Origin of the sequence: Limisalsivibrio acetivorans (assembly GCF_000421105.1) — a bacterium.
GTDB lineage: Bacteria > Chrysiogenota > Deferribacteres > Deferribacterales > Geovibrionaceae > Limisalsivibrio > Limisalsivibrio acetivorans.
This window is the reverse complement of record NZ_ATWF01000002.1, coordinates 57,672-173,014: the sequence shown is the minus strand read 5'-3', so window position 1 is coordinate 173,014 and position 115,343 is coordinate 57,672. Positions and strand designations below refer to the sequence as shown.

Sequence of the window (115,343 nt, the reverse complement as noted above, 5' to 3'; positions counted from 1 at the left end):
GACGTAGTACGTGAGATTTCAGAGAGCGGGCTGGTTATGCCCCAGAAGTCCACCTACTTCTATCCGAAACTCCAGACAGGGCTTGTTATCAACGAGCTTTAACAGATATAAGATACCAGATTATAACGGGGGAGCCGAGGCTCCCCTTTTTTTATTCGAATCTGGGGATGAGCTTCTTCCAGCTCTCAAGCTCAAGGAAACTCTCCGGAGCATCCTCTTCCATTATATTGAAACGTTTGAGGGGCATGGTGAACATGAGCATGTCCGGATCTGCCATTGGTCGCACTGTTATATCAGTCATGCCGGCTATCGCCTTCGGCTCCTCTTTGAGAGATTCGTTATAGGCTGCCAGCGTCATGCTGTGACAGCCGGCACCGAATGGCATTCGGACGTTGTCGAGTGTACCCCGGAAGTTTGCAAGTACAACGCATGCGGAGAGCTGGTCGGGGTTAACATAGAACACGACAGCGATAACATTCTCGCTCTCATCCGTTTTGCTTAATGGTTTGTAGACTACATATTTATAGTCAATATCCTTGATTCCAAGGGCCTGACGGAACCGTTCGGTGGATTCGGGATCCTTTTGGTAGCGCTCACCCTCGGGATAGCCCTCTCCACGACCGTAGGAGAGGAAATAGCCGAAGCCGCCTGGGAAGGTGTCGTAGGAGTCGCCGAGGCAAAGTCCACCCTGGCCGCCTATGCATCCGAAGGTTTCTCTGCCGAATACAGCTGTTTTACCTTTTTTGATAACATTGTTCATGAGTCCCATATTGCATCCCCATTTGCCGGGCTTAAACTCTTGGGCATCTTCTGGTTTTTCATCAGTGAAGATCACCGCCGCCGGCTGATATTTAAGATGCAGCTTCTCTGCAAGTATGGATTTCATTTATTCACCTCTAACTTTTAATTATATTGTGTCAGATAGATATTAAATCTTGCAATAGTATCTTAAAAAATGGTAATAAATCTTTCTCAAGAAACAGGAGCGTAGCTCAGTGGGAGAGCACTGCCTTGACGTGGCAGGTGTCGGCGGTTCAATCCCGCCCGTTCCTATATAATTCAGCAAAAAAGGCCAACTCCTCAAGGGTTGGCCTTTTTGTTTATGGCACTTGTTAATCCTTTTATACTATTTTCTATCCCTCTGAGCATATTCTTGTGTTGCTCTAGCTCGTAAGGAATGGAGTTATCTGCACGTTTAAGAAAAGAATAGTTATACTTGAAGCTGTCATTAAATACTTCCTTGTCCTTTGAGCTATATGAAAGATCAATATTGAATGAAAAATCGTTATCTTGTGGGAGCTTGCCGAATTCGCAAAGGAAATATGCAACACTTTGTTTTGGTGTAAAATATTTTATATGTAATTCAAACGGGATCCTATTCTCTGTCTCGTGCACTTTCTGTATGAAGTTTTCATCAAATTTAATATCTATGTTATAGGCAGGGGAATTTCCAATGTTTTCAATAACTAATTCTAAGTACTGTGATTTTTTGAATGATTGAATATATATAGAAATGAGTGGTGAAGTGGCTGTTTCACGCAGTTTTCTAGCTTCTTTTACTGATTGGTTTGTTAAAAAAACATAAACTCCTGTACAAAGGAACAGAAATATAGTGGCTACGGCTGTTATAATTGCTGCTATCGCTGAAACTGCATCTGGGTTACAAGTAATCCATTCAATCATTTTATGTCCTTAGTTTTAGATTTATGATCTTTTTTTCTTTTTGTTATATGGAGATTGATTTGTTGGTTTCAAAGAGATACTTAATTTTTGTGTTTCACTATAGATTGATTCCGGGGTTCTCTCTAGCTTCAATCCAATAACTCTTGTGGGCGTGTTCTGAACAGTAAGTTTTTTAAAGCACTGACATCTTTATCACTTCGCTTCTTATTATGTTTTCCAGGTTTTTCCTGAATTCAACTAGCAAGTGCAACGGGGTCTATAGAGAATAGTATCTGGTTAGGAGTTTTATATCCAGTTGCTTTTCTTGGTCTGTTGTTTAGTTTCTGCATAATATTCTGAATCTCTATATCATCAACACTTTCAAGCATCCTACTCTTTGGTACATACTGCCTAATGAGTCCGTTTGTATTTTCGTTTATTCCGCGTTCCCACGAAGCATATGGATGAGCAAAGTAGAATTCAGCCCCTAGTATCTCAGATATTTCGGCATGTCCTGCAAACTCTTTCCCGTTATCGGAAGTGATTGTATGGACTAGGTGTGATATCGGTTTCAACATTTCTATAACCGCTTTTGTCACCAGTACAGCAGTCTTTCTTTCTACCTTGCGTATAAGTGTCAGATAAGACTTCCGCTCAGTAAGAGAAACAATCGCCTGCTTGTTCCCTTTTCCTATAACTGTATCCACTTCCCAGTCTCCGAATCTCGCTTTCTCTTCTACAATACTTGGACGCTGCTCAATGCTTAACTTGCCATGTATCTCTCCTCTGCGTTCATAAACACCATATCGCTTCCTGCGTTTTCTTCGGCAACGCAGGTGAGTATAAAGTGTTCCACCATGACTTTTATCTTCAAGAATGTGCTGGTAGATACGCTCATGACTTACGTTTATTCCATAATTTTGATTTAGCCAATTGCTCACCTGCTCAGGGCTCCAGTCTTCAAGCAGAAGACGTTCAACAAAATACCATTCAGTTTGTGCAATCCGTCTTGGGACCTTGTCCATTCTTCGTTCAATAGCTTTGCGATGAGCTTGCTTTGGGCGATAACCACGACCTCCTGTGTTTCTGCGTAACTCTCGGCTGATGGTAGATTTATGTACTTTAAGCAAATCAGCTATGTCCGTCTGAGAATGTCCGGTTTTCCTCAGCACATAAATCTGGTACCTTTGTTCACGGGTCAGGTGTGTATAGTTCTTCATTCGGTGCTCCTTTGACGTGGTGGTTAAAGAGCTACGATGCTAACGCACCTGACCTCTTTTGACCACTACTTAAAAGTTGCACTTAATTATTGAATCCAGGTTTTACCCATTTGTATTCTCTTGTATTTTTATCAATAGAAAAATATATATTCTCAAAATTAACGCAATAGATAAATGCTTACACATTGTGGATGGTTTGGGTTCGTGTGAATATGTATTATTTCGTGACTAATCTTTAGAATTCTTAATATGTGTCAATTTTGGACTATCGTTTTATGGTTGTGCCATTATAATATGAGAATCAGTGCTTATGAGTGAAGATCGTGTTTATAAGGTTCTGCATTTTATAAGTATTTAGGCACAGTTGCACATGTATCGGAATCGGTTCAATCCCGCCCGTTCCTATATAATTCAGTAAGTAGCCAACTCCTCACGGGTTGGCTTTTTTTATTAGTGAGCGGCGTTAGGTGCAACACAATATTTAGAACCGGACAGAGCGGGGGATTGTCTAATATTTAGTTGTCATCCACTTCATTAAATCAGAGGGTAATTATGAAGACACTTATTCTTGTTATGGCATGCGTGTTATTTGTTTGCGGTTGTACCAAAAGGGCCTGGTATGATGGGATGCGTGATTCGCAGAGCTTTCAGTGCAGCAGGTACGATGGTGAGCAGAGGGATCGTTGTCTTGAGGGGAGCGGTATGAGCTATGATGAGTACAGGAGAACCATGGACGAATAATAAGGCGGTAGGCAAATAAAAAGGCGGGACAAAATGCCCCGCCCTTTTGCTGAGGAGGTTCTGATTCGGGGGTCTTCCCCTTTCCTTGGTGTATTCTTATTGCTTATCGGGCTCCCTGTCGGGATGTTTTATGCCGTAGAATATACTGAACAGAACCGGCAGGATCACCAGCGTGAGCACCGTTGCAAAGGCGAGACCGAACATTATCGTAACCGCCATACTGCCGAAGAAAACATCGGTGAACAGCGGGATCATCCCCAGAACGGTGGTGAAGGCCGCCATCGATACCGGGCGAACCCTGCTCACCGAGGCATCCACCACTGCATGGTACTGATGCTTCCCGCTTCGCAGTTCTATATCTATCTGCTCAATCAATACAATTGCATTCTTTATCAGCATCCCCACAAGGCTTATAAGCCCGAGCAGGGCAGTGAAGCTGAACGGCCTTCCTGTTAGCACCAGACCCCATGCAACGCCGATTATCGCAAGCGGAATTATCATAAATATTATTATCGGTCTGCGTATCTTGTTGAAAAGAGCCACTATTATCAGGAGTATGAGCATAAGCACCAGCGGCATGTTCTGTATCAGCTTCTGCTGGGCATCACGTGAGCTTTCGTACTCTCCTCCCCATTCCATACTGTAGCCGGCGGGGAGGGGTATAGCCTCGATATCGGCTCTGATCCTGCTGAAAAGCGGTCTCGGAACCGGCTCCGTACTCTCGCAGGCGGCCGTTATCGTCTTGCTCCTGTTCTTCCGCTTTATCAGGCCGTCCTGAAACTCCGGCTCAATACTGTCCACTACCTGCATTAAGGGAATGTACTCACCCAGTGCGGGGCTCATTATCTGCATATCATAGACGCTGTCGAAATCTTTACGCTGTTCCTCGGGAACCTGCATGATTATCGGTATAAACTCGTCCTTATCCCTGAACAGGCCTATGCGCTCGCCGTTGAAGTGGGCGTATACGTAGCGGTTTATCTCCTGCCTTGTGAGACCGGCGTTCTTGGCCTTCGCCTCGTTCACCTCGATCTCAAAGGTCTTTGTCCTCTGTCTCCAGTCATCCCTTATGAATGTAGCCGCGGGATCCTTCCGGTATACGTCCTTTGCCTTCTCCGCAAGGCTCCGTAGAACATCGGGATCAGGACCGGAGAACCGGACGGCAACATCTCCACCTGTGGGCGGACCGTAGGTGAAGGGTTTTATGTTCAACCTTGCATCGGGGATGTTCTCCTCTGCAAAATCTTTAATCCTTGGGATAAGGCTGTCTATTTCTTTGTAATTGCGGACTCTGGGCATTATCTGCGCATAGGCATCGTTCCTGTCCTCGGGGGAGTAAGTGAGGATGAACCGGAGTGCACCGGAGCCTATGAAGGAGGAGGTGTTAACGATCTCATCGTACTCTGCAAGGTGTTCCTCCAGCTGGATAACCGCCTCTCTGGTCTTCTCTATATGTGTTCCTTCGGGCATCCATATGTTTATAAGGAAGTTCGGTCTCGCCTCGTCGGGGAAGAACTGCTGTTGTACATCCTTGAAGATGGTGAGACTGAATATAAGAAAGCCGAACATGGCAAGTATCGTAACCCAGCGGAAACGTATGCATAGGCGCAGGGTCCAGCGGTATACGGTGAAGATTATCCCGCCGTAGGAATCCTTGATGTCGTCCCCCTCTTTTGTTTTGAGGAGCATCACAGAGTAGAGGGGTGCCAGTGTTATGGCCAGAATCCAGCTTAGCAGGAGTGATATGGCGATAACCTGAAAGAGGCTGGCAAGGAATTCACCCGCAGAATCATCGGACATGCTGATGGCGGCGAAGGCGAGTATGGCGATGAGCGTTGCTCCGAGCAGGGGCATGGCCGTTTCTTTAACGGAGTCGATGGCCGCTTCAACCTTCTCCATCCCCTGCTGGGTTTTAACGAGTATACCCTCCACCACAACGATGGCGTTGTCCACAAGCATCCCGAGGGCGATGATCAGTGCGCCGAGGGAGATCGTCTGCAGGTTTACGCCGATAATCTTCATTACGATGAAGGTGGCGAGGATGGTTAGCAGGAGTATGAACCCGATGATAAAGCCTGTTTTAATACCCATAAATATGATGAGTACGCCAAGTACGATCCCCACCGCCTGAAACAGGTTCATTACGAAGTTGTTAACCGCTTTGGTCACCGTTTCGGACTGGTAGTTGATGACGTTTATATCCATGCCGAGGGGCTTAAGATGCTCCAGCTCCTTGAGCTTCTCCTTAACAGCGTTCCCCATGACAACAACGTTGCCGCCATCCACCGTGGATATTCCCAGCCCTATGGCCTTCTCCCCGTTGAAGCGGAGCATTGTTCCGGGGGGATCGGTGTAATCCTTGCGGATATTGGCTATATCTTTCAGGTATAGGTGGTTATTCGCACCTCCGCCCGGTATGAGAACGTTTCCTATATCCTCCGGATCCATGAAAACTGAGCTGTCTCTGAGGGATATGTATTCTCCGTTCACCTCCACACGCCCTGCGGGGGATATGATGTTCTGGCTGTTCACAGCATCTACGATGGTGTTCAGGCTTATGCCGAGCCTTGCAAGCTTCTCACGGGGTATTTCGATGAACACCGCCTCTGTTTGTTCGCCGAAGAACTGCACCTTCGCCACCTGGTCCACAAGGAGAAGCTCCTTGCGGAGTGATTCGGCGTAGTCCTTTATCTCCCTGTAGGTGTAGCCATCGCCGGTTATTGCGAAGAAAACGCCGAAAACATCGCCGAAATCATCGTTCACAATGGGTGCTCCGGCTCCGGGTGGGAGATCCGCCCGGGCATCCCGCAGCTTCTTGCGGAGTATATCCCATATCTGGGGGAGCTCGTCGGGGCCGTATTTGTCCCTCATATCCACGTGGAGCAGGGAATAGCCCTCGCTGGATGTAGATGTTATCTCGTCCACTTCACCCATCTGCTGGATGGCGGATTCCACCTTTTCGGTGACCTCTTCCTCCACCTGTGAGGGGGATGCGCCGGGGTAGGGGGTGTATACAATGGCCGTCTTGATGGTGAATTTGGGATCTTTGAGCCTTCCAAGCCCTTCATAGCTCAAGAATCCTGCACCCAGAATGAACAGGGTGAGCACCACCGAGAAGGTTTTTCGTTGTATAAAGAATTCTGTTATGCGTCTCATAAATAATCCGCCTAATTCCTGTTTTCGGCTATCTCAGGGTTAAGAAGCTTAAGCTCCATATTCGGCACGACCTTGTGCACCCCTGCCGCTATGATAACCTCGCCACCTTTGAGACCGGAGAGAACCTGCACATCCCCGCCGGAGACTGAGGCTGTGGTTATCTCTGTTTTGACAGGCTTCATCGTTTCCATGTCGATTACCCACACGTAGCTGCTGCCGTCGCTGTTTGCTGCCACGGCGTTGAGGGGTACCAGGGTGAACTGTTCGCTTATGCCGTCTATGGTGAAGAGGACGGAGGCTGTCATGCCGGGGAGTATGCTTATCCCTTCCTGCCTGTGAAGCGTGTAGACTATCTCGTAGGTCTGGGTTTTGGGGTCTGCCACGGTGTTGATCTTCTTGAGGGTGAGGGGGAGCCTGTGTTCACTTCCGTTGCGAGCTAAAAGCTCAGCATCGCCGAAGGCCTCTTCGCCGTAGTGCGCCATGAGGTTTTCAGGTATACGGACCGAAACATCGAACCGGGAGAGATCCTGAAGTTCATATACAGGCTCCTTGGGGTTAACCTGCTGGTATTCGTCTGCGTACTTCTCGGAGATTACCCCGGAGAATGGGGCGTGGATCTTTGTATCACGCAGGTCCTTCCGCCTGAGCTTAAGCGTTGTTTCGGCAACCTCATAGTTCACCTTTGCCTGATCGTAGGCGGATTTTGCCGTTGCGCCCTGCTCGTAAAGCTTTTTTATTCTTTGATAGTTCAGTTTGCGTTCTTTATAGGTGGCCTCGACAGCCCGTAGGTTCTGTATATATTCCTTATCATCGATAACAGCTGCAAGGGCTCCTTTATTAACCCGCTCCCCCTCTTCGAAATGCATTGCAGTTATGTAGCCGTCCACCTCGAAGGAGAGCTTAACCTTTTTAGATGCCTCGATGAGTGCGGGGTAGGTAAGCTCTTTCGAATCACCGGTGTTTCTGGCCACGGCGGCTTTTACTAACACAGGCTTTTTCTCCTGTACTGCAGGCTTTTCCTCCTGCTTATCTCCGCCGCATCCTGCTATTATGAAAAAAAAGCACAAAACGACTGCCAGATTCTTTTTCATATATATCACTCCTTTAAGTATCTATTATCAGGTTTTTAATCAGCTTTATTAATTCTTATGCTATCCAGTATGAGGCCGAAGAAGTTATCCGCCGCCTTTTCATAATCGGGCTCGGTTATCTCATGGAAATGCCAGTAGTCCACCATACCCTTCATGGAGTAAGCCAGAATTGCAGAGGATATGCTGGTGTCATGCTCCTTGAACTCACCAGCGTCGATCCCTTCCTCTATGAAATACCGGAAATCCTCCATGAACTGCATGTGGGCACTAAGAGAGTTCTTTACAGTCATGGTGTTTATGAAGAAGTTGAGCATCTTGCTGTTCTTGGCGATGTGGCTGAAACCGAAGTCTACAAGAGAACGCATCTTCTCCTCGGAGCGGATAGTGCTCCTTTTAAGCTCTTCAACCTTATCCCTCGGTTCATCAAGGAAACGCTCCTTGATGTACATGAGAAGCTCCTCTTTGTTACTGAAATAGTTATACAAAGAGCCCTTAGCTACGCCTGCACGTTTAGCCACATTTTCCATGGAAAACTCTGTGTTGCCTGATTCGTCTATAATCTGAAGAGATGCTTCGTAAACTGCCTTTTTGAACTGGGCATCCCTTGCCGCTTTCTTTTCGGGTCGCATAACTTTCCTCTATTCTGTTTTTTTTAATATGACTGCTTGGTCAGAAAATGTCAACAATAGAATGACCGCTCAGTCAAAATATTCAGAATATCTGCTTATGGATTAAGGTTAAAGGCTTTGTGTTACTGGGGTATATAAGCGGCTTCAAACATCTTTACGATGTTTGAGAGGAATGGATCCAACCTTGAGAAGAGGAAGGTTCTGAAATTCTGTGGTATCCCGCCGTAGTATGCCTCTGCAATGCTTCCCGTTATGCAGGCGATGGTATCAGAATCCCCGCCTAGGCTTACAGCATTTCGAACAGCATCCTCGAAGGATACGGATTCAAAAAAAGCCTGCATAGCCTGGGGAACGGAGCCTTGGCAGCTTACATCGAAGGAGTAGCCGGGTCGGATCTCATCGATGGTTTTATCGAAGCTGTAGCCGAAGGTTCTGGCGGTGTATTCCTTGATGGAGTGGATACTCTCCCCATGCCTGGCCATGAATATCGCCGCCACTACAGCCTGAGCTCCCTTTATTCCTTCGGTGTGGTTATGGGTTACTCCGGCGCTCTTTTTTGCTTCGTTCAATGTATCCCCCATGGTCTGGTGGATATATGCAACAGGGCTTACACGCATAGCAGAGCCGTTTCCGAAGCTGTTGTAAGGGTTTGTTTCATTTGATATCGCCCATTTACGGAAGTTGCCTCCGTAACCGGCATCTGGATACTTTCGTGCAAACTCCCTGTAGGCTTCGTTGTAGGGGATCTTTTCCATTAGGGCATGGGCGGTGGCTATTGTAAGCACGGTGTCGTCGGTGAAAAACGAGTCCTCATCCATAATCCTGAAGTCTTTGGATTTACAGTTGTCCCATTCGTATATGGAGCCAGTAATATCTCCGAAGATTGCACCAAGCATATCAGCACCTCACCCTTTAAGCTTATCAGTGCTGATGAATCACAGCAAGCCCAGGGTCTTCTTATGTGTAAGGGGACATACAAAGTTAACTGATTTATAACTTCCAAAGCTAATGATTATTATGTATAGTGGCATATAAACAAAGGTGTAATATGGGCGCAGATCCCAGACTGCTGGGTAGAGATTTCTATGTTGTAGCAGGGGTATTCCTTGTACTTTGTGTTTTATCCAGAATCTTCGGATACCTTTCCTTCCATGTAATCGCAGAGTTCTTTACTATAATCATCTCATTCTTTGTATTTTTTATGATCGTTATCCATAGAAACGCCGGGCTCTCCACCTTCCTCCTTTTTGTGGGGAGTGCCTATTTTACTGTGGGTCTTTTGGATATCTTTCACACACTCAGCTATAAGGGGATGGGTGTCTTTAATGTTAACGAGATCAATGTGGCGACCCAGTTCTGGATTTCTGCAAGGCTTGCGGAGAGCTCGGCTTATGCACTGGGAGCGTTGTTCTCATCCTTTGTGGTGCCTCTCTTTATTCCCATGGCAGGTTATCTCGTTTTCGGCGCTTTGGTCTCCTATCTTATTCTCTATACAGGGATGTTTCCCGATGCACTCCTTGCGGACACCGGCCTCACAGGCTTTAAGATCTATACAGAGTATATTATTATTTCGCTCCTGCTTTTCACAATGATCTCCCTCTACAGGCTCAGAACAAATTTCAGCAGCAGGCTCCATCTTCTCTTCATCCTTGCCATAAGTACTTCTGTAATAAGTGAGTTCTTTTTTACTCTGTACAATGACGTTTACGGTGTGATGAATATGCTGGGGCATGTTACCAAAGGTATTTCTTTCTACTTCATCCTTAACGCCACCGTTGCATCCATTAAAGGTGAGGAGTAATGAAACCGAGGCAGAGTATTCTGAACCTTCATTACTCCTTTGCCGTTGCAGTTCTGCTGATTCTCATCATCTTTATATCGATCTCCATTAAGAGTAATGCGGTTAATTATCTGGCCGCAAAAGAGGCGAGGATCGCCAACAGCGTTGCAGAGAACCTTTTTGAGGCTGTTCGCCATTACGGCTTTGAGCGGGGGCGGGTTAATGTTGTTCTGAACTATAAGGGTAATATGCTGGATATGGATAAGAATATCGAGTTCTACCTGGAGCATCGCCGTGCCGGAGATTCTTCCATGAATGAGGCGTTGGCAAAAGCCAGCCAGAAGAGTGGGCTAATTACTCCGGAATGGGAGAAGGTAGTTTCCCATATAAACTCTAAGGTGGTTCTTCTGCGCAAGGAAGCGGAGGAGCTTATACGTCTTCCCTATGACCAGAGGGATAAAGAGTTTGCCCAGCTTTGGTTCGACACTATGTCGGAGTATATTGAAACGATCCAGAAGCTGAGTACCGCTGTATTCAGACAGCTGGACAGGCTGGATAAAACCGGTAAAAACCTTTTTACGCTAAGCAGAAACACCATAGAGCTCAGGGACAATGCAGGTCCGGTATGCTCTTATATTGCTGCCGCAATCCTCTCCCCCGAGGGGTTCACCGAAGCCCGCAAGGATGAGATACTCATAAGAAGAACACTGGCGGATAAGAACTATGACAGTATTGTTAATTCTGCAAGTGTCCTTGGGAACAGTAAGGTTAACGATGCCCTCAGCATGGTTTCTGATATTTACTTCACCGAGCTTAGGAGAATGGCGAATATCGCCCTTATAAGCCTGAGAAAAGGGGAAGATCCTCCTTATTCCCAGAGAGACTTCACCAGGGTCGCTGTGAGTGGTTTGGAGAGCATTGCACGTCTTATGGAGACAGCTTCCATTGAGTCGGCTGAATACTTCAGGAAGAATGAGAAGGACGCATTTATTTATCTGGCAGGAAGCGTTCTCATGCTCATTCTTGCAACGATCTTCATATTCTATTCCTTCCGGGTTGTTAATGCAGAGATATATAACCCTATAAGAGATATAACTGAAAAGCTGAATCAACTCTCCGATGGAAATACGGATGTGGGTGAGATCTCAGCAGGGGATAGAAACGATGAAATATCAGATATATACAGGGCTATGGAGGTCTTCCGTCAGAATCAGATCGTTCTTGCAGAGCTAACCAGCAGTCTGGAGGAGAAGGTCACGGAAGAGGTGGAGCGCCGCAGTCAGGCGGAGCTTATGATGGTTCAGCATTCGAAGATGGCCGCCATGGGGGAGATGATAGGTATCATTGCCCATCAGTGGAAACAGCCTCTGAATACCATAGCTGTGCTTGCCCAGACATACGATGATGAGGAGCTCTTTGAGGAGATGAGCAGTGAAGAGCGGGCGGAGTCGGCTTCCCAGATAATTGAGCAGGTGCAGTTTATGGCGAGCACTGTTGATACCTTCCGCAACTTCTTTAAACCCTCATCGGTTTACGAAAAGTTTAACGTTTATGATGCGTTTGAGAAGCTTATCTATCTTGTGCGCAACCAGTTTGTGAAATACGACATCGAGCTTGTCCATGAGGAACCCCCCTTTCCACTTATTATGGAGGGGTTTGAGAACGAGTTTATCCACGGGGCCATGAACATACTGATGAATGCCAGAGATGAGCTTATTCGTTATAAGGACAGGGAAAAACGTATTACAATCAGATATTCCCAGAGTGGTGATGAGATTAACATACATATAATCGATACCGGAATGGGGATCCCGGAAGATGTTCTTCCGAAGGTGTATGAGCAGTATTTCACCACCAAAGGGGAGTTTGGGACTGGTATAGGTCTATATATGACAAAAACCATTGTGGAGAAGAGGCTCGGAGGGAGGATAACCCTCAATACCGGAAGTGAGGGTACGGAGTTCATCCTCTCCTTTCAGTCTATGGATGCATGAATGCTCTGATAGCCTCTGTAAGCTCCTCTTTGGTTACCGGTTTCCTGATGTGCAGATCACTCCCTTCCGCCTTTCGAACATCCTCGTCATGGGCTGAGAGGGTTATTATGGGGGTGCTGGTGTCATGCTCCCTAATGCGTTCCACAAGTGTCCAGCCATCCATACCGGGCATAACCAGATCGGTTATGAGAAGATCAGGCTTATCCGAGAGGAAGAAGGATAGAGCCTCCTCTCCCTTGGAGGCTGTTTTTATCTCCCCGCAGATTCTCCCCAGTATTCTGGCAACACCCAAAAGTATGAGTGTTTCATCATCGCAAAACAGGATTTTTACCCTTTCAAGGGCTTCGGCGTCTATTCTTCTCTTTGTCATAAGTCATTAACCCGTCAATTCATCGGAAACGTTTATTCTAAAGACTGTTCCTTTTTCCGAGTGTTCATATATATAATCTGTATCCAGGTTGTCTGCAAAGGCTGCAATCAGGCATTCGGATACTGCGGCGTTACCATCCTGGAGACCTTCCTTCCTCGGGCTGGCATTGCAAGTATATTCGATTGTAACATTTTTTCCGAGGCGTGAAACAGATATGATGATGTCAAGGGTGTCCGGTTCATAGTTTATGTGTGATGATGATACTAGCTCATGGAGTAGGAGTGCCATCTCAAGGGCCTTGGATACGTTTACATTCTCCTCGTCCATACCTGCGAAAAGCTTGATGCAGTCATTGCCGGAGCATAGGTTTGTTTCCATGACATCGATGGTGTTGCGTATGAAACGAACGAAGGGTACCTTACTCTCCTCCTGAATCGAGGGGACGGAGAGCTGATGGATTGTTCCCATGATCTTGATCCTGCGTGAGATGGTTTCCACAAAGAGTTTGCCCTCTTTTGAGAACTCATCCGGATACATATAAAGCAGACTGTCGATTATCTGCAGGTTATTGTAAACCCTATGCTTTATTTCATTTACAAGGGAATCCTTTTCGTTGAGGTGCTCCGTTAGAAGGGTGTTCAGCTGTATGAGTTCTCGCCTGTTTTTCCCGAAATACACCAGTATAATACCAAGCCCGGTAATGAGCGACATTATGGAGCCGATGAAGAAGCCCCACGGTGCAAAGTCATGGTTGTTTACCAGAAAGGGGTAATCAAACTTGTGCAGTCCCCATAGTACCATAGCGGCGGACAGGATATGAATTCCAGAGCCCAGCTTGCTTCTCAGGGTGAGGAATGCAAGGCCGGAGGCTATGGTAGCTATTCCAATATAAAAGAAGGCCGCACTGACTGCTGTGAGCGGAGTCACAACGCCGAATACTGCTGATACGGAGACAGCGGCGGCAACTATAGCTCCGATTAACCAGCCGTTTCCTAGTCTCTTGCCTGTGAAGCAGTAAACACCGTAGACAAGGAGGTAGCCGCTAAGGATTACAAAGAGATGGTGTAAGGTTGCAACAAAGTAGGGTGCATCGGCGGGGGTGAAGGCCTTGAGGATGAACCTTGCAGCATATATGGCCCATGAGCCTGTTATGTATATGAAGCAGCGGTCTTTTTCCTGGGTGTATAGATAGAAGAACACAAAGGTGAGCATCAGTGCTGTGATAAAAGTGAAAAGTATACCTGTCGTTTGCCACATATGTTCCTCTAATCCGTGTTCAGACGTTATGAGATCTTGTATTATATTGGTATGCATGGCTTAGGAAGCCTGCATCCCTCGAACTGTTGGGCTGTTAAAAAAAAACTGAATGAACCACTGCTTATAAGGTCATGTGAATACTGCATATTATGTAAACTAATAATATTGAGTAATCGAACGTTGCGCAATGGTTAATTCTGTTTTTGCCCCTTCATTCCTTTGACTACCATACAAATAAAGCTGAAATATTAAAAAAGTCGCTTCCCACAGAGCTATTCAGTATATAGCGGAGAGGCTGGATTCTTTTATTATCATTCTTTTAAGTTAAATCTTGCGCTTTTTGTCAGAACTATATTATAAAGATGTCAAATTATTTACCGTAGGGGTATCCATGACTTCGTCGCAGACGTTTGCTCTTTTTTCAGGGCTTTTCGGTGGCCTTGGTTTGTTCATCTTCGGAATGAAGCTTATGTCGGAGGGTTTGCAGAAATCCGCCGGACAGGGGCTTAAAAGAATCCTGGAAAAGCTTACAAGCAACAGGGTGGTAGGGACCATCGTTGGTCTTGCTGTAACGGCTGTTATACAAAGCTCATCGGCCACAACGGTTATGGTGGTCGGCTTTGTGAACGCCGGTCTTATGAACCTCACCCAGTCATTGAGCGTTGTTCTTGGAGCTAATCTCGGAACCACAATAACAGCTCAGCTAATCGCATTCAAGATATCAAAGCTTGCGCTCCCCGCCGTTGCATTAGGTGTGGGTCTAAGGATGTTCTCAAAACAGCATCAGAGGCAGTACCTTGGTGAGATACTTGTTGGTTTTGGCTTGGTATTTCTTGGTATGACAACGATGAAGAGCGGCTTTGTCCCCCTGCGTGAATCCGCAGAGTTCCGTGATATGTTCGTTCTTTTTTCATCGAACCCGATTATGGCCGTTGCCGCTGGTGCTTTGCTCACTGTTGTTGTTCAATCCAGCTCGGCAACCATCGGTATAACCATAGCACTTGCAAGTACAGGACTAATAGACTTCTACGGGGCGGCGGCTCTTGTGCTTGGCGAGAACATCGGAACAACGATTACGGCAAACCTTGCCGCCATCGGTACTAACAGGCCGGCGAGGCAGGCCGCCTTTGGACATTTCCTCTTTAACTTCTTCGGGGTTGTTTATATGCTGGTGTTCCTAAAGCTCATGATAGGGGCTGTGGACTACTTTACGCCATTTTCACCCGACTACGTCGATGCCTCCGGTGCAAAGCCTTATATAGCAAGGCATATCGCAAACCTGCATACAGCTTTCAACCTCATCAATATGGTAATCTTCCTTCCGCTCCTGAGTTATCTGGCGATGGTATGCGAGAAGGTTATCAAGCCGAAGGATTCGGATAAAAAGAAGATCGTGCGCCTCGGTGATAACATCATGAGCACCCCTGCCATAGCTGTGGAGCAGGCTAAGAAAGAGGTTCTGCGTATGAGCGAATACACGGCAGAGATGGTGCGGATTAACCGGAAAGCCCTTGTGGAGGGTGATTTCTCAAAACTGAAGGATATCGAAAAGCTTGAGGGGTATCTGGACGATTTCGACCATGAGATATCCGCATTCCTTGTTAAGCTCTCCAAGCGAAACATCAGCGAATACTCTGCAAACAGCATAAACAAGATGCACCACATCGTGCACAACCTTGAGAAGATAGGGGATTATTCAGAGAATATCTATTCCTGCGCAAAGAAGGTCCGCAAGGGTAAGATAGAGTTTTCAGAGGATGCCGTTACCGAGCTTGATGAGATTTTCAGCGTTGTGGAACGTTTCTTCGCTTCCACTGTAAAGGAATACGAGCTTACAGACAGTTCAGAAAGCGTTGATACCGAGGATGAGGACACCATCGATACCATGCGCAAGAAGTTTAAGAAGAACCATATGAAGAGGCTGAGCAGCGGCTCATGCAGCATCGATGCGGGTATTGTCTATGTGGATGTGCTCAACCATCTTGAAAAGATCGGTGATCATACCTTCAATATCGCCCAGGCGATAACCGAAGGGAACCCCTCCGGTGAAGAGCCTGCGGCTGAGGGCTAGGAATATTCGTGGAGGAGCACCGAGACCCTGAAGGTGTTTCCTCCTCTATCGTTTTCCTCATGGTAGATGTTTCCATCGTAGAGCCTGCAGATGTGCTTTACGATGGAGAGCCCGAGCCCTGTGCTGGATTTATTCTTATTCCTTGATTTGGAAACTGTGTAGAACCTTTCGAAGATCCTTTTCCTCTCCGCTTTGGGTATCGGGGGGCCTCCGTCCGAAACCTCTATAACAAGGGATTCACCGTTGTAGTCCATAGCTACGCCGATGTAGTCACCACCTGAGTATGATATGGCGTTGTCTATGAGGTTCGTGAGCAGACTGCTTAGGTGGGCACGGTTGAAGAGGACCTCCTTGTCGGGGGATTCAAAACGCACTCCGGTGGGGAACTTGTCTTTGTAGTATTCCTTCAGTTCCTCAGTGAACTCGGAGAGATTTATCCCCTCTCTTTCCCCTCTGTGCCTGCTGTCCATATTCTCATAGCGATGCAGTTCTATCACATCGTTGATTATGTTGTTAAGCTGGTTTGCGGAGGAGAGGATCTTGTTTGTGAACCGTTCCCTGTCCTCCTCCTTCATCTCTTTATGGTTTGCGAGGGTTTCTGCATAACCCATTGCGAGGGCAAGGGGAGTTTTGAGCTCGTGGGATATGTTTGTGATAAGCTCGTTTTTGTATCTTTCGTATCGCTCGCTGTCCGTAATATCCTGAAATACGGCTATGCGGCTTTTTTCAAGAATCCTTATGTATACCTCGAATACCCCGTCCTTCATCTCGTAGATCTTAGATGTGTCTGTCTCTGTGGAAAGAACATCTTTAATGAAGACGATACTGTCCATGTCTGTAACCCTGTCCAGGATCTTGTCACCGGGCTCTATACTGCTCTGCAGGATTTTTTGTGAGCTCTCGTTTGCGATGAGGACACCCCCTTCGGCGTCCATCTTGATGATTCCCTCTTCAAGGAGGTTAACAAGCTCGTTAAGCTCCTTTTTCTCATCTCTCAGAACAGACTTCTGATTCTCAAGGGCGTGGTAGGTTCTGTATATGAGGCTTGCAACCTTGTGCATTATTCTGCTTTTGAAAATTGGGAAATCGGGCATGCTACCCTTTTCGATCTCGTTTACAATCCGGCTCAGCTTAACAACGGGACGGCTTACCCTGAGGCTGATATAGAAGAGCACAGCCATAAGAACAACGAGTAGCAATACAAAAGAGAGGTAAGTGTGCTCACGCACCCTGTCTTTGAGTATCTCAACGTATCGCATGGGGTAGGAGAGGCGCAGTATATACTCGCCGTTATCCATCCTCTTGGCGTAGTAGATCATCCTTTCGCCAGTGGAAGTGCTGAAGCGTTTCTCGATACCTTCACCGCTTTTCATAGCCTTTCGTATCTCCGGTCTGCGCAGATGATTGTCCAGTTTTACGACCTCGTTGAAGTCCATGTACGAATCATCAAGTACGATGCCGTCCATGTTTATAAGCGTTATCCTGAGGGAGCTTTGGGAGGAAATGCGCCTGAGCCTTTCATGGGATTCCTCCAGAGGCATGGATAAAAGACCGGAATTCTCAAGAATTACCCACTTGTTCTTCAGCTCTGTGAGCAGCTCCTCTTCGGCGTTTTCCATCATTTTATTCTGGAATATATAGAACATAACCCCGGTAATTATGAGTACCGGGATGATAATGAATGAAAACAGCTTAATATATATGCGCACACTTTCCCCCTGATATAAAAAAAAGACGATATCTCTGTTCTGTATCCTTAGAAACAGACGCTATTTTCCCTATTATAGTTATGAATAATAATTAGTCAGCAATTTCTTGAATAAAATATTACAATTTCCTGAAAAAATAGACACAATTGAGGAGGGAAAGGGCAAAAAAAAAGCCCTCTTAAAAAAGAGGGCTTTAGAATCTTAGCTGTTTTAAGCTCAGTGGTTAATTAGATAACCTGAACGTTAGCAGCGGCTTTACCTTTTTCGGTATCAACGATATCAAACTGTACTCTTTCGCTTTCACGAAGAGTTTTGAATCCTGAACCGAGAATTGCGGAGTGGTGAACGAAGATGTCGTTGCCGTCTTCCTGTGTGATAAAACCGAAACCTTTGGCCTCATTAAACCATTTTACTGTACCTTGATTCATGTTGTCCTCTTTGAGCTTAACGATATATTTGGTGGATCATTTACTAGCAAAAATGAAACTGCTCGTTAATACGATTTGTTCGATACTGCTGATAAAATACTGCACCATTTAAGCTTCGAGACACACAATACTACATTTCAAAATAAACACAAGGACTTTCTTTTAGTTTTTCAAGATTATTTACACCGGAAGCTCCTGGTGATATTGTATTTCATACAGGAGGCGGACGATGAAACTAGCATTTCCCACCCTTTTCGTAAAGGACATAGAGCGTTCCAAGGACTTCTACACAGGCGTTATGGGCTTCAGGATAACTATGGACAGCGGCGTGTATGCCATCTTTGACGGTTCTGTCTCCATATGGCAGAGGGACAGCATAAGGGATGTTGTGGGTCTTAGTGATATACCGGAGGAGGGGGCGAGGTGTGAGCTCTGCTTCGAATCCAGGGATATAGAAATGGACTACGAGAATTTCAAGAAGAGCGGAACCGTCATCGTTAACGAACTGGCAGAACAACCGTGGAGACAACTTGTCTTCCGTGCTCTGGATCCGGACGGACATCTTATAGAGGTGGGCGAGCCCCTTAATTTTACAGTGAGAAGGCTTTTTATCAGCGGCATGAGCGATGAGGAGATTTCTGAAAGTACCACGATCCCCGTGGATACCGTACGTGTTATGAAGGAGCAGGACTGAGGACTTCTCAAGGGAAGATCGATATAACAATCCGCTTGTTCGCTACGTAGTCATTATCGCCCGAAGGATCGTTTCCGTCCCTTACCCAGAAGCGAACGGGGTATGTTCCTGTGGTGTCTGCCGGGGGCGTTCCGCCTATGGTTACATTGTCACCCCTTGTCCATGATGAGCCGGGGAGGTTACGGCAGTCCGTATCCACATGCACAGTTCCGGTGGAAGTTCTGAATGTGAGTATGTCCGGATCGGGGCTTGTCAGGTTCTCCTCCTCGATACACCATAGATAATCCTCACCGTTGGGCGGATCCAGCGGGAGACCGCCATCCGCATAAACAGAGGCTTTGTACTCCCTGCCTTCTGAGGCAAAGGGGAGCTCGCTGTTGAGTATCCTCAATCGTAACCCGGAGCAGTCCGCACCCCCTTTAAGTTCCTCAAGGTTGACCCATTCCGCAACATCGTCGTAGTCCCTGCTCATAGTGCCGTCCGCAGGGTAGTCATCCGCCTCAGCCCCTTGGGGGTAAATACGGATGATTCCGCCTGATACATCCGTTTGATGGTTCCTGTTATCCCCCCCGGAGATGACCGCAAAGGCTATGTCGTTTGTATCGCTATACACATTACACGATGAATCCGCACATCTCCTTATGGTCAAGCTGGTGGAGAGGAGTCTGCATGCGGGGTTCAGAAGTCCGCTGGAGCCGGTGAGCTCATGCGCATATATATAGCGCAGTTGTTTGTTTACTGCATCCAATGGCAGGGATACAGAGGAGGCGAAGCTTGAATTGTCAGGTATAGTGCCGGTATCTGCGGTGTAGGCACAGACAGCATCCTTGGCTCCTGCAGTTCTTTCCCTTGTTTTGGCAAGGTCCATATTTTTCATGGTCATAGTTAACAAGCCGGCACCGGCGGACACTACGAATCCGAGGATTATCAGAACGATGGCAAGCTCAAGGAGTGTAAAGCCCCTACTGTTTGCTGGTATTGATAATATTATGCCGAATACTTTCATTTCCGCCTTTAGTCACATCGTGTGTATAGATACTACCTAATGTTGATTGAATTTGTATATTTTCATTGTATATTAAATAATCACGATTTGCATTCGATTTTACGTTCCGTAAGTTTGCGTAACGTATAAGTATTTGCTGATTATATGGAAAAATATTCAAGGAAAGGTTTTGCTCTCATAGAGCTTGCCCTTGTGCTTATTGTCGCCGGAATCTTTGCCGGTTCCGCATTCCTTCTGGTACGCTACTCCCTTAATGTGTCTAGTATAAACGAAACGGAAATAAAGATAACCGAGAGTATTGAGCAGTTCGTTAATATCTCAGTATTTAACATGAGATTTCCAGATTCCGGTGAGATGCCAGCAGTTGTTGACAGCTGGGGGAGTAGTCTGGTCTATCTGCCTGCACAGAATGGGGGTACACCCGGGGACCTGTGTGTGAAATCCTCCGATCCGATAACGGTCAGGGAGTGCAGCGTTGAAGACTGCTCTGAATACAGGGAGACCCGTGATGCTGCAGCTGTATTCATAAGCCCCGGCGGTGACAGGATCATGCAGACGGAGGTAGCCGGCTCTACGGTTATCATCCCTGCACAAGGGGGCGTTACTGGTGGCAGGCCTTCGGATGATATAGCCGGCTGGATAAGCTATAGCGAACTTAAAGGAAGGGCGGACTGCACCTCTGGGGGTGTATCGGTAAAGAGGGGTTCTCCCCCCACTGCGTATCACGGCAGTTATTACGAGGCGGTGTTCAATGCGGAGGGCTTTCCCGCACAATGGTGTGCCTCCAGCGCTGACCCTGAGCTTGCGTCCCTTCTCTCCATTCCAGTGGACTGTTCCTCACCCTACGGCTGGCAGAGCGGAACATCACTTGTGCTCAGCGGTTATTACACCATGCCCGAGGGTAGTTCATCGGTTCATCCATTGAGTGTGTGCGTTCGTGATTCCTTCGGTCATGAAGACTGTGCAAGGTTCGTTGTTGAGGGGCACAGGCCGTACGAAATCCCGCCCGAGGGTGCCAGGGAAGGTTTTGGTGAGGATTCATTCGTTTTTATGGATAGAACGGGTGAGGACTCCGGTGAGATCTTCTACGAAACAGATAACGATAAACTGAACTTACCGGCTGTTGTTATGAGGAAGGATGAGGATTCCCCCAATACGTCCCTCTGCTCATGGAGCCGTGATACCTACATGTTTAACAGCCATCTGCGTTTGTACTACAAGTTTGCCGTTTCCCCGAAAGATACTGACCCTTTCAGCGAGGGTACAGAGACAGGGGGGCTTTCCCTCCTCTTTTACGACAGCGGTCTCACACCCGGAGAGGATTTCACCTGCGGAACCTCCGGTGATACAGGTATATACGGCCTCACAGCTGGACCGGACTCCTTTGCCCTTGAGCATGACATGCGCCCCACATACCTGCTTGATTATCGTGATATGGAGGCGAAACCATCTAATCATACTGCGTTTATCCCTTGTAATGTCGAATATAACGGCGAACACCTCTGTCTCCCAGCCCATACAATCCCGGAGGTTCCTTCATGCCCGGGAACGGCTTGCTATGAGGGTGAAACGGCGACATGGACCGAGGACGAGGGGGTACACTCCGTCCGTGTGGAGCTGAGAAAGGGGTATAACGGTGACTGTACATCACCCGGCACCAATGGTATGCTTTTCCTCGCATGGGTGGACTGCACAAGATGTTCCGATACATCCATACAATTTAACGGCAGCCCTCCGATGGTGAAGACGTGCATAGAGTCACCCCCCGAGGGGGTAGGGTTTGGGTTTGCCGCAGCCGTTGATCCCGGAGGGGAGGTGATTACCGCCCCCTTTTCCTTTGATCACGATTAACCGAAGAAAAGTTTATTAACATTGAAATAGTGCCTATGTAGGCTATACTTCAGTAGTTAAACAATTCTCTGAGGTCGAGTGTGTCAAAAAACAACCAAAACAGTGAATCAGCAGTACTTAAGGGCATAACGCTGTACTTTATTGATAAAACCTCTGAATGCGGCAAATATCCGGCCTGTGCCGCTGATGCGGGAGCCTTGATTAAAGACTTCCCGGATTTATCCCCGTTATACCATGAAGAAAAACCGGATATTGCTGTTGTGTGCTGTGAGGAATGTTGCACTGAATCCATTGGTGATTATAGGGAATTTTGTGGCAGCTACACCGCACTCATTCTGATGATAAAAAAGGATAAGCTGGAGATTATACCCGATGCTCTTGATCTCGGTGTGGACGGCTTCATCATTGAACCATGCACACCGGAAACCTTCGTTCGTACAGTTTTGAAATATGCTGAAACGGTTAGAGGCAGGCGTGAACATATAAACAAGAACCGTGCCCTCGAAGAGAGTATGAACAAGTTGCAGGCAGTGACGGATAATATCGGTGAAGGGATATATGTTCTCGATGAAAAAAGCAGATTGACCTTTATTAACCCCCACGCCGTAAAGCTTTTGGGTTACTCTCCCGGCGAGCTCGAGGGGAAAAGGGTGCACGGAATCCTCCATAGCGAAGAGGGGAGCGACAACCTTGCACCTGCGGACTGCAGGATATGCGGTACTGTCAAAACGGGGGAGGTTTTCACTGCCGAGATTGACACGATGCGCACAAAGGATGGCCGTTTAATAGATGTGGAATTCACCGTTACGCCTGTTATGGAAGAAGGGAGGCCGGTGGGCTCTGTAACCGTTTTCCGAGATATAACCGAAAGCTTGAAGACACGGGAGGCGGATGAGCGTATGAGTAACCTCTCCCTTTCGATTGCCCGTATTTCTAGCATCCTTCTGTCGGATCTTGATAAATCAGACGTGATAAGGTTTGCTGTAAAATCGCTGGGTGAGGCGACCCAGAGTGACGGCGTAATCTTCTACTCCCTTGCCTACGGCGAGGATACAATATCTGCCGTACCCGAAGAGTACTGGAGGATCAGCGAGGGGGAAACCAGCATTACCGAGGTTGTTATCAGCGAACGTGAGGGATGGTACGAAAGGCTTCTGAGCGGTGAATGTATCATAGAATCCGCCAGCAGACCGGGTGACATCGTCAACAGCTTCGGTATCAAATCCGTTTTGGTGGTTCCCATCGTTATGGGGGGTATGCTCAAGAACATACTGGTTCTTTACAACAGGCACATCGAAAGGGACTGGAGCGATAAGGAGGTTTCTTCCCTTATCTCCGTGGCGGGGAACATAGAGCAGGGTGTGGTGAACCGTGAGATAGAGAAGCGGCTCAAGAAGAGCGAACGAAAGTACAGGGAAATAATAAACAACACCCAGGAGGGCTTCCTGCTCGTTAACAAGTTCGGGCAGATCATTGATGCGAATGATTCCCTCTCACGTATAACAGGCTATGCTAAACATGAAATGCTGGGTAAAACCCCGGCTATGTTTTATAAAGATGATGAACTTGAGAGGTTTAAGGAACGCTTCGGCAGAAGATTTGTTCAAAAGCACCGTTCCTATGAGTTTGAAGTAACCACAAAAAGCGGTAAGAAGAAGAGTATCATAAGCCACTCCACAACACTGGATGACAAGGCTGCGGAAGGTGGAGCTTTCGCATTCCTTACGGACATCACAGACCAAAAACAGAATGAACGTAGAATCAAGTATATAAACAGTTTTCTCGAGGGCTATAAAGAGGCGCTCGATCAGAGTGCCATAGTTATAAAGACGGATCGCTCCGGTATCATAACCCATATAAACAACAAGCTGTGCACCGTGACGGGGTGCAGTGAGAGTAATATTATCGGCAGACACTGCAGTTTCCTCTGGAATTCGAACCGAAGGGAGGTCTTCAGAAAAGAGATATGGGATACCCTGAAGGCGAAGGACCTCTGGCAGGGAACGATAGAGCATGTTCGCAGTGACGGCGAAAAGGTTTACCTTGAAACAACCATAGTACCCATCACAGATGATCATGGTGATGTGGTGGAGTTTATCCATATCTGTCATGATGTTTCAAACCTCAAATCCCTTGTTAAGAGTGCTACTATTGCAGAACAGGCAAAGACAGCCTTCCTTGCGAACATGAGCCATGAGATAAGAACGCCCCTCCATGCAATAATCGGCTTCTTGGAGATGATGGAGAACACATCCCTTAGTACAGAGCAGGAGGACTACGTCAAGATAGTCAGCAAGAGTGCCGAAAGCCTCCTGAGTATAATTAACGACATACTGGATATAACGAAGATAGAGAACAATCGTCTTGATACGGAGGTGCTCCCCTTCGAGACGGCTGCGGTATTTGAGAACGCATGCGAGCTTTTCATCTTCAAAGGGAGGGAGAAGGGGGTTGCGCTCAGGGTGTTCATAGATCCTAAACTCCCCGCTAAGCTGGCTGGTGATGCTCTTCGGATAAAGCAGGTTGTATCCAATCTTCTCAGTAATGCGGTTAAATTCACCGAAACAGGTGGCGAGATACTCCTTCGTGTTGATATGAAGGAGAGCACGAAGGATTATACAATTGTCGAAGTAAGCGTTGAGGACAGCGGCATAGGTATAGATGAAACCAGCAGGGAGAAGATCTTTGAGGCGTTTAATCAGGCGGACAGCTCCATAACAAGAAGGTTCGGCGGCACAGGACTTGGACTTTCCATCTCCTCCAGCCTTGTTTCCATTATGGGTGGAGAGCTCACGATGAAGAGTGAGCCCGGGGTTGGGAGCAGTTTCAGTTTTATGCTGAAGCTTGACAATGTATCAAAAGATTCTCTGGCGGACCTTTCCGGTGAACCCGAAGTTTGCATTAATATCCCCGAAAGCAGGGGGCCGCTCCTTGAGCTGGTTCACGATATTGTCAAGAGGAGCGGAGCGGAGATCAGGTATTTCAACTCCGATGAACTCCCCTTTGAGGAGGGTTTTGTTATGCTCTGCAATACCTCCGAAGGGTTCGATTATATTGAAAGACATGCCGAGGGGCTGAAGGGGAGGATATGCCTCATAGTTTCGGACCATGAGCCGGAGATCCTGTTCAGCTTCGATGATGTACATATTGAGATGCTTGTTTCCCCGATTTATCCCACCCGCCTCTGTGATGTAATCAGAAGCTACCAGGATGGGGTTTGCAGTGTTTCGGATATCCCCGAAGAACCCTCCGAAGATAAGTTTTCTGTCAAGGTTCTTATCGCCGAAGACCATGAAATAAACCAAGAGCTTATCGCTATTGTTATGCGTGGGCTGGGAGCGGATGTTCATATTGCCTCGAATGGAAAAGAGGCGTGTGATATATTTAAGAGAGAGGATTTCGACCTTATTTTCATGGATGTCAATATGCCCGTTATGGACGGCCTGGAGTCCACCCGTTGTATCATAGAAGAGGAAAAGCGCACCGGCAGAGAGCACACTCCGATAATCGCACTTACAGCAAATGCCGTAAAGGGTGACAGGGAGCGTTTCCTTGAGGCGGGGATGGATGACTACATTGCCAAGCCCTTCACAAGCTCCAGGCTTAAGAAGGTTATACGCAAGTATGTTAATCCTTCGGGTGAAGGTGCTTCGGAGAAGGATAGGCTTTATGACGAGCTGGAATCGGATCTCGGGATAGAAAGATCCAGCCTCGGCAGGCTTGTGGAGCTTTTCTTTGAGCATGCCGAGACGGGGGTATCGGAGATAGTCAAGGCGGCCGAGAGATCGGACCATGAAACGATTGTGCGTCAGGCCCACAGGATAAAGGGGGCTGCGCTAAACCTCAAGTTCAGAGATATCGGCAGAGTTGCCAGGGATATAGAGGCGATGGGCATGGCGTGCACATCTGAGAGCTACGGAATTGTTATTACCGAGCTAAACAGGGAGCTGAGAAGGTTAAGAGAGCTTCTGGAGAAGAACTAACTATAGTATATAAAGCAGGGAGTAAGCGATGATTAAGGGGATAGTTACAGCTGTATGCGCAGTTCTTTTTTCGGCATATGCCTTTGCGGGTGTTGCGGTATTCGAAAAGATTTCAGGTACCGATGGTGTAACCTACTACGAAGACGGAAAGGTCGCCGCCTATGAAAATGGCCGTATGCAGAGCCTCATAGATACGGGTGCTGGGGTTATATATACCATAGACCACGAGAACAGAAGGGTAGCCAAAGGTACCTTTCAGGAGATGGAGCAGGTTTCCAGGCAGGCACAGAAGGCAATGGATGCCATGATGGCCGACCCGCAGATGGGTGCAATGATGAAAAAAAGGCAGGAAGCACTTAAAAGCATCAAGGTGAACGTAAAAAAGAAGGGTACAAGGGATATTGCGGGTTACCCCTGCACCGAATACGTTTTTACAGCGGATGTACAGGGCTTTGAAACAGTGGGATGCTACTCCGGAAAGCTTATGGATAAGATATCCAAAGAGATCGACTCCGGCTCCATGAAAAAGCTTATGGAGATGACCGGAGGCTTTATGGAAACAGGGGTCTCTGACATCATCGAGAAGAAGACGATGGAATACTCCCTTGAAGGTTTTACCCTTTACGAGAAAACAACTGTGAACACCGGCGGTGTAACCGATTCCGATGAAAGTGTCGTAACAAAAATCGAAGAAAAGAGCATACCTGGTAGTCGTTTTGATCTGCCTCAGGGTTACAGCACGGTATCCATGATGGAGCTCTTCGGCGCAGGTATGTAGAAGGGATTAATCGGGGAGGGGGATCAGGATCTCAAAGGCGGCTCCATTTTTGGTGTTAAATGCCTCCAGTCTCCCTTTCAGGTGCTTTTCTATTATCATTTTTGAGATGTAAAGCCCGTTACCCTGACCATCGGGTTTTGTGGTGAAATAGGGCTCAAACACCTTCTTGACGGGACTCACAGTTATTCCCCCTGCGTTATCCGTTATAAGGAGCGATGCGCACTCCTCCCTGACGGATATCTCAAACGTCATCTCTCTGTTTTCGGGGGGATTGTTTTTAAGAGCGTCTCTGGCGTTGTGGAGGATATTCATAACCACCTGTGAAAGCTCGTTTCTGTTTACGAAAATAATCGAATCATGCTTCTTTAGAACCTCCCACCGGATCTCCTCTGAGATGTAGGATGCCTTGACGATGGTGATCGATTCTTCGAGTATTGTGGAGAGCCTTATGTGCTCCTTTCCCTGGGAAGGGGTGTTGAATTTTCTGAAGGTATCAATGGTTTCGGACATATATGCCAGTGTTTTGCCTGAATCTTCAAGGGCATCGGTAAGCTCTTCATCGGTAAGTGTTCCTCCCATGATACTAAGCTCAACGTTTGTCATAAGCCCTGAAAGCTTTGCAAGCGGCTGTCTCCACTGGTGGGCGATATTGTTTATCATCTCCCCCATCGATGCAAGCTTGGACTGCTCTATGAGCATCTGTTCCTGCTCCCTCTGGCGGTTGTCCGCGTTAAGACGTTCGCTTATATCCCTTATGAAATCGATGCCGTATCGTTTGTCTCCGACGTTGATGGTGAACCCTGTAACCTCTACAGGCACTTGTTCTCCCCCTTTGCGGCGAAGGTTCATCTCGATAATCTCACCGCCGGGGCCGTCTGAGTATTCGAGGATGTTCTGTGCGTTTATCTGGAGTTCGGTTCCCGGGTGCAGGGAGTCCTTGCGTATTTTTGTGAGCTCAGCGAGGCTGTAGCCTGTGAGCTCCTGTGCAGATTTATTAGCATCTCTGATGGTTCGGTGGGAGTATTCGTAGATGAGGATAGCATCCCTGGCTCCGTCAAAGAGGAGCTTATACTTGTCCTGTAGGCTTTTTATGTGCTCGTCGTTATCCTGTTTTTCCTTGGTGTAGTCACGAATCATACCTTCAGTACCCGTGACTTGCCCATATTCGTTATGAAATCGTTGGACAGTGAGAACCCCCCACCACTCCTCGCCGCTTTTTGATGTCATAGGTATTTTGAAATCGACAGTTTCACCGGCGAGACCCAGAATGGCTCGGACATCCCTGTTAAGAGCGGATGGATTTATGATGCTTTCGCTGAGTTTTCTGCCCGTAAGCTCTTCGGGTGAAAAACCGGTAATATTTTCAATATAATCACTTATGTATATCGTGTTTCCGAAGAGATCCTCACGGAAGTAAACCTCTTTAAATCTCTCTACGAAGTGACGAAAGTTCCTGCCTCCATAATCGTTTCCGAAGATGTAGCTCTCTCTGCACTCTTGGATTTTGAAGGATTTCTTCCTCTTGATCGGGGTTATTTCCACAAAGCTCCACATTCCACCCGGTTTTCGAAAAAAGCAGTGGAATGGCTCATAATTTTTGAAGGCTTCGTCGAAGCTGAAGTGGTAGTCACGGTGGATAAGGTCGTATATGTTTGCACCGATAATGTCTTCCGGCCGGAGCGCTGTTTCACCTTCGGTATTCTCTGCGCCGGTAACAGTATCCTTCTTGAATTCTATCAGAGGTTCCATTCAGAGCCCACCATATCGTTGATTTACTGATTATTACACAATGGATTCAATTTGGAAAGGGGGTCTCATACTTTCAGGCGCCTTGGTCCCCGAGTTAACAAATCCATGGGAGTTTAATGAACTAATGATTGTAAGTAAATTCGCATAGAATAAAAAAAATCTTCGGGTAATATATATAGGTATGACTCTTTACTGTTAGGGCTTTTAGGAAATTGGTCAGACCGAAAAAGGTTGATTTTTGCCTAAAAATTCTATAAGACAAAAGATGTTTTAAAACGCCAAACGCAGGGTAGCTATGAAATTTATAATTACATTCATTACAGTCCTGATCTTCTGGCTCATGCTTTCGGGTGAGTTCAAGCCGCTTCTTTTAGGCTTTGCCGTTGTTTACAGTGCCATTGTTGCCGTTATGACAAAGGATCTTTTCATGCGGGATGCGGATAAGGGCACTCCAGTAAGGCTGTTGAAGTTTTTTCTTTATCTCCCCTGGCTTATGAAGGAGATCCTTGTTGCTAATATTCAGGTGGTTAAGATAGTTCTCAGCCCCTCCATGCCCATCGACCCTGTTATGGTGAAAGAGGGGAGCGAGCTTAAGACGGATATCGGCCTTACCACGCTCGGTAACTCCATAACGCTTACACCGGGTACTGTAACGGTGGATATCGAGGATGGCGAGCTTCTTGTCCATGCCATCGATGCCGCTGCAGAGAAAGGCATTACGGACAGGGTTATCGAGAAAAAGGTCTTAGAAATAGAGAGGGCAGGATAATGTTTGATATATTCACTGTGATCGTAATCGTATCCGCTGCTCTGGTTCTGTTCAGGGCGGTTAAGGGACCGACAGTATTCGACAGGATTCTGGCTGTTAACCTATTGGGTACAAAAACAATAGTAATACTCGCACTCATAGGTTTTGTCTTCGGACGCCCCCATTTCATGGATCTTGCCCTTGTTTATGCGCTTATCAACTTCATCGGTACCATAGCACTGCTTAAGTACACCGAGAAGGGGAGGCTTGATTAGATGATAAACCTTGCTGACTACGGAGGGATGCTGTGGATGTTATAACAGTTATTAGCGGTGTTCTCGTTGCCGCAGGATGCTTCTTTATGGTGGTTGCCTCCATAGGAGTCCTCAGGCTTCCCGATTTCTATACAAGGCTTCACGCCGGTGGAAAGGCGGACACCCTCGGGCAGGGTTTGGTTTTCCTCGGGCTCATGGTTTATGAGGGTTTCAGCATAATCAGTCTTAAGATGCTTCTGATAGTGGTCTTTATCTTCATAGCAAACCCCACAGCAACCCATGCGGCGGCAAAGGCTGCCCACCTTTCCGGCCTTAAGCCATGGAGGAAGAAAAAATGATAATCGATATGCTCCTGCTTCTCTTCCTTATAGCTATTGCCATAGCAGTGGTCCGCACCACGGATATACTCGATGCAATTATCCTTCTCGGCGCATACAGCCTTTTTATGGCCCTTGTCTGGACAAACCTTAACGCCGTGGATGTAGCCTTCACAGAGGCCTCCGTGGGTGCCGGCATTACCACCGTTCTCATGATAGCCGCCCTGAGCAGAACTAAGCGCAAGGAGGATGTCTCAAACAGGATACCCGGCATGAGCATAAGGTTTGAGAAGGTTCTGCCCCTGATAATCGTTCTTGCAACTGGGGCGCTTCTTGTTTATGGAACCATTGATATGCCCGAATACGGATCCTATCAGGCACCTATTCACCAGCATGTGGCTCCGGAATATATCCACGAGGCAAAACATGAAACGGGGTCATACAACATAGTTACTTCCATCCTCGCAAGCTACAGAGGATACGATACCCTCGGTGAGACCACCGTTGTTTTCACCGCTGGTATCATACTTATCCTCCTGCTGAGGGGTAGAGGGAGGTCCGAAAATGAATGACAATAATATAATTATCAGAACGGTGACGAGGTTCCTCCTCCCGTTCATACAGATATTCGCCCTTTACGTTATCGCCCACGGAGAGCTCGGTCCCGGCGGAGGGTTCCAGGGGGGCGTTATATTCGGCGCAGGTATCGTCCTTGTGGCCCTTGCCTACGGTAAAGAGAAGGCGAGAAGCATAGTGAGCACCACATGGAGCGATGCCCTTAACTCAGCCGGAGTGCTCGTTTACGCAGGTATAGGCGTTATCTGCATGCTCCTCGGCGGCATGTTCCTTGAGTACGGTGTCCTCCCCTTCGGCAATGCGGAGAAGGGGAACCACATGGGTATGATAGGCATCGAGATCGGGGTCGGAATAACGGTTGCGGCGGTTATCATGACCATATTCTTTGAGGCTGCGGAGAAGAATGATGATTGAGTTTATAATCGGAAAATACAACTACCTCATAGCCATTGTGCTTATGATGATAGGGTTTTATGCCATCATAGCCAAGAATAACCTCGTTAAGAAGGTTATCGGCATAAATATATTCCAGACAGCTGTCTTCCTTCTGTACATAAGCATAGCAAAGGTAAGCGGCGGAACGGCTCCCGTTCTCTGGAAGAAGGCGGAGTACTATGATAATCCGCTCCCCCATGTTCTTATCCTTACAGCCATCGTTGTGTCGGTGGCTACCACAGCGGTGGCGCTGGCTTTGATAATAAGGATCTATAAAAACTATGGAACCATCGAAGAAGATAAAATACGAGAGATACACGCTCAAAGGGTATCCGAGGCGAGTAAACAATGAATATAGCACAGCACTTTCCCATTCTTGCAGTTGTTATTCCGCTGATTGCCGTTCCCATCATCCCCCTTTTGGGGAGAATACACAGGGATATCAGCTGGGCGGCAGCGGCGGCGGCCGGCGGTGCCTCATTCTTTATCTCGGTCATCCTCACCCATGAGGTCTGGGTTAACGGCACTATATCCTATCAGCTCGGTGGCTGGACCCCTCCTAAGGGGATCGAATACAGGGTTGACCTTCTGGCCGCCTTCGTACTCATGGTTATCAGCTTTGTGGGATTTCTCTCCCTTCTTTACGCTAAGAAGAGCGTGGATAAGGAGATCGAACCACACAGGATCCCTTCTTTCTATGCGGTCTTTATACTTTTCCTTCTCGGCCTATACGGCATCGTGATAACCGGGGATATCTTTAACCTCTATGTCTTCCTTGAGATAACCTCCCTCGCCGGATACGCACTCATTGCTTCGGGCAAAAGGCGTTATTCGATTATGGCGAGCTTCAACTACCTTATCCTCGGAACCATAGCGGCGACCTTCGTGGTTCTTGGTATTGCATACCTCTACATGGCAACGGGTACGCTGAATATGCAGGATCTCTCCCAGAGACTGCCGGAGATGTATCAATCAAAGGTAGTTATAACCGGATTCGTCTTTATCGTTGTGGGACTGCTGGTGAAGATGGCTCTTTTCCCCCTTCACTTCTGGCTCCCCGATGCCTATAAATACTCTCCATCTGCGGTTAGCGCTGCTATGGCGGCAACGTCTACAAAGGTCGCTGCCTATGTGCTTATCCGAATGATGTTCACAGTTTTCGATATCGAGTTCAGCATCAGCGGTCTTCCTGTAACCCAGATACTTATGGTTCTGGCATGTATCGCCATCCTTGCGGGTTCGATTATCGCCATATCCCAGCAGAATATAAAGCTGATGCTCGCCTATTCGAGTGTGGGGCAGATAGGCTATATCGTCCTCGCTCTCGCCATGGTGAACGAGGTAGCCCTGACAGGCGGAATCGTTCATGTGCTCAACCATGCGATAATAAAGGGGGGGCTCTTCTTCTGTACGGGTGCAGTCGCCTATAAGCTGGGGACGGAAAAAATCTCCGACATGAAGGGGATCGGCAGAAGGATGCCCGTAACCGCCTTTGCCTTTACGATCTTCGCACTCTCAATAGTCGGCGTACCCCTTACGGCGGGCTTTGTTACCAAATGGTATCTCATAACAGGGGCGATAGCCTCCGGCCACTGGTTCGCCATCTCTGTAATACTACTAAGCTCACTGCTTACAGCAATATACTTCGGACGGGTAGTTAATGTGATGTATTTCGGTAAAACGGATGAAACCCCCGTTAAGGACGAGGCGCCGATGGGTATGCTTGTCCCGACACTCATTGCGGCGGCTCTCTGTATAGTTTTCGGCATTGCGGCTGAGATTCCTGTGGAGCTTGCCTCCGGAGCTGCGGATGCCCTCTTTGGAGGTGGGTCATGGAAGTAATCCATTCCACCGCGCCCCTCTATGCGATGCTGGTATCCCTCGGTGCTGTCTTTGCCATATATTTCTCCGGCAAAACGCCTAATCTGAGGGAGTTCTGGACCATAGCAGCGGCGTTTATCAAGTTCGGTATAGTTCTTTACATGGTCCCTGCTATTCTGCAGGGGAAGGAGATTGAGCTCACCCTTATTGAGGCGTATCCCGGCCTAGACATAATGTTCCGTGTGGATTCGCTGGGTCTCTTCTTCGCCCTTATGGCGTCATCACTATGGATCATCACCTCCTTTTACTCCATAAGCTACGTAAGGGCTATGAAGGAGCACGCTCAAACCAGATACTTTATGTGCTTCGCAGGTTCACTCTCCGCCACCATGGGTGCGGCATTTGCAGGGAACCTTTTTACCATGTATATATTCTACGAGATGCTCACCCTCTTTACATACCCTCTCATTCTCCATGAGGAGACGTCTGAGGCGTTCAGAGGAGCAAAGATATATCTTACCTACCTACTCGGTACATCCATAGCCTTCCTGCTCCCTGCGGTTCTCATAACCTATTTTGTTACCGGAACCACAGACTTCACGGCAGGGGGTCTCTTTGTTGAGGCGATGTCCGGCGGAACCTCTGCGGGTCTGCTGGGCTTCACCTTCTTCCTCTTCATCGCAGGTACGGCCAAGGCGGGTATCATGCCCTTTCACTCGTGGCTGCCGAATGCGATGGTTGCCCCCACTCCGGTAAGCTCCCTGCTCCATGCCGTGGCCGTTGTTAAGATGGGTGTATTCGTTGTTCTGAGGATTGTGCTCTTCGTCTTCGGTGTGGACCTGCTGAAGGATATCGGCGCAGGAACCGTTCTGGCCTATTTTGCATCGATTACGATCATCGTTTCCTCGATAATCGCCATGCGGCAGGACAACATTAAGGCGAGGCTCGCTTATTCCACCGTCAGCCAGCTTTCATACATAGTCGTGGGCGTTTCCCTTCTGAGCACATCCGCAGTGAAGGGGAGTATCATGCATATGATGGTGCACGGCTTCTCGAAGATCACGCTATTCTTCTGGGCGGGTGCGGTATATGTCGCCCTCGGTAAAAAATATATAAGCCAGATAAACGGTATCGCCAAGAAGATGCCCATATCCATGGCTATCTTCACTATCGGCGCACTGTCTCTCATCGGTATACCCCCGATGGCAGGCTTCATAAGCAAGTTTTACCTTATGAAAGGCGCAGTTGAGGCGGATATGCTCCCCATAGCCTTTGTATATGCCGGAAGTTCGTTCCTTAATGCGTGCTACTTCCTCCCCATCATATACATTGCCTACTTCAAGCCCCTTTCCGAGGATTTGAAGCCTGGCTATAAGGAAGCACCTGTTATGATGCTTGTTTCTATGATGATCACATCGTTTATGGTTTTTGTACTGTTTTTCTTCCCGAAGATACTCACAAGCTTCGCAGATATAGTAGCTGCGGGCATGGGCGGATATTAGGAGAATATTATGGGTGTTCATAAAAATAAGGACGGCTTTGAAGAGCTTAAACACGATGCCAAAGAGGGTTATATGCCGATATTTGTTGGCGTGCTGGCCATTATACTGGCATATCTCATATTCATATTTATGTACTACGGTGCGGAGAAGTTATGAGCGAAAATAAAGAGAAAAAAGGGATCTTTGACAACCCGAGGAATATAAAGATACTGCTCTACCTTCTTTATATACTTTGCGCTGTCTTTTTCCTTGCGGACCTTGTTGTGCACAACCACCCGTACTTCAGCTTTGAGAAGGCGATAGGTTTCTACGGGATGTACGGCTTCATTTCATATGTCGGCCTTGTTCTCTTCGCAAAATACGTAATCAGGCCGATCCTCATCCGCAAGGAGGACTACTATGAGTAGCATGATAATTCCACCCGTATTTTACTACCTTGCGGGTGCTCTCCTGCTGATGTTCATAAAGACCGAGCGCAGGGAGCTATTCTATCTGCGCAATGCCGTTCTTTTCGCCGTTCCGGTTATCAGCTTTCTGCATTTGATACAGATACCCGAGGGCGTTTACCTGCATTACAGCTTCCTTAGTATGGATCTTGCTCTTTTCCGCATAGATAAGCTTTCCCTTATCTTCGGCTATGCGTTTCTGATAGTCTCCGTTGCCGTAATATTTTACGGTATGCACCTCAGGAGCAGTAAGGAGTTTATAATCGGTCTTATATACGCCGGATGCGGGCTTGGTGCTGTTTTTGCATATGATCTCATAAGCCTCTATATATTCTGGGAGGTAATGACCGTAGCCTCAACCTTCCTCATCTGGCAGAAGAACACCGATGAAGCAACACAGGCGGGTTTCAGGTATTTCGTATTCCATCTTGCCGGCGGGCTTGCCCTGCTCATAGGCATTGTAATCTATATAATAACCACGGGTAATACAGCCTTCGAACACATGGGCTGGACCGATACGGGTACGTTTCTCATTATGATAGGCTTTGGCGTTAACGCAGCATGGCCCTTTCTCCACACATGGCTTGTGGACGTATACCCGAGGGCCAGCTTCCTCGGAACGGTTATGCTCTCTGTTTTTACAACAAAAACAGCGATTTACACCCTTGCCAGAGGGTTTGCCGGTGAGGAGATTCTCATCGTTGCAGGCGCTATTATGACTGCATTTCCCATCTTCTTTGCCGTGCTGGAGAACGACCTGCGTAAGGTGCTCTCATACTCGCTCATCAACCAGCTAGGTTTCATGGTTGTGGGTATCGGCGTGGGCACCGCCATGGCTGTTAATGCCGCCGTTGGGCAGGCGTTTGTGCATATCATGTTCAAATCCCTGCTCTTTATGGGGATGGGAGCTGTTCTTCATCAGACTGGGAAGATCAAGGCGAGCGAACTTGGTGGGCTGTATAAATACATGCCGATTACGACGATATTCACTATCATCGGCTCTGCCACTATATCCGCCTTTCCGCTCTTCTCCGCCTTTGTGACGAAGTCGATGATCCTTTCATCCGTTGCATATGAAGGTCTTGCCATTGTTTGGCTTGTGCTTCTCTTCGCATCGGCGGGTGTGCTTGACCACTCCGGTATCAAGATACCCTTCTTCGCATTCTTCGGGCACGACTCGGGTCTAAGGCCAAAGGAAGCACCTACTAACATGCTTATCGGGATGGGGATTCTCGCCTTCATCAGTATTTTTATCGGCGTCTACCCCCCTGCGATATATAATATTATGCCCTATGCTGTGGACTATAACCCCTACACGGGTGATCACGTTGTGGCGCAGATGCAGCTCCTGCTCTTCTCCATTCTGGCCTTCACTCTGCTGTTGAGGAGCGGAATGTATCCTGCGGAGATAAAGGCCATAAACCTCGATTTCGACTGGTTCTACAGGAAAGGTGCGAGGGCTTTTGTATGGGTTGTGGATAATCCGTTCATGGCTTTTATGAACAGGGCGAAGGTGCTTTTCTTCGAAGCTATACCTGTTACGCTCTCCCAGCTTAGCAAGAACCCGCTGGGGCTGTTGCTCTCAATGGTGTCCAATCCGGAGCAGAGGGTTCACATAAACCGCTGTATAATAAGCGAAAAGGATGCCTATCTCGACAGCATGAAGAAGCACTGGAGTATAGGTCTTTCGGTTATGCTGGTTATACTGTTTCTGATGGTGTATCTGCTGATATTCCTGTTCGTTTCCTAGGTATGGGAACAGGTTACTGATAGAATTGATGGGACCGCCCGTGGGCGGTCCTTTTTTTGTTTATGGAAGGAGGAGCAGGTCCGCCTCTTCCCCTTTCTTAAGTGTTGCTGTCTCAGGGTCTATCAACACGAGCCCATCTACTCCGCCGAAGCTAATGAAATGGGATGTGAGCTGAGTGCCCGGGTTTGCTGCATGGTATCGTCCGTTCTCAACATTCACTATGGCACGGTTTATATCCATCCTTCCGGTCCTTGCGGGCATATCCGTATCGAGTATTGCTTTGTGGAGCACATTCTCGTATTCGACTATTCCGAGTGCCTTGCGCAGTGCGGGGAGTATATAGTATGCGAAGTTGCTGAGGAATGCAGCGGGGTAGCCGGGCATGCCTATGAAGAGCTTATCCTCACGCCTCGCTATCATTAGCGGGCTTCCGGGCTTGATCCTTGTGCGTTCAACGAGTACCTCGAAGTCGTGTTCCTGAAACACCTTCTTGACAAAATCGTACTTACCCATGGAGATGCCGCCGGAAGAAATAATTATATCGTGTTCACTGCACATCTCTTTGAAGGCCCTTGCCACATCCTCTTCGGTATCGCCTATGGGGCCGAAGAAGTCGGGCTTGAGGTTCATGGGGTTAAGGTATGTTTCAAGGATCCGCCTGTTCGTGTCGAAGACCATACCCTCTTTGAATTCGTCCTCGACCTCCATTATCTCATCACCAGTTACGAAGGCGGCAATTCGCGGACGTTTGTAAACCTTTACCTTAGATTTTCCAAGATAGTACAGGGCGGGGTAGAGGCCCCTGTGGATGATGGCACCCTTATGCACGGCGAGTTCACCCTTTCGAGCTTCATCACCTGCAGGGTTTACGCATGTTCCGGCCTGAACGTTGTCAGGTATTGTAACGCTGTCCCTTTCAACCTTGCAGTCCTCAATGCGGACAACGGCATCGGCACCTTCGGGAACGGTTCCGCCTGTCATTACAAATACAGCCTCGTGGGGTTCTATGGGGCGGCTCGCCTCACCGCCGGCGGCGACCTCGCCTATACCTGTGTATTCTGTGCGACCAGCCTTAACGGCGTAGCCGTCCACGGCGGATTTATTCACATCGGGGTAGTCTCGTGGGACGAAGATATCCTCCGCAAGGGTTCTCCCCCAGCTCTCTCTAATGGATATGCGCTCGGTTCCGTAGTTCTTGAAAAGTCCGTTTATTATCGCTTTGGCTTCCTTGTGGGTGTGTATCATAGTGCACCTCTTCCGAAGGGGCATACGGGGAAATGGCAAGTTTTGCAGAAGAGGCAAAGACCGCCGTGCCCCATGGAGGCGATATTTTCCTTGGTAATCTCTTCCTCGGCAAGGATGCGTGGGAGGAATATGTCCAGCGCAGTGGCGTGGAAGAAGAGGGCGGCTGCAGGTACGGAGAGTACAGGCTTACCCTTTGCATAACCTATGTCGAGGTTGTTCCCCGGCTGGATGGGGTTGCCTCTGCTCAACAGCTTGACACCAGCCTTCCGGAGTGCATCGGCGGTTATGTCATCGGGGTCAACTGAGGTTCCCCCTGTGGTCAGGATAAAGTCGCATTCTTCAAGCATCCAGCTGAGTTCACGGACGATGAAATCCTCGTCATCGGGGGCTATGGAGGTGGCCTTAACCTCAATATTCCAAGCCTTCAGCTTTGTGGTGAGCTTGGGGATGAAGGCATCCTTGATACGCCCTTCGTAAACCTCGTTGCCGGTAACAAGTATGCCGGCAGTTTTGAGTTTATAGGGGTTTACGCTGAGGATAGGTTCGCTCAGGATATCCTCGATACTATCCATAACGCTTTTATCACACGTCAGGGGGATTATCCTGAAAGCCGCCACAGCGTCACCCTTTTTTACGGGGAAGCAGTCATGTATCGTGGGCATGGATGGTATCTCAAGGCTGTTTATCTCGTATAGCCTGTCACGATCAACATGGAATACGCCGTCCACTTCGGCGTAGAAGTTCACCTTGCCTTCGGAGGATTCTGCGTCGTAGCTTACATTTTCGCCTGCGGCGAGTGGCGCAGTTATCCGGGCGGCGTCGTCCTCATGGACATCTGTATCGTCACCATCGGCAACGAAGATGTTTCGCCTGCCCAGGTTCTTCAGAAAAGGTATATCATCATCTGTGATCAAATGACCACGTTTAAAGGCCCGCCTCTTTATGTTTTTCTCAAGGCTTACCTCTGTTATATCATAGGCGAGGGTCTCCCCCACCGACTCATCAACGCTGATCTTTCTCATGGAAGCTCCATTAAGTTTTTCTGAAATGTAAGCTTTGGGGTAGGTTTTGTCAAGAAACTACAGGTTTATTGGGTGGCGTAGGGTCTATGGATTTGATATACATGGGTATTGAATTGTTTTCAGGGGGTTCATTTTGGATAGAGAAGAACTGAGTAAGTTTGACGGCAAAGAAGGGCGTAAGGCATACGTTGGCTTTAAGGGTAAGGTTTATGATGTTACTGAAAGCCGTCTCTGGAAGGAAGGGCAGCACGTTAAAAGGCACTATGCAGGACGTGACCTTACCGAAGATTTGGAGAAGGCTCCCCACGCCGATGAGGTGTTTGAGCGGTTCGAGGTTATAGATGAGCTTGTAAGCTCAAAAGAAAAAGAGGCAAAGGATAAGGAGCAGGAAACCGAGGATAAGCTACGGGAGATATACCGTAGACTGCACCCGCACCCAATGTTTATTCATTATCCCATGGGGCTTCTGGCCTTCACCATAATGATGCAGGCTGTTTTCCTGCTTACAGGGAAATCATCCTTCGAGCTGGCAGCATTCTATTCACTCGTTGTGGGTACAGTTTCCATACTCCCCGCCGCAGGTTCAGGGCTTTTCAGCTGGTGGGTAAACTATAACTTTTCGACGACCAAGGTTTTTGTGTATAAGCTTTCATTCACAGGGATACTATTCGTTATCACAACCTGCGAGGTGCTTATGCGATTTTCAAGGCCGGAGATCTCCTACACAGGGGATGGTGCAAGCATAGCTTATAATACACTCGTATTCCTGAATCTTCCAGTTCTTGCAGTTATCGGGTATAACGGCGGAAAGATCACCTGGGGCTGATCTGCTGACTGGGGAGCTAGTTCGTAATGCCAGGGTTCAGGGGTAGTTTCGGCAGAGCAAGCAGGTGCAGGGCGGATCTATACGATGATCGTAGACGTTACCGCAGGGTATTCGGTGGGAAAGTGTTGACTATGAATGTGCGAGTGTACAAGTGAACATGTGAATGTATAGAAACCTTGAGCTAAAGCTTTTCACCAGATATAACCACAAAACTACCTTTACCGTATCCCGGTTCAGGCTCATCCACTTTTTCTTTGTCCATACTGAAGAGTGTCTGCAAGGCGGAAATATCCTTGAAGCCGGAATTGAACATGAGCATATAAATTTCATGAGATGAGAAGAACTTGGCCTCTGCGTAGAATAGGCTCTTATCCTTTTTGGCAAGATACACCTTGCCGAGGGTACTTTCTCTGTCCACGATAGCAATACTGAGCCTGCCCCCTTTTCTTAGGACTCGGTATGCCTCTCCGACTGCTTGCAGGGGCTCTTTAACGAAGCAGATACTGGTTACTATCAATACAAAATCGAATGCTCCAGGTTTATAGGGAAGAGCCTCCGCCACCCCATTGATGATGTGTATTCCGCTTCCTGCAAGCTTCTTATACATCTGCGGCGCAGGCTCCACCCCGTGGCCTATACCTAAAGGTACGGCAAACTGCCCTGTTCCGATGCCAATTTCAAGTGACCTTCCCTTTTTTTGTGCTGCTTTTAATGCTTTAATTTCGGACTCAAACAGATGCGGGTTTCTATCAAACCAAGAATCGTATTCATCCGAGAAATTCTCGAAAGGGTTGTCCATAAACTCCACCGTTATCTTTGTACTATAAGTATTCTTTGATTATACATAATCAGAGGTTATGAGCAATAGTTCTTGATAATATATGCGAAAAGGTATATGTTGTCTCTTATGGAAAAGAAACTGGAACTACTTATCATCGACATTATGGAAGAATGCACCAGCGGTTGAATGCCTCTACCGGTCGCCCCCGTGGGGGGTGCAGATAGTCTTCATGAGCTTACCCGTATGCTGCATTTTATGCTTGCCGAAAGACTCGGTGAGCAGGAGTTTGAGGTACGATTTGTAGATGTAAACAGTCCAGAAATATTCGAATTTCCGGAAGAGTTTGCAGATATTGCCGGTGATTTTAACATTCTACCGTATATCTCCCTGAATGGAACGCTTTTCCTAGGTGGTGAGCGAAATCCTGCTGTTATCATAAGAGAGCTTGAAATCAGGGGATTCCTAAAAGAGAGGGTTTAGGTCACCTCCCGCATTGTGGTTATCAGGATAAGTTTTTTAGCAGAGGATATTAATACTTAGCTCATATATTTATATTCAATTAATGATTTGAGTGTACAAAAAGATTATTTCCGTATGACACGCACGCTTACGTGATCAGATGTATAGGTGTGAATTGTTTAAACGAAAGTTCTTCAGTTCTGTTTTTTTATCATTGTTCGATTGCTGGTGTTGTCACTGGATCGCTTTGTGCGAAATACAGCAAACAGGGACATGAGAAAGTGAGGTTCAAAAACGGGACGTTTGCAGCAGGATGTTTAATCAATGCTTTCGTCAACTATTCTGAAGGGTCTTAATCAATAAACTTTCCTTAGCTAAGGGAATGATTCATGTGAGTGGACCCTGAACTATCTGTAAGAAGCACAAAATCAGTCCTCATCGAGAGGCAGTCCTCTGTCCTGCCTGAGCTGTTCCAGTTTATCCAGCGGCCTGTCCAGCATGCGTCTGCGCGTTCCTATGAGTGTCTCATACTCCTTTTGGGCGTCACCAAGCTTTTTGCCAAGGTTGTCCAGCTTGCCGGCGAACAGCCCCCACTGTTTACGAAAAGACCCTATGAGTGAAAGAACCTCGCCGGAGGTCTGTTCCATGGCGTAATTCTCAGCGGCCTGACGTATTACACTGAGGACAGAAAAGAGTGATACCGGTGAACAGAGGGAAACGTTTTGTTCAAAGGCATAGTCGGAAATCTCAGGTGCTTTCTCCATGATGAAGCCGTAGATCTGCTCGTTGGGCATGAAAAGCAGGGCGAAATTGAGTGTGTTCGCCTCCGGATCGATGTACTCCCTTGAGGCAACTTCCTTGATTCTTGCCTTAACATCCTTGGCAAAAGCAACTATGAATGATTGATCATTTTCCGATTCAAGGTATTTCAGGTAATTATCGAGTGGGAATTTAACATCCATGTTGAGTATCATTCCGTTCGGCATAGGGAATGTGAAGTCGGGACGCTTGCCGTTGTCCATGGTTCTTTGTTTGTAGTAGTTTATGTTCTCCATGAAATCCGCCGCACGCAGTATGTCCTCAGCCATACGCTCTGCCCAGCGACCCCTTTTAGATGATGAGGAGAGGGCTTCCTTAAGTGAATTTGTGACCTTATACAGTTCTTCGGCGTTTCTCGAGGTAGTCTTAATCTGCTCTGAAAGGGCTGAGAATTTGTTTTCTCTATCCTTTTCGAACTCATTAATTAGAAGGGTAACCTTCTCCAGCTCCTTGCCCATACCGTTCAGGTGCTGGTCGATGAGCATCTTTTTAGATTCAAGTTCCCCGGAATCAGCCTTGCGTTCCTGCTTTGCAAGCTTCAGGAATTCCTCGGAGTTTCGGCTGAGCGCATTCATGGAGAGGCTGTCGAAGCTGTCCTTAAGGCTGGCGGTTATAGACTCCAGCTCCTCATCTTTACGGTTTTCCATCTCTTCCTGTTTCTTTCTTAGCGAGTTAAAGTATACTCCAGCCAGGAAGGCTCCAATAACTAACCCTGCGAAAAATACTGATGGTATGATTATGTTTTCCATGTTCTGAAATTATCAGAAGTGGGCCTGCCGGGCAATAAAAGACTTTCGTTATAATCAATGTTGCATAAATTTTAGTAGGGCTGCGATCTATAATTGAAGTTGACTGTAATATGTATAGAATTACGTGACACAAATTTAAACAGGAAGGCAATATGTCAGGCTGTATTGTACTTATTGAAACAGACAGCACGTCCCCCATTGGTGTTAGTGGGATTCTGCGTTCATATATATCAAAGGGTTACTCTATTATTCCATTCATACCAAAGGTTAAAATTGAGAATCCAGCTATATCGCCGGATAACATACGGGTGGATATGCGAGCCTTGGTCTACTGCGAAGCGGCAAAGACAGAGCCAACGCTAAGACTCTTTCCCAGTCAGGGAACGGAAGGGTCTATGGATGAAGAAGAGTTTGAAAAAGCAAAGATTTATCTTGAGCAGATAGAAGAAGAGGAAAAGCTCGTTGTTGTTATTATGAATGACAGTATGACTGGGTATTCAAATGAATTTATCGACTGGCTCGGTGCCCCGGTATTTCCGGTTGGAACAAAGAGTGGGATAGAAAACTTTGTGGAGAATACTAAAACGCCCTGGGAGACTGAGATGCTTTTGAAGGGGTGTGTCCTTTACGGTGATAAAGGCTTGAAAAAAGTGAGCGATCTTCCAGTAACTGGAAGAGTTAACGTTGAAAAGGAGTCATACAGCGAACTTCTGGCACTATTTGAAGTTTTTAAGGGCGGAGGTATTGATGCTTGTGCGGTTAATATACCAAATCTCAGTATCTATTCCGACCTCTTTGCACTAAGGATTCAGGATGATTTGACAATAAGGTGGGTGAATGAGCCATGGGAAGCGGAAAACTGTGATATGCTTATAGTTCCCGCCTCCGAAAATCCCTGCCAAGATATGGTATACATGAAGAGAAGAGGATTTGAAGAGATGTTCAAGCATAAGCTGGGCAAGATCCCGATACTTGGATTCTGTGCTGGCTATGCAATGTTTGGAAGAAGGTACTACACCGAAGGTGACAACTCAGGAAGGCTGTGTCAGGGGATGGGTCTGGCCGATTTTGAGACTGTACTACGTCGTGGTGATTACCTTGAATGTGCAAGGTATAGGTTCAGTGGTGAACAGGAATGGCTCGATTTCCCCGTGGCGGGGAGCAGGATCTATAGAATGGCAGGAATAATGGAGCATGGCGTTATTTCAGATGTAGATGTTAAGGCACCTCTAGAAGGAGCACTACGCTTAAAGCTTGATTTTACTAAATATGAAGAGGTTGAGGCTGCAATTAACTTTATCGCAGAAACAACCGAGATATACGGCGATATTCGTGAGTTCTGATTGCCCCTTTTTACGGCGGGTGTTATATATATTTTTTGGAGGCAGTAATGTTCCCTGTTGTCTATAAAATCTCTGGAAAGGAGATACTGTTTGCCGGCGGCGATCAAGTTCATGAGCGCATCGCTTCGGAACTGTTAACAGAGGATCCCATTGTTACAGTTATCGCTCCCTCTGTTACTGATAACCTAAGAACCTTTTCCCGATTCGGCAGGGTGAATATTATGGAGCGCTGGGCAGAAGCTTCGGATATTGAGAGAAAATATAAGCTGGCCTTTATTAATACCGGTGACCCGGAGCTGGACGAGGAGCTTGCAGACGCAGCAGGCAACGCTGGAATCCCTGTTTACTGTCATAGGAATGAAAAGCTGTCAGACTTCGAGATTCCGAGAGTGTTAAGGGACAGGAAAAACGGTATGATGCTGTCGGTGTGTCCTTCTGTTCATGGCGATATTGACCCCGATGCCTTTCTTGAGAGAGTAGGGGAATTTGTAAAAGATATGGAGCTTGAGGAATCTTGAAATTCATCTGGAAACGTTACGATAAATACATCTTCGCCGCCATAGTTGCGGCATTATTCTGTTTTTTCTATTTTGATATACCTGTGATAGAGTACTTTGACACCATCCCAGATCCGGTACATGAGTTTTTTGATGATGTCACTATTTATGGTAGCGCCCTTTATTCATTACTTGCAGGCCTGATCATGTGGGCAGTCTTTCGTAAGTCTGACCGCAAGGTGGCAAGAACAGGCATATTCCTCTTTTGGTCTGTGGCGGTTTCGGGACTTCTTGTGGATCTGATTAAGTTTCTCGCAGGCAGATACCGACCTACGCTTTATTTCAGCGATAACAAATATGGGCTCGATTTTCTGGAATATGCTTACGAGATGGTGTCTTTCCCCTCTGGTCATTCAGCCACCGCCTTTGCAGTGGGGACTACGTTTGCGCTGCTTATCCCCAGAAGTGGCTGGTTCTTTTATCCTTTTGCCGCATTAGTTGCTTTCAGTCGTATAGCCATTACAAAGCACTACCCAAGCGATGTTATTATAGGCTCTATGTTCGGCTATCTCACTGCTGTTTATCTACTTGAACGGTTTTACCCGGATCTTAAGTCGGCGAACCGTAAGAAAGAAAGTGGTCAAGCGGATAAGAATATTACACCGAAGGGTTAAGCAAGCTACAACTTCATGACGAATACACAGGTGAGCATATGAATGCACACTCATTAAATCTTTGTAGGTATTCTCTTCAACATACATCTCAAGATGCACTTCTGCACAGAACCTGGTTTTAGCCTTCCCAAATATTTTCATGTGTCAAGATATCCAGTGCCCAGATCGGTATAGTTAAATTAACCCACGGAATGTCACTATATTAGGACCTCTAATGTTATGACCAGCCCGAGTGACACATTATGACTAGTGCGGCATATTCAACAAGAATAGAATAGCTGGATAGAACTCAATATTGCAAGCATGAAAAAATGTGCATGCTATCAAGTAAAGGTAAGTGGTTATCGGCGGTGTCTGTTGCCGGATTCAGCAGATCTTAAAGGTGGGTGGTGGGTGCGACGCAGGTTGCCGCCAAAAACCTCTTCGGCTTTAGTGTTTGCTGGTTAAGTAGGTGTGCTCTCCATTATTCTACTTTTTTCAATAAAAGGCTACCAGCCATGAAACTGCATACTATCTAGTAGTATTGAGCCTCTATTCCGAGCACATTGAAGTAATGCGCAATTGAGCAAATGAAATCATAAGTTGGTTGTCTCTTTTCATTTGAGGTTAAACGATGTTGTTAAACTGGAAAGCCGGTTGCGCACTCATAAAAAAAGGGGAGCCGAAGCTCCCCCATTTGATTAACTTTAAAAAAATCTCGTTTACTCGATGCCGGCTGCTTCTTCAAGCATAGCAGTAGTAACAGACTTGGGACGCTCGATAGGATAACCGAGAGCTCTGTCCCATGTGATGTTGGCAAGAACACCGATTGCTCTACCGACACCGAAGAGAACTGTATAGAAGTCGTACTCAGTAAGGCCGTAGTACCACTGGATAACGCCGGACTGTGCGTCAACGTTGGGCCAGGGGTTCTTAGCTTTACCCTGCTCCTTGAGGATATCGGGAGCTACTTCGTAGATCATGGAAACAACCTTGAAGAGCTCGTCATCGGGAAGGTTGTTCAGGCAGTACTCACGCTGAGAGGTGTATCTGGGGTCGGTCTTTCTGAGAACTGCATGACCGTAACCGGGGATAACCTGACCGCTGTTGAGTGTATCCCAGAGGAACTGAGTAAGCTGCTCTTTTGTGGGAACCTGTCCGCCGAGTTTCTTGAAAACATCCTGGATCCATCTGAGAACTTCCTGGTTTGCGAGGCCGTGAAGGGGGCCGGCAAGACCGTTGATTCCAGCGGAGAGTGAGTAGTAAGCATCGCTGAGAGCGGAAGCCACGAGGTGAGTAGTGTGTGCAGAAACGTTTCCTGACTCGTGGTCGGAGTGAAGGATGAAGTACATTCTTGCAACATCGTCATAGGGAGCATCGATGCCCATCATGTGTGCAAAGTTGCCGCCGAAGTCGAGGTTCTTATCGGGAGCGATGGGTGTGTCGCCCTTGTACTTGATTCTGTAGATGTAAGCTGCGATTTCGGGAAGCTTAGCAAGAAGATCGCAAGCGTCTTCGTACATGGGCTCCCATGCAGTCATTTTATTAAAACCTTCCTCATAGAACTTTGCGAACTTTGATTCACGCTGCATAGCAACGATGGCAGCGGAGAACATAGTCATGGGGTGTGAATCCCTGGGCATAGCTCTGAGTGTATCGAATACGTACTGGGGAACCTGAGCTCTTTTCTTGAAGTCCTCAACAACTTCCTCGGCCTGCTCTTTAGTGGGGATATCGCCTGTGAGAAGGAGATACCAGAAGCCTTCAACGTAGGGGTAGTCCTTACCGTCGGGTCTGGGGAGCTTGTCCATAACTTCGGGTATAGTGTGTCCGCGGAAACGGATTCCTTCGAAGGGGTCGAGGTAGGAGATGTCTGTTACGAGGCACTTAACACCCCTTGCACCGCCGATAGCCTGTCCGATAGTTACGTCGCCGAGCTTAACATCACCTTTCTCCTTGAGGAGCTTGGTGGTCCGAGGGCGATGCTCATCAATCTTTTGCTTGAGAACGTCTTTAAGTCCCATATAATGCCTCCTTGATACAATTATCTTTAATTTTATACCGCTGTTTATTTTCTATCACTCAAAAGGGTCGGTGTCAATAGTTAAATTGTATACAGTATCCATAAAGCGACTGTGCGTTTGGTAATGATTAAATCACCACTGTATAATATAAATCCCATAATGACAGTGTTTAATATGGTGAAACATATGTTCTGTTTTGACTGATATTCCAGAATAGTTAATATCAAGGGTGCATATGCGAGAAATAAACATTGATTTTACAATTGTATCTGACTCGGATATATCAGCCATACTTATAGAGCTGTGCGATCTCCACCGGGGCGGGTATTCTAAAGATGTTTCATATTAAATGTATTAACTTATTCAATATAAAGTTGACATGAATTTGTTGAAATAGATGTGTATAGCTGATATTAATGTACTTTTCCGCATAAAGAGAGGGGTAGATGTTCGGTTTTACTGTAATTATATTCAGCGCATTCAGCCATTCCCTCTGGAACGTTCTTCTTAAGAAATCCCGCGATAAATACGTTTTTAACTTCTACATGCACCTTGTAAACTTCCTTTTTTTCAGCGCAATGTACCCTGTTTTATTTCGAAATTATATGTATTTCGATTTAGATGCAGTGCTTTATGCCGCTGCTGGCGGGTTGTTCTTTTCCTTATACCATCTATTCCTGTCAACGGCGTATCATTACAGCGATGTGTCGGATATATACCCCATAACGACCTCTTCGCCCCTATTCATAGTACTTTGGGCGACTATGTTCTTTGGCGAGCAGATATCCTTAACAGGCTTTGCGGGCATTGTTGTTACGATAGTCGGTGCGCTTCTGCTTAATACGCATAAGGGGATCGGGATCCAGTTCGGCAAGGGGCCTTTATATGCCCTTTTGGCGGCATTCTCCTATTCGTTTGGTGCCATGGCGGACAAGGGTGGCGTCACCATAGGCAATTTTATCCTTTACACCTACTCCCTCTGCTTCTTTATGACGTCTTGGCTGTTTGCATATTCACTGCGCTATAAGCCTTTCAGGATGGACTTTATCAAAAGGGAATGGAAACTTTTCACCACGGCGGGTATAGTTGTCTTTGTATCGTTCACAAGTTTCCGCTACGGGCTGACTATGGTAGAAGTTTCCTATGCGGCGGCGATACGTCAGGTGAATGCGATCTTTGCTTTGATCCTCGGTGTACTGCTCTATAAGGAGCGTGCGGGATTGCCTAAAGTGATCGCAACATTGATAATTATGGCCGGGATCGTCCTGATCAGAATTGGCATGTAACTTGTTACTATAGAGTTCAAGTAGTGGAACAACCACGCTGTTGAGATGGATCTCGCAAGAGCCGGCAGGACGCCGGCTTCTTTTATTTCAGGGTGTTAACCGTTTGTCAGCAGAGCATCAAGTCCCTTGATATCAGCTATTCTAGCCGTAGGTTCATCGGTGGAGATTGTTATGATCGTATTTCCATTCTCTCCCTGTCCGGCAGGGCGCACGCTCTCTATCCGGCCTGAAATGCGGAAAAATTTTCTATTAGGTGTATCTTTCCTGCTCTTGTGCTCCACCCTGAGGGCGGCCACGGCGGGTATGAGTTTAATATCCATGCCGCACCTCCAGTTATTTTATATATAATCGGTCAATTCCATAAAAAGTTACAGGGTTTATTCAGGTTGCTACTTGTTGTAGTAGCTGTCAATGAAGGAGTGGTCGGTCAGGTTCAGGTGTTCCCTTTGGGTTTTGTATTCATCCATATATTTCTTTTTGAGCTTTTCAAGCTCCATAATCTTTTGGGTGCTTTTGGACAGCTTTTTCTGGATACGCTCAATAAGGCATTCGTAGGTTTTACGCTTCTTGCGCTTTATTCTGCCCTCCATCTCTTTTTTCATTCGGGAGAGTATAGCATGCTGACGCTGATTGAAGTTTTTTTCCGCCTCTAGCATCCTTTCTGCCTCCTCAAGCCGTTTTCCGTATCGGCTGAGTGTATCGGCTTTCATCTCGTTGATGTCCCGGTTAAACTGTGATAGTGGTTCCATATTGAAATGATATGAGAAAGGGAGTTTCCATGCAAGAGCTTTTGCTTGATGTACACCGCAGGCTGGCGGAACGATACATACACTTGAAGTGGTGGCCGGCTGATACTGATTTTGAGATGGCTTGCGGTGCTATACTCACCCAGAACACGAACTGGCGCAATGTTGAGAAGGCAATAGCCGGTATGAAGGATGGGGGGTTGATGTCGCCGGAGGCTGTTTTGTCGGCGGATTATGAGTTCTTAAAGGAGTGCATCAGACCTTCGGGCTATTTTAATCAGAAGGCGGAGCGTCTTGTTATCCTCAGCAGGTTTATATTAGATCTACCCGGTGGAACCATAAGTGGTTTGGCTGAATATCCAGCGGAAAGAGCCCGAGAGATGCTTTTGGATTTGAAGGGTGTTGGCGAGGAGACGTGTGATTCGATCCTTCTGTACGGTGCCGGGTTTCCTGTGTTTGTGGTAGACGCCTATACTATGAGGGTGTTTACGAGGCTTGGCATATTGGAATCGAAGAAGTACGGCGAGTATCAGCGGATGTTTATGGATAATATTGAGCCGGATGCAGAGCTTTACGGCATGTACCACGGCGAGATTGTGGAGCATGCGGCGACTGTGTGTTTAAAGCGCAGTCCGAAATGTGGTGAATGCGTATTGGCGGAGATATGTGAGCGTAAAGGTGTTGCAGAAAGCTGAATAGGGGTGTATTTTTTCAGACGATCCAGCAAGCAGGCCGGGCGGCCGCCGGTGCGTTATGCACGGGAGGAAAGTCCGGACACCAAAGGGCAGGATGGTCGGTAACGCCGACCTGTCGTGAGGCAGGGAAAGTGCCGCAGAAAAGAGACCGCCCGTCCGTTATGGGCGTGGTAAGGGTGGAATGGTGGAGTAAGAGCCCACCGCTCCCGGGGGTGACTTCGGGGGGCAGGGTAAACCCCATCCGGTGCAAGGTTAAATAGGTGAGCGTAGTAGGGCTGCCCGCCCGATGCTCACGGGTGAACCGCTTGAGCTGTGCGGCAACGTACAGCCTAGAGAAATGACCGCCGCCGCTTTCATAAAGCGGTACAGGATCCGGCTTATAGGCCTGCTTGCTGGTTTATTTTATTTTCCTTAACGTATCTTGAAATCCCGTAAAATTAATATTATAATGTACTCGATGTGTGAATATAGTCGAGGTGTGTTTATGAGTCGTGAGCCGGATGCTCTTAGTGATAATTTTACTGACCTGCTAAATCGTGAACTTGAGATCGAAACTCTTACAGGGGTTATTGAGAATACAACAACTCCGTATGTTCTTTCCATCTCATCACCCTGGGGTTCAGGAAAGACTACGTTTATGAAACTCTGGAAGAAGCATTTGGATAAGAAGGAATATAAAAGTGTCTATTTCAGTGCCTGGGAAACTGACTATGCTGAGGATCCGATAATCGTTTTACTTGGAGAGTTTTATTCACAGTTTGAGGGTTTACTGGGTGATAAGGATAAAGAACTGCTCGAAGAGATATATACAAAGGCAAAGCTAATTATTACTAGAGCCTTATCGCATTTAGCAAAAGTATATTCTAAGGGTGTGTTTGATGAAGAAATGCTAAAGGCAATAACTGAAAATGAAGGTGACTCATATATTAAGGAATATGAAAACATTAAAGGAGCAACTAAGGATTTCAAGTTATGTTTAAAGAAGATTGCCGATAGAATCTCTTCTGATTTTCCACTGATTTTCTTTATTGATGAACTCGACCGCTGTAGGCCTACATATGCCGTTGAATTTTTGGAAAGAATAAAGCATTTATTTGAAGTTGAGGGGATCATTTTCGTTTTAGCTATTGATAAGAAACAGCTTTGTAATTGTATAAGAGGTCTGTATGGAAATGACTTCAACTCTGAAGTTTATTTGAGAAGATTTATTGATTTAGAGTATGAGCTATACAGTGGAGATAAAGATACTTTTATTGAAGAAAAGAAGACAGTGAAAGGCAGTGAAAATCTAGCACCTTATAGTCATTATAGTGTTTTACTGAAGAGAATAGTCACTAACTCAGAAATTGAGTTAAGAGATATTGTTCAATACCTTGCATTATGTGAGAGAGCACTCGATATTAGCAATTTCAAGGATCATAATATTGTTATGCTTATTCCTGTCCTTAGTTATTTGTACCTATTTGAGAGGGAAATGTTTGATGATTACATATCAGGAAACACCGGACCTGATCTCATCTTGACAACATTGTTTAAAGATGAAGATCTTGATGATGGGGCTATTTCATTTGAAATAAAAAAAGTTGAAGCAATGTTGAATGTGTACTCAATAACTAAAGGTCAAAATTCAAATATATATCTAAATAGTTCGCATCAAATAGAGACTCCCAATATAAGAAAATATCCAGATAGTTATGTTGATGAAATAAAGAATGAAGTTAAAATGATGAGAACTAATAGTACTCATCCCTTCGGTGAGAGAGTTAAACGAGCAGCATTATTAGTTAAGATGATATACCATTGAGAATAGGTTTCTGATATGTATAAAAAAAGACTATATCATTTCACTGAACCCTCTCAATATTATGACTATCCCCTCTCCGAAATGAGAGGGCATGCTGAGACGGCATACCTCCTCAATAATCCTGAAAACCGCAGACAGTTGCTTAAGAGTATCAGAGAGTACGAGGAGGGGAGGGTTCTACTGAAACCTCTCCTCTAAAAACTCTGCCATGTGATCCGGTGATTCGACCCGGTGATCAGCGTGCTTTGCGAGTTCGTCGTTATTCCCCACGCAGACAGTGTTTCCGGCGTATCTGAACATCTCGAAATCGTTGGCGCCGTCGCCGAAAACCCATATATCCGTTTCGCTCAGGCCAAACTTCTCCGCAAGAACTGCAACACCCGTTCCCTTGTTCGTCCCCTTCGGTACAAAATCCACGCAGTCGCTGTGGTAATATGCCAGAATGGTTTCGCTCTCAAGGGTGCGGGCGAGATCGTGAAATTGACCTATTAGACCCATGTCAAATGGAAACATTGTTATATTTGTTACATTGGGCTGGATCCAGCACTTGTTGCCGAATTTTGATATATACGCCGTTTTTATCAGTTCGAGACGGTTCTTCGTCTCCTCGCTTACAGGGGCTATATACTGATCGCTGGGTGGGAAATATCCATCCACAGAGACAGTTCCGCCATTCTCTCCAATTATGGCCGCCTCAGGTATGCCCAACTGACGTACAAGACCGGATATATAGCACGCAGGCTTACCGGAAGCTACTGCCAGATAATGCTTTTTCGAAAGCTTTCGCAGTATTTCACTGGTGGAATAAGGGGCTGGAGAGTTAATCTCACAAAGGGTTCCGTCTATGTCGAAGACAAGGAGTTTCTTTTTCATGCCAATATTATGCCATAGCGTAGAAACTGTGCAATATCAAATAATCGAAAAATATTATTGGTATTTCCAATCGCCTAAACACTGCTCCACAGGCACTTTACAGAGCATATGCCCATATGAGTCACTGTTAACAAAACTTTATCTATATAAAACTTGCATTAAGATAACGTTTGGTTTGACTAGGGTGGAAAAAATGGATAGAATGAATACTGTATACAGAATACAGTTTATGTGTTAAACGTGTTCGATTACTTATATTTAAAGTGATTTGTTATTTTGTCCACCGCTTTTGGCGGTTCGCCGGGGTTGCCCGGCCGGTTGGCGGATTTATTCGTCTAAAAAGTTGTTCAGGAGCCGGCAGTGAAACAGGACACATTGCTAGAGAGCAAGCCGCTCAGAGAAAAGATTGCCGATAAAATCAGAGCGGATATTATAAAAGGCGTTCACGAGGATGGTGAGCGTCTTGTTGAACCAAAACTGGCTAAAAGCCTTGGCATAAGCCGAACACCCATCCGGGAAGCTTTACGCCAGCTCGAAACAGAAGGTTTTATTGAGATCGTACCCCGAAAGGGAGCCGTTGTGAAAGCCCTTACCATCAAGGATATAGACGATATATACGCCGTTAAGGCCAGCCTCGAAGGGCTCGCCGCAAGGCAGGCAACGGAGAATCTTAAAGAAAAGGACATCGAACGCCTTCGCAAGATTAACCAGAAATTTAGCGATATTGCCTATGAAAATCCCAATGTTATGGATGAATATCTCAAATACAACATAGACTTTCATAATATTTTTATTATGGCCTCCGAAAACCAGAAGATCCTCGAGATTCTGGACGGACTCTCCAAAAACTTCCAGAGGCTCAAGACCGTTCTGGTTTCGAATCCGGAGAGGGCGAAGAAGGCTGTGGCTGAGCATAACGAGATCATAGAGGCCTTTGCCTCAAAGGATCCCGAGCTCGTGGAAATGAAGGTTCGGTGGCATATTGAGAATGCCTGGGAATTCCTTAAGTCAAACATCAACAATAAATAGTTTAGACCGGAGATTATAAATTGGGTGTAAAAGACATAAATATCGACAACACACCATTAAGCGAAAAGATTGCGGAAACGATCCGCTCCAATATAATGAAGGGCGTTATTAAGCCCGGCGAAAGGCTTGTTGAGCCTAAGCTTTCTGAACAGCTCGGCATCAGCCGCACCCCCATACGTGAGGCTCTGCGCCTCCTTGAGATGGAGGGTTTTATAGAGATTATCCCCCGCCGTGGCGCCATCGTAACCCAGATCACCGATAAGGACATTGATGACATTTTCGTCATTAAGATCCGCCTTGAATCCCTCGCTGCAAGGCTCTCCGTAAGCAAAGTAAGCGATGCGGACATTGAGAGGATGAAGGAGCTCGCACAGAAGGTGAAGGAGGGCAGCACCAAGGTTACGAACATGGTGAACTGGAACTCCGAATTCCACGATATCTTCATAAACAACTGCGGAAACGAACGTCTTATTCGAATTCTGGAAGGGCTTCAACAGCAGTTCAAACGTGCCACTGTCTATTCCTTCACCGAGATGGGGAGGACAAAGCAGGTAAATGAGGAGCACATCAGCATCATCGAGGCCTTTGAGAACGAGGATGAGGATAAGGTCGAGGAGCTGGTGGAAAAGCACATCATGAACGGCTGGAACTTCATCCGTTCGAGGGTTCCCGTAAGAGAGGCGCAGGGGGAGTAAAAATCCCCCGTTTTCGGTTTTTCTCCTATTTAACGATGACATTAATGTGGCATCATGCTATACCTTTCATGTTTTCCCGGTTATTAATATCTTTCCATATAAATTTCGGAGTAAATAATGAAAGTTAAGGTTTATGTAAAGCTCAAGTCCGGTGTTTTAGACCCCCAGGGTCAGACTATCCTCGGCTCTGTGCGCAGGCTGGGACACGATTTCGTTAAGGATGTCCGTGTGGGAAAATTCTTTGAGATCGAGGTGGATGAAACCGAGAATCTTGAGGAAAAGATAGCTGAAATCTCTGACAAGGTCCTTTCAAATCCCATAATTGAAGAATTCAGCATAGAAACAGATGGGGACAGATGATGAAAGCGGGAGTTGTTGTTTTTCCCGGTTCCAACTGCGACCATGACTGTTACCACATCCTCAAGCACGTTTTGGATGTGGACACCGCCTTTCTCTGGCATAAGGACACCGACCTTTCCGGTATAGACCTTGTTGTCCTGCCCGGCGGATTCTCCTACGGCGACTATCTGCGCAGTGGAGCCATAGCCAAGCTTTCCCCCATTATCGAGAGTGTTGCCGAATTCGCCGACAAGGGGGGGCATGTCCTCGGGATATGCAACGGTTTTCAGGTACTCACCGAAACCGGCCTTCTGCCGGGCGTGCTCATGCGCAACCGTTCCCTCAAGTTCATAAGCAGGTACGTTAATCTCCGTGTGGACAATGCGGACACACCATATACCACAAGATACGTGGACGGGGAGATCGTCAGCATTCCCATAGCCCATATGGACGGCAACTACTACGCCGATGAGGCCACCCTCAATGAGCTTGAGGCGAATAACCGCATAGTTTTCCGCTACTGCGACGACAACGGAGAGGCCTCAGCAGAAGGGAACCCCAACGGAAGCCTGAACAATATAGCGGGGATCATGAACAAGGGTGGGAACGTCCTTGGAATGATGCCTCATCCGGAAAGGTGTGCGGAGGATTTCATGGAGACGAACCACGGCTACTACCTCTTTGAATCCATAAAGAAAACTCTCAGCGGTGTTTTATGAGCATGTACGATACATTTAAATACCCGCCTGTAACGGCGGAAGCGGCCCGGGGCATGGGTCTGAAAGACGATGAATTTCTGAGGGCTAAGGAGATCCTCGGCAGAGAGCCGAACTATATCGAGCTCGGCGTATTCTCCGCCATGTGGAGTGAGCACTGCAGTTATAAAAGCAGCCGCCTGCACCTTGCCAAGCTCCCCACCAAGGCTGACTGGGTTGTCCAGGGCCCCGGCGAGAACGCCGGAATAATCGAAGTGGACGGCGATATCTGCGCCTGCTTCAAGGTGGAGAGCCACAACCATCCCTCATATATTGAACCCTTTCAGGGTGCAGCCACGGGCGTAGGCGGTATCATGCGTGATGTTTTCACCATGGGCGCAAGACCCGTTGCCGCCATGAACTCCTTGCGCTTCGGAACCATAGACAACGATAAAACCAGAAGCATATTCGAAGGGGTCGTTTCGGGTATTTCCCATTACGGCAACTGCTTCGGCGTTCCTACTGTTGGCGGTGAGGTGTTCTTTAACCCCTCATACAGGGGGAACCCCCTTGTGAACGCCTTCTCCCTCGGCATTGTGAAGAAGGATAAGATTTTCCTCGCAAAGGCGGAAGGTGAGGGGAACCCGGTAATATATGTGGGTGCGAGAACCGGAAAGGACGGCATCCATGGCGCCACCATGGCGAGTGAGGAGTTCAGCTCCGAGAGTGAATCAAAACGCCCCAACGTCCAGATTGGCGATCCCTTTAAGGAGAAGCTTCTCCTTGAGGCGTGCCTTGAGCTTATGAAGCACGACTGGGTTGTGGGCATTCAGGATATGGGCGCAGCAGGGCTAACAAGCTCATCCTTTGAGATGGGCGCACAGTCCGGAGTTGTCCTAGATCTAGATAAAGTACCCGTCCGTGAGGATGGTATGACCCCATACGAGATAATGCTCTCCGAATCCCAGGAGCGCATGCTTATGGTGGTTCGCAAGGGGTGCGAGGATAAGGTTCGTGAGATCTTCGATAAGTGGGATCTTGAGGCGGCTGTCATAGGAAGGGTTGCCGCAGACGGCAACGTAAGGCTCACATGGCAGGGTGAGGAAGTGGCATGCATACCCGCCGCACCACTTTCCAGCGAGGCCCCCAAATACGACAGACCCTATGCCCGCCCCGATTATATGGATGAACTGAACGCCCCTGTTAAGGTGGAGAACACTCTCTCCAACAAAAAGATACTCCTCAAGCTCCTCGAAAGCCCCAACATAGCCAGCAAAAAATGGGTCTGGGAGCAGTATGACCATATGGTTCGTGTGAATACAGCCGTACTCCCTGGGAGCGATGCTGCGGTTCTCCGTGTGAAGGATAGTGGAAAGGGCATCGCTATATCGAGCGACTGCAACAGCCGCTACTGCAGGCTCGACCCCTTCGAAGGGGGGAAGGCGGCCGTGGCGGAATCAGCTAGGAACGTTGCCGTATCCGGTGCCAGACCGAGGGCTCTCACAAACTGCCTCAACTTCGGCAACCCTGAAAAGCCCGATATAATGTGGCAGTTCGTTGGCGCAGTTGAGGGTATGGCTGAGGCTGCCGGGACCCTTGAGACACCCGTAGTGAGCGGGAATGTATCCCTCTACAACGAGACGGAGGGACAGGCTGTCTACCCGACACCCACCATCGTTATGGTCGGTGTGATAGATGACCTTGAAAAAAGGCTCCAGAGCAGATTCAAGAGCGATGATTCACATATCTATCTCCTCGGTACAAACACGGGAGATATCGGCGGAAGCGAGTATTTGAGCGTTATCCACGGTGTCGAGAAGGGGATGCCCCCAAAGGTCGACCTTGAGCATGAGAAGAAGCTCATAGACTTCATGGTGGAGGCCGCTGAGAATGAGCTTGCCCTCTCCGCCCACGATGTATCCGACGGCGGAATAGCCGTAGCTCTAGCCGAGATGGCCTTCGGCGAAGAGGTTCGGGGGTTCAGGGTGGACCTTGAGGAAGACCTTGAAACCGCTGATTTGCTTTTTGGCGAAAACCACGGACGTGTCATTGTCGAGGTATCGGGGATGAAGACCGAGGCCTTTGAAAGGCTTGCTCAGAAGCATAACCTGAGCATAAAATCCATTGGCAAAACCGGCGGAAACCATATAGTAATAAAGCACAGCGGAAGGACTGTCGTAAAAACCGAGACAGCCGAAGCTCGTGAAATACATGCCGAAACCATCGGCAGATGGATGAGCGAATGATTCTGGATCAGGATAAATTCCACGACGAATGCGGCGTTGCCGGTGTATACGGGAGTAAGGACGCTGCGAACCTTGTATATCTTTCGTTATATTCCCTGCAGCACAGGGGACAGGAGGGAGCCGGCATCGCGGTTTCCGACAGGGAGCAGATCCATTACGAAAGGGGGCTCGGTCTTGTGGCGGATATATTCAGTGCGGACGTTATAGATAAGCTGCCCGGGGATATTGCAATTGGTCACAACCGCTATTCCACCACGGGTGAGAGCCACGTCAGGAACGTTCAGCCCTTCTGTGTTGAGATAAACGCAGGTCCCGTTGCCGTTGCCCACAACGGAAACATCGTGAATGCCGATGAGCTACGCAACGAGCTTGTCCGCAACGGTGCTATATTCAACACAAGCTCCGACACCGAAGTACTTGTGCACCTCGTGGCAAAGAGCGGAAGGGATGAGCTTGTCGAGTCGCTTACAGATTCCCTCAAGAAGCTGAAAGGGGCCTATTCACTCCTTATGATGACCAAGGAGAAGATGATAGGCGTTCGAGACCCCCTCGGCATACGCCCTCTTATCCTTGGTAAGCTTGCTAACGGATATATCCTTGTATCCGAAACCGTTGCCCTCGACCTTATCGGTGCCGAGTTCATAAGGGAGATCGAGCCGGGCGAGATGATTATCATAGACGAAACAGGTATGGAGTCACGCTTCCCCTTCAAGAAGAAGAAAGCGATGCCCTGCATATTCGAACATATATACTTCGCCAGACCCGATTCCTATCTCTTCGGACGCAACGTTTACGAGGTTCGCAAGGAGATGGGCAAAAGACTCGCCAAGGAACAGCCCGCAGATGCGGATATCGTTGTTCCCGTTCCCGATTCCGGAGTTGTGGCAACCCTCGGCTATGCGGAGGAGAGCGGGATACCCCTTGAAATGGGGCTTATAAGAAACCATTACGTGGGAAGAACCTTTATCGAGCCCTCCCAGTCTATCCGGCATTTCGGGGTTAAGATAAAACTGAACCCTGTGAAGGATATAATAAAAGGTAAGAGGATTGTTGTGGTGGATGATTCCATCGTAAGGGGAACTACCAGCCGCAAGATAGTTAAGATGCTCCGTGAGGCTGGGGCTTTGGAGGTGCACTTCCGTATATGTTCACCCCCTACCAAATACCCCTGCTTTTACGGTATAGATACCCCCACCCGTAAGGAACTCGTGGCCTCGAGTCATACAACTGAGGAGATCCGCAAGTTTGTCACAGCGGACACACTGGGCTATATAAGCCTCGATTGCCTCGAGGAGTGCGCAGGGGGCGGAAGCTTCTGCAAGGCGTGCTTCAGCGGTGACTACCCCACCTTAAGCAGAAGCGGAGACGGGGATAACCCTAAGTTTGAGGAATGATTTATGGATAACGTACTTATTGTAAGGCTCTTCGGCACAAGCATGGAGTTTGTCTCCGGCTGAAACCCCTCGTATTTCCCCACAGGCTGTGGGGTATCCGATGACCCCTACGAGGACTTGAGTTACAAGCTTGATGCCCTGTTATCGGCGGAGTTCGGCTCTGCCAATGTGGATTTCGGCTATGTGGATGTATCCACTCCGGAGGTCCTGGAGTTCATCAACGATGTTTCTAATATCGTTGAGAACAGGCTCCCACTCCCTTATATAACCCTCAATGAAAGAGCTCTCTGCTGGGGCGTTAAAGACCCTGCGGAGATCGTTAAGAGGGTTAAGGAGAGGCTGCAGGAAGCGGGCTGAGCCCACCCTTGCTATCTGGTGATTAATGGCTTCATTCTCCGGCAGAAGGCTTTCTGCCAACCTTAACATTGTGCGTGGTTATGCTCTGCTCTTCGGAGTTCGTGCATACATCCCCGTTCTCTTTCTGCACTATAGAAATCTTGGATATTCCTTTACAGAAATCTCTTTTCTGACAAGTGGTTTCTTTATCGGTATGCTGGCACTCGAGCTCCCGAGTGGTGTCATGGCGGACAAGCTAGGCAGACGTTTCTCCATGGTCTTTGCCTCGATTATACTGACAGCAGGAACTCTAATGACCGGATACGGAGGGAACTTCGCCGTGCTGTGGCTTGGTGTTTTCCTCGTTGGTGCTTCGGAGGCGTGCGTATCGGGTAGTGACGAGGCTCTTATATACGACACCCTCAAGATTATGGGGAGGGAAGGGGAGTTCAACAAATTCTTCGGTTCGAAGTGGGCTTTTTATACCTTCGGCTATGTTATTGGAAGCCTCTTTATGACAATGGTATATGGCTACGGTATGAAAAGCGTGTTCGCCTTCTCTGCCGTTTTCTCTGCAATCTCCGGTGTTGTTGCGCTGTTTCTATATGAGCCGGAATCTACTGAGCGGGAGCATCTGCCTGGGCATTTCCGCCATTTCTGGGAGACTGGGCTGTATATCCTGCGGAGTAAGGAGCTGGTACTCCTTATGGCTCTTCATGTATCCATACTTATCGCAAATCAGGTCTTTTTTCAGTATCACCAGTTCTTTATGGAAGAGTCAGGTATTGAGGTCGCTATGTTCGGTGTTGTGTATGCGGGTGGGCTCTTCATCTCAGGAGTTTCGGCAAACTACTCCCACATAGTAGAAAACAATCTTGGGGGACAAAAGCTCCTCCGTCTGCTTATACTGCTACCCGCAGTATCTTTCCTCGGTATCGTACTTAACACTTCCGCTTTTATGGTAATTCTGGCGTTTATCCTCTGTGAGGCGGCCTTCGGGTTTGCGCTCCCCTTCTTCAACAGGCTTTTTAACGACCGTGTTCACTCCCACCACAGGGCAACGGCGGTTTCCATACGCTCCTTTGCGGACAGCGTAAGCATCGCCTCTGCAGTGCCGTTCTTCGGGCTTATTACGGATTCCCAGGGTCTCCGCCCAACAGCTCTGGCTCTTTTCCTCTTTGTTGTTCTCCTTGCGTGGCCATCACTCAGAGCCTTTGCAAGCGTTACAAAGAGTGAACTGCTTAGAAAGGGCTCCTCATAGCTTAGAGCCTTGCATTGATTCCCGAAAGAACGATGCGCATTGCACGGAGTGTCTTCTTATCCTGCACACCTATGACCCTTCCAAGGTATGCGTAGTATTCGGGGAGTATGCGGTTCACCGTCTCACGCCCCTTTTCTGACAGGCTTACCACCTTTTTCCTCCCATCCTCCTTCATAGGTACGGATGTGATATAACCCTCACGCCTGAGCCTCATTAACAGACCTGTGACGGTGGGTTTTCTCAAGCCCATCGAAGTGGCGATCTCATGGGGGAGCATGCTTCCGCCGCTGTCGCTCAGGGTGCTAAGCAGGGTGAAGCGGCTGGGTGAGAGTCCGTAATCATGAAAGAATGCCTCCAGGTGGAGGCTTAGGTTCTCCATGGTGTATACCATGTCGAAGAGAGTGTTGAGCGAATCGGTTTCAATATCGGGGATATGCCTTGAGAGGGAGTTAAGCTCTTCCCTTCCGGGAATGGGGTATCGGTTTTTCATAGAAAGCCTCATGGAGTTCGTTAGTAAGCTCACTATAATACTACCATAATCGGGGATAAAAAAAAGGCCCGCTTCAAAAGCGGGCCCTTGGGAATTTTATATCAATCTTCCAGTAGCTTCTTAATCGCTGAGTATCTCGGGTTTATCTCAATCTCTGCCTTCTCCCTCTTTGAATCCAGATAGGAGTTAAGGGCTGTTTCCGACTTGACGGAATAAATGGAGGTTTCGATCTCATCCCTGGAGTCCGCAAGGAGGTCCATATCGGGGGCCTCATGCTCCTTAACCCTTACGATGAAGACGTTTCCACCGTTCACAAAGGGCTGCTCAAGGAAAGTGCCGGGCTCGTTGGAGAATGCGCTGTCCATAAGCTCAAGGTTCATGCCGATTCCGGGTATGGAGTCGTTTCTGAAGAACTTGGGCGTCGTGCTATAGGTGAGATTAAGCTTCTCAGCCGCTGCTTCCATGCTTCCTTCGGCGATGGCGTTCTCCGCTTCTTCCTTTGCGATATCAAGGGCCTGTTCTGCTATGTAGTCCTCTCTGACTTCGTTTCTGACTTCGCTGAACTCAGGAACTCTGGCTTCCTGTATATCCACAACCTCGAAGATATACTTTTTGCCCATGATATCGGTAACCTGGCTTACCTCGGACTGAGCGAGTCCAAAGATAGCTTTAATTGCTTCGGGGTTGCCTGATATGGGATCAACAACCTGATCCTGGGAGAAATATCCTGTTTCTTCAATATCGAGCTTCTTCTCTGCCGTGTCGTTGTATGCTGTAAGGTTGGATGCCTTTACGACCTCTGTGTATATCTCAAAGACCCTGTCCTTGAATTTGCTGAGCAGTTTGTCGGACTCGAGGGACTTTGCGATGATTCCCTTAACCTCGTCAAGGGTGGGGTCGTATTCCTCGACCTTATCCTCAACCTTGATTATATGGTAGCCGTACATGGTCTTTACGATACCGCTGACCTCGCCCGGCTCCAGATTGAATGCAGCTTCCTCGAATTCGGGAACCATCTGTCCCCTTGTGAAGTATCCAAGATCGCCGCCGTTCTGGGCGGAGGAATCGGCAGAGTATTTCTTTGCCAGCTCGGCGAACTCTGCACCCTCCTCAAGCTCCTTGAGGACCCTGTTTGCCTTCTCAAGGTTTTTCTCAACGTTTTCCTTGTCGTTCCAGTCCTCGATGAGGAAGAGGATGTGTCTCGCCTGAACCTTCTCGGGCTGGTAGAACTGGTCCTTGTTCTTTATGTAATATGTTTCGATCTCTTCATTGGTTATTTCAACCTCACTCTTGAAATCGGTGGGGTCGAATTCAACATACTTAACCTTTCTCTTCTGGGGGATTCTGTATGCTTCACTGTTCAGGTGGAAGTATTCCTCAAGAACCTCCTGCTCGGGCTTAACCCTGTGGGCAAAGTCGTCTGCATCGAGCATCATGTATTCAATGGAAGCCCTTGTTTTTCTGTATATATATTCTTTTTCGATCTCTGCATCGCTTACAGCCACAGCGGAAGATATAAGGCTCTGCATCTTGCTCACGGTGTGGTCTACCTTAAGCATCGCCTCAAACTCCTGGGGAGTCATCCTGTTTCTCGCGAGGAGGGTTTGATAAGTATCCCTGTCGAACTGTCCATTTTTCTGGAAGGCGGGTATCTGCATAACAAGCTGCAGAACCTCTTCATCGGAGACGGGGACACCGTTTTCCTCCGCCTCCTGCATAAGGATGTATCTGTTTATAAGATCATTGAGCACCTGCTTTTCAAGTTCAGCGCCCTGTGCGACACTGTCGAAGTTGTCGCCGAATATACCTTTGAAATAGTTTCTGGTTCTTTCGAGGGTTGAGAGGTACTCGTCATAGGTAACCTTTTGTCCGTTCACTCTCATGAAGTAATTCGCATCCGCCTGCTGTGAGCCGACACCCCAAACGAAGAATATCGTCACAATAAAGGCGATGATGATGAACCACAGAGCAAACTGGGTTACTTTCTTTGATTTTCTGAAGCTGGTAAGCATTTGATACTCCGGAAGTAAGGTATTTTAAAACTAAAAAGGCTCGACAGGGTTACTCCGGCACATGGTCACAGATGCTACCGTTGCTCCCTTCCGGGCCTGGCGGGGTTCACAAAGCAACCATTGCAGAGGCCCCATCGAGCCACTCTTAAAAGCATATAAAACGGAGAGGGAGGGATTCGAACCCTCGGTACGCGTAAACGCACACACGAGTTCCAGTCGTGCTCCTTCAGCCGGGCTCGGACACCTCTCCATAAGTGAAAAAGAGATATAACAGGCATCAGCTTTTATGTCAACAACTATCAGCATGCAAAGCTGAGCCTGATTAATGATTTGTCACAACCGACTTTATAAGCCCTTCCTACTCCGCCCGGATGCTCATATTAAGCTGCTCGGCTATGGGGCCGAGGGTGCTGTTTGTCATCGTGAGCATCACCAGCTCCTGCATGGAGATGGGCTGTGCGGGGTTAATATCGATTATGTATCTGTTATTCTCGTCCTTCAGTATAGTGAGCGCCGAATCGAGGGCGTTTTTCTCGAAATCAGATGCGGCTCTCTCCTGTATCTCTGTGAGTTCTTCAACGATCTCTTCCCTCGCTTCATCAAATTCGATATCCTCAGCCTTGCTCCGCTCGGTTATGATCTTTTCGATGATCCCGGTGTCCTCAAGGGATATGCTCATGTTGTAAAGCTTCATATTGCTGATATCCTGAGAGATCTTGTTGGAGAATTCCTGATTGTTCTGAAGCTCTTCGGGGGGCATATCGCTGTATTTCTCGTAGCTTTTTATGTCTATATCTCCGAAGGTGAAGTTGCTCTTAAACTCTGTGAAACCTTCCACATCGATGTTGAACACCTCGTATTCATACATCATCTCCTCGTAGTCTGAATCGGTCTTGATCTCCATATCCATGACAAGCTCGTCCATCTCGAGGGACTTCATGGCTGCAGGTGTGGAGTTAAGGGGAATCTTAAAGTTGTCCACTGTTATATGTGTCTTCTGGGGGTATTTCCCTTCGGTTTTGTATTCGAGGACATTGATTCTGTCTATGAGTATGGACTGACCGAGGTTCTCAAGGCGGATACCCTCGATGGTTGAGGTGTAGTCAACGATATTAAAGCGGAGCTGTTTGATATCGACGAAGTTTGAGCCATCCGAAACACGAACATCCTTGATAAGCCCCTCTCTGCTGATGGGGTTTACGCTGATGGAAGAGTACTCCACCTCGTCGTCAACACCCGCCATCTGTACGAAGGAGTTAAGCTCCTGCACAACCTTTTTCTCGAAATAGGACTGGGCACCGAAATAAGCCCCTGCCGCAGCGGCGGCGACAACAGCGAGTATTACAATAATCTTCTTCATCATGTTCTCCGTATTGGTAGATTTTGTTCACCCCTTTACTGTGTAAAAGAATGATATATCTTAAGTAGATGTTGAGAGAGTTCCATTTATTACAGAAAACCGGGGGCGTGGTAAAGGGTTTCCTTGTAAAATATCCTGACCTTTTAAGTGTATTGCAGAGGGAGCTGTTTTCAACTAAAATATTATTATGAATAACCGGATTGCAGAAAATGGTCATTTTTCTACGAACTTTTCATGCACTCCGGCTATCCTCATAAACAGGAGGAACCGTAAATGGGAGATTCGCAGATCGTTGCAAAGGTTCTGGGTGGAGACAGCTCCAGCTATGAACTGCTGATTAGGAAGCATCAGTCCAAACTTTTTGCAACGGCTTTTAATATGGTCAAGAACAGGGAACTGGCCGAAGATATAGTGCAGGAAAGCTTTATGCGGGGTTTTCAGAAGCTTGATACCCTTAAAAACCATGCGCAGTTTTATCCCTGGCTTAAAAGGATCGCCCTTAACCTCGCCCTGAACCACTTCGAAAAGGAGAAGCGGGTTCTGGATGTTGAGAACGACGAGGATGATACCAACTTCTTCGAGAACATCGCCGGCGGTGAAACCCCCGAGGAGTTCTCCCTGAAGGAAGAGATGAGAAGGTACGTCCGCCAGTTTGTGGAGGCCCTGCCGGACAGGCTCAGGGTGGTTGTTCTCCTTCGTGAGGTGGAGGATATGAGCTACGAGGAGATCTCGGAGATGCTCAATATCCCCCTCGGCACGGTGAGAAGCAGGCTTTTTAATGCAAGGGCAATAATCAAAGAGAGACTAATAAAACAGGGGCTAGCAGATGGATTGTACAAGACATCGTAAGAATATTTCAGCCTACATTGATTCCGAGTGCTCGTCCTTAGAGTCCGCCGCTCTGGAGGCACATCTTAAGAAATGTACCTCGTGTAAGGCGGAGCTCACCGAGAGCTATAAACTCGGCTCAATGATCAAGGATGCCTATTCCTCTGCCGAAGAGGTGGATTTCACCGCCTCAATCATGGGCAGTATCAATAAAGAACAGGAGGCAGCTCCGAAAGAGCAAAAGGGACGACTTCGTCTCGTTAAGCCTGCCGCTGCGGCTGCTGTTATCGCTGCAGGGCTTATAGCTCTGGCCGCCGCAAACTCTTTCAACAATGAACCTCAACTTGCGAAAGGGAACGAGATGCTTGAAAAGTATGTTTTCGAGCATGTTGACAGCAGCTACACCGAAGCCGGCACGGCTCAAATCGGGGTTGTGAACTACGACCGATGAGAAGCCTTCTTCTTCTCCTTCTGCTGATACCCCTTACAGCTCTGGCAGAGCCGAAGGTGTATTTCAAAATTGCTGTGGACGAAGAGGCTTACACTTCATTTCTACTGGACAATCTTGAGAACAGGCAGTCAAAGCTCCATACCCTTGCGTCCAGACTGAAGGAAAGCTTCTTTGAACTAAAGCGTGTGCGGAAGGAGTTCTACAACATCTACATTCAGTACGGCCTGAAGTACAACAACAGAACCGTTGTTCAGTATGAGCTTGAGCCTACGGTGAAAGATAGGTTCAGGCATGTTATTGTAGTTGATGAGGCCCATAAGACCGTCCTGCGCAGGGAAGTCTACGATACCAGTGGACGTCTTGTCTATGCCTACAGCTTCGAGGGCAATAATGATGTCCACAGGCCGGATGCCCCCAAGCACGCCTCGATCTCCTATGAAGAAGATGACACACTGCTCGGTTTCGGCACTGTTTTTCGGCGAACTTTTAAGGATGGCTCCAGTCATTACCTTTTTAGTGACGGTTTGAACAAGTTTTCTGTTTTTACGAAGAAAACAGAGCTGGAACTGGAAGATAATAAAAGGGTTCTCTACGGGAACTATGTGCTAAGGAAGAAGTCCGGTGATTTGCTGTATACAGTTGTCGGCACCATACCCTTCGAGCAGATGGAGAAAGTTATTGAAACCTTTGAATCCGGGAGGAAAGTGAAGAATGAGAAAGAAGACTAATGTAATCTTAGCCGTTATGATTATCTTTGCGGCAAGCGCTGTTTCAGCATTTCAGATGGCTCCGGACTCCTTTTCCGAAGTCGTTAAAAATACAAAATCGGGTGTTGTAAACATCTCGACGACTAAGATCGTTAAAAGAAAAACCCCCGATATGTTTCAGGATGAGTTTTTCCGCCGTTTCTTCGGGGATCAGCTCCCCGGGCAGGGGAACGGTGGTGAGCGTGAGTACAAGTCCTCATCCCTCGGTTCCGGATTTGTCATAGACAAGGAAGGACTGATCGTAACCAACAACCACGTTGTTGAGGGTGCGGACGAAATTATTGTAAAGCTCAACGATGAGCATGAGTTTGAGGCGGAGGTTATCGGGAAGGATCCCCTCACAGACCTCGCACTCATAAGTATCGATCCCAAAGGTGTTGAGCTCTCGCCACTTAAGCTTGCCAACTCCGATGATTCAGAGATTGGCGACTGGGTTATCGCCATCGGAAACCCCCTCGGACTTGAGTGGACGGTTACTGCGGGGATAATCAGTGCAAAGGGCAGGGCTCTCGGCTCAGGTCCCTATGATAACTTCATGCAGACCGATGCCTCCATTAACCCTGGAAACTCAGGCGGTCCTCTCCTTAATATTAAGGGTGAGGTTGTCGGTATCAACACCGCTATCATCCCCAGCGGACAGGGGCTTGGCTTTGCCATCCCCGTTAATATGATGAAGGAGCTCCTTCCCAAGCTTAAGACAGGCAAGGTGGAGCGAGGATGGCTTGGCGTTTCTGTTCAGCCCCTTGATGAGAAGCTTGCAGAGGGTCTCGGCCTTGAGAATGATGAGGGCGCACTCATTGCCGATGTGGTAGAGGGTGACCCCGCAGAGAAAGCAGGGATAAGAGCCGGCGACGTTGTTATCGCCATAGACGGCAAGAAGATCGCCAGCAACAGAGAGCTTATCAACACCATCGGTGCCTACGATCCGGGCAAAACCGTTGAGGTTACAGTGGTTCGTGACGGCAAAGAGATGGATATAGACGTTACCCTCGGCACAAGGGGCGATGATTCCGCATCAGCTCCCGAGAAGCCCAGCGAGGATGCACCAATAATCGTGACCGAGCTGAACGATGAGATGATGCAGAGGTTCAATATCAGCGGCGGAGTCCTTGTTAAGGATGTGGACCAGAAGTCAAACGCCTACGAGGCGGGGCTTCGCAACGGTGACATCATCCTTTGGATAAACAGGGAATCCGTAAACAGCCCCAGCTCCTTCTACGGTAAGTTCAAGAAGGTGGAGAAGGGTGATGTGGTGTTCCTTAAGGTTCTCAGCAGAGGTAATGGCAAGTTCATTGCCTTCGACAAGGAGTAGACACCCATATAACTAAAGGGTAATATGTAGATAAACAGGCGGGCTTTTCTCAAGGCCCGCCTTTTTTGTATCGATACGGAGGTTTGCACATGGATGGATATATACTCTCCATTGATCAGGGAACAACCAGCAGCAGAGCGATTATCTTTGACTACGAAGGAAATATCCTGAAGGTTGCCCAGAAGGACATAAGGCAGTACTACCCTGCGGACGGCCTTGTGGAGCATGACCCTGAGAATATATGGGGAACGGTCTATGACGTGTGCCGTGAGGTTTTGAAGGAGTATCCTGAACCCGATGCCGCCGGGATTACGAACCAGCGTGAAACGGCCGTTGTTTGGGACAGAAAGACGGGTGAGCCCGTTTATCCCGCCATAGTATGGCAGGACAGGCGTACGGCGGAGCTGTGCCGAAGTATGCGTAAGGAGGGCTCCGAGGTTACTGTAACTTCCCGAAGCGGGCTTCTGCTCGATCCTTATTTCTCCGGCTCAAAGGTTAAGTGGATTCTCGACAATGTGGAGGGTGCAAGGGAGAGAGCCGAGCGTGGTGAGCTTGCCTTTGGTACGGTGGACAGCTTTCTCATATGGAGACTTACCGGCGGCTCTGTTCACGCCACCGATGCCACCAACGCCTCACGCACACTCCTTTATAACATACACAAGGGTGACTGGGATGACGAGCTCCTCACTCTATTCGATATACCCCGTTCCCTCCTCCCCGAGGTTAAGGACAGCTCCGATGATTTCGGCAGAACTGCTAAAAAGCTCTTCGGCAGGGAGATACCTATATACTCCGCCGTAGGGGATCAGCACGCCGCCATGGTGGGGCAGGCATGCTTCGACCCGGGGATGATGAAATGCACCTACGGTACAGGGGGGTTCCTTGTCCTCAATACAGGGGATACAGCCGTTAAGTCCAGAAACAGGCTTCTCACAACCATCGCATACAGCATAAACGGAGAGGTTACCTATGCCATGGAGGGGGCGATCTTCGTGGCAGGTGCGGCTGTGAAGTGGCTGAGGGATACCCTCGGTATCATAGAAAGCTCCGAGGAGGCGGATCTGCTTGCACGCTCCATAAAGAGCAGTGGCGGAGTGTACATGGTTCCCGCATTTACAGGCTTGGGTGCACCCCACTGGGATCCGGCGGCAAAGGGTGCATTCTTCGGGCTAAGGCTCGATACGGGCCCTGCGGAGATATCAAGGGCTGTGCTCGAATCGGTGTGCTACCAGACATCGGATCTTCTCGACAGCATGGCGGCGGACGGTGCCGATACGCCCAGAAAGCTCAGGGTAGACGGCGGAATGGCGGCAAGCGGATGGATGCTCTCCTTCCTTTCGGATATTACAGGGCTTGATGTGCAGAAGCCTGCTGTTATCGAAACAACTGCACTCGGTGCGGCATTCCTTGCAGGCCTTCGCACCGGAGCCTATTCATCCCTTGATGACATCAAGAAACTCTGGAGCTACGAGAGGGAGTTCAACCCTGCGCTGGATGATAAAACGAGGAACCGACTTGTGTCCGGCTGGGAGAAGGCTGTGAGCATGACAAGGGGCTTCTCCGCCTGAGTTATTCTGCTCAGCTTGCCATAAGACGGGAAAATTAGTACAATGTATAACTATTAAACAATTATGGAGGAAATAATATGGCTTCTTTTGATATAGTCAGTGAAGTGGATGCCCAGGAACTGGACAATGCGGTAAACAACCTCATTAAGGAGGTTTCAAACCGTTACGATTTCAGGGGCACAAACACCGAGGTCGAGCTTAACAAGAAGGATAAGAAGATAAGCCTTGTTACCAGCGATGATATGAAGGTTAAGGCGCTTAAAGAGATGCTCGTCGGTGCATTTGTTAAGAGGAATATCGATCCCGCATGCCTCAGCTACAGCGAGCCGGAGCCCACAAGCAAGGGACAGCTCAAGTTCACTGCAGAGGTGCAGGAAGGTATAGACAAGGATACCGGCAAGAAGATCGTCAAGATGATTAAGGATGCCAAGATGAAGGTTCAGGGCTCCATCATGGACGATAAGGTTCGTGTACAGGGCAAAAAGATCGATGATCTCCAGGAAGTTATCCAGATGATGAAGCAGGCGGATCTTGGTGTACCGCTACAGTTTGTAAACATGAAAAGCTAGGGGGTGCGTTATGAAAAGGTTGTTCGATGGCGTTATCAAGTTTCGTAGTGAGGATTATGAGGAGAGGAAGGAGCTCTTTGAGGAGCTGGGGACAGGTCAGAAGCCCCACACCCTCTTCATTGGCTGTTCCGATTCCCGTGTTGTTCCGAATCTGGTGACAAAAACCCTCCCTGGTGAGCTCTTTGTTGTTCGGAATATCGCAAATTTTGTTCCGCCGTACAGGGCTACAGGTGAATATGTTTCCACCACCGCTGCCATCGAATACGCAGTTAACGTGCTTAACGTGGAGAATATCATAGTCTGCGGGCATTCGAACTGCGGAGGGTGCGCCGCACTTTATGCCGAACCGGAAACCCTTAAGGATGTTCCCAGGGTTAACCGCTGGCTGGATCTCGGCCGTGACGTTATGAAGCAGGTGGATGAGATCTCCGGTGGTGATGAAACGGAGCGGGAGTGGATGGTCGAGCAGATGAATGTCACAGAGCAGATGAAGCGGCTCTACACATATCCCTTTGTAAAAGAACGCCACGAAGCCGGGAAGATAGCTATATACGGATGGTATTACGTAATTCCCACCGGCGAGGTATTCAACTACAACTTCGATTCAGGGTATTTCGAACTGATAGATAGTGAGAAGTGATACCGCAGGGGCCGGCTTTCTAACCGGCCTCGCTACCTACATCTTCTGGGGTTTGACCCCCGTATTCTGGAAACAGCTTGAGCATGTGCCCAGCTTTGAGATCCTGTGTCACAGGATCGTCTGGTCTGTTTTCTTCCTTGCACTTCTTATCGTTATCCAGCGCAGACACGGCGAGGTTGCGGAGCTTCTTAGCAGGCCCCGAACCGTCCTTATCCTGCTGGCGACATCCACAATAATCAGCCTGAACTGGGGAACCTACATCTGGGCGGTTAACTCAGAGCGTATACTGGAAACCAGCCTTGGTTATTACATCAATCCCCTTGTGAGTGTGCTGATAGGCTTTATCTTCTTCCGGGAGCGTATGTCAAGGGCTCAGGTGATAGCGGTTTGTCTTGCCTTTGCCGGTGTTGCAAACCTTGCCCTGCATTACGGCAGGCTCCCCGCCGCATCCCTTATCCTTGCTTTTACTTTTGCAATATACGGAGCTGTGCGCAAGAAGGCGGATGCAAAGCCTATCCCCGGTCTGCTGGTGGAGACGGCGGTAATATCCGTTCCTGTGGGGATATATCTTATCTATCTGGGGGAGGGGGGAGCGTTCACAAACCTTTCGGTATCTACCGACATGTTGCTGATAGCGGGCGGGCTGGTTACATCGATGCCCCTTCTCGGGTTCGCATTCACAGTGAAACGGCTACGTCTCATAACGGTGGGTTTTCTACAGTACACAGCGCCAACGGTATCGTTTCTGCTCGGTGTGTTCGTTTATCATGAGCCATTTACAGCGGCCCATAAGGTTACTTTCATCTGCATATGGTCGGGACTGCTTCTTTATTCACTGGATAGCATAAGGGGGCGGCGAACCACCCCAAGAACATGATTATCCGGTTATTCAGAAACTCGAGGTTATAGAGCCCCCGTTCCTCTGTGCACCTCCACTCTCAATTACCCCGTACATTTTGAATTCTGGTGCAGAGTTGAAGAGGAATTCACCCTCCGCCATGGCAAACTTCCAGCCGTTTGTGTTACCACTGTGTGAGAAGGATGTTACAGCCATGCCGAGAGAGGCATCTGTATAGATAGAAAGCTCGGCTGAATCGGCATCCTTCACCATATCGAAGGCAAATATCTTGTATTCTCCGAAGCTGTCGATTTTCTTAAGCTCCTCCTCGGTCATGGCATTCTCCGAAACCATTTCGAAGAGCTCATCGTAATCCGCATCCTTAAGGTATTTTAGAGGGGGTGTTTTCTTAGCCTCAACCACGAAGAACCGTACGTTGCTGTATTTGCCGTATACTGGAACCGCCGCAGAGGAGAGTACGAGCGTTCCGCCCGTTCCCACAACGTATTCCGCATTAAATGCGAAGTATTTCTCCCGGAACTCCGTGTCGATAACCCTCAGCTCACCGCTTACCTTCCGGTGAAGTGGATCGGTGTCCGCCTGTACATCACGGGTGATTAAAACCTTTGCAAGTGAATATCCATCAAGCTCCGGCTCTGTCTCCATGAGGAGGGGCTGTTCGAAGTATACGCCGTATTGCTCTGTGCTTTCGGGGAACTTCATCTCACGGTAGATTCCAAGAACCACAGAGAGGAGGTCGGGGCGGAGGTCCGCCATGGTTATGTTCCTCTCAAAATCCTCATCCGACTCAGCTTTCGGCTGAATATCAGAAACAGACGGTTCAACAGGTTCAGGGGTTGGAGAGGGCTGATTCTGCACTGTTGACTGTGCACAGCCGAGTATATAAAGCATTGCTGTAATTACTGCTAATCGTTTTATAGTCATAACGGCCTCACATCTTCTTCATGCTGGTGAAATCGGGTGCGGTTTCCGATTTGGAAGCAGGTTTGGATTTCTTTTGGAGCTTATTGTAGTTTTTCCTCATCTCATCGGCGGTTTTGACCATATAGTCCGTACCTTTACCTATGAGAATCCCGGAGGATTTCTCTACTGAGGGGAGAACCTTATCCGCGTTCTTTACGAAAGCCTGTCCGGCGATATACCTTGAGAGGTCTTCGCTGTAGCCCCGTTTCTGCGCAACATCCAGAACCCTTTTAGCCTGTCTGCCTGAGTATTTGGATACAACGGATGTTGAGAAGGCTTTGGTAATCTTTCCGCCTGCATAATCAGCTATGAAGGTCTTGGTTCCCTCCCATGCCGCCTTGTCCAGTTCGCCGCTTCCGCTGAAATACTCCGCAGATGCGCTCCCTGTTACCTTTGCAACCTTTTCTGCCGTTTCATAGCTGGCCATGGTTCCTAGAAGTGCCGTGCATGTTACGGGGTTTGAGCATCCGGCAATCAACACGCCAGTTTTGGCGACATCGGGTACAACCTCCGCTACATCAAGCACAAGGCCTGTGTTATCGCCAGCGAAGTTGTAGATATCATCATCGAAGTCGTTTATGCCCTTCTGCTGAACCTCACGCATAGCCATTCTAGATTTTATCTCAGCCAGAAGCATCTCTCTGCTGGCGGGCTCTATGTTGTTTGATGAAACAAAGCCTCTCATCTCGCTTAGAAGTTCCGCCTGATCATCCGTTCTACTATCTTTATAAGCTTTGTCAAAGGCGAGGAATGTTCTGGCCATATCCCTCTCCTGCTTTGTCATGTTTGGCGAGTGTTCTTTATAGTCATCCCAGCTCAGAGAGGCGAGCTCAACCTTATCCACGTCCATCTCCATGCCTTCGGCTGTCTCTGCGGATGCTGTCTGTGTATCGGGGGCTGACTGGGCGTATGAGTATAGTTGATTCTGGGTTTTGGCGAAAAGCTTGGCGAAGGCGACCTCTGCATTCTTGGAGTACGCCTTGTCCGATATTGCGTGGTACTTCTCCGGTCCCTTGAACCAGTCCAGAGAATAGGCATCTTTGCTTAATAATACTCCGTTGTTGTATACGTTCATAGTCATATCAAGCTTATAGGATAGAGATCCCATAAGACCGGCGTTCAGTTTGAACCTGTAGCCGGTGATAACCGGGTTTACGACTAGCCCTTCTGATGGAATGGTTTGGGAGACCTTAAGCTCAACCTTGCTGAAAATCCTCTTTAGTAATACATAGGCTGTACCCTGAGTCCCTCTGCCCACAAAAGCTCTGTAGCTTCTCAGGCTTCCTCCAAAGGATTCGGGTTTGCTCTTGTCTATCTTGTTGAGCTGATCGGGGGTCATCCACAGGGTAACGCTTTTGTTTGTTTTTGGAACATTAACGGCTGGGAGATAAACATTCTCAAAGGGGGCCAGAATTGTCCATCCATCATCACTGAACCCCTTGGGTATGGCACCCTTTACGGCGTTCTGGATCTCACCGATCTGCTGTTGAGTAGCCCCCATGGAGCGTCCCTGCTGCTCAACCGTTTCGTCCAGTACGTCCCCGACCGTACGGGCGTTTGCCAGCGAAACGGAAACAAGCAATGCGATAGTGACTATTAATACTCTCATATTTTGGCTCCGTAAGATAATAATGATATTTACTATTATACACCTTTAGGAAACAAAAAAAGGGGGAATTACCCCCCTTTTAGACTTAATCGAACTTTTCGAATTTTTACTTAAGAGCCGCAACCACTGCATCGTAGTTGGGGTGGTCCGTTGCTTCGGGGACGTATTCGGCATATACAACCGTATCGTTCTCATCCACGATGAAAACAGCCCTTGCGAGGAGCCTGAGTTCCTTAATGAGAACACCGTAAGCTTCACCGAAGGATGCGTCCTTATAGTCGCTTACAGCCACAGCGTTTTCAACGCCTGCTGTGGTGCAGAAACGTTTGATCGCAAAGGGGAGGTCCATGCTGACATTAATGACCTCTACGTTATCCATAGTTGCAATATCCTGATTAAATTTGCGAAGTTGCATGTCGCAAACGGGAGTATCAAGGGAAGGTGTTACGCTGAAAACCTTTTTCTTGCCTTTGAAGCTGTCGAGGGTTACGGGCGAGAGATCCTGTGCGGATGCTGTGAACGCCGGGGCTTTATCACCGGGCTTAAGCTCGGGCCCGACCAGTGTGAGGGGGTTCCCCTTCATTGTTACTGCTTCTTTTCGTTCCATTCTTTCCTCCATTTCTGGTGCTTACTCCAACGATTATTCCGCTTAGAGCTACGAGAATTATACCACAAATATCCGAAATGTCAGGTAAAGCATCCCCCGCCATGTATCCTGCGATGGAGGCAAAAACAAGGCTGGAATAGCTGGAAGTCGCTATAACAGAGGCTCTGCCTAGAGCATACGCCTTTGTCATGAGGTACTGGGATATTGTGGCAAGAAGGCCAACTGCTAGAACGAAAAACCATTCTATCCCGCCGGGCATTGAGTGGAAGAGCATCCTGTGAAAATTTTGTGAGATTATTCCAAAATCGCCCCCCGCATAAATAATGGAGGGTCCAATCACACCAAAAACCGCAAAGGATGCAACGATGACGCTCGGCGGATAGTGGGAACGGAGCTGGCGGATAGAGGTGTATGCTGAGGCAGCCATAAAACCGGCGAAAAGACCGAGTAGCGCTCCGGTTATGTGAACACCGCTTCCGGGATCAAGGATAAGCATTATGCCTATAAAGCCGGCAACCACACTGAACCAAATCTTCGGATCACTCTTCTCCTTGAGGAATATCCACGCAAGTAAGGCTGTAAAGAGAGGAGCTGTTTTCATAAAAGTAGCTGCTGTGGCTAGGGGGATTATTGTTATGGTATGAAAATATGCAAAAAGAGCCGCAAAACCGAATAAGCCCCTTAATGCCAGCAGAAAAGGTCTGCCCCCCTTTATCTCACTACGGTGCATCAGTATGCCGGGGAGGAGCACCATAAGGGCTATAAGATTTCTGAAAAATACGATCTCGCCGGTTCCGTGGGTTTCGCCAAGCCTCTTTACAAAATATCCCATCGTTGCAAAGAGAGCGGAGGCGAGGAGCATAATAAGAACGCCAGCTGTTTCATTTGTGGGCTTATTCATTGATAAATGTACTACTCCTCGCTGACCGAATAGTCAACCTCTATTAAGCCGTCAAAAATATGTAGATTTCACATCTTTTAGTTTGATAATTGATAATTGATGATAAGATATAATTGTTATTCTTTAGCTCCCAAAGACCTTAAACATTTCCTACTCACTGGTGGTGGCAAATATGGCAGGCATCATAGACAGACTTAAAGACCCGGATACAGCCGATGTACTTGGCGGATTGTCTATACTTATCGTTGAGGACGTTCCAACAACATTGGAATTCCTTAAGCGTCTGCTTGAGCGAACCTTCCGAAACGTTTTCCCTGCACGTGACGGATGCGAGGCTCTGGAGATTTTCACCCGTGAGGATATCGATATGGTGCTCACAGACCACAGCATGCCCGAAATGACCGGGCTTGAGCTGGTTGGTGAGATACGCAAAGAGAACCCTTCTATACCAGTTATCATGATAACCGCCATGAACGATGCGGACTTTCTAATCAAAGCGATTAACATGGGGATAACCCAGTTTGTAACCAAGCCTTTTCAGTATCAGAGGATTGCTGAGGCTGTGGAGGCCTGCGCTAAGCATCTTATTCTTGAGAATCTTAAGGATAAGGCGAAGAATCAGGAGATCGAGCTTCTGCAATATAGAGAGAAGTATCATTCACGCCAGCAGGAGCAGGCCAAAAAGAAAGAGCTTCATATAATAAAGAACGATCTGGGCTCACGCAAGCTGGTGGATAAATCAGGGCGTGAATGGCTCTTCTCCGTGTTTCACAGATCCGTTGATATACTCTGCGGTGACAGCTACGGCATAAGACGCCTAAACGGAAACCGGGTCTTTGCCTTTGTGGTGGATGCCATGGGAAAAGGGGTTTCTGCCTCTGTAACAACGGTTATGACAGTCTCCATGCTGAACCATCTTGTGGATGAGATGGAGGGTGAAGGGTTTTCTCTTCAAATGCTGATTGATGAGTTTATGGACTATATTAAGAAGTATCTTCTACCGGAAGAGATCCTCTGCGGCTCTTTCCTGCTCTTTGATTTCGATAATGAAACCCTAGATACAGCAAGGTTTTCCATGCCTAAGATGTTCATAAGGAGGGTGGGAGCCTGCGAAACACCTAAGAGTGGGAATCCCCCGATTACAAAGCATACCAGAGAGATAAACTACAGCCGCTTTTCCCTTGGGGATGTGCACAGTCTCATCGTTTATACCGACGGTCTCACCGATACGGACTGGGCTTTGAAGGGGAACAACGCCCGAATTATTGAGGAATCCCTCTGCTCTGCCAGAAGCCTTACTGAGATGGACAGCAGACTCGGTATAAGCGGAAAGGTTTTTGAGGATGACTGCACCGTGCTGTTTGTTAAGAAGCATACTAGTGAGGACTTTGACTGGAGCGAAAATTTTGAGGTACCCTCAAGGATCAGCGATATTGGCGAGCTTACCGGTCTTGTTTCATCGATGCTTCTAGACAAGGGCTACAGTGTGCGGGGTACTGAGGAGTTTGCCGCAGCACTCACAGAGATACTTCTTAATGCCCATGAGCACGGTAACCTTGCCATTGGTTCCGCCATGAAGGAGCGGCTGGTGGGTGAGGGTGAGTTCGATTCTTTTGTTCTTGAAAGGGAGAGAAACTGCGATAAAATAATAAGCCTGCGAGTTTCAGGATATGAGGAGAATAGAAACACCCCCGTTTGTGCCACAGTTGTTGATCAGGGGGAGGGTTTCAGTATAGAGAATATTCTTAAAGGCTCAACCGGAACCTTCTCCGGCAGGGGCTTAAAGGTTGTTACAGAAGTTGCCGGCGAACTTTATTTTAACTCAGAGGGCAACGAGGTTACTTTTATTATGATGATGAAGAAGGGTGATACAGTCACCTTTGGAGGTTAGCGATGGTAAATGCCGAGGTTAAGGGAAACGAGCTTGTTATCGAAGGTGGGATTAAGAGTATTGATGACTATCTTGAGATTAAGTCCGCACTGCAGTATATGGTGGATAATGGTATCGAGTGCATAGAGATGAAGATAGTTGATTCCATGTCCATAACATCCTCGCTTATCGGCTTTATGCTTAAGGTTATTAATGTGGACAGGGTTGAGATGCATGTTTATGTGGGGACTAAACGGCTTGAGGAACTCCTGAGTGAGCTTGATCTTTCGAAGGTGTTTAATGTCCGACTGATGGATGAATAATCATTGTACATCAATAATATATGTTTCGTGCAGAGAGTTGCTCAGCCCCAGCCGGATTAGACAAAGGCCTCCGATTCATGTATCCTTTATGTTGATGGGTTACCCCATTATGATAAATTTTTTGAACCGGAGTGATTCTAAACTATGAAGTTTACAGTTTTAGGAAGCGGTACAGCGATTCAGTATCAAAACAGGGCCTCAGCATGCTACCTCCTTGAGGATGAAGGGTATACGCTCCTTTTGGACGCAGGTTTTTCTGTTATGGACCGTCTTTCAAAAGCGGGAACACTGGCGAATGAGGTGGATTCCGCATTTATATCCCATAGTCACCCCGACCACAGCCTTGGGATTATTCATATCCTTTTTGCGCTCAAAAACAAGCATATGGAGAGGGAGAAGCCTTTTCAGCTCTTCGGCTTTCCCGGTCTTATATTCTGGACCCAAGGTTTCAGGGACATCATGGGGAGTTGGATAGACCCCGAATGCGGTCTTGAGATATCAGAGGATGAAGAGGGGAGGAAGGGCCCCTTCGGCTATACAGTTTTCCCCGTTGAGCATACGGGGCAGTCATCGGGGATAGCCATTGAGTGGAACGGGCGTAAGGTTGTCTATACCGGAGATACGGGATACTTCGATGAACTTGGAGACTACGCCCAGGATGCAGATCTTTTCGTGGCGGACTGCGGCTGCAGCAGTGAGGAACCCCTTGAGGGGCATATGAACCTCGAGGAGGTCAAGTGCGCTGTGAAAGGGAGGAACGTTAAGAAGGTTCTTCTCAGCCATATATACCCCGAAACTGGTGAGCTTCCCGAGCGCTGGGAGGAGGATGGAACTTTGTTTATGCGTGCCGAGGATCTTCTTTCCCTGGAGCTATAGCCATCCCTCTTCGTGGAGCTTTCTTCTTAGTGCGCCTGCTTCCGATTCTATACGCAGGTATAGGTCCCCTGAGTGGATGTTATTATCCGATGTTGCGGCATAGGTGAATTCCTCGCAGAGTGATGCGAGAATATCCGCCCCAATTCGCTCTGCGGTGAACATCAGCTTTCCGGCTGTTTCTGCTGCCATGCCAAACTCACCCCGTTCCAGGCTGTTACCTATATTTTTCAATAGAATGGACATATCCTCATCGAAGGTTTTGCACAGCTCCCTAGCCGATTCACCGTCCCCATCTGTCCATTCGTCAATGCGGTTTTTGTTCAGGGTGAGCAGTCGCTCCTTATCTGTGTTTTCCTCATAGGTTATTCCACCGGAGAGGCAGAGCGCCTTCTTGAGGTCTGATATTCGTATAGGCTTTATAATAACGGCATCAACCCCGGCCTGACGAACAGATTCCACCATGCTGTCATCGTGTTCGAGACCGGTTGTTACGATTATCCGGGTGGTTCTGTATAGCTTATTCTGCTTTATGAAGCGCACGACGCCTACGCCGTCTGTGCCTGGAATCATTAGGTCCAGAACAACGACATCGGGTGGTCTTGAACCTATGGCTGTGCATCCCTCTATTCCATCGGCAACCTTGCGTACTGGCGAATTCGGGAAGATGTCCCGGGCTGTTCTTTCAACTATCCGAGCACTTTCAGGATCGTCCTCTATTATCAATATATCCTTAGCGGAGGCTGCGAATGCTTCGGGTCGGTATCTCCTTAGAACCTCTGAGAGGAGCTGGAGCTTTACGGGTTTTGTGATGAAATCATTCATACCGGAGCGGAAGCATTTATCCCTGTCGCTCTTCATGGCGTTTGCTGTCATGGCGATTATGGGAACGTCGCCGCGCTTCCCCTTAATCTCCCGGATTTTCATACTTGCCTCATACCCGTCCATAACAGGCATCTGGCAATCCATAAGGACTGCATCGTAATCGTTTTTACCGGCCAGCTTCAAAGCCTCTTTACCGTTTTCTGCTGTTTCATACCTGCAGCCGAGATTGGAGAGTAGTGATTCGGCCACCCGTTTGTTTACAGGATTATCCTCTACAAGGAGAACGAAGATATTCAGGTTCCCCTCGAACTTCTCATCCCCTTTGTTAAGCGATGTTTTTATACCGAGTAGTTTCTCCGAAAGCTGGAGGAGCGTTTCCCGTGTGAAGGGTTTATCCAGGCAGGCGGACACGTTGCCGTCGTTTATGCAGTAACTGTTCAGCGTTTCCTCCATTTCGGTAAGAAGCATACACTCCAGCCGTCCATGGACCGATTCCAGTATGGTCTCCCGGTGGGCGGAGTATATTTGAGAATCAGTGATCAGCAAAACACGTTTACTCTCGGTGTCCTTCAGTTCCTCTTCAGCCTCTTCACATGTTGAGCAGAGTGAAACGGCGAGACCCTCCGATGAAAGGATCGAGTGTATCTCGTCGGCGGTTTTCCTGTCCGAAGACCAAACAACCGTGTGGCAGGAGAGGGCCTTCCCCTCATCATCGCTCTGTACAACCGGCAGGTTCAGGGTGAAGCAGAATGTAGTTCCTTCCCCCAGAGTGCTTTTTACGTTTATGGAGCCCCCCATCATGTTCACAAGCTTCTTGGTGATGGCCAGTCCAAGCCCTGTTCCTTCAAACTTCCTTGTGCCGGATGTGTCCACCTGGGTAAACTTGTCGAAGATATTTTCGAGATAGGCCGGAGGGATGCCAAGCCCCGTATCCTCGACATAAACTGTTAGCATGGCGAGGTTTTTTTTGCTCAGTTCCCCCTGTACGCGAATCTTTACGTGCCCCTTTTCCGTGAACTTGACAGCATTTCCCACAAGGTTCATGAGAACCTGCCGTATCCTTGCGGAATCGCCGAGAAGAACACTCGGTATGTTATCTGCGTATTCTATGCTGAGATTAATACCCTTCTGCGACGCTTTGAATCCGAGGAGCCTTGAAACCTCATCTACAACATCCTTTAGTATGAAGGGCGACGGGTTAAGATCCATCTTGCCCGATTCGATCTTTGAGAAGTCGAGTATATCGTTTATTACGGTGAGGAGTGCAGATGCGGATTCGGATATTGTTTTTCCAAAGCTCCTCTGTTCAGATGTAAGCTCCGTTTCAAGGAGGAGATCCACCATCCCGAGAACGCCGTTCATGGGTGTTCTTATCTCGTGGCTCATGTTTGCTAGGAATTCGCTTTTTGCCATATTGGCTGTTTCAGCTTCCTTTCTGGCTTTTTCTGCGATCTCACGGAGCTCTTCGGAACGCTGTACGGCCTCCTTAAGCTCTTTGAATATCTCTTCCTGCTCAAATGCAGAGCAGAAGCTGTCTGCGGCGGTTTTTTGAACAGAAGAAACGGTGGCGCTCCATTCCCTTTGGCTGCTGTTGCTGCAGAAGACTATAAAGCCCCGGAACTTTTTATTGATTATTAGGGGTGTCAGCATGGCGGTTTCAGCTTTTATTGCTTTCAGAAAGGTTTCGACAACACCCTGCTCATCTTTGGATATCTGGAGTGATTCACCTGCCTCCAGTGCGTTTGCGAGGTATCCACCCTTTTCGATTATATCTATCTCTTTATCAGACTGGGGGGCCTCTCTGTAGGCACGCCAGTAAAACTCTCTTTTGAAGGTGTATCCCTCATCCTTGAGCATGAAGATACAGACCTTATCCGAATCGGTGCTTCCTCCGATTTTGCTTAGAGCCTTGTTTACATTGTTGCTGAAATCCTCGTGGCCGTGGAGGAGGGTGTTAACTGTGGCAGCAAGGCCGCTCATGAGCCTGTCACGAACCCTGAGAAGCTCCCTCGACCTGTTTCGCTCTCGCATATCCCGGAAGATGCCGATTATATACTTCGAGCCCTTTTCGTAAAAGACACTGCTGGCTATCTCTACCGGAACAATCTCGCCGTTCTTGTGCAGTATATTAACGTTGGGCATCCTTGAGCCCATTGCCTTTGCATCATCTTTGAAACCGATACGTATCTTGTCCCTGTCGCTTTCAGGGTGGAGCATGGTCTGATGCATACCGATTATTTCCTCCCTTTCTCTACCCAGGAGCTCCTGCGCTTTCAGGTTTGCATCGGTTATTATTCCGGTTTCGGTTTCAGCGATGAATATGGCGTCCCCGGCAAGCTCGATAACCTTTCTGTACCTGCTTTCGCTTTCGAGAAGGGCACGCTCCGCCTTTGATTTGCTGGTAACATCCCTGCTTATCCCCAGAATGCCTATTATCGTGCCGTTTTCGTCCTTGTAGGGGGTTTTCAGGGTATCGAAGATACGCTCATTTCCATCCTTATCGAATGCCCTTTCCTCGAACTGGAGTATTGAGCCGTTTTCGAGTACAAGCTTGTCGTTTTCGATTATCTTTTTTGCGTTTTCATCACTGAAATAGTCAAAATCGGTGGTTCCCGGTCTGAATGGTGTTTGGAAGAAGTCCTTGAATGCGGGATTTGCCTCTATGTATTCTCCTTCCGTGTTCTTGATATATACGATATCAGGAAGAGAATCGAGGATAGAGCTTATGAGCTTTTCCTGCCGGAGTATTTTGTCACGGTTTCTCTTGTACTCGTTAACGTTTTCCAGTATCCAGATACTCCCCCGTTCGGTGTTGTCTCTGGATGCTGTTCTCCCAGTCATCCTGCACCAGAAGGCCTCTCCGCTGACCCTTTTCATCCTGCGGGCAACGTCAAAGAATCCTCTATCGATACAGCGCTCCGCCTCTTTCGCAAAATCCTCGTAGCTTTCCATCGACTCGAATATCACAGAGGCATGTTCCCCTCTCAAGTCTTTGTCAGTGCCGAATATTTCAGTAAAATGCTTATTTACCCAGCTGAATCTCCCGTGAACCACGAAGGCTATGCCCACCGGGCTGTTTTCGAGTATCAAAGACTGGGTGGAGAGGGCTTCGTTCAGCCTGCGCTTGTATACGGATAGGGTTGTTTCTGCTTCGGTTTTTGATGTTATATCTGTGCAAACACCCCTGAAACCGGAGTTTTCACCCGATGTGTTGTAGGCCGGCCATGATTTGACGCGAAAGGTTCTTTTCTCACCATTCTTAGCTGTGAAAACCGTTATAATCTCCGAGTTTGTCCCTGTGGATGTCATTTTCTGGAGCAGACTTAGCGCCTTTACGTAGCTTTTTGGGGGGAGGAGCTCACGTATCGTCTTTTTTCTCAGCTGCGCAGGGGTGTAGCCAAGGTGTTTTTCAACGCTTCCACTGACATATGTTATCCTTAATCTGCTGTCGCACTCCCAGACAATATCCGTTATGTACTCCTCTACTTCCTCAAGGGATTCGATATTTTTGAATCTGGAAAGCTTTTTGAGGTAGATTGTATATAGATCATCCGCCACCGGGCCGATGGTAATCCTCCATATAATGCCGGGATCGCTTTTTTGAGGGAGTATAATCTCCCCTTTCTCCTTGAGGGTGCTGAAGATGTGTTCATCCCGGCAAAGAAAGATGGCATTGAGCATACCCGAAGGGCTGTTGGCGGTCTTTGATACCTCGGGGAAGGATTCTTTAAAAAAGGTATTTGTCCCGGCGATCGTGTTGCTATGTATTACTGCCGCCTCCATGGGTATGGAAGCGATTATATCTGACAAAAGCTTAATCATATCTTTCATTGATTTCCTCATCATAAATACTAGCATGCTTTATTGAAAAAAAGGAACAAAAGGAATCGGCGGTCGCTTTATTACCTACAGACTAGCTGGGATTATTGTTTTTATCAGCCTATTAGGGATTTCTGCTGTATGAGCACCGCTTGAGATGCTATGATTAAGACTGTTTTGCAAATCATTATAAGGGGAAAAATTATGGCCGGCGGTAAAAAGATAGATACGAGGGAAGCAGGGCTTGAGCTTGGGATTATAATGGGGCGGTACTTCCTCGGTTCGGACCACCTGCATTACGGTTTCTGGAGCGGACTCGAGGTTAATAAGGAAAACCTTAAAGAGGCTCAGGAGGCTTATACGGATAACCTTGTTTCTGCAATACCCGAAGGGGTTGTGAGTGTGCTCGATGTCGGGTGCGGTATAGGCAAGAACTCCCGAAGGCTCAAGGATGAGGGTTACTCTGTGGAGGGTGTTTCTCCAAGCGATGTTTTGTCAGAGTATGCAAGGGAGCTTATGGGAGACGACTATGTGATATACCCCTCGCTGTTTGAGGAGGCGGAGATCGATAAGACCTACGATCTCATACTTTTTAGTGAGAGCTTCCAGTATATGGACCTTGAGCGTGTTTTCGACAAGGCGCTAGGCCTTCTTAATCCCGGAGGCTGTATACTCATCTGTGACTTCTTCAAGAAGGATGTGCCGGGCAAATGCGTAATAGGCGGTGGGCACAGGATGGGGAAGTTCTACAAAAAGCTTGCCGAAAAACCCCTGGATATTGTACGGGATGATGATATTACAGCAGAAACCGCCCCCACTATGGATCTTGTTAACGAGCTCATGGAGGAGGTGGGAAAACCTTTCTGGAACCTTATCTTTATCTACATGGAGCAGAAATCTTCGATCTTGTCAAAATTCGTGAAATGGAAATTCAAGAAAAAAATTAATAAAATAGAGCATAAATATCTGAAAGGCCTGAGGAACTCCGAACATTTCAGCGAGTATAAATCCTACAGGCTTATCCTTATACGTAATGCACGCAAGTGAGTTTTGTATTAGGTGCAGACTACTGTTATAATTATTAATATGCACTATCTAGAAGGTTTATATGAGCTCTGATTATTGTAATGTAGACAGATGCCGACTTTGCAGGCAGGTCAGCGACGGAATTATACAGTCTGCCGATGTTATTGTTATTATCTTTGAGCTGAATGGCGGGCTCCTTTTTGCTAACAACTACGCTCTGCAGGTGACAGGCTATTCCTTCGACGAGCTGTCCGGAGATAACTGGCGGGAGAAGATCCTGAACCGGAAAGACAGCGAACGTCTTATGTCGGTTTATGAAGAACTGCGTTATACAGAAAAGTCAGCCCAGCTCACCTTCCCTGTTTTAACCAAAGATGGTGGGGAGATCTATGTGGACTGCAGGTGTTCCCTTATCCGAAGTGAAGGTGCGCCGGATGCCGTTATGGGGGTATGCCGAAATGTTACAAGGAGTATCATGCTGGAAAGCTCGCTTCGAGAGAAGAACAGCATGCTGGAAGAGCTGACCCGGAGTCTCGAGCGGAGTGTAATTAAGGGTATTGAGGAGAGAAGGGCCCAAGAGCTTGCCTTTGCAGAGCACACAAAGCTTGCGGCAATTGAGAATATGATAAACGCCCTCGCACACCAGTGGCGCCAGCCCCTCACTGCAGCCGGAATAATTATACAGGATCTGCAGGATACCTACGAAGAGGGGGATATGAACGAAGAGCTCATGAGGGAGTTCTGCGATACAGCCCTTGAGCAGATCATGTATCTATCCAGAACCATTGATGATTTCAGAAACTATTTTCGCCCCTCCTATGAAGAGGAGTATTTCACCATTGGGGAGATCCTCGGCGAGGTTTTTCATATATTCAGTCCCAAGATATACAGCGACTTCATTACATATTCTGTTAACGGTATCGAGTGTGAACCCTCAGATTTCACAAAAACACCCGATTCCGTGGAGCGTCTTAAGGGGAGGGATTATCTTGCTAAGGGGTACAAGTCCCACTTTAAGCAGGCTGTGACAAATATGGTGCAGAACTCCTACGAATCGATTCAGGAGAGAAGGGAGACAGAACCAGGTTTTATAGGTAGAATAGATATAGGCGTTGTAAGGGAGAATACCGATATACGCATGATTATCTCCGATAACGGCGTCGGTATTCCCGAAGGTCAAATGGAAAGAATTTTCGAGCCCTATTTCACCACAAAGCACATGGGAAGAGGCACAGGCATGGGGCTTTACATCAGCAGGGTCCTGCTGGAAAACTATATGGACGGCAATATAACCGCAGAGAACCGGGATGAGGGAGCTTCTGTTACCATAGTCCTTAAAGGAGCAGAGCTATGAGCAACTACCGTATACTCATTGTTGAGGATGAAACAGGGGTTGCCGAGGCCCTGAAAACAAGACTTATAAGGAAACATGAAAGTGTTTGCGTTGCATATGACGGTGAAGAGGGGATAAACGCTGCGGAGGAGTTCCGGCCTGATCTTGTTATCACCGATCTTAAGATGCCCGTATGCGATGGTATCGAGATGATGAAGCACATTAAGAATAAATACCCGGATATTGATTTGATAGTGGTTACCGCCTCCATTGAGGAGGAGGATCGTATAAAGTCCGAGGAGATCGGTGTTGAGGGTTACTTTGTGAAACCACTTATAGTGAAGGACCTTCTTGATAAAGTAAACGAACTTTGTATGGGGAGGGGAGGGGAGTGCTGAGAAGGTTTCTTCTAACCATAACACTCTTGATGTTTGCCCTCTCTGCATATGCCAGAACATACTGGACAATTCCCGAGTATTTCTCAATTCATCCAGAGCAGGCAGCTCTTTTTGATAGATTCTCAGAACAGGTGAGACTCCCGGGCATTCCCATGGAGAGGACGAATATAAAGCCGGTCCGCATCGCAGTTGTTTATCCTGCACTCCAAAGCTCTGAATACTGGCTCAGGAGTGTAAGCTCCTTTGAGGCGAGACTCAGGGAGCTTCGTGTGAACTATGATCTCTTTACATACTACAGCAGACCTTCGGGTGATATCCGTCTTCAGGCGAAGCAGATAGCAGAGGCCGTAAAGAGGGATGTGGACTACCTGGTTGTATCCGCCGATGATCCCCAGATAAGAAAGCTTCTCTCAAGGATACTTCCAAGAGAAAAACCAAAGGTCATTATCCAAAATCTGACTACCCCTTTGAGAGAATGGCAGAACTACCAGCCCTTTATATATGTGGGTTTCGACCACTACACCGGCTCCTCGATCCTCGCCGGAGCTCTGCGGAGGATGCTCCCCCATGACACTAAGTATTCTGTTCTTTATGGCTCTATGGGGAGTGTCAGCGAGCTCAGAGGGGGCGGCTTTTTAGAGGATTACCGCCATAATGGTGAGAGGAATGAGCCGGAGGAACTCTTCTATACGGGTTTCTCACAGAAAAAATCCTACAATGCTACAAAGGAGATACTCAGCAAACACCCTGATACCGGACTCATATTCTGCTGTGCTACTGATATTGCAGTGGGAGCGGCGGAGGCCGTATCCGATGCCGGTTTATCCGGCGAGGTCGTTGTGAACGGCTGGGGTGGCGGCACTGTGGAGCTGAAGGCATTGATGGACGGGAGGATAACTCTGACAGTAATGCGAATGAACGATGATAACGGCGTAGCTATGGCGGAGGCCGTAAAGATGGACATACAAGGCAGAGGTGAAGAGGTACCTCTCATATATTCTGGTGATTTCAGCGTGCTTTTCTCCGATGACCCTGCGGAGAAGATCATGGAAAAGAAGATCCGTGCTTTCAGGTACTCGGAGTGAATATGAAGGGGAGATCATACAGGTTATCACTTTACCTTGGCGGATTTATGCTGGCATTCTCCATATTCCTATCTGTTGTAATAATACTATGGAGCAGTGCGGATTCAAGCGTTGCAGTTAGGCAGGAGCTCCTCAAAATTCTCCAGAGAAACCATGGGATTATCAAAATAATCCTTAAAGAGGAGATAGAGAGTACCAGTAAGATACTTAAGGATATTCGTTTCAGCCTTCGTGATGTGCTTGAACTCCAGGAGATGAGTGACACTTCTGAGCTTAAGAGAAAGCTTGTGGACTTCTACGACTCCGCTTTGGGTGATTCGGCGGATATTCTGATATATTCGAGTGTGGATGGAAAAACTATAATAGATGCCAGCTCCCCCTTCTTCGACACATCCCCAGTTGTGCGCTATGTTGCACAAGGTAATGTCTCCGAGGACGGCGAAAGCACCATACATGCAGCACCCCTTACCGACAGAGAGGGATATCTCCATGTAATTCTTGGGGGTATCCAGTCCGTTGAGGAGGAATCGGGAAGGGTCCTTGGGCATATATATACGGGAAGGATACTGAACGGAAACTCCGGCCTGCTGATAAATGCCGCCCAAGATGCTGGTATAGATGCTTCAGCATTCGTCTGGCAGGGGCAGATGGTTGCGAGCCACAGCAGTATTGAGAACCCTGCAAGAGCAGTAGAGGTGTGCCGTAACGGAGGGATAGAGGACCTTGAGGGGAGTGTGATAGGCTACTGCCAGAGGCTCAGCATAAACGGATCGGAGGCTCCCCTCTTCGTTTATCAGGAGCTGCCCGATTCATCCCTCAGCTACCTGCGTAAAGGGATACTGAAGAGGGCATTCACCATTGTTCTTATCATCGTATGTATGACCCTAATAACGGTTTACATCTTCCAAAGGGTTATGAAACGCTCCGTCAACTCCCTCGTGGATTACGCCCACGAGGTATCGAATCTAAGGTATCTCAAGCCCTTTGAACCCACCGCCATAAAGGAGTTTAATACTGTTGCCGCAGCCCTTGAGGAGCTAAATCACAACCTCCGGGAGACGGAGGCCTACCTTGGTAATTTCATGAATTTCGCAAAGGCCCCTCTCATTGCATGGGATGCAGACAACAATATAGTGCTTTACAACAAGTCTATGGAGGCCCTTACGGGGATCCAGACAGAGGATGCCATGGGCAGAGGGATAGAGGTTATCTTTCCTTGCCTCACTGGAGAAAAGCTTAAGGAGCTCCTTGCGAACTCAGTGCGAAATACTGAACCGCTCTCAAACTTTGAAAGCATCGTTAAAAATATCGGAACCGGTGAGCTTCGCTACATACTATGGAGTCTTTCCAATGTTAAGGATGAGGAAAAGGTTTACGGGGTAGTTCTCCAGGGTATCGATATTACCGATAGAAAATCCTCCGAGGAGAAGCTGCTTCTCGCTTCCAAGGTTTTTGAAAACACCATTGAGGCTATTTATATAACCAACACAAAGGGAATTGTCCTAAGCATCAACAGTGCTTTTACCTCAATTACCGGGTATTCCGAGGAGGAGGCTCTAGGCTCCAGAACCAGTATACTCAAATCGGGCAGACACACCTCCTCGTTCTACCGAGAGATGTGGGAAAAACTCAGAAGGGACGGTAAATGGCAGGGTGAGATATGGAACAGAAGGAAGAATGGAGAGCTATATCCTGCGCTTCTTAATATATCGAGTATTACGGATGGGGACGGAAGGGTTACCCACTACATAGGGGTTATGCACGACATAACCGAGCGTAAGAAGTACGAGGAGCAGATAAAGTATCAGGCGCATTACGATCCGCTTACCAGCCTCCCGAACCGCTACCTTTTTCACGACCGGCTTGGTATGGCCATCGGCAGAGCGAAGCGAAACGGTACATTTATCGGTCTGCTTACCCTTGATATGGACCGTTTTAAGAACGTTAACGACACACTCGGTCATAATATCGGCGATATCCTTCTGCAGAAGATAGGTGAGCGGATACTGAATACTGTGGGCGAGAGCATGACTGTAAGCCGTCTCGGCGGGGATGAGTACACGGTTATCATCGAAGATATTACCGATAAGGGGAGGGCTGTTACAATCTCCCACAACATCATGCGACAGCTCGAAAAGCCCTTCCATGTGGATGAGTATGAGCTGTTTCTTAAATCCAGCGCAGGCTTGAGCTTTTACCCCGAAGACGGCGAGGATATATTTATCCTAGTGAAGAATGCCGATGCCGCAATGTATAGGGCAAAATCCAAGGGGCGTGGGATGTTGCAGGTATACACCACTGATTTCAACGATAAGGCGAAGGAACATCTTATGATAGAGACTAAGCTCAACAGAGCTTTGGATCACGATGAATTCCGGATACACTATCAGCCGAAGATTAATCTCAAAACTATGGAGCTGGTAGGTATGGAAGCGCTGATCAGGTGGGAAAACCCAGAGCTGGGCAAAGTGTACCCCGATCAGTTTATACCCATTGCCGAGGAAACGGGGCTTATCATACCCATCGGACACTGGGTTCTTAAGAAGGCTTGCGAGGATCTTAAGCGTTGGCACTCGATGGGTTTCACTGGCTTGAACCTCGCCGTTAACCTTTCCATGAAACAGTTTAACCAGAAGGATCTATATTCTTCGGTAAAGGATGTTGTGGATGATATCGGCATAGACCCTTCAATGCTGGAGATGGAGATCACCGAGAGTATGATCATGGAGGACCCTGCCAGAACAAGGGAGATCCTTGATAAGCTCCACTCCGTAGGGCTTACATTCGCCATCGATGACTTCGGAACGGGCTTCAGCTCCATCGGGTATCTCACGGAAATACCCATCGATACACTGAAAATTGACAAAAGCTTTATTATGAATATAGAGAATGATGAGGACAGCAGGGCGATTGTGCGGACAGTTGTTCAGCTTGCCCATAACCTGAACATCTCCGTTGTGGCGGAAGGTGTTGAGAGCGCAGAGCATGTCCGGTTATTGAACGAGATGGAGTGCGAGCTTGCACAGGGTTACTTCTTCAGCAGGCCTGTGCCGGCGGATGAGTTCGAAGAGTTTCTGAGTGAGTGGGAAAAGCAGGTAAAGGTTAAGGTAAGCACTCCGGACTAAACCAAACGTTTTGAATATGCTATAATGTATCAGGAGATATCAGAGATGACGGGTGATGCTGTTAACGGCGATAAGATAAAGGATGTTTCACATTCAGAACTGTTTATTGTAGGCATTGGAGCTTCTGCAGGTGGACTTGAAGCACTGCGCAGTATGGTTGCAGGCCTTCCAAAAAACAGCAAATTGAGCTATGTGGTTGCTCAGCACCTTTCCCCCCAGCACCGCAGTATGCTTGTTTCGTTGTTGAGTAAGAACTCCTCCGTTGAGGTTGTTGAGGCAAAAAACGGGGAGAAACTTCAGAAAGATACGGTATATATAACCCCTCCCAATAAAGATATCTTTGTAAGAAACGGCTGTATAGAGCTCAGAAAACCCACATCACTTATCGGACCAAAGCCATCCATAGACAAGTTTCTGGAATCCCTTGCGGATGACATTGAGGAGAACGCTGTGGCGATTATTCTCTCCGGAACGGGTACAGACGGTGCCCACGGAGTTCGTGCTGTGAAGGCCTCCGGCGGTCTGGTTATGGTGCAGGACGAGGAGAGCGCAAAGTATAACGGTATGCCCCATGCCGCTATGGAGACGGGGTGTGTCGATATCGTTGTGAAACCTGAATATATTGGACAGGAGCTTGATGACATCTTCCGCAAGCCCGGCAGCGTTTTCATACGCTCCAGCGAAGAGGATTCCCTCACAGAACTAGGTCGGCTCCTTCGAATTGTACAGAACAGTACAGGGTGCGATTTCTCCGAGTACAAGTCCAGCACTCTGTGCAGGCGTATTGAGAGGCGTATTACAGCTCTTAAGCTATCCACCCTGGAGGAGTACCTTGAGGTTCTTAACAAGAATCCCAAAGAGGTTGAGGTTCTTCTCAAAAACTTCCTCATCTCTGTTACGTCATTCTTCCGCGATGGCGATGCCTATGAGGAGCTTAGAAACCATATCTGCACACTGGTGGAGGATAAGCGGGAAGAGAAGCATGTGCGTGTTTGGGTTCCCGGCTGCGCCACCGGTGAGGAGGCCTATTCCATCGCCATCCTCTTTGCCGAGTGCCTCAAATCATCAATATACGAATACAATATACAGATTTTCGGGACAGATATAGATAACGATGCCCTTTCCCATGCCAGGAAGGCCCTCTATTCCGAGGCGGCGGTTGCGGGTGTTGACGAAGGTATTCTTGATAAATACTTCATACAGGAAGAGAACAATTACAGGGTTGCGAAGTTCATCAGGGAGATGGTGATCTTCGCCAGGCAGGATATAGTAAAGGATCCCCCCTTCTCCAACCTCGATCTCATAACCTGCAGGAATATGCTCATATACTTTACTGCCAGCCTCCAGAAACGGATCTTTCCTATGTTCCATTATTCTCTTAACTCAGAAGGGTATCTTTTCCTCGGGAAATCCGAAAGCATCGGCCAGAATGCTGATCTCTTCTCTACGGTCAGCAAAAAATGGAAGATATACAGGAAGAAGCCAGTTAAGAGTGAGTTCCCTGTTCATGTGGTTCCTGGATCGAAAACTCAGGCATACGTACCCCAGAAATCAAAGGGAATGGATACAAAGAAAACCACCATGACAGACAGGATGTATAAGGTACTCCTTGATAACTTCGCTCCGGACAGTGTCCTTGTGAGCGAGGATCAAACTATCCTGCACATCTTCGGAGATGTAAGCCCCTATCTTAAATTCACCCCCGGTGAGGCATCATTCAACCTTTTCCGGATGGCACGGGAGGAGATAAACCTAGAGCTCAGGGGTATGCTCCATAAATCTATGAAGGAGAAGGTTGTTCTCAAAAGCCGCACGATCAGGCTTAACGAGGATGAAAACGAACTTAGTTTCGCCGTTATAGTTATTCCCGTTATGAACCAGAATGGGAGCGATGCGGAAGGTTATCTCGTATGCTTTAGAAGGGAAAGTTCCGGTTCGGACAAAACCGAAGGTGTTGAGGCTAGTTCTGGCGACAGCGAGAGGGTTCAGGAGCTTGAGCAGGAGCTTGCGGCCAATAAGGAGCACCTGCAAACGGTTATAGAGGAGCTTGAAACCACGAATGAGGAGCTTCAGGCGCTTAATGAAGAGCTCCACGCCTCCAATGAAGAACTGCAGAGCACCAATGAAGAGCTGGAGACCTCAAACGAGGAACTTCAGAGCACCAATGAGGAGCTTATTACCGTAAACGAAGAGCTGCAGGTTAAGACCAGTGAGCTTGCTGAGGCGAACACGGATCTTGAAAACATACTCAGCAGTATAGAGTTTCCATTCCTTGTTCTTGATAAGGAACTCAAGGTCAAACGTTTTTCTCCATCCACAGCTATGCTCTATGATATAAGCACCAGAAATATCGGCCATTACTATAAAACGCTGGGAACAAAGTTTGAGTTGCAGGGGCTTAGCCAAATTATCGCTAAAGCACTCAGAGGGGACAAGGTTGAGCGTGAGTTCAGTACCGAAGAGAGTGTTTATGTCCTGCATGTTTTTCCGTACTACTCCAGCAGGGAGGAGGTGGAAGGAATAATCCTTGCCTTCCTTGATGTAACAAAGCAGAACAGGCTCACCGATGAGCTTTCAAGAGAGAAGGAGTTTATCTCGACCGTGATGGATACGAGCCCTTCGGGCATTACAGTTGTGGATAAACACGGTGCTATCATCTTCGCAAACGAGCGTTCCGAGGAGATTCTTGGTCTTTCCAGAGACGAGATTATGTCTATGAGATACAACTCCGAGGAGTGGGAGAGCGGTAATTACAACGGGAAAGAGGTTAAGGACGATGACCTTCCCTTTGTGCGGATAATGAAAAGTGGTGAATCGATCTATGGGATGGAGGAGCGCATAACACGCCCGTCGGACGGAAGCCAGGTTTATCTCAGGATAAACGGCTCACCTGTTTTCAAGAGTGGCCAGATAGACAGTGTTGTCTTCACTCTGGAAGATGTAACAAACTTTATGGAAACACAGAAGAAGCTCACCGACCTTAACGAGGGCATTCAGGACCGTATCGATACAGAGGTGGATAAGCAGGTTCGTGACGAAAGCGCCCAGCACCAGAACTCTCACTTTGAAGGTCTTGGTGATATGATAAGCAGTATAAGCCACCGCTGGAAACAGCCCCTGAACGCCATAAGTCTTTTGGTGGGCTACATGGAGCAGCTGGCCAGAAACGGTGAGTTAGAGAATATACCAGAAGCGGCCGAAAAGGCAGCGGGGCATATTGATAAGCTGCATTCCACAATGGAAAGCTACAGAAAATTCTATAAGATCTCTGACAAGAAAACCAGTTTCTCCGCCCTCAAAGGTTTGGAGGATGTTCTGGAGGTGGTTTCTGAACAGCTCAAGAGTTTTAGGTTTGTGGTCCATTATAACCTTGGTGAGGAGAGCTTTGAGCGAGTTCTGGAGAAGGGTGAGCAGTTTATCTCCGATGGTTCTGCAGGGGATGAGCTATGTATTTTTGGCACGGACAGCGTATACCGATCAATGCTGTATGAGCTATTCAGGCGTTTTGTAATGTTTGCAGACACCGATACGGATATAATAATCAAACTGAAGTCCGGTGGCGGCTCCGCAGAGCTTAGTATCGGAACCGATTCCGTTAATCTTGGCTCCGAGGATCTTGATGAGATAAAGAAGAGCATAGAAGGTGTGGATACGGCCACAACGCTCTATACATCTATTAGGAAGCTTGAGCTGGATATGGACGGAAAGGTAGACTGCACCAATGATGATGGTTTCTTCGTTAAGGTCTCCATACCCCTTGAGGGGAGTTCTTAGGCTCCCCTTGCTGCTCCGGCCATTCCGAACCCTTGCGTTGTTCTTATTCCGAAGCCCATCTCTGTGAGCAGCTGAATATCCTCCATATCCCCTTTCATCTTGAATGTGCCTGTGACACCTGTGAGCATCATAAGGCTTTTGCCGGTTTTATTCCGGAAACGCTCAAGGGTATGTTTAATCACAGTTTTGCGCATATTCACAGGCTCAAATATTAAAGATTTTCTCGGGTATCTGCCTGTAAAAGAGAAGATACGAAGTGATGAGATAATCTCAAGTCTTTCGGAATACTGCTCGTTCGAAACAGTAATAGTGGAGGCGGAATCCTCAATATCGGGGATTATCGGCTTATTCTTCTTCCCTGATTCCAGAAGCATGGGTGAATGGGTGTGTAGAAGAATCTCCGATGAATTATCCTGCTCCGGTGGCTTGCTGAGGAGACTTACCTCTTTGACAGGATAATCAAGCTCCCTGCCGTCAACGAACATCTGGTCATTGATGCTGAGCTTCAACGACTCAGCAGAATCAATACCTGCTGCTAGGTTTCTTATGAAAGTTTCATCGGGATTGCTGATATACAGCTTGGATTCGTTACCCTGCGGAACGAGGAATATGGTGTCGTAAACATCATGCCCTTCGGCAAGGGTAATCCTCCCTTTTTGGGAGTAATCTCTGGAGAAGGCCAGATTAAAGGTAAAGAACTTTGCAGCATTCTCTGAGTGGGGTACGGCAGTGGCAACTGCCCCTGCATCGGCATAGTACTTAATAATATCAGACAGCCTGTGTCTGAAAATCACCGGGACTACCGGGGTTTCGAGGGATACTCTCAAAAGCATATTAAGCCCCTTTTCTGTTCAGAACTACAGCCTAAAGTGGCATTAAGCATTTCATAAACAGTGCATTGTGTATTTTTGTTTCTCTTAATTACAATATAATAATAGGTTATACTATTGCAACTGTTTAAACTGTCAAAAGTGTCGAGTATGTGTTTTTTATCTCGGAGGGGGGCACAGGGCGGGAGAAGAAATATCCCTGGTGAAGATCGCAGTTTACTGACAGGAGAAACTCCAGCTGTTCCTTGGTTTCAACACCTTCGGCCACTGTCTTAAGGTTCAGGCTTTCCGCCATTTTTACGATGGCAGAGACTATGGAAGCGTTGCTGGAATCCGCAGGAACGCCGGTTATGAATGAACGGTCTATCTTTATGTTTGCGATGGGGAGGTTCTTAAGGTAGCCGAGGGACGAGTAGCCCGTTCCAAAATCGTCTATGGAAATGGGGAAGCCCGCCTCGTTCAGTTCATGGAGGAGTTTGGACGCATATTCAAAGTTATCCATCAGCACGGTTTCGGTTATTTCCAGCTCAATGGTTGCGGGATTTATGCCGTATAGGTGGACTGTGTCCACAATGGACTTGGTGAAGTTTTTGGATGTGAACTGTATGGGTGATATGTTTACGGAGATCGAGCCGTAGTCAAATCCGCTATCCTTCCAATCCTTTGCCTGGGAGCAGGCCATATCGAAAACCTTTTCACCAAGGTATGTTATAAGCCCGCTCTGCTCAGCCACAGGGATAAATTCACCCGGGGGCATGAATCCCTTTTTCGGGTTATTCCATCGGCAGAGTGCCTCTGTTCCGTATACGGCGTTCATACGCATATCGATCTTGGGCTGGTAATAGAGTGTAAACTCGTTATTCTCAAGGGCGGAGTGGAGCATATTCTCAAGCTCGAGTCGCTTATTCACCTGAACGCTCATCTCACTCCGGTAGAATGTGTATGTATTTCTAGGTTCCTTTCTGTTGCTGCTAAGGGCAAGATCGGCGAGTTTGACAAGGTTTATCGGTTCATCTGTGTCTCTTGGGCAGGAGGCCATGCCGGCGGAGCATGTGAGGTGGATTTCATGGCCGTTTATGGATATCCTGTTTGAGAGGCTGTTCAGGATATTAGTGGCGAAGCTGCTGAGCTTTGCGGTGCTCATGTTTCTGAGTAGTATGATGAACTCTACCCCGTCCCAGCGGAAGACCTCGTACTGTTCATCGAACATGGAAACCAGCCTTTCGGAGACCTCTTTTATGATCATATCCCCCAGCTCGTGACCGAGACTGTCGTTCAGATCCTTGAAGTTATCTATATCGAGATAAATGAGCGCCGCTTGGTTCGGTTCACCGTCTTTTTCTGCCTCTATGGCTGAAAGCCGCTTTTCCAGAGAGTTTCTGTTAGGCAGGGATGTGAGGGGATCGTGGTATGCCTGAAAGTTAAGGAGATCCTCCGCTGCTTTTTTCTCTGTTATATCCTCTTTTATGATTACGTAGTTTGTTATACTTCCAGATTTGTTCTTAACAGAGGAAACCGTTGCGGATTCCCAGTATTCCTCGCCGCTTTTCTTTCTGTTTTTAATATCTCCACGCCATGTATCCTGCTCTTTTACGATCCTCAGAACCTCATGTTCTATATTATTTTGTTCGCAAACATTGCTGAGGATGCAGGGTATATTGCCTATCTTGTCGTTGATAGTGAAGCCTGTGATGTTCTCGAAGGCGGGGTTTACGTACTCAATAATGCCGTTTTCATCGGTTATAACAACCATGACGGGGCTCTGCTCAACGGCGGCGGAGATCTTAATAAGCTCCTTTTCGGTTTTAAGCCTCTCCGCAATTTCATGTTCGAGAAATATGTTCTTTTCTTGAATAGCCCGTGCATTTTTGGTGCTCAGATTGTACAGGTAACCTGTCAAAGCGCCGGCTATGATGCCGAATACGGCGGGGATAATATAGCCCTTAAACGCAAAAACATTCGCACCTATCAGCGTTTTTTGGAAGGCCGAAGAGGATACGAGAGTGATGAATCCCGCAACAGTTCCTGCAAGTATGTTTGATATAAGCTGGACCAGCTCCGTTGTTTTTCTTGTCATGTCTCTCTTTAAATATTATTAAATAATCAATATAATTCTACACTTATATTCGGACAGCTTCAATCGTTTACATTGAACATACGGTTAATGTTTGTGTAATCAGTGTGATTTTGCAAATATTTGACAATTTATGGAGGAGAAATGAAGGTAGATGCCAGAGGAAAACTTTGCCCTGAACCTGTGATTATGGCAAAGGAAGCATTGGAAAGTATAGAGGAGGGTGTTGTTACCGTTATTGTGGATAACTCTACATCCTCGGTTAATGTTAAAAACTTCGCAGAGAGCCAGGGTTTCACCTGCAAAAATGTTCAGGAGGGGGACAACTGGAGGGTTGAGATCGTTAAGGGATACGAGTGTTCCATCGATGAGGTCCTTACCGAAAGTTCTGAGAGCATCGTTCTGCATATATCAGGGGAATGTCTTGGCGCTGAGGACGAGACACTGGGGCGCAAGCTTATGAAGGGCTTCCTCGGCAACGTTAAGAATATGGACAGCATCCCCGAGACTCTTATCCTTGTGAACACCTCGGTGCGTATGGCTGTTTCCGATGAGGATACCGTTGCAGTACTCAAGGAGCTTGAGGATATGGGGGTTGAGGTGCTTTGCTGTGGAACATGCCTTGAGCATTTCGGCATTGCAGACAACCTGAGGGCGGGGAAGATCGCCGATGCTCATACTGTTATGACCAAAATGTTTAAAGCGGACAAGCTTATCCGTATATAGTTCTTAGAAGAGCTCCACGTCTCCGTAGCTGGTTCCGTCATCGTCGGATGCGTACACGTTTTCATCTGCGAAGATGGAGTCCAGCTGGAGGCTGAAGCTCAGGAAGGTTATATCGTTGAAGTGGATATCCTCCGCTGTTCGTTCGTCGAATACCTTCCTCTTCCATGTGTAAAGCTCCTGCTCGAAGTCGCTTAAGGTGTGGACAAGCCTTGTCTTTGCCGCACCAGTGAAGGTTTCGGGATCTATGCTGTTTATGAAGGATGAAACATTGTTGAGCGAGTATGACAGTGTGGGAAACTCTCTGAACATGTTCAGCACCTTGGCAAGCGCCTGGAAGGCAGAGGCGGCGGCGAGCTGGTTTTCTCTGGTGTTGTGCAGGTGCAGATCATTGACCACAGAGCTTACGAGATCCAGTTTGTCATCCAGGTCCTCTATGTCCTCCTGCATATCCTCACTGAGGGAATCGAGGAACTCCTGCGGTGTTACCTTCACCGTATCAGAGCTTATCATCCTGCTTTGAACATCATCAAGCTCAGCGTTTTCCTGTTCTTCTATAGGCGCTTCGGTAGCCTCGTGCTGTTCTGCGGGGGTAGCCTCGGGCTCTTCATGGACGGTTACATCCTTTTGTTTTTCATCGTTTTGGTCCGGTTGAGCCTTCTGGGGTGAGGACTTTCTGGCTCTGGCAATCTCCAGGAAGTTGCCCACGGTGAATTTGAGGAGCTTAAGGTTTACAGGCTTTCGGATGAAGGATACCGCACCGATCATAAGCATCTCTTCTTCCAGCTCTTCGTCGTCCTCTGCAGTGGTCATAACAACGATGGTTTCAGGGTGCATCATTACGATCTGTTTTGTTGCTTCGAGGCCGTTCATCTGGGGCATTCGGAAATCCATGATGACCACATCGGGCTTGTTCTGTCTGGCCAGTTCGACGGCGTCTTTCCCGTTCGACGCACTATCAAGGGTAGTGCCCTGAAGATTTTTGAAAAGCCCCTTATAGAGGTCGATTACAATGCTTTCATCATCCACAATCAGCAGACGTGTTCTTTCCATAAATATCCAGCCCTCTTTGTTGTATTCTTGTAAAAAAGAATAGAATATTTGTGCAAAATTGTAAATCACCAGAATTAGGTTTTGTGATCATATCCTGCATAATGGGTGAAGAGTTTGGCGATGGCGAAGGGAGTTGTTTACGAAATAAACTTATGATGTTATAAAAACACCGATGGAACGAACAGTGAAACCAATGATAAACAGAATGAGCAGGGAATATATCGCCTCCCTGCCGGCGCTTCGCTTTAAGGGTGATATCGTTACTGTGCGAACTGAGCAGGAGGCCGAAAGGTGTGCTTCTGTGCTTATGAAGCATGAAATGATAGGCTTCGATACAGAAAGCCGCCCCTCCTTTAGGAAGGGTGTAATGTATCCCGTCTCACTCCTACAGCTATCCACAGAGCATAAGGCTTACCTTTTTCAGCTTGGCACCACCGGCATATCCTCTGCTATGAAAGATCTTTTGGAATCGGAGGATACGAAGAAGGTCGGGATCGGAATAAGGGATGACATAAAGAAGCTTAAGGAATTGAACACCTTTGATGAAGGCGGTTTTATCGACCTCGGTGAGATGGCCTCCGCTAAAGGGATAATCCAGTTCGGTGCAAGGAGCCTTGCGGCAAGATACCTCGGTATGAAGCTGGTTAAAACGATGCAGAAGACGAACTGGGCAAGGTCTGAGCTCACCCGCAAACAGAGGGTTTATGCCGCCACGGATGCCTGGGTCTGCCTGAAGCTCTATCCCAAAGTGGTTGAGGATGATACCGACTACCGCCAGTTTGAAGAGGAGGAGTGTTCCTCCAGAGAGGAGAGCAGTGTTGGTGACAGAGGATGACCGATATAACTTCAAAGCCCTTCGGGATATCACGGAAACCCGAAATACGCAGTTATGATATCGATTTCGCAGGCGTTGTGAGCAACATTGTCTACATCCGCTGGATGGAGGATCTTCGTAACGATATGCTCATTGAGCATTATCCACTTTCAAAGCAAGTTGAGCTCTGCATAGGTCCCGTGGTTAATAAGACCCAGGCTCATTACAAAAGACCCCTTAGAATAGGTGATGAGCCGGAGGCTCTTATGTGGATCTCCGGTCTGGACAGGCTCAGATGGTTTATCACCATGGAGATATACGTAGGTACTAAGCTTCATTTCCGTGGAGAGCAGTCGGGAGCTTTTGTTAACCTGAAAACTGGAAAGCTCATAGGCATACCCGATATTTTCAAGGAAGAGTGGGAGCGTTATTTGGCCAGCTGAGCCTCAAGCTCCTCAACCTCTCTCAGCCTGTTTTTAATCCTTCTCAGAGATTCATTCAGAATATCTTCCGGCTCCATAAGCATCCTGTCCGCAGAGTTGTAGTAGTTCAGAGCCTCATTGTAGTTTCCCTCTGTCTCCTCGCATACTCCAATATTGTGCAGGAGTGCGGCGCTTCTGCCGATAACCTCCGCCTCCCGCCAGAGCCTGCATGCTCTATCCATCCGGTTCTCTTCTGCGAAGCTGATCCCCGCCTTGAGCAGTTCTTCTGCCTTTTTGTCCTCCGGTGCGGGTGATTTCATGAGCTTAATCTCAATTACAACGGTGTGCGGTGCAACATCGGTTATAAACTCGTTTATCATGGCGTTGAGAGCTCTGTTCTTTAGTTCGCTGGAGGAGGGGAGGGAGTAGTAGGTGTCGGAGGCACATTTTTCTGCGGATCTGTTTTTGGTGTATTTGTATGAGAAGAGCACCCTTCCTGTGCTTACATCCGTAAGCCTCGGGTTCAGTGATACGGATACGCTCACCCTTGTGCAGGGTTCGTTGTACTCCCCCCACTGGACACATTTGTTATCCTTATCCCGTTGTGCGCATCTTGTTACTTTTCTGTGGAAGTGGCTGGTTTCGGTGTCGAAGTAGGCGTAGCCCGTGTATATTCCCTCTGCGCCGGTCAGTGCGCCAACACGCATGAGGTCGCCGCTCTCCGTAAGACCGGAGATAGCAAGGTTCTGTTCGTCCACGATATTCTGGAGGGCGACCCTGTCTACAATGGTGAAGTATTCACGTCCGTCAACCTTTACAGAGGATAGGGCAGATTCGAGAGCAACGGAAGCCTGCGCACCCATATTGCCGGAAAAGGGCATAACCGCAACGGTTTTAGGCTCTGCGGCGTGGGGGAAGTTCGCAGGGAGAAGAACGGATGTTTTTACCCTGGGTGTGCATGCAGCGGCAAGAATAAGCAGAGCCAGTAAAAGAACACGCAATGTAAACCTCCCCGGTGAAGAATCTGTTCTATTATAGATTCTGTCCGGGGAGTGTCAAGTATATCAAACCGCTTTGGTATCTTTAGCTTCGTTGGTACCTTCGGTCTCAGTATCCCATGTGAAACCATCCTCGGTGATCCTGAGCCAGACATCGATTTTCAACGAACCGTCAAAAAGGTATGAGTGCTTCATAACAGCGGAAACGGGATTAACCGCATAGTCGTTGCGGAACTGCTCCGATGCCTCGGCGGCGGCCATCAGGTGGTGGTTTGAGGAGATGCCTCTGAAGAGGTTTTCAAGATCGGGGTAGTCCTCGAAGATCTTGTTTATCTGATCCTTCTGGGGGTGTTCACCTGTGACGGTTACCCCTCCGTTTCTTCCAGTGCGAAGCTCAAAGGGTGTGGAGGTGTCGATACCTCTATCCTTGAGGATATCGCCAAGTGTTTCCTTGAAAACACTCTCCAGAAGCTTTGTTCTGTCTGCGATACTTTCGAGAGTTATGGCTTTCCCGCCTGAATTGGGCATTGTGATCGGTTTATGGAAGGAGCCGTGCTTCGATTTGATCCTTTCCTGAGTGCTCCTTATCTCGTCCAGTCTTTTGTCCAGAGCACGTGAGAATTCATCGTTCACACCCTTGTTTCGGCTGCCGAACAGCTTGGTAGCCTCCCCTGCGGTTACAGAGTTTATGTTCATTTTTTCCTCCTTTCACTTATGAGAAGAACCCGCAGGAGGTAAATAGCAAGAAACGTGCACAAGAAGGCGGAAAAAAAGGGAGCCCGCAGGCTCCCTCTGTTGAATATATCAGTTGTGTTTTATGTTCAGCCTTTGAGCTCCTTTACCATCAGATCGCTCATCCTGCCGGCGAAAACTGACGGATCCTCGGGCTGGCTCCCCTCAAGGATTAGTGCGAGGTTGTAGAGGAGCTTTGAGTAATCGGATATTACGGAGCTGTCCGAATCGGTCTCATACAGCTTCTTCATCTCGCCGAAAAGCTCGTGGTCGGGATTTATCTCAAGGATCTTCTTGGGCTTGGGAACGGATTGTCCCATCGCCTCCATGATGCGGATCATGTTGGGGTCCATGTCGTTGTCGTCCCCCACAAGGCAGCATACGCTCTCCTTGAGTCTGCCGGAAAGGCGGACATCCTTCACCTTGTCGTCAAGCTGGGTCTTAACCGCACCGAGAAGCCCTTCGAGCTCCTTCTTCTTCTCTTCCTTCTTCTCGCTGTCCTCTCCGAGATCGATATCACCCTTTACGATGGACTTAACCTCTTTCTCCTTGTACTGGCCAAGGCCGGGGATGACTATATCGTCGATCTCATCGGTCATGAAGAGAACCTCGTACCCCTTGTCCTTAAAGGTTTCGAGATAGGGGGATTTCTGGAGGTCTGCATGCCTTCCGCCGGAGATGTAGTATATCTCCTTCTGATCGGGCTTCATCCTCTGGATGTATGAATCGAGATCGGTCACACCGCTCTCATCTGTGGTGCTGAAACGCAGAAGACCAGCGATCTCCTCTTTGCGGGAGAAGTCGTAGTGGAGCCCCTCCTTGAGGATAGGACCGAACTCGGCGTAGAAGCTTTCGTACTTCTCGGTATCGTTCTCTTTCATATCCTTGAGTTTCTCAAGCACCTTCTTGGTAAGGTTCTTTTTGATTATCTCCACCATGCGGTTGTTCTGCAGAAGCTCACGGGAGATGTTCAGCGGAAGGTCGCTAGAGTCCACAACACCCTTCACGAAACGAAGGTAGAGGGGGAGAAGATCCTCGCAGTGGTCCATGATCTGAACCTTCTTAACATAGAGCGCGGGGCCCGCCTTGTAGTCTTTATAGAGTATGTCGAAGGGGGCCTTCTGGGGGATGTAGAGCAGGGCGGTGAACTCCGTTGTTCCTTCAAGCTTAAAGTGAATATGCTCTGCGGGGTCGGTGAAATCGTGGGAGATATGCTTATAGAACTCGTTGTACTCCTCCTCGGTGATCTCGTCCTTGCTTCTTAGCCAGACCGCTTTCATCGAGTTGAGGGTTTCCTCCTCGATCTTCGTCTCCTTCTTCTCGTCCTCACCTTCGACGGGAACCTCACGTTCCACGTCCATGGTTACGGGGTATTCGATGTAGTCGGAGTATTTCTTTATGATGGAGCGGATCCTGTGTTCCTCAAGGTATTCGGCGGCATCTTCCTTCATCTCGAGGATAACGTCCGTACCCCTTGAGGGTTTTTCCGCCTCTTCGATGGTGTATGTTCCATCGGCGTTGGACTCCCAGCGGATCCCTTTGTCTTCGCCAGCCTTACGGCTTACGACGGTGACCTTGTCCGCTGCCATGAAAGCGGAATAGAAGCCCACACCGAACTGTCCGATGAGTTCGGGGTTTTCCTGCACCTCTTTGGACTGCATAGCCTTGATGAACTCCTTGGTTCCGGAGTGTGCTATGGTTCCAAGCGCCTCCACGGCGTCATCCTTGTTCATGCCGACACCGTTGTCGCTGATGGTGAGCCTCTTGTTCTCCGCATCGGGGATGATCTTGATCTTCCAGTCGGAATCACCCTCGGCGAGGCTTTCGTCTGTGATTGAAAGATAGCGGAGCTTGTCTATTGCGTCCGAAGCGTTGGACACAAGCTCTCTGAGAAAGATCTCCTTGTGGGAATAAAGGGAATTGACCACAAGATCCAGAAGCTGTTTTACTTCAGCCTTGAATTGTACTGTTTCTGCCATATATGCCTCCTCTAATCATTGCTATAACCGGAAAAAAATATACAATAGTTACGTTTGAGATCAACTGTTTTTCGGGGTCAAAGTTGCATAAGAACATAATTTTTGTTTTATTCCTAAGCATTTTTATATTCCAGACCGCTTTTTCCGCTATTTCCGGTGTAGATTCGATAGTTAAGAGGGGGATAGAGGATAATAAGTTCAGTGGTGCGGTGGTTCTGGTCTCAAAGGATGGTAAAATTGCCCACCTCGAAGGATACGGCAGATCGGGGAGGGTTAACCGACCGCATTATATAGTCCACCGGCACATCTTCGATCTGGCATCCCTCACCAAGGTCTTCTCCACAACATTCGCCATAATGCTTCTTAAGGATGATGGGCTCATTGGGCTTGATGATCCTGTATGGTGGTATATTCCGGAGTTTGAGGAAGGGGTTAAGCGGAATGTTACAATCCGGATGCTCCTCACCCACACGGCGGGACTCGCCCAGTGGATACCAGTATACTATCATGCAGAGGAGCCTCTGGGTGCGAAGAGCTATGTTTCATCATACCCGCTCAAATGGGAGCCCGGAGCGGAAAGGCACTACAGCGACCTCGGGTTTATGCTCCTCGGCTACATCGTTGAGGCTGTGACGGGTGAGCGTATCGATAACTATATCGAAAGGGAGCTTTATAAGCCCCTCGGGCTTGAATGTACAGGGTATCTCCCCCTTGAGAGAGGGCTTGGGCCCATAGTATCCACATCCTTTGGCAACGACTTCGAGTACCGAATGGTCAGCGATGATGAATTCGGCTACAAATGTAGTGAGGATCCTTACAGCTTCCGTAAATGGAGAATAGGTGAGTTTACGGGGATTGTTAATGACGCAAATGCAGGCTCCGCCCACGGAGGTGTTGCCGGACATGCGGGGCTTTTCGGGTGTGCTCAAGATATAGATACGATGCTTCGTCTCCTGATGACCAACGGCGTACATCGTGGCAGGGTTATCATATACAAGGGAACGGTGGGGGAGTTTCTTACGCCGGACAATAACGGACACGGGCACGGCTGGATGATGACGGGATCATCGCTGAAACTTCGCACTGCTCCAGCAGGCGTATTTGGTCATACGGGCTTCACGGGGGTCAGTGTTTTTGCTGTTCCTGAATGCCTGCTCAGCGTTGTTATACTAACCAACAGACAGAGTGCAGGGCTTGATGAGAATGGTTTTTATCCAAATATCAATGAGCTGCGAAGGGATATTGCCGATGCCGCCCTCGGGCTGTGTAAAGGTGTGAAACAATAGACAACTGGTGCTATAATTTGCTAGTCGTTAAGGAGGATTAGATGAAGAGACTTATTCTTGTATTTATACTGCTTCTGCCCCTATCGGTTTATTCTGCGGATAAACCCCGCATAATCGGGGGGTATGACGCACCGAAAACATGGGAGAGTATAACGTCCATTAACTATGCGGGGGGCTATCAGTACTGCGGCGGCACGCTTATAGCCCCGGGGTGGGTATTGACAGCGGGGCACTGTGTATGCGAGGGGGATCAGCCGGAAGATGTCGAACTTTATGTTGGGGAATACAACCTTGCAGAACCCACAGGTGAGTATCAGGCCGTCGAGGAGTTTATCTGCCACCCCGGGTACAACACCGAAGATGACTATGTGGACATTGCTCTTATAAAGATATCTGGTGAATCAGCAAAGAAACCGGCAAGGCTCCTTGCCAGCAGAGAACCACTTGCAGAGCCGGGAGCGGAGAGCACCGTTATCGGATGGGGCAACACATCAATACCCCCTGAAACAACCTATCCCGATATACTGAAGCAGGTGGAGCTCCCTATTGTAAGCAATACCGTCTGCAACGAAGTATTCAGTGAAGACTATGATCAAGATATTATATATAGTTACGAGATTTGTGCAGGGTTCCCCGAAGGGGGGAAGGATGCCTGCCAGGGTGACAGCGGTGGTCCTATGTTTGTTAGGGATCATAACGGTGAGTATGCTCAGGCCGGGGTTGTGAGCTGGGGGAACAGCTGTGCTCTTGAGGGGTATTACGGCGTATACGCCAGTGTGGCGGACAATATAGAGTGGATACACAGCCATGTGGAGGGCGGTTTCACCGTGGCATCCGACAACACGGATAGAGGCAATCTTCACCCTGCCGAGATAACCGTCACGTCAGAGAACTACGGTTTTGCCTATGTGGACAATATAACTCTCACCGGAGAAGGGGCCGATAATGCATCCTTATCCTTTGCTACGGATGATACATGCGGCGAACTCCCCTTTGCCCTTGCTGCAGGGGAATCCTGCGGTTTTCTTCTGCGTTACTCCGGCGGTGTAGAGGATGGAGAGGATGTTATCCTCACCGTCTCAAAGAGCGGAGACCCCGCAAGTGTAAGAACCATGGATTTTACCCTCTCTTATGAGGGAGAACCGGAGAATGACAGCGGTGGCGGCGGCGGAGGTTGTTCCGCAGGGGGTGGTGGCTTACCCTTATCGCTTGGGCTTTTTGGTCTTTTATACATCTTTAGAAGAAGGCTGTTGAGCTAGAGCTCAGGGCCTCTGCTGAACAAGGGGCTCTTTTTTCATAATATTGATTCCCTTCTCTGTGCATACGAAGAGGAGGGAATCCTCCATCGCCTCAAGATCGTGCTGTTCACCCGCCTCGGTGAGGATGAAATCCCCCGGACGGAGTGTGCTCATACCCACTCTGAGTTTTCCTTCAAGAAGCAGTATCTGTTCCCTGCCCGGGTGGGTGTGTTCAGGAAATCTTGCTCCCGTCTTCATCTTAAGGTATGCGGAACCCCCTGCTGGGTTTGCTGTCCATATGACGCACCTTTCAACGCCATCGTATTCGGTTTTTCTGAACTGAATATTTTTCTTCTTAAGAAGCATTTATATACCTCATAAAAAAGGCGCCGCCATAATAAGCGGCGCCCTTCAAAAAGCATTGTCTATACCTGTCTGCTAACTATGCACGCTTTCTTCTGAAAAGAACAGCGGAAAGTGCGAGCAGAAGCCAGGCAAATCCGTTTGAGCTGTTATCGGCAGCGGAGCATCCTCCACCGCCCCCTCCGCCGGAGCCGGTATCATCGTCGTCGTCACTTCCATCGCCGCCGGCGAGTACAACGGGGTCAACTATGATTCCGTTCTCTGCGCCGTCCTCGTCGAGGCTACCTCCGTCCACAAGGGTATAGGTTGCTGTTTTGCCTGAGAACACTGAGTTTATCTTGCTACAACTTCCTCCATCGCATTTGAAGAGTGCGGGATTATCGGGAATCTCGGGGAAGCTGAGTGTCACTGTGGTGGCTGAGCCCGGTGATACATAAACGGAAAACTCAAGACCGCCGTCGTACATAACCTCATAGTTCTCTATGGTGTAGGATTCACCGTTAAAGTAGGGCGCACCTGCGAAATCACCTGCGCCTATGCCAACCGTGAGGGTTCCGTTGTCCGTGGAGACGTTTTCCGACTCAACGTTTGCGATGGTGGTGAAGGATGAGGTGAAAAGCTCTGCCATACTGTTGCCTGCCAGATCCTCAATATCGGTAGTTATGCTGAGTCTGTAAGATGTTCCAGAATAGAGCTCTTCATTAGGTATGAAGTAGTATGTGTCCGAATCATCCGCCCTGTTCAGCGAAGTTGCGCTGAGCGATACTTTGTGAGCAACGGGAGTTATCGATTGCAGGAAGAACGAGTTGTCTCCAATGGTTACACCGTTTATGGTTTCGCTGAATGTTACCTCGATTCTGACATCTCTGGATACATTAACTGCACCATCTGCGGGGTCAATGCTGGATACAACAGGTGCTGTGGTGTCCAGGGTTATTGTGTCGGAGGAAAAACCTATGTTCCCCTCGGCATCCCGGAAGAAAACGTATACCGTTTTGAGACCGTCACCTTCACTGAGTGTTCCGCTTACTGTGCCGGAATAGTTTGTAGTGGATGTAACGGAGTTGAAGCTTCCAAGCGTTGGCTCTGTGTTCGATTCAGAGATGTAGTACCCGGTTACGCCTGTGTTGTCCTGTGCGCTTATGGAGTATGTGACATCCCTTGTGTTTGTATATGCGGAGCTTTCATTGATCGTTATGTCTATGTTGTACGGAGCAGAGATGTCTACGTCCGGTTGGAGGTTGTTCACAACAGCAAGAACATCAACCCTTCCCGCATCCGAAGGTTCATCACAGAGCATGTTTACAGGCTGGTCGTACTGCTTAAGCAGGGTCTCTATGGTGCTTACGGATGCGCCGGAGTTTCTGTCCCTGAAAAGAGCCCATGCACCGGCTATATGGGGTGTTGCCATGGAGGTTCCGTTCCATGCCTCATAGTCGGTATCCGATGTGGGTACTGCGGAGAGTATTGAGGCGCCGGGTGCAAAGATATCCACCATGGTGGGGTGGGAGTTGGTGAACTCGGTCTCGACATCCTGCTTTGTAACAGCGCCCACAGCGATAGCTGTGGAGATACATGCTGGTGAGTTAACGTAAGCGCAGTATCCGTCGTTTCCTGAGGCGATAAGTGTAGCAATATCAGCAGAGATAAGGTTATCGATGATACTTTTATAGGTGGGATTGCTTGTATCACAGAACTCAGAATACTGACCCCCTCCAAGGCTGAGGTTTGCTGAGGCGATACTGTAGTTTGCTCTATTCTCGTAGAGCCAGTTAAGCGCTTGCATTTGATCCGAGTTGTATGAAAGAACGCAGTCCTTGTAGTTGCCATCCTGATCCTCACCACAGAGTTGATCTTGTTCAAACATTGAGAAGACCTGCATGGCGATGATGTCTGCATCCTTGGCAACCCCGCTCATGGTACCATCGGACTTTTTACCCGCTGCGATACCAGCAACGTGTGTTCCATGGGAGTATCCAGCATAGCTTGAGGGGTAATGAGCTGCCGCTCCTGTACCTGTCATTGATGTCTGTCCGTTGGGGCAGTTTCCTTCATATGAGAAACAGACTTCAACGATATCCTTTCCGGTGAAGAATTCGTGGGAGCTTCTTATCCCTGTGTCAAGGATAGCCACATACCAGTCCTTGCCCGTATATCCCATGTTCCATACATCATCTGCGTTTATCTGCGGGACAGAATCGGCAAGGGTGGGTGCATCCACTTTTGTTACCGGCGGAAGAGGGCGGGGGATATCCTCTTTTATGTAGGTTACCCGGGGATTATTGGCGAGCGCATTGATGGTTTCCACAGATGCCTCAAGGGCCAGGGCAGGGATAAAGCTGTATCTGCGAACCAGATTATAGTCTGTTCCGGATATAGAGGAGAGTACAGCATCCGCTCCTTTTGAAACAGATGCTTTCAGTGCAGCGTCAGCCTTAAGAGCTTCTGCTGGAAGCTTGCCCGATGGAGTAGCTGTTCCGAAAGATGCGGATGTCTTAGCGAGTTTTGAGTAGTTTTCCGCTTCAAAGTCGGCGATGATAAGGACCTTCCCCTTACTGGCCGCCTTGAGAAGGAGTGAGGATTTGTTAACAACGTGTGCCCCCGAAGCGTAGGCTGCTGCGGCACAAAACAGCAGTACTGTTACGAGTACGGTAAGTCTTGAGATTTTGTTCATTATTTCCCCCAATGGATTTAGTGCCGGAATTCGTATTTAGCTTGTCTAAGCAATGGGATACCATGCCGATTGTTTAGGAAGGTACTCCCATTATCTTTGCTTATTAACTCCAGCTATATATTTTATCCCTGTAGATAGGGCGTTGCAACACTAAGAGGGGGTATTATTCGTATCTGAGGCTACATTCTCGCAGAGAATCCTGCCCCTTCCAGCTTCCTTAGCCCTGTATAAAGCTGAATCTGCAGTATTAATAAGCGTATCCCTGCTTATGCTTCGATGTGGCGTTATGCTGGAAACGCCGATGCTTACGGTGATAAAATCGTTTGTTGTGGATTTTTCATGTTCTATCTTCAGCTCCTCCACGTAGTCCATGATCAGATCTGCGATGTGGCAGGCGCCTTCAAGGGATGTATCAGGAAGGATAGCAACAAACTCTTCGCCGCCGTATCTGGCCACAAAGTCGCCCGGTCTTTTGATAGCCTTGTTTATGGCTCCGGCAACCCTTTTAAGGCATACATCACCCTGCATATGGCCGTAGGTGTCGTTAAAAAGCTTGAAATGGTCGATATCTATCATTAGCAGGGATATGGGGGTCTGGGAACGAAGGCCCCTGAGCCACTCCTCCTCAAAGAAGTCGTCGAAGCTTCTTCTGTTGGCGACGCCTGTAAGCCCATCCAGGTTGGAGAGCTTTTCAAGCTTTCGGGTAAGCTCCTCAAGCTCCCTTTCTCTGGCCTTTCTCCGGTCGGTTTCCTTCTTCAGCTTCAAAACAGACCGCACACGGGCGCCCAGCTCGGTTTTAGTAACAGGCTTGTTTATAAAATCGATGGCTCCCGCTTCGAAGGCTTCCTCCAGGCTGTTTTCGGACTCCTTTACGGTGACCATAATAACCGGGATATCCTTGAAGCGCTCCTCGGATTTTATTAGCATTGTTGTTTCGATGCCGGAGAGGTCGGGCATAACTATATCCATAAGGATAAGATCGGGTTCTGAGGTTTCATCATCCCCTTCAATGCCAAGAATAGTGAGCGCCTCTCTGGCGCAGCATGCCATTATCAGATCATCGTAGCCCGCATTTCTGAGCATCGTCTCAAGGAGCATGCGGGAGGTATCAGAATCGTCAACTATAAGTATCTTCATAGGTAAGAGGTTTACTCCAGTGCGTCTTCGGCTATGGTTACCCTATTGAGCTCCTCAAGGGTTGTAAGCCCTCGGAGAATCTTCTTGAAGCCATCGTAGCGCAGATTTCTAAAGTTCATCTTCTTGGTGAAGTCCTTGATCTCAAGGATTGATGCACCTTCGCCGATAACCTTTCTCAGCTCTGTGTTAATTATCAAAAGTTCGTGGATTGCAAGTCGTCCCCTGTAGCCGGAGCCATGGCATCTCGGGCATCCGGCTCCTCTATAGAATGTTACGGTGGTTACTCCGTCCCAGTCGTTGAAATGCTCGTTAATCTCCTCGGGTGTTAGCTCGTAGGGCTCCTTGCAGTGGTCGCAGATCTGTCTAACAAGACGCTGTGACATTACTCCTATCATAGAGGGAGCTACAAGGAAGGGCTGCACACCGATCTCAAGGAGCCTTGTTATCGCCTGCATGGAGTCGTTTGTGTGCATTGTGGCAAGAACGAGGTGACCAGTAAGTGCTGCCTGGGCGGAGATTCGGGCTGTTTCGATATCCCGTATCTCACCGATTAGGATGATATCAGGATCCTGACGGAGGAATGAACGAAGAGCGTTTGTGAAGCCGAGCCCCACATCCTGATTCACCTGCACCTGTGTAAGCCCGGGGAGGCGGTACTCCACAGGGTCTTCAATGGTCATGATATTGACATTCGGGCTGTTCAGATATTTCAAAAGGGAGTAGAGCGTTGTGGTCTTACCCGAGCCTGTGGGTCCGGTTACAAAGAACACCCCGTTCGGGTTTTCCATTATCTTGCTGAGTCTTTCGTAAATAAACTTTGAGAAGTTGAGGTCTGTGAGGGACGGAACGGAGCGCGAATCCTTTTGACCAAGGATACGTAGAACCGCCTTCTCTCCGTATATGCTTGGTGTTGTGGATATACGGAAGTCGATGGAGCGGTTTTTAAGCTTTAGTACAGCTCTTCCGTCCAGAGGGAGCCTTCTTTCGGTTATATCCAGGTTTGACATAACCTTTAGTCTGGACAAAATACCTGGTAGAACAGCAAGATCCAGCTTAAGCAGTGTTTGCAGAACTCCGTCGATTCGGTATCTTATCTGGGTGAACTTCTCCTGGGGCTCAATGTGTATATCACTCGCCCCTTCTTTGATTCCGATGAGCATAACGGCCCGAACAAGCTCGATAATAGCCTGATCCCCCGCCATCCTCTGGAGCTGTCCGGCTGTGATTTTGCTGGTTCCCTTGAAGAGGGAGTCCACCGTGATCTTGTTGACAAACTCATCAACCTTGGAGGTGTCCTGAAAGGTGATCTCAAGTGTATCTTCCAGATCCTCGGGTAGGGCGAAGACGGTGCTTATCTTGCACCCGTATATCTCTTCAAGCTTCTGCATAGCCATCTGGTTTTCAGGATCGGAGGTGGCTACGGTTATTACATCTCCAAACTTGTACAACGGCAGAAGATAGTTCTTCCGTGCGAAGTCAGACGGAAGATAGTCCAGAAGTTCCTCCTGCATCATTGTGCGTCCAAGTTCGATATAGGCTTTGTCTAGGGAGTCCCCCCAGAGCTTTGCCATGAGCTCTCTGGACGCCGCACCCCCTTCGATAAGGAACTCGAAGATCTCGGATGCGTTATTGTCGAACTTCTTGACGAGGTTACCCTTGTCGTCTTCCGTAAGTACCCGCTCTTCTACGAGAAGATCGAGGAATTTGTCGTTGTACTTTTTCAGCATGGCTACTCTTCTTTCTTAAGCTTGATTTTTTCCTTGTTCTTAATCAGCCTTTGTATACCGTCCTGGGTAAGCTTCTTTTGGGTCATTTTCTCGAACTCTTCGTCTTCCTTAATCTCCTGAAGAAGATCCCTCAGGCTGTATTTCTCCTTCATCCTTCTTTCTCCTGAGTTGCACGTATTCGTTCCAAGACTCAACGATAATTTTACGTATTTCCTTGATGGGGGTATCCTTGCGGACGTAGTTAACAGCGCCCTTCTTAAGGCATTCCCCAACGGTTTCGATATCCGCCACGGATGTGATCATAATTATTACTGCATCGGGTTGAAGCTCTATGATATACGGGAGAGCTTCGTTGCCGGGCATCTTGGGCATATTTATATCCATCAAAACTATATCAACCTTATACTTGCTTATGAACTCAATGGCTTCCTTGCCGTTTGTCGCTTCTCCCACCAGCTGACACTTAATGCTCTGGATGACCTTTTTCATCAGCATGCGGATATGCGGCTCGTCATCCACTAGAAATACTCTGGGAAGTGCGTTCATTATTGCTCCTTTACGGGGAGGGTAAAGGTCATTGTTGTTCCCTCGCCCTCTTTACTGTCTGCTTTTATATCGCCGCCGTGGGCGGTTACAATCTTTTTGACAATGGAGAGTCCGAGGCCGGTACTTTTCTCCCCTCCGGTGGGTTTGCTGCCTAGTTTCTGGAACGCTCCGAACAATTTAGGCATATCCTCATCGCTTATTCCCACACCCTGGTCAGAGATGCTGACATGTATATAGCCGCCCTCTTCGTGCATCTTTATCATAACAGAGCTTTTCTCAGGTGAAAACTTAATTGCATTACTTATTAGATTATCTATCACCTGACCCATGCGCTGAACATCAAGCATTGTCTCTGGAACAGGTTTGAGGTCGGTGAGCAGGGCTATCTGCTTTTGTACGGCCAGGTTGCTCAAAAGTTGAAGCCTGCTCTCTGTGAGCTTTACCATAGAGTGTTTTTCAAGGAAAAGATCGAACTTACCGCTCTCAATAACTGCTACATCGAGTAGGTTATTCACAAGATTCAGCATACTGGAGCTGGTGTCGTGGATCATGTCCAGCATTCCAGTTTGGTCCTCATCAAGCTTTCCTTCGAGTTCTTCCAGCAGGAATTCGGAAAAGCCTCTGATACTGGAAAGGGGGCTCCGGAGATCGTGGGCGGCTGTGCCGAGGAAGCGGTTCTTGGTTTCGTTCAGCTCCTCCAGCCTTTTTGTAAGGCTCTCCAGCTCTTTCTCTCTCTGCTTTCTGTTGTCTATCTCGTTTTTCAGCTTAAGCAGGGATTGAACCCTGGCACGCAGAGCAAGCTTGGTTACCGGCTTGATAACGTAATCCGCCGCACCCGCTTCAAAGGCTTTTTCAAGGGATGCTTCGTCGTCCTTAACGGTGATAATTATTATGGGTATGTCCGAAAACTTCTGGTCGGACTTTATCTTTCTGGTGGCCTCGATACCATCTATGCCGGGCATTACAACATCCATCATGATAAGGGAGGGGAGGGGTTTGTTGTTCCTGGCAGAATCGATCATAGCCTCCATCGCTTCCAATGCGGAATCGAAGGTGGTTACATTCTCAAAACCGTAGCTGTTGAGAATGGCCTTCAGCAGTGTGCGGTAGCTACTGGAATCATCAATAATGTAGATAAGCTTCTTTGAGTTCGGCATTCTCTCATCTTTTCCGTGGTAAAAGAGTTTATTCGCACTTCATATACAGCACAGAACGATTTCTTCCTTGTTCTTTAGCGAGATACAATGCTTCATCGGCCTGTGTCAGAAGTGTATCAAGATCATAGTTATTCTGGGTTCCGATCTCTGTACACGAAAGACCCAAAGAGATGGTAACTTGGATAGAATTATTATTCCACAGGAATTCTGATTCCTCAACAGCTTTTCGTATTATTTCACTCCTCTTATAGGAATCATCAATATGTGTACCAGGCATAACGATAAGAAACTCTTCACCGCCGTATCTGAGAAAGATATCGGTGCCCCTTATCATATTTTTGATTTTTTCCGAGAGAACGCGGAGTATCATATCACCCGCCTGGTGCCCGTAGGTGTCGTTTACTTGCTTAAAGTGATCAATATCCATAATTAGCAGGCTGACGGGTTCACGATCTTCGTAGGCTTTTTCGAGCACGTCTTCTGTCAGCGCTATGCCGTTGCGTCGGTTGTTTATTCTTGTCAGCTCGTCGATGGAGGCCATATCCTGAACCCTGTTGAAGCTGAGCGAACTCTGGTAGGCGAGGGTATACTGATTAAGAAGCTTGCCGATCATCCCCCGCTCATCGTCCATGAGCTTTCTGGAGAGATAAACCGCAAGCACGCCCACCTTGTTTGTATCGTTTGCTATGGGGAAGAGGGCAACGGAGTTGGGGCGGACGGAGAAAAGTCCCTCAATAAAGAAGAGATTCTTCTCCTCAAGCTCCATAACCTCCCTGCTTTCCAGAACATCCTGGAGGAAATCCTTAAACTGCTCCGTGGGAGCGTTATGGGCGAATACTGCGCCGCATTTGAGGAATTTGTTATGCTCATTAAAGCAGTATATCTCTGCTGCGAGAACGGGCTGTACTGTCTCTGTTATGAATTTCACCACGTTTTTATTAAGGTTTCTGAACTCTATGGAATGGTTGAGCACGGTGAAAAACTGGTCCATGTGCTGGTGCTGGAGGAAGGAGTTGCGTATGGTTTCCACCAGCTCGTTGTACTTCTCCTGAATGTCGCCGATGATGTCTGAGGTGTCCCGCAGAACAAAACAGTCGCACTCCTCCACCTTCCGCATCCCCTGCTTGTGTGCTTTGATGTTTTTGACCACATCTACGAGCGCCTCGTGGAAGGTTGTGAGCTTGTTGAGGATCGTTATGCTGGTTATTACCGAAGATAGCAGTCCCACCAGAATGCCTGCAATAATACAGGAGACGAAGAACTTTGTGTTCAGAACGTCCTTTGGGTTCAAGTTGAGCACTATCACGGTGAAGAATGGGAATATAATGCCCACAATCACGCCCATCAGGAGCATATAAACCCGGCTTTTCTTGACTATGCTGGGTGCGTTTCGTTTCATAAAATCACCATAAATAAAAAAGTAAAAATAATACCTGACAGGTATTATTACTCATATGCAGTAATATTTTAGATTACATTAAATCATGGATATATTCAACTGCACATATACACAGGGGCTAGTTTTTCTCTGCTATTATGTAAGATATTTAAAGAGCTTGACATTTAAAGGGTTTTAGGTGGATATCTATATCTTTCTTCCAGTTTGTTTGAGGTGCAATTATGCTTTACTGGGCTCCGATGATGATGGCCGTTTTCTCGAATGTTTTATACCATGTGTTCCAGAAGTCGATACCTGTGAACGTTAACCCCGTTTTTTCCCTTGTGATGACATATCTCACAGCCGCCGCAACATCACTTCTTCTTATCCCCTTCTTCCCTGCGGCGGAAGGATTCACAGAAACGTTCCGCCGGCTGAACCTTGCCAGCATAGGCCTTGGCATGTCCATTGTTGGCCTTGAGCTGGGCTTTCTTCTTGCCTACAGAGCCGGTTGGAACATCAACATCGGCGGAGTTGTATGCAGTGTTCTTGTGGGGCTTTTTCTGATACCGGTGGGGTATGCCTTCTTTAAGGAGACCATAAGCATGACCACGGGGCTCGGCATCATACTCTGCATTATCGGGCTTATACTTATCAACCGCAGCTAGCCTTTTCCTCAAAGCAGGAGTTGTAGTATTTCATATTGGTCAGATGCTGCATCATCCTGCTTTCGCTGAGTATGCCTCTGCTGAGGAAGTATTCTTCCACATCCGGTTCCATCTGCTTCTGAAGTCGAAGAAGAACATTGAGCCTGAACCTTGTTATCAGCCCGCTGCGCACCATGAGCTCCCCGACCTGCTCGCCGAATCGTTTCTCTGGTAGAACAGCTTCAAGGTCTCTGCGTGTTATCCATCCCCATTTTATAGCTATCTCTCCCAGCCTGCTCCTCCCCGCTCTTATCCATATTTT

General features: G+C 47.9%; 103 protein-coding genes, 2 tRNA genes and 2 other RNA genes (2 of these 107 cut by a window edge). 61 read left to right on the top strand and 46 right to left on the bottom strand.

The features are described from left to right. Nucleotides 1-102: the 3' portion of a DUF1015 domain-containing protein gene (locus K300_RS0112015; RefSeq protein ID WP_022851920.1), read on the top strand. The gene continues 1,155 nt to the left of window position 1, outside the view; only the last 102 of its 1,257 coding nucleotides appear in the window; the start codon falls outside the window, past its left edge; it ends in the stop codon at nucleotides 100-102. 49 nt (nucleotides 103-151) lie between these two features. Here the strand turns inward: K300_RS0112015 and K300_RS0112010 are convergent, their stop codons facing one another. After that, nucleotides 152-886 (bottom strand): DUF169 domain-containing protein, encoded by a 735-nt coding sequence (locus K300_RS0112010; RefSeq protein WP_022851919.1) that lies wholly within the window; start codon nucleotides 884-886, stop codon nucleotides 152-154. Nucleotides 887-981: 95 nt separating this feature from the next. Between K300_RS0112010 and K300_RS0112005 the strand changes: the two genes are divergently transcribed. Beyond that, nucleotides 982-1,053, top strand: a tRNA-Val gene (locus K300_RS0112005). 27 nt (nucleotides 1,054-1,080) lie between these two features. On the opposite strand, the gene K300_RS0112000 is transcribed toward K300_RS0112005, so the two are convergent. Together K300_RS0112000 and K300_RS0111995 are read right to left on the bottom strand one after the other, a co-directional pair. Further along, nucleotides 1,081-1,683, bottom strand: coding sequence for a hypothetical protein (locus K300_RS0112000; protein WP_022851918.1), 603 nt, complete (start codon nucleotides 1,681-1,683; stop codon nucleotides 1,081-1,083). A 233-nt stretch (nucleotides 1,684-1,916) separates the two neighbouring features. Next, nucleotides 1,917-2,882, bottom strand: a complete 966-nt coding sequence (locus K300_RS0111995) for an IS30 family transposase (protein ID WP_022851917.1) — start codon at nucleotides 2,880-2,882, stop codon at nucleotides 1,917-1,919. 552 nt (nucleotides 2,883-3,434) lie between these two features. On the opposite strand from K300_RS0111995, the gene K300_RS0111990 reads away from it, so the two are divergent. After that, entirely contained in the window at nucleotides 3,435-3,623 is a 189-nt protein-coding gene (locus K300_RS0111990) for a hypothetical protein (protein WP_026836446.1), read from the top strand. A gap of 96 nt (nucleotides 3,624-3,719) precedes the next feature. Here the strand turns inward: K300_RS0111990 and K300_RS0111985 are convergent, their stop codons facing one another. The 4 genes from K300_RS0111985 to K300_RS0111970 all read right to left on the bottom strand — a co-directional run bounded on the left by K300_RS0111985 (nucleotide 3,720) and on the right by K300_RS0111970 (nucleotide 9,395). Then, entirely contained in the window at nucleotides 3,720-6,779 is a 3,060-nt protein-coding gene (locus K300_RS0111985) for an efflux RND transporter permease subunit (RefSeq protein ID WP_022851915.1), read from the bottom strand. A gap of 11 nt (nucleotides 6,780-6,790) precedes the next feature. Further along, nucleotides 6,791-7,870, bottom strand: a complete 1,080-nt coding sequence (locus K300_RS0111980) for an efflux RND transporter periplasmic adaptor subunit (RefSeq protein ID WP_022851914.1) — start codon at nucleotides 7,868-7,870, stop codon at nucleotides 6,791-6,793. 35 nt (nucleotides 7,871-7,905) lie between these two features. Next, nucleotides 7,906-8,499 carry a TetR/AcrR family transcriptional regulator gene (locus tag K300_RS0111975; RefSeq protein WP_022851913.1) on the bottom strand — a complete coding sequence of 198 codons (594 nt, stop codon included), beginning with the start codon at nucleotides 8,497-8,499 and terminating at the stop codon, nucleotides 7,906-7,908. 122 nt (nucleotides 8,500-8,621) lie between these two features. Beyond that, nucleotides 8,622-9,395, bottom strand: a complete 774-nt coding sequence (locus K300_RS0111970; protein ID WP_022851912.1) for an ADP-ribosylglycohydrolase family protein — start codon at nucleotides 9,393-9,395, stop codon at nucleotides 8,622-8,624. A 128-nt stretch (nucleotides 9,396-9,523) separates the two neighbouring features. Here K300_RS0111970 and K300_RS15585 point away from each other — a divergent pair, with 128 nt between their 5' ends. Continuing rightward, complete coding sequence (locus K300_RS15585; RefSeq protein WP_162139897.1) at nucleotides 9,524-10,300, top strand: membrane-associated sensor domain-containing protein; 777 nt, start codon at nucleotides 9,524-9,526, stop codon at nucleotides 10,298-10,300. Further along, entirely contained in the window at nucleotides 10,300-12,273 is a 1,974-nt protein-coding gene (locus K300_RS0111960; RefSeq protein WP_022851910.1) for a sensor histidine kinase, read from the top strand. Before K300_RS15585 ends, K300_RS0111960 begins: the two co-directional genes overlap by 1 nt. Here K300_RS0111960 and K300_RS15580 read toward each other — a convergent pair. Then, complete coding sequence (locus tag K300_RS15580) at nucleotides 12,260-12,643, bottom strand: response regulator (protein ID WP_022851909.1); 384 nt, start codon at nucleotides 12,641-12,643, stop codon at nucleotides 12,260-12,262. The genes K300_RS0111960 and K300_RS15580 overlap by 14 nt on opposite strands. 6 nt (nucleotides 12,644-12,649) lie before the next feature. Next, nucleotides 12,650-13,900 (bottom strand): histidine kinase dimerization/phosphoacceptor domain -containing protein, encoded by a 1,251-nt coding sequence (locus K300_RS0111950; protein WP_022851908.1) that lies wholly within the window; start codon nucleotides 13,898-13,900, stop codon nucleotides 12,650-12,652. Nucleotides 13,901-14,291: 391 nt separating this feature from the next. On the opposite strand from K300_RS0111950, the gene K300_RS0111945 reads away from it, so the two are divergent. Then, nucleotides 14,292-15,971 (top strand): Na/Pi cotransporter family protein, encoded by a 1,680-nt coding sequence (locus K300_RS0111945; RefSeq protein ID WP_022851907.1) that lies wholly within the window; start codon nucleotides 14,292-14,294, stop codon nucleotides 15,969-15,971. Here the strand turns inward: K300_RS0111945 and K300_RS0111940 are convergent. Beyond that, complete coding sequence (locus K300_RS0111940) at nucleotides 15,968-17,680, bottom strand: sensor histidine kinase (RefSeq protein ID WP_022851906.1); 1,713 nt, start codon at nucleotides 17,678-17,680, stop codon at nucleotides 15,968-15,970. The genes K300_RS0111945 and K300_RS0111940 overlap by 4 nt on opposite strands. 227 nt (nucleotides 17,681-17,907) lie before the next feature. Beyond that, nucleotides 17,908-18,108: a cold-shock protein gene (locus K300_RS0111935; RefSeq protein WP_022851905.1), complete on the bottom strand. Its 201-nt coding sequence runs from the start codon at nucleotides 18,106-18,108 to the stop codon at nucleotides 17,908-17,910. 229 nt (nucleotides 18,109-18,337) lie between these two features. On the opposite strand from K300_RS0111935, the gene K300_RS0111930 reads away from it, so the two are divergent. Beyond that, entirely contained in the window at nucleotides 18,338-18,802 is a 465-nt protein-coding gene (locus tag K300_RS0111930; RefSeq protein WP_022851904.1) for a VOC family protein, read from the top strand. A 7-nt stretch (nucleotides 18,803-18,809) separates the two neighbouring features. Here K300_RS0111930 and K300_RS15575 read toward each other — a convergent pair whose 3' ends face one another. Then, entirely contained in the window at nucleotides 18,810-19,808 is a 999-nt protein-coding gene (locus K300_RS15575; protein ID WP_022851903.1) for a type II secretion system protein, read from the bottom strand. Nucleotides 19,809-19,952: 144 nt separating this feature from the next. On the opposite strand from K300_RS15575, the gene K300_RS0111920 reads away from it, so the two are divergent. The 3 genes from K300_RS0111920 to K300_RS0111910 all read left to right on the top strand — a co-directional run bounded on the left by K300_RS0111920 (nucleotide 19,953) and on the right by K300_RS0111910 (nucleotide 26,420). After that, a complete protein-coding gene (locus K300_RS0111920) occupies nucleotides 19,953-21,659 on the top strand; it encodes a type II secretion system protein (protein WP_022851902.1) in 1,707 nt (568 codons plus the stop codon). 338 nt (nucleotides 21,660-21,997) lie between these two features. Further along, the gene (locus tag K300_RS0111915; RefSeq protein ID WP_155827616.1) at nucleotides 21,998-25,642 is read left to right on the top strand and encodes a PAS domain S-box protein; all 3,645 of its coding nucleotides are present in this window, start codon (nucleotides 21,998-22,000) and stop codon (nucleotides 25,640-25,642) included. A 28-nt stretch (nucleotides 25,643-25,670) separates the two neighbouring features. Then, on the top strand, nucleotides 25,671-26,420 hold the full coding sequence (locus tag K300_RS0111910) for a DUF4412 domain-containing protein (protein WP_022851900.1): 750 nt from the start codon (nucleotides 25,671-25,673) through the stop codon (nucleotides 26,418-26,420). Nucleotides 26,421-26,426: 6 nt separating this feature from the next. On the opposite strand, the gene K300_RS16375 is transcribed toward K300_RS0111910, so the two are convergent. Further along, nucleotides 26,427-28,169, bottom strand: coding sequence for a PAS domain-containing sensor histidine kinase (locus K300_RS16375; protein WP_022851899.1), 1,743 nt, complete (start codon nucleotides 28,167-28,169; stop codon nucleotides 26,427-26,429). Nucleotides 28,170-28,464: 295 nt separating this feature from the next. Between K300_RS16375 and K300_RS0111900 the strand changes: the two genes are divergently transcribed. Genes K300_RS0111900 through K300_RS0111850 form a run of 11 tightly spaced genes read left to right on the top strand, consistent with a single transcriptional unit; the run spans nucleotide 28,465 to nucleotide 36,039 of the window. Next, nucleotides 28,465-28,938, top strand: coding sequence for a Na+/H+ antiporter subunit E (locus K300_RS0111900; protein ID WP_022851898.1), 474 nt, complete (start codon nucleotides 28,465-28,467; stop codon nucleotides 28,936-28,938). Next, nucleotides 28,938-29,192, top strand: a complete 255-nt coding sequence (locus K300_RS0111895) for an MrpF/PhaF family protein (RefSeq protein ID WP_022851897.1) — start codon at nucleotides 28,938-28,940, stop codon at nucleotides 29,190-29,192. The genes K300_RS0111900 and K300_RS0111895 overlap by 1 nt, the downstream gene beginning before the upstream one ends. Before the next feature lie 32 nt (nucleotides 29,193-29,224). Next, nucleotides 29,225-29,530 (top strand): monovalent cation/H(+) antiporter subunit G, encoded by a 306-nt coding sequence (gene mnhG, locus K300_RS0111890; protein WP_022851896.1) that lies wholly within the window; start codon nucleotides 29,225-29,227, stop codon nucleotides 29,528-29,530. Beyond that, nucleotides 29,527-30,081 (top strand): DUF4040 domain-containing protein, encoded by a 555-nt coding sequence (locus K300_RS0111885; RefSeq protein WP_026836445.1) that lies wholly within the window; start codon nucleotides 29,527-29,529, stop codon nucleotides 30,079-30,081. Before mnhG ends, K300_RS0111885 begins: the two co-directional genes overlap by 4 nt. Next, nucleotides 30,074-30,499 carry a Na(+)/H(+) antiporter subunit B gene (locus K300_RS0111880; protein WP_026836444.1) on the top strand — a complete coding sequence of 142 codons (426 nt, stop codon included), beginning with the start codon at nucleotides 30,074-30,076 and terminating at the stop codon, nucleotides 30,497-30,499. The genes K300_RS0111885 and K300_RS0111880 overlap by 8 nt, the downstream gene beginning before the upstream one ends. Continuing rightward, nucleotides 30,492-30,872: a cation:proton antiporter subunit C gene (locus tag K300_RS0111875; protein ID WP_022851895.1), complete on the top strand. Its 381-nt coding sequence runs from the start codon at nucleotides 30,492-30,494 to the stop codon at nucleotides 30,870-30,872. The genes K300_RS0111880 and K300_RS0111875 overlap by 8 nt, the downstream gene beginning before the upstream one ends. After that, nucleotides 30,869-32,362: a monovalent cation/H+ antiporter subunit D family protein gene (locus tag K300_RS0111870; protein WP_022851894.1), complete on the top strand. Its 1,494-nt coding sequence runs from the start codon at nucleotides 30,869-30,871 to the stop codon at nucleotides 32,360-32,362. The genes K300_RS0111875 and K300_RS0111870 overlap by 4 nt, the downstream gene beginning before the upstream one ends. Further along, on the top strand, nucleotides 32,353-33,843 hold the full coding sequence (locus K300_RS0111865; protein ID WP_022851893.1) for a monovalent cation/H+ antiporter subunit D family protein: 1,491 nt from the start codon (nucleotides 32,353-32,355) through the stop codon (nucleotides 33,841-33,843). Before K300_RS0111870 ends, K300_RS0111865 begins: the two co-directional genes overlap by 10 nt. Before the next feature lie 9 nt (nucleotides 33,844-33,852). Next, nucleotides 33,853-33,999 carry a hypothetical protein gene (locus K300_RS16780; protein WP_022851892.1) on the top strand — a complete coding sequence of 49 codons (147 nt, stop codon included), beginning with the start codon at nucleotides 33,853-33,855 and terminating at the stop codon, nucleotides 33,997-33,999. Further along, nucleotides 33,996-34,250 carry a hypothetical protein gene (locus K300_RS0111855; RefSeq protein ID WP_022851891.1) on the top strand — a complete coding sequence of 85 codons (255 nt, stop codon included), beginning with the start codon at nucleotides 33,996-33,998 and terminating at the stop codon, nucleotides 34,248-34,250. Before K300_RS16780 ends, K300_RS0111855 begins: the two co-directional genes overlap by 4 nt. Further along, nucleotides 34,243-36,039 carry a Na(+)/H(+) antiporter subunit D gene (locus K300_RS0111850; RefSeq protein ID WP_022851890.1) on the top strand — a complete coding sequence of 599 codons (1,797 nt, stop codon included), beginning with the start codon at nucleotides 34,243-34,245 and terminating at the stop codon, nucleotides 36,037-36,039. The genes K300_RS0111855 and K300_RS0111850 overlap by 8 nt, the downstream gene beginning before the upstream one ends. Nucleotides 36,040-36,099: 60 nt before the next feature. Here K300_RS0111850 and K300_RS0111845 read toward each other — a convergent pair whose 3' ends face one another. Together K300_RS0111845 and K300_RS0111840 are read right to left on the bottom strand one after the other, a co-directional pair. Then, nucleotides 36,100-37,284, bottom strand: coding sequence for a molybdopterin molybdotransferase MoeA (locus K300_RS0111845; protein ID WP_022851889.1), 1,185 nt, complete (start codon nucleotides 37,282-37,284; stop codon nucleotides 36,100-36,102). Then, nucleotides 37,281-38,306: a molybdopterin-binding protein gene (locus K300_RS0111840; protein WP_022851888.1), complete on the bottom strand. Its 1,026-nt coding sequence runs from the start codon at nucleotides 38,304-38,306 to the stop codon at nucleotides 37,281-37,283. The genes K300_RS0111845 and K300_RS0111840 overlap by 4 nt, the downstream gene beginning before the upstream one ends. 133 nt (nucleotides 38,307-38,439) lie before the next feature. On the opposite strand from K300_RS0111840, the gene K300_RS16625 reads away from it, so the two are divergent. Further along, nucleotides 38,440-39,132 carry a DUF2231 domain-containing protein gene (locus tag K300_RS16625; protein ID WP_022851887.1) on the top strand — a complete coding sequence of 231 codons (693 nt, stop codon included), beginning with the start codon at nucleotides 38,440-38,442 and terminating at the stop codon, nucleotides 39,130-39,132. A 181-nt stretch (nucleotides 39,133-39,313) separates the two neighbouring features. Here the strand turns inward: K300_RS16625 and K300_RS0111830 are convergent, their stop codons facing one another. Then, entirely contained in the window at nucleotides 39,314-39,931 is a 618-nt protein-coding gene (locus K300_RS0111830; RefSeq protein ID WP_022851886.1) for a class I SAM-dependent methyltransferase, read from the bottom strand. A 237-nt stretch (nucleotides 39,932-40,168) separates the two neighbouring features. Between K300_RS0111830 and K300_RS0111820 the strand changes: the two genes are divergently transcribed. Then, nucleotides 40,169-40,393, top strand: a complete 225-nt coding sequence (locus tag K300_RS0111820) for a hypothetical protein (protein WP_162139896.1) — start codon at nucleotides 40,169-40,171, stop codon at nucleotides 40,391-40,393. Between the two features lie 407 nt (nucleotides 40,394-40,800). Here K300_RS0111820 and K300_RS15565 read toward each other — a convergent pair whose 3' ends face one another. Continuing rightward, a complete protein-coding gene (locus K300_RS15565; protein WP_022851883.1) occupies nucleotides 40,801-41,940 on the bottom strand; it encodes a DNA recombination protein RmuC in 1,140 nt (379 codons plus the stop codon). A 152-nt stretch (nucleotides 41,941-42,092) separates the two neighbouring features. Here K300_RS15565 and K300_RS0111810 point away from each other — a divergent pair, with 152 nt between their 5' ends. Genes K300_RS0111810 through K300_RS15560 form a run of 3 tightly spaced genes read left to right on the top strand, consistent with a single transcriptional unit; the run spans nucleotide 42,093 to nucleotide 44,454 of the window. Further along, nucleotides 42,093-43,283 carry a type 1 glutamine amidotransferase family protein gene (locus K300_RS0111810; protein WP_081646992.1) on the top strand — a complete coding sequence of 397 codons (1,191 nt, stop codon included), beginning with the start codon at nucleotides 42,093-42,095 and terminating at the stop codon, nucleotides 43,281-43,283. A gap of 47 nt (nucleotides 43,284-43,330) precedes the next feature. Continuing rightward, complete coding sequence (locus tag K300_RS0111805; protein ID WP_022851881.1) at nucleotides 43,331-43,801, top strand: precorrin-2 dehydrogenase/sirohydrochlorin ferrochelatase family protein; 471 nt, start codon at nucleotides 43,331-43,333, stop codon at nucleotides 43,799-43,801. Beyond that, nucleotides 43,798-44,454 (top strand): phosphatase PAP2 family protein, encoded by a 657-nt coding sequence (locus K300_RS15560; RefSeq protein ID WP_022851880.1) that lies wholly within the window; start codon nucleotides 43,798-43,800, stop codon nucleotides 44,452-44,454. Before K300_RS0111805 ends, K300_RS15560 begins: the two co-directional genes overlap by 4 nt. Before the next feature lie 701 nt (nucleotides 44,455-45,155). Here the strand turns inward: K300_RS15560 and K300_RS0111795 are convergent. Beyond that, on the bottom strand, nucleotides 45,156-46,457 hold the full coding sequence (locus K300_RS0111795) for a citrate (Si)-synthase (RefSeq protein ID WP_022851879.1): 1,302 nt from the start codon (nucleotides 46,455-46,457) through the stop codon (nucleotides 45,156-45,158). A gap of 446 nt (nucleotides 46,458-46,903) precedes the next feature. Here K300_RS0111795 and K300_RS0111790 point away from each other — a divergent pair, with 446 nt between their 5' ends. Further along, nucleotides 46,904-47,743, top strand: a complete 840-nt coding sequence (locus tag K300_RS0111790; protein WP_022851878.1) for an EamA family transporter — start codon at nucleotides 46,904-46,906, stop codon at nucleotides 47,741-47,743. Nucleotides 47,744-47,838: 95 nt separating this feature from the next. On the opposite strand, the gene K300_RS0111785 is transcribed toward K300_RS0111790, so the two are convergent. Together K300_RS0111785 and K300_RS0111780 are read right to left on the bottom strand one after the other, a co-directional pair. Beyond that, a complete protein-coding gene (locus tag K300_RS0111785) occupies nucleotides 47,839-48,063 on the bottom strand; it encodes a hypothetical protein (protein ID WP_022851877.1) in 225 nt (74 codons plus the stop codon). 69 nt (nucleotides 48,064-48,132) lie between these two features. Continuing rightward, nucleotides 48,133-48,492: a hypothetical protein gene (locus tag K300_RS0111780; RefSeq protein WP_162139895.1), complete on the bottom strand. Its 360-nt coding sequence runs from the start codon at nucleotides 48,490-48,492 to the stop codon at nucleotides 48,133-48,135. A 29-nt stretch (nucleotides 48,493-48,521) separates the two neighbouring features. On the opposite strand from K300_RS0111780, the gene K300_RS0111775 reads away from it, so the two are divergent. The 3 genes from K300_RS0111775 to K300_RS16365 all read left to right on the top strand — a co-directional run bounded on the left by K300_RS0111775 (nucleotide 48,522) and on the right by K300_RS16365 (nucleotide 50,988). Continuing rightward, nucleotides 48,522-49,184: an endonuclease III domain-containing protein gene (locus tag K300_RS0111775; RefSeq protein WP_022851875.1), complete on the top strand. Its 663-nt coding sequence runs from the start codon at nucleotides 48,522-48,524 to the stop codon at nucleotides 49,182-49,184. Nucleotides 49,185-49,213: 29 nt separating this feature from the next. After that, nucleotides 49,214-49,580, top strand: an RNA gene (rnpB, locus tag K300_RS16455) — RNase P RNA component class A. 88 nt (nucleotides 49,581-49,668) lie between these two features. Further along, nucleotides 49,669-50,988, top strand: a complete 1,320-nt coding sequence (locus K300_RS16365; RefSeq protein ID WP_022851874.1) for a KAP family P-loop NTPase fold protein — start codon at nucleotides 49,669-49,671, stop codon at nucleotides 50,986-50,988. 177 nt (nucleotides 50,989-51,165) lie between these two features. Here K300_RS16365 and K300_RS0111765 read toward each other — a convergent pair whose 3' ends face one another. Then, nucleotides 51,166-51,861, bottom strand: a complete 696-nt coding sequence (locus tag K300_RS0111765; RefSeq protein ID WP_022851873.1) for an HAD family hydrolase — start codon at nucleotides 51,859-51,861, stop codon at nucleotides 51,166-51,168. 360 nt (nucleotides 51,862-52,221) lie between these two features. On the opposite strand from K300_RS0111765, the gene K300_RS0111760 reads away from it, so the two are divergent. The 8 genes from K300_RS0111760 (at nucleotide 52,222) to K300_RS0111725 (ending at nucleotide 59,856) form a co-directional block, all read left to right on the top strand. After that, on the top strand, nucleotides 52,222-52,890 hold the full coding sequence (locus tag K300_RS0111760) for a GntR family transcriptional regulator (protein WP_022851872.1): 669 nt from the start codon (nucleotides 52,222-52,224) through the stop codon (nucleotides 52,888-52,890). Nucleotides 52,891-52,910: 20 nt separating this feature from the next. Then, nucleotides 52,911-53,585 (top strand): GntR family transcriptional regulator, encoded by a 675-nt coding sequence (locus K300_RS0111755; protein WP_022851871.1) that lies wholly within the window; start codon nucleotides 52,911-52,913, stop codon nucleotides 53,583-53,585. 117 nt (nucleotides 53,586-53,702) lie between these two features. Beyond that, on the top strand, nucleotides 53,703-53,945 hold the full coding sequence (purS, locus tag K300_RS0111750) for a phosphoribosylformylglycinamidine synthase subunit PurS (RefSeq protein WP_022851870.1): 243 nt from the start codon (nucleotides 53,703-53,705) through the stop codon (nucleotides 53,943-53,945). Further along, complete coding sequence (purQ, locus tag K300_RS0111745; protein WP_022851869.1) at nucleotides 53,945-54,643, top strand: phosphoribosylformylglycinamidine synthase subunit PurQ; 699 nt, start codon at nucleotides 53,945-53,947, stop codon at nucleotides 54,641-54,643. Before purS ends, purQ begins: the two co-directional genes overlap by 1 nt. Beyond that, entirely contained in the window at nucleotides 54,640-56,865 is a 2,226-nt protein-coding gene (gene purL / locus K300_RS0111740; protein WP_022851868.1) for a phosphoribosylformylglycinamidine synthase subunit PurL, read from the top strand. Before purQ ends, purL begins: the two co-directional genes overlap by 4 nt. Next, nucleotides 56,850-58,259 carry an amidophosphoribosyltransferase gene (gene purF, locus K300_RS0111735; RefSeq protein WP_026836438.1) on the top strand — a complete coding sequence of 470 codons (1,410 nt, stop codon included), beginning with the start codon at nucleotides 56,850-56,852 and terminating at the stop codon, nucleotides 58,257-58,259. Before purL ends, purF begins: the two co-directional genes overlap by 16 nt. A 117-nt stretch (nucleotides 58,260-58,376) precedes the next feature. After that, on the top strand, nucleotides 58,377-58,616 hold the full coding sequence (locus K300_RS0111730; RefSeq protein ID WP_022851866.1) for a hypothetical protein: 240 nt from the start codon (nucleotides 58,377-58,379) through the stop codon (nucleotides 58,614-58,616). A gap of 25 nt (nucleotides 58,617-58,641) precedes the next feature. After that, nucleotides 58,642-59,856: an MFS transporter gene (locus K300_RS0111725; protein ID WP_022851865.1), complete on the top strand. Its 1,215-nt coding sequence runs from the start codon at nucleotides 58,642-58,644 to the stop codon at nucleotides 59,854-59,856. 1 nt (nucleotide 59,857) lies between these two features. On the opposite strand, the gene K300_RS0111720 is transcribed toward K300_RS0111725, so the two are convergent. From K300_RS0111720 to K300_RS0111705, 5 genes are all read right to left on the bottom strand, one after another. Then, complete coding sequence (locus K300_RS0111720) at nucleotides 59,858-60,346, bottom strand: MarR family winged helix-turn-helix transcriptional regulator (RefSeq protein WP_022851864.1); 489 nt, start codon at nucleotides 60,344-60,346, stop codon at nucleotides 59,858-59,860. A gap of 101 nt (nucleotides 60,347-60,447) precedes the next feature. After that, on the bottom strand, nucleotides 60,448-62,358 hold the full coding sequence (locus K300_RS0111715) for a SurA N-terminal domain-containing protein (protein WP_022851863.1): 1,911 nt from the start codon (nucleotides 62,356-62,358) through the stop codon (nucleotides 60,448-60,450). Between the two features lie 38 nt (nucleotides 62,359-62,396). Beyond that, an RNA gene (ffs, locus tag K300_RS16620) (signal recognition particle sRNA small type) lies at nucleotides 62,397-62,495 on the bottom strand. A 24-nt stretch (nucleotides 62,496-62,519) separates the two neighbouring features. Beyond that, a tRNA-Ser gene (locus K300_RS0111710) sits at nucleotides 62,520-62,608 on the bottom strand. Nucleotides 62,609-62,716: 108 nt separating this feature from the next. Further along, entirely contained in the window at nucleotides 62,717-63,718 is a 1,002-nt protein-coding gene (locus K300_RS0111705) for a hypothetical protein (protein WP_022851862.1), read from the bottom strand. A 273-nt stretch (nucleotides 63,719-63,991) separates the two neighbouring features. On the opposite strand from K300_RS0111705, the gene K300_RS0111700 reads away from it, so the two are divergent. The 8 genes from K300_RS0111700 to rarD all read left to right on the top strand — a co-directional run bounded on the left by K300_RS0111700 (nucleotide 63,992) and on the right by rarD (nucleotide 70,730). Continuing rightward, nucleotides 63,992-64,567, top strand: coding sequence for an RNA polymerase sigma factor (locus tag K300_RS0111700; RefSeq protein WP_022851861.1), 576 nt, complete (start codon nucleotides 63,992-63,994; stop codon nucleotides 64,565-64,567). Beyond that, nucleotides 64,545-64,997 carry a zf-HC2 domain-containing protein gene (locus K300_RS0111695; RefSeq protein WP_022851860.1) on the top strand — a complete coding sequence of 151 codons (453 nt, stop codon included), beginning with the start codon at nucleotides 64,545-64,547 and terminating at the stop codon, nucleotides 64,995-64,997. Before K300_RS0111700 ends, K300_RS0111695 begins: the two co-directional genes overlap by 23 nt. Further along, nucleotides 64,994-65,725, top strand: coding sequence for a MucB/RseB C-terminal domain-containing protein (locus K300_RS0111690; protein WP_022851859.1), 732 nt, complete (start codon nucleotides 64,994-64,996; stop codon nucleotides 65,723-65,725). The genes K300_RS0111695 and K300_RS0111690 overlap by 4 nt, the downstream gene beginning before the upstream one ends. Further along, nucleotides 65,709-67,076, top strand: coding sequence for a DegQ family serine endoprotease (locus K300_RS0111685; protein ID WP_022851858.1), 1,368 nt, complete (start codon nucleotides 65,709-65,711; stop codon nucleotides 67,074-67,076). Before K300_RS0111690 ends, K300_RS0111685 begins: the two co-directional genes overlap by 17 nt. 89 nt (nucleotides 67,077-67,165) lie before the next feature. After that, complete coding sequence (gene glpK, locus K300_RS0111680) at nucleotides 67,166-68,644, top strand: glycerol kinase GlpK (protein WP_022851857.1); 1,479 nt, start codon at nucleotides 67,166-67,168, stop codon at nucleotides 68,642-68,644. Between the two features lie 77 nt (nucleotides 68,645-68,721). Beyond that, on the top strand, nucleotides 68,722-69,213 hold the full coding sequence (locus K300_RS0111675; protein WP_022851856.1) for a YajQ family cyclic di-GMP-binding protein: 492 nt from the start codon (nucleotides 68,722-68,724) through the stop codon (nucleotides 69,211-69,213). A 10-nt stretch (nucleotides 69,214-69,223) separates the two neighbouring features. Then, entirely contained in the window at nucleotides 69,224-69,853 is a 630-nt protein-coding gene (locus tag K300_RS0111670; protein ID WP_022851855.1) for a carbonic anhydrase, read from the top strand. Then, nucleotides 69,843-70,730, top strand: a complete 888-nt coding sequence (gene rarD, locus K300_RS0111665; protein ID WP_022851854.1) for an EamA family transporter RarD — start codon at nucleotides 69,843-69,845, stop codon at nucleotides 70,728-70,730. The genes K300_RS0111670 and rarD overlap by 11 nt, the downstream gene beginning before the upstream one ends. A gap of 12 nt (nucleotides 70,731-70,742) precedes the next feature. On the opposite strand, the gene K300_RS0111660 is transcribed toward rarD, so the two are convergent. The 4 genes from K300_RS0111660 to K300_RS16615 all read right to left on the bottom strand — a co-directional run bounded on the left by K300_RS0111660 (nucleotide 70,743) and on the right by K300_RS16615 (nucleotide 74,792). Further along, nucleotides 70,743-71,636 (bottom strand): hypothetical protein, encoded by an 894-nt coding sequence (locus K300_RS0111660; RefSeq protein ID WP_155827612.1) that lies wholly within the window; start codon nucleotides 71,634-71,636, stop codon nucleotides 70,743-70,745. A gap of 7 nt (nucleotides 71,637-71,643) precedes the next feature. Further along, nucleotides 71,644-73,284, bottom strand: a complete 1,641-nt coding sequence (locus tag K300_RS0111655) for a hypothetical protein (protein WP_155827611.1) — start codon at nucleotides 73,282-73,284, stop codon at nucleotides 71,644-71,646. A 106-nt stretch (nucleotides 73,285-73,390) separates the two neighbouring features. Beyond that, complete coding sequence (gene tpx / locus K300_RS0111650; protein ID WP_022851851.1) at nucleotides 73,391-73,891, bottom strand: thiol peroxidase; 501 nt, start codon at nucleotides 73,889-73,891, stop codon at nucleotides 73,391-73,393. After that, on the bottom strand, nucleotides 73,827-74,792 hold the full coding sequence (locus K300_RS16615) for a DMT family transporter (RefSeq protein WP_081647021.1): 966 nt from the start codon (nucleotides 74,790-74,792) through the stop codon (nucleotides 73,827-73,829). Before K300_RS16615 ends, tpx begins: the two co-directional genes overlap by 65 nt. Before the next feature lie 172 nt (nucleotides 74,793-74,964). Here K300_RS16615 and K300_RS0111640 point away from each other — a divergent pair, with 172 nt between their 5' ends. From K300_RS0111640 to K300_RS0111630, 3 genes are all read left to right on the top strand, one after another. Next, the gene (locus K300_RS0111640; RefSeq protein ID WP_022851850.1) at nucleotides 74,965-76,683 is read left to right on the top strand and encodes a fused response regulator/phosphatase; all 1,719 of its coding nucleotides are present in this window, start codon (nucleotides 74,965-74,967) and stop codon (nucleotides 76,681-76,683) included. A 2-nt stretch (nucleotides 76,684-76,685) separates the two neighbouring features. After that, nucleotides 76,686-76,985, top strand: a complete 300-nt coding sequence (locus K300_RS0111635; RefSeq protein ID WP_022851849.1) for a hypothetical protein — start codon at nucleotides 76,686-76,688, stop codon at nucleotides 76,983-76,985. 144 nt (nucleotides 76,986-77,129) lie between these two features. After that, nucleotides 77,130-77,861: an MBL fold metallo-hydrolase gene (locus K300_RS0111630; protein ID WP_022851848.1), complete on the top strand. Its 732-nt coding sequence runs from the start codon at nucleotides 77,130-77,132 to the stop codon at nucleotides 77,859-77,861. Here K300_RS0111630 and K300_RS16355 read toward each other — a convergent pair. Beyond that, entirely contained in the window at nucleotides 77,856-82,514 is a 4,659-nt protein-coding gene (locus K300_RS16355) for a PAS domain S-box protein (RefSeq protein WP_022851847.1), read from the bottom strand. The two genes, K300_RS0111630 and K300_RS16355, sit on opposite strands and share 6 nt — an antisense overlap. 192 nt (nucleotides 82,515-82,706) lie before the next feature. On the opposite strand from K300_RS16355, the gene K300_RS0111620 reads away from it, so the two are divergent. The 6 genes from K300_RS0111620 to K300_RS15535 all read left to right on the top strand — a co-directional run bounded on the left by K300_RS0111620 (nucleotide 82,707) and on the right by K300_RS15535 (nucleotide 93,243). After that, the gene (locus tag K300_RS0111620; protein ID WP_022851846.1) at nucleotides 82,707-83,549 is read left to right on the top strand and encodes a class I SAM-dependent methyltransferase; all 843 of its coding nucleotides are present in this window, start codon (nucleotides 82,707-82,709) and stop codon (nucleotides 83,547-83,549) included. 61 nt (nucleotides 83,550-83,610) lie between these two features. Beyond that, nucleotides 83,611-84,882 (top strand): sensor histidine kinase, encoded by a 1,272-nt coding sequence (locus tag K300_RS0111615; RefSeq protein ID WP_022851845.1) that lies wholly within the window; start codon nucleotides 83,611-83,613, stop codon nucleotides 84,880-84,882. After that, a complete protein-coding gene (locus K300_RS0111610) occupies nucleotides 84,879-85,259 on the top strand; it encodes a response regulator (RefSeq protein ID WP_022851844.1) in 381 nt (126 codons plus the stop codon). The genes K300_RS0111615 and K300_RS0111610 overlap by 4 nt, the downstream gene beginning before the upstream one ends. Further along, a complete protein-coding gene (locus tag K300_RS0111605) occupies nucleotides 85,253-86,344 on the top strand; it encodes a substrate-binding domain-containing protein (protein WP_022851843.1) in 1,092 nt (363 codons plus the stop codon). Before K300_RS0111610 ends, K300_RS0111605 begins: the two co-directional genes overlap by 7 nt. Nucleotides 86,345-86,346: 2 nt before the next feature. Then, nucleotides 86,347-89,469, top strand: a complete 3,123-nt coding sequence (locus tag K300_RS16350; RefSeq protein WP_022851842.1) for an EAL domain-containing protein — start codon at nucleotides 86,347-86,349, stop codon at nucleotides 89,467-89,469. A gap of 24 nt (nucleotides 89,470-89,493) precedes the next feature. After that, nucleotides 89,494-93,243, top strand: a complete 3,750-nt coding sequence (locus tag K300_RS15535; RefSeq protein ID WP_081646987.1) for a chemotaxis protein CheB — start codon at nucleotides 89,494-89,496, stop codon at nucleotides 93,241-93,243. Here K300_RS15535 and cas6 read toward each other — a convergent pair. Together cas6 and K300_RS15530 are read right to left on the bottom strand one after the other, a co-directional pair. After that, nucleotides 93,240-94,076, bottom strand: coding sequence for a CRISPR-associated endoribonuclease Cas6 (cas6, locus tag K300_RS0111590; RefSeq protein ID WP_022851840.1), 837 nt, complete (start codon nucleotides 94,074-94,076; stop codon nucleotides 93,240-93,242). The two genes, K300_RS15535 and cas6, sit on opposite strands and share 4 nt — an antisense overlap. Nucleotides 94,077-94,200: 124 nt before the next feature. Beyond that, nucleotides 94,201-96,150, bottom strand: a complete 1,950-nt coding sequence (locus K300_RS15530) for a sensor domain-containing protein (RefSeq protein WP_022851839.1) — start codon at nucleotides 96,148-96,150, stop codon at nucleotides 94,201-94,203. Between the two features lie 141 nt (nucleotides 96,151-96,291). On the opposite strand from K300_RS15530, the gene yedF reads away from it, so the two are divergent. Beyond that, complete coding sequence (yedF, locus tag K300_RS0111580) at nucleotides 96,292-96,873, top strand: sulfurtransferase-like selenium metabolism protein YedF (RefSeq protein WP_022851838.1); 582 nt, start codon at nucleotides 96,292-96,294, stop codon at nucleotides 96,871-96,873. A gap of 3 nt (nucleotides 96,874-96,876) precedes the next feature. Here yedF and K300_RS16345 read toward each other — a convergent pair whose 3' ends face one another. Continuing rightward, nucleotides 96,877-97,923, bottom strand: coding sequence for a response regulator (locus K300_RS16345; RefSeq protein ID WP_022851837.1), 1,047 nt, complete (start codon nucleotides 97,921-97,923; stop codon nucleotides 96,877-96,879). A 172-nt stretch (nucleotides 97,924-98,095) separates the two neighbouring features. Between K300_RS16345 and K300_RS15520 the strand changes: the two genes are divergently transcribed. Both K300_RS15520 and K300_RS0111565 read left to right on the top strand, forming a co-directional pair. Beyond that, nucleotides 98,096-98,758 (top strand): 3'-5' exonuclease, encoded by a 663-nt coding sequence (locus tag K300_RS15520; RefSeq protein ID WP_081646986.1) that lies wholly within the window; start codon nucleotides 98,096-98,098, stop codon nucleotides 98,756-98,758. After that, complete coding sequence (locus tag K300_RS0111565) at nucleotides 98,755-99,180, top strand: acyl-CoA thioesterase (protein WP_022851835.1); 426 nt, start codon at nucleotides 98,755-98,757, stop codon at nucleotides 99,178-99,180. Before K300_RS15520 ends, K300_RS0111565 begins: the two co-directional genes overlap by 4 nt. Here the strand turns inward: K300_RS0111565 and K300_RS0111560 are convergent. The 3 genes from K300_RS0111560 to htpG form a co-directional block, all read right to left on the bottom strand. Next, the gene (locus tag K300_RS0111560; RefSeq protein ID WP_022851834.1) at nucleotides 99,165-100,160 is read right to left on the bottom strand and encodes a CsgG/HfaB family protein; all 996 of its coding nucleotides are present in this window, start codon (nucleotides 100,158-100,160) and stop codon (nucleotides 99,165-99,167) included. The genes K300_RS0111565 and K300_RS0111560 overlap by 16 nt on opposite strands. Before the next feature lie 63 nt (nucleotides 100,161-100,223). Further along, the gene (locus K300_RS0111555; protein ID WP_022851833.1) at nucleotides 100,224-100,853 is read right to left on the bottom strand and encodes a hypothetical protein; all 630 of its coding nucleotides are present in this window, start codon (nucleotides 100,851-100,853) and stop codon (nucleotides 100,224-100,226) included. 125 nt (nucleotides 100,854-100,978) lie between these two features. Next, complete coding sequence (gene htpG / locus K300_RS0111550; protein WP_022851832.1) at nucleotides 100,979-102,868, bottom strand: molecular chaperone HtpG; 1,890 nt, start codon at nucleotides 102,866-102,868, stop codon at nucleotides 100,979-100,981. An 83-nt stretch (nucleotides 102,869-102,951) separates the two neighbouring features. On the opposite strand from htpG, the gene K300_RS16340 reads away from it, so the two are divergent. Next, nucleotides 102,952-104,154 carry a serine hydrolase domain-containing protein gene (locus K300_RS16340; protein WP_022851831.1) on the top strand — a complete coding sequence of 401 codons (1,203 nt, stop codon included), beginning with the start codon at nucleotides 102,952-102,954 and terminating at the stop codon, nucleotides 104,152-104,154. Nucleotides 104,155-104,195: 41 nt separating this feature from the next. Beyond that, nucleotides 104,196-105,413: a S1 family peptidase gene (locus K300_RS16335; RefSeq protein WP_022851830.1), complete on the top strand. Its 1,218-nt coding sequence runs from the start codon at nucleotides 104,196-104,198 to the stop codon at nucleotides 105,411-105,413. A 3-nt stretch (nucleotides 105,414-105,416) separates the two neighbouring features. On the opposite strand, the gene K300_RS15505 is transcribed toward K300_RS16335, so the two are convergent. From K300_RS15505 to K300_RS16325, 8 genes are all read right to left on the bottom strand, one after another. Then, entirely contained in the window at nucleotides 105,417-105,758 is a 342-nt protein-coding gene (locus K300_RS15505) for a cupin domain-containing protein (protein WP_022851829.1), read from the bottom strand. 76 nt (nucleotides 105,759-105,834) lie between these two features. Continuing rightward, nucleotides 105,835-108,429: a S8 family serine peptidase gene (locus tag K300_RS16330; RefSeq protein ID WP_022851828.1), complete on the bottom strand. Its 2,595-nt coding sequence runs from the start codon at nucleotides 108,427-108,429 to the stop codon at nucleotides 105,835-105,837. Nucleotides 108,430-108,579: 150 nt separating this feature from the next. Further along, nucleotides 108,580-109,566, bottom strand: coding sequence for a diguanylate cyclase (locus K300_RS15495; protein ID WP_022851827.1), 987 nt, complete (start codon nucleotides 109,564-109,566; stop codon nucleotides 108,580-108,582). An 11-nt stretch (nucleotides 109,567-109,577) separates the two neighbouring features. Further along, nucleotides 109,578-111,293 (bottom strand): GspE/PulE family protein, encoded by a 1,716-nt coding sequence (locus tag K300_RS0111520; RefSeq protein WP_022851826.1) that lies wholly within the window; start codon nucleotides 111,291-111,293, stop codon nucleotides 109,578-109,580. 2 nt (nucleotides 111,294-111,295) lie between these two features. Beyond that, nucleotides 111,296-111,445 (bottom strand): hypothetical protein, encoded by a 150-nt coding sequence (locus tag K300_RS16775; protein WP_022851825.1) that lies wholly within the window; start codon nucleotides 111,443-111,445, stop codon nucleotides 111,296-111,298. Next, nucleotides 111,402-111,839 (bottom strand): response regulator transcription factor, encoded by a 438-nt coding sequence (locus K300_RS15490; RefSeq protein WP_022851824.1) that lies wholly within the window; start codon nucleotides 111,837-111,839, stop codon nucleotides 111,402-111,404. Before K300_RS15490 ends, K300_RS16775 begins: the two co-directional genes overlap by 44 nt. Then, entirely contained in the window at nucleotides 111,839-112,996 is a 1,158-nt protein-coding gene (locus K300_RS0111505) for a hybrid sensor histidine kinase/response regulator (RefSeq protein ID WP_022851823.1), read from the bottom strand. Before K300_RS0111505 ends, K300_RS15490 begins: the two co-directional genes overlap by 1 nt. A gap of 28 nt (nucleotides 112,997-113,024) precedes the next feature. Continuing rightward, nucleotides 113,025-114,395, bottom strand: a complete 1,371-nt coding sequence (locus tag K300_RS16325) for a GGDEF domain-containing protein (RefSeq protein WP_022851822.1) — start codon at nucleotides 114,393-114,395, stop codon at nucleotides 113,025-113,027. Nucleotides 114,396-114,616: 221 nt separating this feature from the next. Between K300_RS16325 and K300_RS0111495 the strand changes: the two genes are divergently transcribed. Next, complete coding sequence (locus K300_RS0111495) at nucleotides 114,617-115,042, top strand: EamA family transporter (RefSeq protein ID WP_022851821.1); 426 nt, start codon at nucleotides 114,617-114,619, stop codon at nucleotides 115,040-115,042. Here K300_RS0111495 and K300_RS0111490 read toward each other — a convergent pair. After that, on the bottom strand, nucleotides 115,029-115,343 hold the 3' end of the coding sequence (locus tag K300_RS0111490; protein ID WP_022851820.1) for a J domain-containing protein. It continues 444 nt past the right edge of the window; only the last 315 of its 759 coding nucleotides appear in the window; the start codon falls outside the window, past its right edge — the gene reads right to left on this strand; it ends in the stop codon at nucleotides 115,029-115,031. The two genes, K300_RS0111495 and K300_RS0111490, sit on opposite strands and share 14 nt — an antisense overlap.

What these genes read in the sequence shown, in the direction of transcription:
- K300_RS0111660 (WP_155827612.1), bottom strand. Translation starts at nt 71,636, where the DNA reads ATGACTATAAAACGATTAGCAGTAATTACAGCAATGCTTTATATACTC.
- htpG (WP_022851832.1), bottom strand. Translation starts at nt 102,868, where the DNA reads ATGGCAGAAACAGTACAATTCAAGGCTGAAGTAAAACAGCTTCTGGAT.
- K300_RS0111945 (WP_022851907.1), top strand. Translation starts at nt 14,292, where the DNA reads ATGACTTCGTCGCAGACGTTTGCTCTTTTTTCAGGGCTTTTCGGTGGC.
- K300_RS16330 (WP_022851828.1), bottom strand. Translation starts at nt 108,429, where the DNA reads ATGAACAAAATCTCAAGACTTACCGTACTCGTAACAGTACTGCTGTTT.
- K300_RS0111995 (WP_022851917.1), bottom strand. Translation starts at nt 2,882, where the DNA reads ATGAAGAACTATACACACCTGACCCGTGAACAAAGGTACCAGATTTAT.
- K300_RS15580 (WP_022851909.1), bottom strand. Translation starts at nt 12,643, where the DNA reads ATGACAAAGAGAAGAATAGACGCCGAAGCCCTTGAAAGGGTAAAAATC.
- K300_RS0111935 (WP_022851905.1), bottom strand. Translation starts at nt 18,108, where the DNA reads ATGAATCAAGGTACAGTAAAATGGTTTAATGAGGCCAAAGGTTTCGGT.
- K300_RS0111505 (WP_022851823.1), bottom strand. Translation starts at nt 112,996, where the DNA reads ATGCCGAACTCAAAGAAGCTTATCTACATTATTGATGATTCCAGTAGC.
- K300_RS15530 (WP_022851839.1), bottom strand. Translation starts at nt 96,150, where the DNA reads ATGACAAGAAAAACAACGGAGCTGGTCCAGCTTATATCAAACATACTT.
- K300_RS0111930 (WP_022851904.1), top strand. Translation starts at nt 18,338, where the DNA reads ATGAAACTAGCATTTCCCACCCTTTTCGTAAAGGACATAGAGCGTTCC.
- K300_RS0111805 (WP_022851881.1), top strand. Translation starts at nt 43,331, where the DNA reads ATGTTCCCTGTTGTCTATAAAATCTCTGGAAAGGAGATACTGTTTGCC.
- K300_RS0111700 (WP_022851861.1), top strand. Translation starts at nt 63,992, where the DNA reads ATGGGAGATTCGCAGATCGTTGCAAAGGTTCTGGGTGGAGACAGCTCC.
- K300_RS0111635 (WP_022851849.1), top strand. Translation starts at nt 76,686, where the DNA reads ATGGTAAATGCCGAGGTTAAGGGAAACGAGCTTGTTATCGAAGGTGGG.
- K300_RS0111670 (WP_022851855.1), top strand. Translation starts at nt 69,224, where the DNA reads ATGAAAAGGTTGTTCGATGGCGTTATCAAGTTTCGTAGTGAGGATTAT.
- K300_RS16365 (WP_022851874.1), top strand. Translation starts at nt 49,669, where the DNA reads ATGAGTCGTGAGCCGGATGCTCTTAGTGATAATTTTACTGACCTGCTA.
- K300_RS0111720 (WP_022851864.1), bottom strand. Translation starts at nt 60,346, where the DNA reads ATGAAAAACCGATACCCCATTCCCGGAAGGGAAGAGCTTAACTCCCTC.
- K300_RS0111895 (WP_022851897.1), top strand. Translation starts at nt 28,938, where the DNA reads ATGTTTGATATATTCACTGTGATCGTAATCGTATCCGCTGCTCTGGTT.
- K300_RS0111765 (WP_022851873.1), bottom strand. Translation starts at nt 51,861, where the DNA reads ATGAAAAAGAAACTCCTTGTCTTCGACATAGACGGAACCCTTTGTGAG.
- K300_RS0111775 (WP_022851875.1), top strand. Translation starts at nt 48,522, where the DNA reads ATGCAAGAGCTTTTGCTTGATGTACACCGCAGGCTGGCGGAACGATAC.
- K300_RS0111845 (WP_022851889.1), bottom strand. Translation starts at nt 37,284, where the DNA reads ATGATACACACCCACAAGGAAGCCAAAGCGATAATAAACGGACTTTTC.
- K300_RS16345 (WP_022851837.1), bottom strand. Translation starts at nt 97,923, where the DNA reads ATGGAAAGAACACGTCTGCTGATTGTGGATGATGAAAGCATTGTAATC.
- K300_RS0111495 (WP_022851821.1), top strand. Translation starts at nt 114,617, where the DNA reads ATGCTTTACTGGGCTCCGATGATGATGGCCGTTTTCTCGAATGTTTTA.
- K300_RS0111970 (WP_022851912.1), bottom strand. Translation starts at nt 9,395, where the DNA reads ATGCTTGGTGCAATCTTCGGAGATATTACTGGCTCCATATACGAATGG.
- K300_RS0111690 (WP_022851859.1), top strand. Translation starts at nt 64,994, where the DNA reads ATGAGAAGCCTTCTTCTTCTCCTTCTGCTGATACCCCTTACAGCTCTG.
- K300_RS0111795 (WP_022851879.1), bottom strand. Translation starts at nt 46,457, where the DNA reads ATGGGACTTAAAGACGTTCTCAAGCAAAAGATTGATGAGCATCGCCCT.
- K300_RS0111980 (WP_022851914.1), bottom strand. Translation starts at nt 7,870, where the DNA reads ATGAAAAAGAATCTGGCAGTCGTTTTGTGCTTTTTTTTCATAATAGCA.
- K300_RS15495 (WP_022851827.1), bottom strand. Translation starts at nt 109,566, where the DNA reads ATGAAGATACTTATAGTTGACGATTCTGATACCTCCCGCATGCTCCTT.
- K300_RS0111960 (WP_022851910.1), top strand. Translation starts at nt 10,300, where the DNA reads ATGAAACCGAGGCAGAGTATTCTGAACCTTCATTACTCCTTTGCCGTT.
- glpK (WP_022851857.1), top strand. Translation starts at nt 67,166, where the DNA reads ATGGATGGATATATACTCTCCATTGATCAGGGAACAACCAGCAGCAGA.
- K300_RS0111655 (WP_155827611.1), bottom strand. Translation starts at nt 73,284, where the DNA reads ATGAGAGTATTAATAGTCACTATCGCATTGCTTGTTTCCGTTTCGCTG.
- purF (WP_026836438.1), top strand. Translation starts at nt 56,850, where the DNA reads ATGGATGAGCGAATGATTCTGGATCAGGATAAATTCCACGACGAATGC.
- purS (WP_022851870.1), top strand. Translation starts at nt 53,703, where the DNA reads ATGAAAGTTAAGGTTTATGTAAAGCTCAAGTCCGGTGTTTTAGACCCC.
- K300_RS0111780 (WP_162139895.1), bottom strand. Translation starts at nt 48,492, where the DNA reads ATGGAACCACTATCACAGTTTAACCGGGACATCAACGAGATGAAAGCC.
- K300_RS0111715 (WP_022851863.1), bottom strand. Translation starts at nt 62,358, where the DNA reads ATGCTTACCAGCTTCAGAAAATCAAAGAAAGTAACCCAGTTTGCTCTG.
- K300_RS0112010 (WP_022851919.1), bottom strand. Translation starts at nt 886, where the DNA reads ATGAAATCCATACTTGCAGAGAAGCTGCATCTTAAATATCAGCCGGCG.
- K300_RS0111850 (WP_022851890.1), top strand. Translation starts at nt 34,243, where the DNA reads ATGAGTAGCATGATAATTCCACCCGTATTTTACTACCTTGCGGGTGCT.
- K300_RS15535 (WP_081646987.1), top strand. Translation starts at nt 89,494, where the DNA reads ATGTATCAGGAGATATCAGAGATGACGGGTGATGCTGTTAACGGCGAT.
- K300_RS0111555 (WP_022851833.1), bottom strand. Translation starts at nt 100,853, where the DNA reads ATGAACATAAACTCTGTAACCGCAGGGGAGGCTACCAAGCTGTTCGGC.
- K300_RS0111840 (WP_022851888.1), bottom strand. Translation starts at nt 38,306, where the DNA reads ATGAGAAAGATCAGCGTTGATGAGTCGGTGGGGGAGACCCTCGCCTAT.
- K300_RS0111915 (WP_155827616.1), top strand. Translation starts at nt 21,998, where the DNA reads ATGATAAAAAAGGATAAGCTGGAGATTATACCCGATGCTCTTGATCTC.
- K300_RS0111565 (WP_022851835.1), top strand. Translation starts at nt 98,755, where the DNA reads ATGACCGATATAACTTCAAAGCCCTTCGGGATATCACGGAAACCCGAA.
- K300_RS0111990 (WP_026836446.1), top strand. Translation starts at nt 3,435, where the DNA reads ATGAAGACACTTATTCTTGTTATGGCATGCGTGTTATTTGTTTGCGGT.
- K300_RS0111855 (WP_022851891.1), top strand. Translation starts at nt 33,996, where the DNA reads ATGAGCGAAAATAAAGAGAAAAAAGGGATCTTTGACAACCCGAGGAAT.
- K300_RS15575 (WP_022851903.1), bottom strand. Translation starts at nt 19,808, where the DNA reads ATGAAAGTATTCGGCATAATATTATCAATACCAGCAAACAGTAGGGGC.
- K300_RS16780 (WP_022851892.1), top strand. Translation starts at nt 33,853, where the DNA reads ATGGGTGTTCATAAAAATAAGGACGGCTTTGAAGAGCTTAAACACGAT.
- K300_RS0111985 (WP_022851915.1), bottom strand. Translation starts at nt 6,779, where the DNA reads ATGAGACGCATAACAGAATTCTTTATACAACGAAAAACCTTCTCGGTG.
- cas6 (WP_022851840.1), bottom strand. Translation starts at nt 94,076, where the DNA reads ATGCTTTTGAGAGTATCCCTCGAAACCCCGGTAGTCCCGGTGATTTTC.
- K300_RS0111975 (WP_022851913.1), bottom strand. Translation starts at nt 8,499, where the DNA reads ATGCGACCCGAAAAGAAAGCGGCAAGGGATGCCCAGTTCAAAAAGGCA.
- K300_RS0111725 (WP_022851865.1), top strand. Translation starts at nt 58,642, where the DNA reads ATGGCTTCATTCTCCGGCAGAAGGCTTTCTGCCAACCTTAACATTGTG.
- K300_RS15490 (WP_022851824.1), bottom strand. Translation starts at nt 111,839, where the DNA reads ATGAACGCACTTCCCAGAGTATTTCTAGTGGATGACGAGCCGCATATC.
- K300_RS0111865 (WP_022851893.1), top strand. Translation starts at nt 32,353, where the DNA reads ATGGAAGTAATCCATTCCACCGCGCCCCTCTATGCGATGCTGGTATCC.
- K300_RS0111900 (WP_022851898.1), top strand. Translation starts at nt 28,465, where the DNA reads ATGAAATTTATAATTACATTCATTACAGTCCTGATCTTCTGGCTCATG.
- K300_RS0111785 (WP_022851877.1), bottom strand. Translation starts at nt 48,063, where the DNA reads ATGGATATTAAACTCATACCCGCCGTGGCCGCCCTCAGGGTGGAGCAC.
- K300_RS0111615 (WP_022851845.1), top strand. Translation starts at nt 83,611, where the DNA reads ATGAGCTCTGATTATTGTAATGTAGACAGATGCCGACTTTGCAGGCAG.
- K300_RS0111640 (WP_022851850.1), top strand. Translation starts at nt 74,965, where the DNA reads ATGGCAGGCATCATAGACAGACTTAAAGACCCGGATACAGCCGATGTA.
- K300_RS16615 (WP_081647021.1), bottom strand. Translation starts at nt 74,792, where the DNA reads ATGAATAAGCCCACAAATGAAACAGCTGGCGTTCTTATTATGCTCCTC.
- yedF (WP_022851838.1), top strand. Translation starts at nt 96,292, where the DNA reads ATGAAGGTAGATGCCAGAGGAAAACTTTGCCCTGAACCTGTGATTATG.
- K300_RS16355 (WP_022851847.1), bottom strand. Translation starts at nt 82,514, where the DNA reads ATGAAAGATATGATTAAGCTTTTGTCAGATATAATCGCTTCCATACCC.
- K300_RS0111630 (WP_022851848.1), top strand. Translation starts at nt 77,130, where the DNA reads ATGAAGTTTACAGTTTTAGGAAGCGGTACAGCGATTCAGTATCAAAAC.
- K300_RS16775 (WP_022851825.1), bottom strand. Translation starts at nt 111,445, where the DNA reads ATGAAGGAGAAATACAGCCTGAGGGATCTTCTTCAGGAGATTAAGGAA.
- K300_RS0111790 (WP_022851878.1), top strand. Translation starts at nt 46,904, where the DNA reads ATGTTCGGTTTTACTGTAATTATATTCAGCGCATTCAGCCATTCCCTC.
- K300_RS16325 (WP_022851822.1), bottom strand. Translation starts at nt 114,395, where the DNA reads ATGAAACGAAACGCACCCAGCATAGTCAAGAAAAGCCGGGTTTATATG.
- K300_RS0111695 (WP_022851860.1), top strand. Translation starts at nt 64,545, where the DNA reads ATGGATTGTACAAGACATCGTAAGAATATTTCAGCCTACATTGATTCC.
- purQ (WP_022851869.1), top strand. Translation starts at nt 53,945, where the DNA reads ATGAAAGCGGGAGTTGTTGTTTTTCCCGGTTCCAACTGCGACCATGAC.
- K300_RS15520 (WP_081646986.1), top strand. Translation starts at nt 98,096, where the DNA reads ATGGAACGAACAGTGAAACCAATGATAAACAGAATGAGCAGGGAATAT.
- K300_RS15505 (WP_022851829.1), bottom strand. Translation starts at nt 105,758, where the DNA reads ATGCTTCTTAAGAAGAAAAATATTCAGTTCAGAAAAACCGAATACGAT.
- purL (WP_022851868.1), top strand. Translation starts at nt 54,640, where the DNA reads ATGAGCATGTACGATACATTTAAATACCCGCCTGTAACGGCGGAAGCG.
- K300_RS0111520 (WP_022851826.1), bottom strand. Translation starts at nt 111,293, where the DNA reads ATGCTGAAAAAGTACAACGACAAATTCCTCGATCTTCTCGTAGAAGAG.
- K300_RS16350 (WP_022851842.1), top strand. Translation starts at nt 86,347, where the DNA reads ATGAAGGGGAGATCATACAGGTTATCACTTTACCTTGGCGGATTTATG.
- K300_RS16335 (WP_022851830.1), top strand. Translation starts at nt 104,196, where the DNA reads ATGAAGAGACTTATTCTTGTATTTATACTGCTTCTGCCCCTATCGGTT.
- K300_RS0111705 (WP_022851862.1), bottom strand. Translation starts at nt 63,718, where the DNA reads ATGAAGAAGATTATTGTAATACTCGCTGTTGTCGCCGCCGCTGCGGCA.
- K300_RS0111810 (WP_081646992.1), top strand. Translation starts at nt 42,093, where the DNA reads ATGTCAGGCTGTATTGTACTTATTGAAACAGACAGCACGTCCCCCATT.
- K300_RS0111610 (WP_022851844.1), top strand. Translation starts at nt 84,879, where the DNA reads ATGAGCAACTACCGTATACTCATTGTTGAGGATGAAACAGGGGTTGCC.
- K300_RS0111870 (WP_022851894.1), top strand. Translation starts at nt 30,869, where the DNA reads ATGAATATAGCACAGCACTTTCCCATTCTTGCAGTTGTTATTCCGCTG.
- K300_RS0111885 (WP_026836445.1), top strand. Translation starts at nt 29,527, where the DNA reads ATGATAATCGATATGCTCCTGCTTCTCTTCCTTATAGCTATTGCCATA.
- K300_RS0111880 (WP_026836444.1), top strand. Translation starts at nt 30,074, where the DNA reads ATGAATGACAATAATATAATTATCAGAACGGTGACGAGGTTCCTCCTC.
- K300_RS0111910 (WP_022851900.1), top strand. Translation starts at nt 25,671, where the DNA reads ATGATTAAGGGGATAGTTACAGCTGTATGCGCAGTTCTTTTTTCGGCA.
- K300_RS16375 (WP_022851899.1), bottom strand. Translation starts at nt 28,169, where the DNA reads ATGGAACCTCTGATAGAATTCAAGAAGGATACTGTTACCGGCGCAGAG.
- K300_RS0111820 (WP_162139896.1), top strand. Translation starts at nt 40,169, where the DNA reads ATGCTTGCCGAAAGACTCGGTGAGCAGGAGTTTGAGGTACGATTTGTA.
- tpx (WP_022851851.1), bottom strand. Translation starts at nt 73,891, where the DNA reads ATGGAACGAAAAGAAGCAGTAACAATGAAGGGGAACCCCCTCACACTG.
- K300_RS0111920 (WP_022851902.1), top strand. Translation starts at nt 19,953, where the DNA reads ATGGAAAAATATTCAAGGAAAGGTTTTGCTCTCATAGAGCTTGCCCTT.
- K300_RS0111830 (WP_022851886.1), bottom strand. Translation starts at nt 39,931, where the DNA reads ATGGACAACCCTTTCGAGAATTTCTCGGATGAATACGATTCTTGGTTT.
- K300_RS0111685 (WP_022851858.1), top strand. Translation starts at nt 65,709, where the DNA reads ATGAGAAAGAAGACTAATGTAATCTTAGCCGTTATGATTATCTTTGCG.
- K300_RS0111675 (WP_022851856.1), top strand. Translation starts at nt 68,722, where the DNA reads ATGGCTTCTTTTGATATAGTCAGTGAAGTGGATGCCCAGGAACTGGAC.
- K300_RS0111950 (WP_022851908.1), bottom strand. Translation starts at nt 13,900, where the DNA reads ATGTGGCAAACGACAGGTATACTTTTCACTTTTATCACAGCACTGATG.
- K300_RS0112000 (WP_022851918.1), bottom strand. Translation starts at nt 1,683, where the DNA reads ATGATTGAATGGATTACTTGTAACCCAGATGCAGTTTCAGCGATAGCA.
- K300_RS0111875 (WP_022851895.1), top strand. Translation starts at nt 30,492, where the DNA reads ATGATTGAGTTTATAATCGGAAAATACAACTACCTCATAGCCATTGTG.
- K300_RS15565 (WP_022851883.1), bottom strand. Translation starts at nt 41,940, where the DNA reads ATGGAAAACATAATCATACCATCAGTATTTTTCGCAGGGTTAGTTATT.
- K300_RS0111620 (WP_022851846.1), top strand. Translation starts at nt 82,707, where the DNA reads ATGGCCGGCGGTAAAAAGATAGATACGAGGGAAGCAGGGCTTGAGCTT.